74 protein-coding genes are annotated in these 92981 nt (G+C 72.2%); 51 read left to right on the top strand and 23 right to left on the bottom strand.

Translation table 11 applies throughout. The features are described from left to right. The first annotated feature begins 252 nt into the window (after positions 1-252). The 6 genes from H9641_RS10615 (at position 253) to H9641_RS10590 (ending at position 5553) form a co-directional block, all read left to right on the top strand. Entirely contained in the window at positions 253-882 is a 630-nt protein-coding gene (locus tag H9641_RS10615; protein ID WP_191803512.1) for an SRPBCC family protein, read from the top strand. Further along, positions 879-1547 (top strand): DUF4166 domain-containing protein, encoded by a 669-nt coding sequence (locus H9641_RS10610; protein ID WP_191803510.1) that lies wholly within the window; start codon positions 879-881, stop codon positions 1545-1547. Before H9641_RS10615 ends, H9641_RS10610 begins: the two co-directional genes overlap by 4 nt. 82 nt (positions 1548-1629) lie before the next feature. Beyond that, a complete protein-coding gene (gene gatC / locus H9641_RS10605) occupies positions 1630-1926 on the top strand; it encodes an Asp-tRNA(Asn)/Glu-tRNA(Gln) amidotransferase subunit GatC (protein ID WP_030152198.1) in 297 nt (98 codons plus the stop codon). After that, a complete protein-coding gene (gatA, locus tag H9641_RS10600; RefSeq protein ID WP_191803508.1) occupies positions 1926-3443 on the top strand; it encodes an Asp-tRNA(Asn)/Glu-tRNA(Gln) amidotransferase subunit GatA in 1518 nt (505 codons plus the stop codon). The genes gatC and gatA overlap by 1 nt, the downstream gene beginning before the upstream one ends. Then, on the top strand, positions 3440-4948 hold the full coding sequence (gene gatB, locus H9641_RS10595) for an Asp-tRNA(Asn)/Glu-tRNA(Gln) amidotransferase subunit GatB (protein ID WP_191803506.1): 1509 nt from the start codon (positions 3440-3442) through the stop codon (positions 4946-4948). Before gatA ends, gatB begins: the two co-directional genes overlap by 4 nt. Before the next feature lie 32 nt (positions 4949-4980). Then, positions 4981-5553 carry a GNAT family N-acetyltransferase gene (locus H9641_RS10590; protein WP_318244517.1) on the top strand — a complete coding sequence of 191 codons (573 nt, stop codon included), beginning with the start codon at positions 4981-4983 and terminating at the stop codon, positions 5551-5553. A gap of 78 nt (positions 5554-5631) precedes the next feature. Here H9641_RS10590 and H9641_RS10585 read toward each other — a convergent pair whose 3' ends face one another. Next, positions 5632-7020, bottom strand: coding sequence for a cryptochrome/photolyase family protein (locus H9641_RS10585; protein WP_191803504.1), 1389 nt, complete (start codon positions 7018-7020; stop codon positions 5632-5634). An 86-nt stretch (positions 7021-7106) separates the two neighbouring features. On the opposite strand from H9641_RS10585, the gene H9641_RS10580 reads away from it, so the two are divergent. Further along, positions 7107-8669: a peptide MFS transporter gene (locus H9641_RS10580; RefSeq protein WP_191803502.1), complete on the top strand. Its 1563-nt coding sequence runs from the start codon at positions 7107-7109 to the stop codon at positions 8667-8669. Positions 8670-8807: 138 nt separating this feature from the next. On the opposite strand, the gene H9641_RS10575 is transcribed toward H9641_RS10580, so the two are convergent. Then, positions 8808-9389, bottom strand: a complete 582-nt coding sequence (locus H9641_RS10575) for a DoxX family protein (protein WP_225220282.1) — start codon at positions 9387-9389, stop codon at positions 8808-8810. A 377-nt stretch (positions 9390-9766) separates the two neighbouring features. Here H9641_RS10575 and ilvD (H9641_RS10570) point away from each other — a divergent pair, with 377 nt between their 5' ends. Further along, complete coding sequence (gene ilvD, locus H9641_RS10570) at positions 9767-11629, top strand: dihydroxy-acid dehydratase (RefSeq protein WP_191803499.1); 1863 nt, start codon at positions 9767-9769, stop codon at positions 11627-11629. Between the two features lie 106 nt (positions 11630-11735). Here the strand turns inward: ilvD (H9641_RS10570) and H9641_RS10565 are convergent, their stop codons facing one another. Next, a complete protein-coding gene (locus H9641_RS10565; protein WP_191803497.1) occupies positions 11736-12338 on the bottom strand; it encodes a hypothetical protein in 603 nt (200 codons plus the stop codon). A gap of 86 nt (positions 12339-12424) precedes the next feature. Between H9641_RS10565 and ilvD (H9641_RS10560) the strand changes: the two genes are divergently transcribed. Continuing rightward, positions 12425-14125 (top strand): dihydroxy-acid dehydratase, encoded by a 1701-nt coding sequence (ilvD, locus tag H9641_RS10560; protein ID WP_191803495.1) that lies wholly within the window; start codon positions 12425-12427, stop codon positions 14123-14125. A 234-nt stretch (positions 14126-14359) separates the two neighbouring features. Beyond that, positions 14360-15022 carry a VOC family protein gene (locus H9641_RS10555; RefSeq protein ID WP_191803493.1) on the top strand — a complete coding sequence of 221 codons (663 nt, stop codon included), beginning with the start codon at positions 14360-14362 and terminating at the stop codon, positions 15020-15022. A 111-nt stretch (positions 15023-15133) separates the two neighbouring features. Here the strand turns inward: H9641_RS10555 and H9641_RS10550 are convergent, their stop codons facing one another. After that, positions 15134-16402: a cytochrome P450 gene (locus tag H9641_RS10550; protein ID WP_191803491.1), complete on the bottom strand. Its 1269-nt coding sequence runs from the start codon at positions 16400-16402 to the stop codon at positions 15134-15136. 98 nt (positions 16403-16500) lie between these two features. On the opposite strand from H9641_RS10550, the gene H9641_RS10545 reads away from it, so the two are divergent. Genes H9641_RS10545 through H9641_RS10525 form a run of 5 tightly spaced genes read left to right on the top strand, consistent with a single transcriptional unit; the run spans position 16501 to position 22718 of the window. Next, the gene (locus H9641_RS10545) at positions 16501-17679 is read left to right on the top strand and encodes a 3-oxoacyl-ACP synthase III family protein (protein ID WP_318244516.1); all 1179 of its coding nucleotides are present in this window, start codon (positions 16501-16503) and stop codon (positions 17677-17679) included. Then, the gene (locus tag H9641_RS10540; RefSeq protein WP_318244515.1) at positions 17676-18485 is read left to right on the top strand and encodes a glycosyltransferase family 2 protein; all 810 of its coding nucleotides are present in this window, start codon (positions 17676-17678) and stop codon (positions 18483-18485) included. The genes H9641_RS10545 and H9641_RS10540 overlap by 4 nt, the downstream gene beginning before the upstream one ends. After that, the gene (locus H9641_RS10535; protein WP_191803487.1) at positions 18482-19765 is read left to right on the top strand and encodes a cytochrome P450; all 1284 of its coding nucleotides are present in this window, start codon (positions 18482-18484) and stop codon (positions 19763-19765) included. The genes H9641_RS10540 and H9641_RS10535 overlap by 4 nt, the downstream gene beginning before the upstream one ends. After that, the gene (locus H9641_RS10530; protein WP_191803486.1) at positions 19762-21768 is read left to right on the top strand and encodes a class I adenylate-forming enzyme family protein; all 2007 of its coding nucleotides are present in this window, start codon (positions 19762-19764) and stop codon (positions 21766-21768) included. The genes H9641_RS10535 and H9641_RS10530 overlap by 4 nt, the downstream gene beginning before the upstream one ends. Beyond that, on the top strand, positions 21765-22718 hold the full coding sequence (locus H9641_RS10525) for an NAD-dependent epimerase/dehydratase family protein (RefSeq protein WP_318244514.1): 954 nt from the start codon (positions 21765-21767) through the stop codon (positions 22716-22718). Before H9641_RS10530 ends, H9641_RS10525 begins: the two co-directional genes overlap by 4 nt. 217 nt (positions 22719-22935) lie before the next feature. Here H9641_RS10525 and H9641_RS10520 read toward each other — a convergent pair whose 3' ends face one another. Further along, complete coding sequence (locus H9641_RS10520) at positions 22936-23400, bottom strand: GatB/YqeY domain-containing protein (protein WP_056654456.1); 465 nt, start codon at positions 23398-23400, stop codon at positions 22936-22938. 132 nt (positions 23401-23532) lie between these two features. Between H9641_RS10520 and H9641_RS10515 the strand changes: the two genes are divergently transcribed. From H9641_RS10515 to H9641_RS10490, 6 genes are all read left to right on the top strand, one after another. Further along, the gene (locus H9641_RS10515; RefSeq protein WP_318244513.1) at positions 23533-25350 is read left to right on the top strand and encodes an alpha-glucosidase; all 1818 of its coding nucleotides are present in this window, start codon (positions 23533-23535) and stop codon (positions 25348-25350) included. A 437-nt stretch (positions 25351-25787) separates the two neighbouring features. Beyond that, complete coding sequence (locus H9641_RS10510) at positions 25788-27707, top strand: acetolactate synthase large subunit (RefSeq protein WP_191803482.1); 1920 nt, start codon at positions 25788-25790, stop codon at positions 27705-27707. A gap of 20 nt (positions 27708-27727) precedes the next feature. Next, entirely contained in the window at positions 27728-28252 is a 525-nt protein-coding gene (gene ilvN, locus H9641_RS10505) for an acetolactate synthase small subunit (protein WP_191803480.1), read from the top strand. Positions 28253-28340: 88 nt separating this feature from the next. Beyond that, complete coding sequence (ilvC, locus tag H9641_RS10500; protein ID WP_191803478.1) at positions 28341-29369, top strand: ketol-acid reductoisomerase; 1029 nt, start codon at positions 28341-28343, stop codon at positions 29367-29369. A gap of 415 nt (positions 29370-29784) precedes the next feature. Continuing rightward, positions 29785-30333, top strand: a complete 549-nt coding sequence (locus H9641_RS10495; RefSeq protein WP_191803476.1) for an ASCH domain-containing protein — start codon at positions 29785-29787, stop codon at positions 30331-30333. Next, positions 30330-31175, top strand: a complete 846-nt coding sequence (locus H9641_RS10490) for a PIG-L deacetylase family protein (protein WP_225220281.1) — start codon at positions 30330-30332, stop codon at positions 31173-31175. The genes H9641_RS10495 and H9641_RS10490 overlap by 4 nt, the downstream gene beginning before the upstream one ends. 131 nt (positions 31176-31306) lie before the next feature. On the opposite strand, the gene H9641_RS10485 is transcribed toward H9641_RS10490, so the two are convergent. Next, positions 31307-32569, bottom strand: coding sequence for an ROK family transcriptional regulator (locus H9641_RS10485; protein WP_191803474.1), 1263 nt, complete (start codon positions 32567-32569; stop codon positions 31307-31309). Positions 32570-32849: 280 nt separating this feature from the next. On the opposite strand from H9641_RS10485, the gene H9641_RS10480 reads away from it, so the two are divergent. Both H9641_RS10480 and H9641_RS10475 read left to right on the top strand, forming a co-directional pair. Continuing rightward, positions 32850-33893: a 3-isopropylmalate dehydrogenase gene (locus H9641_RS10480; RefSeq protein WP_191803472.1), complete on the top strand. Its 1044-nt coding sequence runs from the start codon at positions 32850-32852 to the stop codon at positions 33891-33893. Positions 33894-34098: 205 nt separating this feature from the next. After that, positions 34099-35229: a branched-chain amino acid aminotransferase gene (locus H9641_RS10475; RefSeq protein WP_056654480.1), complete on the top strand. Its 1131-nt coding sequence runs from the start codon at positions 34099-34101 to the stop codon at positions 35227-35229. A gap of 80 nt (positions 35230-35309) precedes the next feature. Here the strand turns inward: H9641_RS10475 and H9641_RS10470 are convergent, their stop codons facing one another. Beyond that, complete coding sequence (locus tag H9641_RS10470; protein ID WP_191803470.1) at positions 35310-35888, bottom strand: DUF6069 family protein; 579 nt, start codon at positions 35886-35888, stop codon at positions 35310-35312. Positions 35889-36274: 386 nt separating this feature from the next. Between H9641_RS10470 and cimA the strand changes: the two genes are divergently transcribed. After that, positions 36275-37939 carry a citramalate synthase gene (gene cimA, locus H9641_RS10465; RefSeq protein ID WP_191803469.1) on the top strand — a complete coding sequence of 555 codons (1665 nt, stop codon included), beginning with the start codon at positions 36275-36277 and terminating at the stop codon, positions 37937-37939. 85 nt (positions 37940-38024) lie between these two features. Here the strand turns inward: cimA and H9641_RS10460 are convergent, their stop codons facing one another. Genes H9641_RS10460 through H9641_RS10450 form a run of 3 tightly spaced genes read right to left on the bottom strand, consistent with a single transcriptional unit; the run spans position 38025 to position 42987 of the window. After that, positions 38025-40901 carry an FAD-binding and (Fe-S)-binding domain-containing protein gene (locus H9641_RS10460; protein ID WP_191803467.1) on the bottom strand — a complete coding sequence of 959 codons (2877 nt, stop codon included), beginning with the start codon at positions 40899-40901 and terminating at the stop codon, positions 38025-38027. Continuing rightward, positions 40898-41785, bottom strand: coding sequence for a MurR/RpiR family transcriptional regulator (locus tag H9641_RS10455; RefSeq protein ID WP_191803465.1), 888 nt, complete (start codon positions 41783-41785; stop codon positions 40898-40900). The genes H9641_RS10460 and H9641_RS10455 overlap by 4 nt, the downstream gene beginning before the upstream one ends. Then, positions 41782-42987, bottom strand: a complete 1206-nt coding sequence (locus H9641_RS10450) for an N-acetylglucosamine kinase (RefSeq protein ID WP_191803463.1) — start codon at positions 42985-42987, stop codon at positions 41782-41784. Before H9641_RS10450 ends, H9641_RS10455 begins: the two co-directional genes overlap by 4 nt. Positions 42988-43199: 212 nt before the next feature. Here H9641_RS10450 and H9641_RS10445 point away from each other — a divergent pair, with 212 nt between their 5' ends. From H9641_RS10445 to H9641_RS10410, 8 genes are all read left to right on the top strand, one after another. Further along, complete coding sequence (locus tag H9641_RS10445) at positions 43200-44249, top strand: lipoate--protein ligase family protein (RefSeq protein ID WP_191803461.1); 1050 nt, start codon at positions 43200-43202, stop codon at positions 44247-44249. Positions 44250-44597: 348 nt separating this feature from the next. Then, positions 44598-45905 carry a sugar ABC transporter substrate-binding protein gene (locus H9641_RS10440; RefSeq protein ID WP_191803459.1) on the top strand — a complete coding sequence of 436 codons (1308 nt, stop codon included), beginning with the start codon at positions 44598-44600 and terminating at the stop codon, positions 45903-45905. Positions 45906-45912: 7 nt separating this feature from the next. Beyond that, positions 45913-46920 (top strand): carbohydrate ABC transporter permease, encoded by a 1008-nt coding sequence (locus H9641_RS10435; RefSeq protein WP_377617385.1) that lies wholly within the window; start codon positions 45913-45915, stop codon positions 46918-46920. Between the two features lie 104 nt (positions 46921-47024). Next, positions 47025-47861 (top strand): carbohydrate ABC transporter permease, encoded by an 837-nt coding sequence (locus H9641_RS10430; RefSeq protein WP_404821938.1) that lies wholly within the window; start codon positions 47025-47027, stop codon positions 47859-47861. Continuing rightward, positions 47858-49423 carry a glycoside hydrolase family 3 protein gene (locus H9641_RS10425; protein WP_191803457.1) on the top strand — a complete coding sequence of 522 codons (1566 nt, stop codon included), beginning with the start codon at positions 47858-47860 and terminating at the stop codon, positions 49421-49423. The genes H9641_RS10430 and H9641_RS10425 overlap by 4 nt, the downstream gene beginning before the upstream one ends. Continuing rightward, complete coding sequence (locus H9641_RS10420; RefSeq protein ID WP_191803455.1) at positions 49420-50706, top strand: anhydro-N-acetylmuramic acid kinase; 1287 nt, start codon at positions 49420-49422, stop codon at positions 50704-50706. Before H9641_RS10425 ends, H9641_RS10420 begins: the two co-directional genes overlap by 4 nt. Further along, the gene (locus H9641_RS10415; RefSeq protein ID WP_082618627.1) at positions 50703-51677 is read left to right on the top strand and encodes an N-acetylmuramic acid 6-phosphate etherase; all 975 of its coding nucleotides are present in this window, start codon (positions 50703-50705) and stop codon (positions 51675-51677) included. Before H9641_RS10420 ends, H9641_RS10415 begins: the two co-directional genes overlap by 4 nt. A gap of 185 nt (positions 51678-51862) precedes the next feature. Further along, positions 51863-52714 (top strand): hypothetical protein, encoded by an 852-nt coding sequence (locus H9641_RS10410; protein ID WP_191803453.1) that lies wholly within the window; start codon positions 51863-51865, stop codon positions 52712-52714. Between the two features lie 77 nt (positions 52715-52791). Here the strand turns inward: H9641_RS10410 and H9641_RS10405 are convergent, their stop codons facing one another. Continuing rightward, positions 52792-53562 (bottom strand): YggS family pyridoxal phosphate-dependent enzyme, encoded by a 771-nt coding sequence (locus H9641_RS10405; RefSeq protein ID WP_191803451.1) that lies wholly within the window; start codon positions 53560-53562, stop codon positions 52792-52794. A gap of 177 nt (positions 53563-53739) precedes the next feature. Between H9641_RS10405 and H9641_RS10400 the strand changes: the two genes are divergently transcribed. Together H9641_RS10400 and H9641_RS10395 are read left to right on the top strand one after the other, a co-directional pair. Beyond that, positions 53740-54129: a YccF domain-containing protein gene (locus tag H9641_RS10400; RefSeq protein ID WP_191803449.1), complete on the top strand. Its 390-nt coding sequence runs from the start codon at positions 53740-53742 to the stop codon at positions 54127-54129. 65 nt (positions 54130-54194) lie between these two features. Continuing rightward, positions 54195-54911, top strand: a complete 717-nt coding sequence (locus H9641_RS10395) for an esterase/lipase family protein (protein ID WP_191803447.1) — start codon at positions 54195-54197, stop codon at positions 54909-54911. Positions 54912-55043: 132 nt separating this feature from the next. Here the strand turns inward: H9641_RS10395 and H9641_RS10390 are convergent, their stop codons facing one another. From H9641_RS10390 to H9641_RS10375, 4 genes are all read right to left on the bottom strand, one after another. Continuing rightward, entirely contained in the window at positions 55044-55871 is an 828-nt protein-coding gene (locus H9641_RS10390) for an alpha/beta fold hydrolase (RefSeq protein WP_191803445.1), read from the bottom strand. 169 nt (positions 55872-56040) lie between these two features. Next, complete coding sequence (locus tag H9641_RS10385) at positions 56041-56706, bottom strand: hypothetical protein (protein ID WP_191803443.1); 666 nt, start codon at positions 56704-56706, stop codon at positions 56041-56043. A gap of 70 nt (positions 56707-56776) precedes the next feature. Continuing rightward, positions 56777-57088, bottom strand: coding sequence for a hypothetical protein (locus H9641_RS10380; protein ID WP_191803441.1), 312 nt, complete (start codon positions 57086-57088; stop codon positions 56777-56779). Between the two features lie 5 nt (positions 57089-57093). Beyond that, complete coding sequence (locus H9641_RS10375; RefSeq protein ID WP_191803440.1) at positions 57094-57372, bottom strand: DUF3892 domain-containing protein; 279 nt, start codon at positions 57370-57372, stop codon at positions 57094-57096. 345 nt (positions 57373-57717) lie between these two features. On the opposite strand from H9641_RS10375, the gene H9641_RS10370 reads away from it, so the two are divergent. From H9641_RS10370 to H9641_RS10350, 5 genes are all read left to right on the top strand, one after another. Next, complete coding sequence (locus H9641_RS10370) at positions 57718-59772, top strand: hypothetical protein (protein WP_191803439.1); 2055 nt, start codon at positions 57718-57720, stop codon at positions 59770-59772. Positions 59773-59884: 112 nt separating this feature from the next. After that, complete coding sequence (locus H9641_RS10365; RefSeq protein ID WP_191803546.1) at positions 59885-61462, top strand: class I SAM-dependent DNA methyltransferase; 1578 nt, start codon at positions 59885-59887, stop codon at positions 61460-61462. A 149-nt stretch (positions 61463-61611) separates the two neighbouring features. Then, entirely contained in the window at positions 61612-62643 is a 1032-nt protein-coding gene (locus H9641_RS10360; RefSeq protein WP_404821936.1) for a restriction endonuclease subunit S domain-containing protein, read from the top strand. 350 nt (positions 62644-62993) lie between these two features. Further along, positions 62994-63515 carry a DUF6011 domain-containing protein gene (locus tag H9641_RS10355; protein WP_191803437.1) on the top strand — a complete coding sequence of 174 codons (522 nt, stop codon included), beginning with the start codon at positions 62994-62996 and terminating at the stop codon, positions 63513-63515. A gap of 25 nt (positions 63516-63540) precedes the next feature. Beyond that, the gene (locus H9641_RS10350) at positions 63541-64008 is read left to right on the top strand and encodes a hypothetical protein (protein ID WP_191803436.1); all 468 of its coding nucleotides are present in this window, start codon (positions 63541-63543) and stop codon (positions 64006-64008) included. A 35-nt stretch (positions 64009-64043) separates the two neighbouring features. On the opposite strand, the gene H9641_RS10345 is transcribed toward H9641_RS10350, so the two are convergent. Then, entirely contained in the window at positions 64044-64328 is a 285-nt protein-coding gene (locus H9641_RS10345; RefSeq protein WP_191803435.1) for a DUF2510 domain-containing protein, read from the bottom strand. A 402-nt stretch (positions 64329-64730) separates the two neighbouring features. Here H9641_RS10345 and H9641_RS10340 point away from each other — a divergent pair, with 402 nt between their 5' ends. The 5 genes from H9641_RS10340 to H9641_RS10320 all read left to right on the top strand — a co-directional run bounded on the left by H9641_RS10340 (position 64731) and on the right by H9641_RS10320 (position 71162). Further along, positions 64731-65174, top strand: coding sequence for a hypothetical protein (locus H9641_RS10340; protein ID WP_191803434.1), 444 nt, complete (start codon positions 64731-64733; stop codon positions 65172-65174). A gap of 41 nt (positions 65175-65215) precedes the next feature. Next, positions 65216-65368, top strand: a complete 153-nt coding sequence (locus H9641_RS10335) for a hypothetical protein (RefSeq protein WP_191803433.1) — start codon at positions 65216-65218, stop codon at positions 65366-65368. A 150-nt stretch (positions 65369-65518) separates the two neighbouring features. Then, positions 65519-66229, top strand: coding sequence for an NYN domain-containing protein (locus H9641_RS10330; protein ID WP_191803431.1), 711 nt, complete (start codon positions 65519-65521; stop codon positions 66227-66229). 206 nt (positions 66230-66435) lie between these two features. Next, positions 66436-69717: a type I restriction endonuclease subunit R gene (locus H9641_RS10325; protein ID WP_191803428.1), complete on the top strand. Its 3282-nt coding sequence runs from the start codon at positions 66436-66438 to the stop codon at positions 69715-69717. Beyond that, on the top strand, positions 69714-71162 hold the full coding sequence (locus H9641_RS10320) for a phospholipase D-like domain-containing protein (RefSeq protein WP_191803426.1): 1449 nt from the start codon (positions 69714-69716) through the stop codon (positions 71160-71162). Before H9641_RS10325 ends, H9641_RS10320 begins: the two co-directional genes overlap by 4 nt. 83 nt (positions 71163-71245) lie before the next feature. On the opposite strand, the gene H9641_RS10315 is transcribed toward H9641_RS10320, so the two are convergent. From H9641_RS10315 to H9641_RS20705, 5 genes are all read right to left on the bottom strand, one after another. Continuing rightward, positions 71246-74278 (bottom strand): DEAD/DEAH box helicase, encoded by a 3033-nt coding sequence (locus H9641_RS10315; protein ID WP_191803425.1) that lies wholly within the window; start codon positions 74276-74278, stop codon positions 71246-71248. Between the two features lies 1 nt (position 74279). Next, a complete protein-coding gene (locus tag H9641_RS10310) occupies positions 74280-75890 on the bottom strand; it encodes an EH signature domain-containing protein (protein ID WP_191803424.1) in 1611 nt (536 codons plus the stop codon). A gap of 1 nt (position 75891) precedes the next feature. Next, the gene (locus H9641_RS20475; RefSeq protein WP_318244512.1) at positions 75892-76686 is read right to left on the bottom strand and encodes an OmpA/MotB family protein; all 795 of its coding nucleotides are present in this window, start codon (positions 76684-76686) and stop codon (positions 75892-75894) included. Then, a complete protein-coding gene (gene zorA / locus H9641_RS10300) occupies positions 76652-78520 on the bottom strand; it encodes an anti-phage ZorAB system protein ZorA (protein WP_191803422.1) in 1869 nt (622 codons plus the stop codon). The genes H9641_RS20475 and zorA overlap by 35 nt, the downstream gene beginning before the upstream one ends. Before the next feature lie 429 nt (positions 78521-78949). Next, on the bottom strand, positions 78950-79966 hold the full coding sequence (locus H9641_RS20705; protein ID WP_191803421.1) for a DUF2249 domain-containing protein: 1017 nt from the start codon (positions 79964-79966) through the stop codon (positions 78950-78952). Positions 79967-80031: 65 nt separating this feature from the next. Between H9641_RS20705 and H9641_RS10290 the strand changes: the two genes are divergently transcribed. The 7 genes from H9641_RS10290 to H9641_RS10260 all read left to right on the top strand — a co-directional run bounded on the left by H9641_RS10290 (position 80032) and on the right by H9641_RS10260 (position 89742). Further along, a complete protein-coding gene (locus H9641_RS10290) occupies positions 80032-81021 on the top strand; it encodes a helix-turn-helix transcriptional regulator (RefSeq protein WP_191803420.1) in 990 nt (329 codons plus the stop codon). Beyond that, on the top strand, positions 81021-82148 hold the full coding sequence (locus tag H9641_RS10285; protein WP_191803419.1) for a hypothetical protein: 1128 nt from the start codon (positions 81021-81023) through the stop codon (positions 82146-82148). The genes H9641_RS10290 and H9641_RS10285 overlap by 1 nt, the downstream gene beginning before the upstream one ends. Then, entirely contained in the window at positions 82145-84943 is a 2799-nt protein-coding gene (locus H9641_RS10280; RefSeq protein ID WP_318244511.1) for a multicopper oxidase domain-containing protein, read from the top strand. The genes H9641_RS10285 and H9641_RS10280 overlap by 4 nt, the downstream gene beginning before the upstream one ends. Positions 84944-85040: 97 nt before the next feature. Beyond that, positions 85041-85559: a hypothetical protein gene (locus H9641_RS10275; protein ID WP_191803418.1), complete on the top strand. Its 519-nt coding sequence runs from the start codon at positions 85041-85043 to the stop codon at positions 85557-85559. 77 nt (positions 85560-85636) lie between these two features. Further along, the gene (locus H9641_RS10270) at positions 85637-86710 is read left to right on the top strand and encodes a 5'-nucleotidase (protein ID WP_191803417.1); all 1074 of its coding nucleotides are present in this window, start codon (positions 85637-85639) and stop codon (positions 86708-86710) included. 9 nt (positions 86711-86719) lie between these two features. Beyond that, on the top strand, positions 86720-87577 hold the full coding sequence (locus H9641_RS20125) for a DUF1353 domain-containing protein (protein ID WP_318244510.1): 858 nt from the start codon (positions 86720-86722) through the stop codon (positions 87575-87577). 62 nt (positions 87578-87639) lie between these two features. Next, complete coding sequence (locus H9641_RS10260) at positions 87640-89742, top strand: glycerophosphoryl diester phosphodiesterase membrane domain-containing protein (RefSeq protein WP_191803416.1); 2103 nt, start codon at positions 87640-87642, stop codon at positions 89740-89742. Between the two features lie 21 nt (positions 89743-89763). Here the strand turns inward: H9641_RS10260 and H9641_RS10255 are convergent, their stop codons facing one another. Continuing rightward, on the bottom strand, positions 89764-90777 hold the full coding sequence (locus H9641_RS10255) for a hypothetical protein (protein WP_191803415.1): 1014 nt from the start codon (positions 90775-90777) through the stop codon (positions 89764-89766). Between the two features lie 354 nt (positions 90778-91131). Next, on the bottom strand, positions 91132-92913 hold the full coding sequence (aceB, locus tag H9641_RS10250) for a malate synthase A (protein ID WP_191803414.1): 1782 nt from the start codon (positions 92911-92913) through the stop codon (positions 91132-91134). Between the last annotated feature and the right edge of the window lie 68 nt (positions 92914-92981).

Here is a 92981-nt window from a genome sequence, read left to right as displayed (position 1 = left end):
GAGACGGGGTGGGAGAGTAGGTCGCCGCCGGACAACCATTCACCAAAGGCCCACCCCACACGGGGTGGGCCTTTGGCATACCCCCGAACAACCGGCCCGCCAGGCCAGCACCACACCACCACCACACGGCCGGCCCACCAGAACCCAGCCCCGGAGCACCCCGTGCCCGGGGCATCTCCATGCCCTGACGACCACGGCTCCCGTCCCGCGGGGCGGCGCGTTCGGGGGCGTCCGCCCCGCTAGCCTGACGAGATGGGAGCGCGAGGGATCTACGTCGAGGTGACGATCTCGGCTCCGCTCGACGTCGTCTGGTCCCTCACGCAGGACCCCGAGCAGCACGTGCGTTGGGACGTGCGGTTCTCCCGGATCGTCCCGACCGAGCCGACCGGAACCGGGGCTACCCGGTTCACGTACACACGCCGCCTGCCGCTCCGCACGGTCGCCGGCGACGGCGTGAGCATCGGCGACACCAGCGGGCGGGAGGGCTCTCGCACCTCGGCCCTGCGGTTCGCGACGTCGGACCCGTTGTCACCGATCCGTTCCGGCCGCGGCTACTGGCGCTACGTGCCGGCCGGGGACGGCGTCCGATTCGTCACCGGTTACGACTACGTCCCCGGCTGGGGGCGGCTCCTGGACCGTGTCGCACGACCCGCTCTGGGCTGGGCCACGGCGTGGAGCTTCGATCGCCTGCGCATCTGGGCAGAGCGCGACGAGCCGCCCGAGCGCTGGCCGCTGCGCAGCGTCCTGTGGCTCTGGCGGCCCGAGCGACCGCGCGCAGGGCGCTGCCGCCGGGCTCCGGCTCGTGGCCGGCGCCGGGACGACCACCTGCGCGACGCACCAGCGACGCTCGCGTCCCTCCCCGCACCGAGGAGCGCACCATGACGTCGATCTTCCAGAAGGCCATGGGCCCCGACTTCGCGCGGCTGCACCCCATGCTGCAGCGCCGGTTCTCGGTCGGGCTCGACAGCGGCGAGGCGTGCACCGGTCGCGGCGTGATGTCCGAGGTCCGTCGTGGACCGTGGTGGACCGTACCCTTCCTCCAGCTCGGCCGGCTCCGCAACATCCTCGTGCCCGACACGGGCACAGACGTGCCATTCACGATCGAGAACTACCCGTACCTGGACCCGCTCGGGCGGGAGACGGTGACGTTCGTCCGGGAGTACGAGATCCGGGGCAGGCGACGACGGTTCGACGCCACGATGGTCCTGGTGGGTGACCAGGTCGTCGACTACCTCGGCACCCACCAGCACCTGGCCGTCGACCTCGACCTCCGTGCGGACGAGCGCGGTGGCCTGGTGCTGACGTCCGACGCCCAACGGTTCTACGAGGGGCCGGTCGGGTTCCGGTTCCCCATGCTGCTGAGCGGTCGCGCGCACCTCCACGAGTGGTATGACGAGGCCGACGCGGTGTTCCGGGTCGACCTCGAGGTCACCAACGAACGGCTCGGGTTCCTCTTCGGGTACCGGGGCTCGTTCACGTGCGGGTGGACCCCCGCGCGCGACGCGCCCGACCGTCTCAAGCCCCGTCGGCACGAGCAGCGGACCTGACGCCCGCCGCCCACGTGGTGCGACCGCCACGGTGCGCCGGACGCCCCCGTGACCGCCGTCGTCGGGCACTAGACTGACGACCATGTCCACCATCTCCCGTGATGAGGTCGCGCGCGTCGCCGTGCTGGCCCGCATCGACCTCCGGCCCGAGGAGCTCGACCGCCTCGCCGGCGAGCTCGACGTCATCGTCGATGCGATCGCCCAGGTGAGCGAGGTCGCCACTCCTGACGTCCCCGCCACGAGCCACCCGCTCCCGCTGACCAACGTCTTCCGAGACGACGTCCCCGTGCCGCCGCTGCCCGTCGAGGACGTCCTCGCCGCAGCACCGGCCAGCGAAGACGGACGCTTCAGCGTCCCGCAGATCCTCGGGGAGGAATGATGACGAACGACCTGACGCGGCTGAGTGCCGCGGACCTCGCCGCGCACCTGGTCTCCGGCGAGGTGAGCAGCGTCGAGGCGACGCAGGCGCACCTCGACCGCATCGGTGACGTCGACACCGCGGTCCACGCGTTCCTGCACGTGAGCACCGAGGACGCCCTCGCGACGGCCCGCGACATCGACTCGCGCCGCGCCGCGGGCGAGGACCTGCACCCCCTCGCGGGCGTGCCCATCGCGGTGAAGGACGTCGTCGTCACCAAGGGCCTGCCCACGACGGCCGGCTCCAAGATCCTCGAGGGCTGGATCCCTCCCTACGACGCGACGCTCGTCGAGCGCATCCGCGCCGCGGGCCTGCCGATCCTCGGCAAGACCAACATGGACGAGTTCGCCATGGGCTCCTCGACGGAGCACTCGGCGTACGGCAACACCCACAACCCGTGGGACCTCGACCGCATCCCCGGCGGCTCGGGCGGTGGCTCGGCCGCGGCCGTCGCCGCCTACGAGGCGCCCCTCGCGATCGGCACCGACACGGGCGGCTCGATCCGTCAGCCCGGCGCCGTGACCGGCACGGTCGGCGTCAAGCCCACCTACGGCGGCGTGTCCCGCTACGGCCTCATCGCCATGGCGTCCTCGCTCGACCAGGCAGGCCCCGTCACGCGGACCGTCCTCGACTCGGCGCTCCTGCACGAGCTCATCGGCGGCCACGACCCCCGCGACTCGACCTCGATCAACGAGGACCTGCCGCTGCTCGTCGACGCGGCCCGCCAGGGTGCGATCGGCGACCTGCGCGGCCTGCGCGTCGGCGTGGTCTCCGAGCTCTCGGGCGAGGGCTACCAGGAGGGCGTGAGCGCACGCTTCGCGGAGTCGCTCGACCTGCTGCGCTCGCTCGGCGCCGAGATCATCGAGGTCTCGTGCCCGCACTTCAAGTACGCGCTCGGCGCCTACTACCTGATCATGCCGAGCGAGGCGTCCAGCAACCTCGCCAAGTTCGACGGCATGCGCTTCGGCCTGCGCGTCGAGCCGGAGGACGGTCCCGTCACGGCCGAGCGCGTCATGTCCGCGACCCGCGGCCAGGGCTTCGGCGACGAGGTCAAGCGCCGCATCATCCTCGGCACGTACGCACTGTCGGCGGGCTACTACGACGCCTACTACGGCAGCGCGCAGAAGGTCCGCACGCTCATCCAGCGCGACTTCGACGCGGCGTTCGCCCAGGCCGACGTCCTGGTCTCCCCGACGGCCCCCACCACGGCGTTCAAGTTCGGTGAGAAGCTCGACGACCCGCTCGCGATGTACCTCAACGACGTCGCGACGATCCCCGCGAACCTCGCGGGCGTCCCGGGAATGTCGCTGCCGAACGGTCTCTCGGACGACGGCCTGCCCGTCGGCTTCCAGATCCTCGCGCCGGCCAAGGCCGACGACCGTCTGTACCGCGTGGGCGCCGCTCTCGAGGCCGCCCTGGAGAACACGTGGGGCGGGCCGCTGCTGGCCAAGGCCCCGGAGCTGGAGGTCGCGCGATGAGCGCACACGCAACCGTGGACCTGGTCGACTACGACGAGGCCGTCCGCCGCTACGACCCGGTCATCGGCATCGAGGTGCACGTCGAGCTCGGCACCAAGACCAAGATGTTCTGCGCGGCCGAGGTCGAGTTCGGCGGCGAGCCCAACACGCAGGTGACCCCGGTGAGCCTCGGGCTGCCCGGCGCGCTGCCCGTGGTCAACGGCAAGGCCGTCGAGTACGCGATCAAGATCGGGCTCGCGCTCAACTGCCAGATCGCCGAGTCCTGCCGCTTCGCCCGGAAGAACTACTTCTACCCGGACGTGCCCAAGAACTTCCAGACGTCGCAGTACGACGAGCCCATCGCGTTCGACGGCTACCTGGACGTCGAGCTCGAGGACGGCACGATCTTCCGCGTCGACATCGAGCGTGCGCACATGGAGGAGGACGCGGGCAAGAACACCCACGTCGGCGGGGCGACCGGGCGCATCCACGGTGCCGAGTACTCGCTCGTCGACTACAACCGTGCGGGCATCCCGCTCGTGGAGATCGTCACGCGCCCCATCACGGGTGCGGGGGAGCGCGCCCCGGAGGTCGCTCGCGCGTACGTCCAGACGCTGCGCGACATCTTCCGTGCGCTCGACGTGTCCGAGGCACGCATGGAGCGCGGCAACGTCCGCGCCGACGTGAACCTCTCCCTGCGCGCGACCCCCGAGTCGCCGCTCGGCACGCGGACCGAGACCAAGAACGTGAACTCGTTCCGCTCGATCGAGCGCGCGGTCCGCTACGAGGTCTCGCGTCAGGCCGCCGTCCTCGACGAGGGCGGCACGGTCATCCAGGAGACGCGTCACTGGCACGAGGACACCTCGGTCACGACGGCCGGTCGCGTGAAGTCCGACGCCGAGGACTACCGCTACTTCCCGGAGCCGGACCTGGTGCCCGTCGCACCGAGCCGTGACTGGGTCGAGCAGATCCGCGCCACGCTGCCCGAGCTCCCTGTCGCGCGCCGCAACCGCCTCCAGGGCGAGTGGGGCTACGCCGACGCCGAGATGCGGGACGTCGTCAATGCGGGCGCTCTCGACCTCATCGAGGCGACCGTCGCGGCCGGTGCGAGCCCCGCGGCCGCACGCAAGTGGTGGATGGGTGAGCTCGCCCGCTACGCCAAGACGAGCGACACCGAGATCGCCGAGATCGCGGTCACGCCCGCGCAGATCGCCCAGCTCCAGGCGCTCGTCGACTCGGGCCGGATCAACGACAAGCTGGCTCGTCAGGTCCTCGAGGGCGTCCTCGCGGGCGAAGGCGACCCGGAGGCCGTGGTGGTCGCACGCGGGCTCGAGGTCGTCTCGGACGACGGCGCGCTCCTCGAGGCGATCGACGCCGCCCTCGCGGCCCAGCCCGACATCGTCGAGAAGGTTCGCTCGGGCAACATGGGGCCCATCGGTGCGATCATCGGAGCGGTCATGAAGGCCACCAAGGGCCAGGCCGACGCCGGGCGCGTCCGCGAGCTGGTCATCGAGCGGATCGGTTGATCCGTGCCCCGAAGCACCACGGAGGTGGTCGCGTGACACGCGGACCCGAGCTCTACGGCGAGATGATGCGGCTGCGACCCATCGAGGCGCGCGACGCCGAGCGCATGTGGGAGTCCGTGCAGGACCCGGAGTCCAACCGGCTCACGGGGACCACGGCCGAGTTCACGCGCGAGCAGATCGACGAGTGGGCGGCCACGATCAGCGACCGCGTGGGCCGCTACGACTGGGCCATCACCTCGCCGGCCAAGCGGGACGGCCAGCTCGTGAGCGACGAGATGTTCGGCGAGATCGTGCTCAACGACATCGACGAGCACGCGCTCTCGGCCAACCTTCGCCTGGCCCTGCTCCCCAACTACCGGGGGCGCGGCTACGGTCGCGAGGCGATCTTCGAGGTCCTGCGCTTCGCGTTCGACCACCCCGAGGGTCCGCACCTGCACCGGGTGAGCCTCGACGTGCTCAGCATCAACCCGCGGGCTCGCATGCTCTACGAGTCGCTGGGCTTCCGCGAGGAGGGCCGGCTCCGCGACGCGTTCCGGGACGGCGACGGCTGGGCCGACGCGATCGTCATGAGCATCCTCGAGGACGAGTTCCGCGCGGGGCTCTGAGCACGACCACCCCGCCGGGCTGGACACCAGGACGAGCGTGACCTCCGGGTCACGCTCGTCCTGTCGTGTCCGGGGCGGTCAGCGTCGCGCGCGCTCGAAGTCCTCGAGCGACACCTTGCGCTCGACCGCGTGGTCCACGACGCGCTCGGAATACCCGGGAGCACCACCGGGGAGCTTCCACGGCTCGTGCACGGCCTTGCCGGTGATGCCGCGCAGCTCGGGCACCCACTCGCGCACGTAGGCGCCGTCGGGGTCGAACTTCAGGCCCTGCGTGACCGGGTTGAAGATCCGGAAGTACGGCGCGGCGTCGCGCCCGGTCCCCGCGACCCACTGCCAGTTGAGCTGGTTCTGCGACACGTCGCCGTCGACCAGGTGGGCCATGAAGTGCTCGGCCCCGCGCTGCCAGCGCACGTGCAGGTCCTTGACGAGGAACGACGCGACGAGCATCCGGACGCGGTTGTGCATCCACCCGGTGCCGAGGAGCTGGCGCATCCCGGCGTCGACCATCGGGTAGCCCGTGCGGCCCTCGCACCACGCGGCGAGCAGCGCGTCCTCCGTGGCGCCCGTGGCCCACGCGTCCTCGGGGACCACGGTGCGCAGCGACCGCTGCACCGCCCCGGGGTGGTGGAACAGCACGTCCGCGTGGAACTCGCGCCACGCGAGCTCCGAGCGGTAGGTCGCGGCGGAGTCCTCGGGCACCGACCCCGAGCGCACCGCCGACGCGAGGTCCGCGAGCAGCGTCCGGGGGTGGATCTCGCCCCACTTGAGCGCGGGCGAGAGGTACGAGGTCCCGGTGAGGTCGGGCCGGTCACGATCGGTCGGGTAGTCGGCGAGGCCGTCGGCCAGGAACGCGTGCCAGCGGTCGAGGGCCGCGGCCTCGCCCGCAGCGGGCAGCCGCGCCCCCGCCTCGGGCGCGTCCGGGAGACCGTCCGAGGCGAGCGTTGCCCACGCGACGTCGTCGGGCAGGGGAGCGGGGGCCCGCCAGCCGTGCTCGAGCCACGCCGACCGGAACGGCGTGAAGACCTGGAAGGGCGTCCCGCCGCGCGTCCGGACGCGCCCCGGCGCGACCGCGTAGGGCGAACCCGTGCGTTGCAGGCTCACGTCGCGCTCCGCGAGGAGCGCCTCGACCGCGTCGTCCCGGCGACGCCCGTAGGGCTCGTAGCTCGCGGCGACGTGGACCGAGCGCGCGCCGACCTCGGCGCAGACCGCGGGCACGACCTCGCGCGGGTCGCCGTGGCGCACCACGAGCCGGCCGCCGGTCGAGGCGTCGAGCTCGTGCAGGCTGCGGGCCAGGTACGCCTGCCGCACGGGTCCGGCCGACGCCCAGAGCGCGGGGTCCAGGACGTAGAGCCCGACGACGTCGCTCCCCGTCGCGCGCGCCTCGCCCTGGGCCTCGCCCAGGGCCGGGTTGTCGGCCAGGCGCAGGTCGCGGCGGAACCACAGGACGGTCGGTGCGGGGGAGGGCATCCGCCCACGCTAGCCGGGGCCGGGCGCTGCGTGCACACGGGCCGCCACCAGTCGCCACGACCACCGGCCGGTGGCAGCATCGATCCATGAGCGGCAACGACGAGCGGCCCGTCCAGCCCGACCTCCCGGACCCCCGGCTCGAGGCCGAGGCAGCCCCTGCCGCCGGCCGGGTCCCGCGCGACCACGCGTTCTTCGGCCACCCGATCGGGCTGATGACCCTGTTCACCACCGAGCTGTGGGAACGGTTCAGCTACTACGGGATGCGCGCGATCCTGCTCTTCTACCTGACGGACTCGATCGCCGACGGAGGCCTGGCCCTCGACGAGGTGACGGGGCTCGCCCTGGTCTCGATCTACGGCACGGGCGTCTACCTGCTGTCGGTCGTCGGCGGCTGGCTCGCGGACCGGGTCATCGGTTCGCGGCGCTCGGTCCTGTACGGCGGGATCATCATCGCGGCGGGGCACGTCTCGCTGACGATCCCGGGGGCGGGCTTCTCGATGTTCGGCATCGCGCTCGTGGCGCTCGGCACGGGGCTGCTCAAGCCCAACGTGTCCTCGATGGTGGGCGAGCTGTACACGCGCGACGACCCGCGCCGCGACTCGGCCTTCTCGATCTTCTACATGGGCATCAACCTCGGCTCGCTCCTGTCGCCGATCATCGTCGGGTTCGTCAACCGGCAGTGGGGGTACCACGCGGGCTTCGCGGTCGCGGCGGTCGGCATGGCGATCGCCCTCGTGTTCTTCGTCGCGGGGCGCAAGTACCTGGGGGGCGCGGGGGACTCGGTGCCCAACCCCCTCACGCGCGAGGAGTACCCGAAGCTCGTCCGGATCGGGCTCTTCATCCTCGCGGGGCTCGTGGTCGCGGCGCTCATCGCCTGGGCCGTGTCGGGGGCGTTCGGCATCTCGACGTTCATCGACACGCTGTCCTACGTCGCGTTCGCGGCGCCCATCGCCTACTTCCTGGTGATGTTCCGCTCGCCCAAGGTCACGGCCCCCGAGCGCTCGCGGCTCACGGCGTACATCCCGCTGTTCGTCGCGGCCATGCTGTTCTTCATGATCTTCGAGCAGGCGGCCACGACGCTGTCGAGCTTCGCGAAGAACCGCACCGAGCTCTCGTTCTTCGGGATCGCGATCGAGCCCGCGTTCTTCCAGTCCGTGAACCCGTTCTCGATCGTGGTCCTGGCGCCGGTGTTCGCGTGGATCTGGGTCAAGACCAAGGACCGCCCGCCGACGGCCGTGAAGTTCGCGATGGGCCTGACGCTCGCGGCACTCTCGTTCGTGTGGCTCTCGGCCGCGTCGGCGATCTTCGCGGACGAGAAGGCCCCGGCCTGGGTCCTGGTCTCGGTGTACGTCATCCAGACGCTCGGCGAGCTGTGCCTGTCCCCGGTGGGGCTGGCCGCGACGACGCTGCTCGCGCCCAAGGCGTTCCGCAGCCAGGCCATGGCGCTGTGGTTCCTGGCCCCCGCGGCAGGGCAGGCGATCACGGCCCAGATCGTCCAGGTCACGCAGGGCGCGTCGGACACCGCCTACTTCGGGGTCGTCGGTGCGATCACCATGGCGTTCGCGCTGGTCCTGTTCGCGCTCGCCCCGTGGGTCACGCGCCACATCCGCCACGCGGACGCGCAGGAGGCGGCGGCACCCGCGCACTAGCGGGCGCCGGTGCGGACGGCCGCCCGGCGGGGACGTCCGGGTACTGACGGTGCCGCACGCCCGACGGCGGCACACGCCCGGGTGCGTCGCTGCACCTGGGCGCGTGGCGCCGTCGGGCATGCCGGGCGACGGGTCGCCTCAGCGCATCCAGGCCGGCACGCCCACGCGCTCCGCGACCCCGCCCAGCCCCCACGTGCTGCCCGCACGGGTCAGGGCCACGACGACCACGACGAGCGCGGTCACGACGTGGTCCTCGACGACCGGGTTGGTGGAGCCCGCGGCCACGGGCCACGTCGTGGCCCACAGCAGCGCCATGAGGAGCGTGCCCGAGACCGCGGCGACGCGCGTCCCGACGCCCAGGAGGAGCGCGAGGCCCGTCGCGCCCATGCCGAGCATGAACAGCCAGTCGGTCGCGGGGCCGGCCAGGGCGCCGAACGTGTCGGCGAACGGCCCCGAGAGCGAGGACAGGTAGCCCTGGGTCGGGGAACCCCCGCCGACCCACGCACGCTCGGCGGGGGTCGCGTAGCCCAGGCCGAAGGTCTTGTCGAGCACGGGCCACAGGAAGACGAGCGAGATCGCGATGCGCAGCACGGCCAGCGCTCGGCGTGCCGCGGGCAGCGTGACGACAGGGGGCGTGGTCGCCTGCGGTGCGGCCGTGGGGTCGGTCGAGATGGACGTGGAGTGGGGGTTCAGGGTCGGTGCAGCGGTGGCCTGGCTCATGGGTCTGGTCTCCCTGGTCGATGGGTCGTCCGCCGGACGGCGCGGGGCCGGGGTGCGGGACGAGGTGCTGCCTGCGGGGACCGCGGTCCCCTCGTGGTCGAGGGATCGGCCTCTGCGGGCCAGTGGCGGCGGGGTCCGAGCAGCCCTGTCAACTAACCACCGGGGTGAAGTCGCCTGCAACCTTTTGAGCAGATTGACGGGTTTTCCCGTATCGGTGGTGCTACGTAGGGGGATCGCACATCCGGTCCCCGGTGGGAGCGCTGCCTCCCGGCGGGGACCACGAGCCGGACGCCCGACCTGCGGGGTCCGGGGCGGGCGTAGTGTGTCCGAGCGGTCACCTCCCAGGCCGCAGCACCACGTGAAGGAGCTGAACCGCCATGAGTCGCCCCCTGCGCTCTCGGACGTCCACCCACGGCCGCAACATGTCCGGTGCCCGCGCGCTCTGGCGCGCCACCGGCATGGGCTCCGAGGACTTCGGCAAGCCGATCATCGCGATCGCGAACTCGTACACGCAGTTCGTACCGGGCCACGTCCACCTCAAGGACATGGGCGACCTGGTCGCGTCCGCGATCCGCGAGGCCGGCGGCGTCTCCAAGGAGTTCAACACCATCGCGGTCGACGACGGCATCGCGATGGGCCACGCGGGCATGCTCTACTCGCTGCCCAGCCGCGACCTCATCGCGGACTCGGTCGAGTACATGGTCAACGCGCACTGCGCGGACGCCATCGTGTGCATCTCCAACTGCGACAAGATCACGCCCGGCATGCTCAACGCCGCGCTGCGCCTCAACATCCCCGTCATCTTCGTCTCCGGCGGCCCCATGGAGGCGGGCAAGGTCGTCGTCGCCGACGGTGTGGCCTCGACGCGCCTGAACCTCGTCAACGCGATCAACTACGCCGCGGACGACAACGTCAGCGACGAGGCGCTCGCGCAGGTCGAGGAGGCCGCGTGCCCCACGTGCGGCTCGTGCTCGGGCATGTTCACCGCGAACTCGATGAACTGCCTCACCGAGGCCCTGGGCCTGTCCCTGCCCGGCAACGGCTCGACGCTCGCGACCCACGCCGCGCGCAAGGAGCTCTTCCTCGAGGCAGGCCGCACGATCGTCGACCTCGCGCGTCGGTACTACGACGAGGAGGACGACTCGGCCGCGCCGCGCAACATCGCGACCAAGGCCGCGTTCGCCAACGCCATGACGCTCGACGTCGCGATGGGCGGCTCGACCAACACGGTCCTGCACATCCTCGCGGCCGCCCAGGAAGGCGAGATCGACTTCGACCTGACGGACATCGAGCGCATCAGCCGCCAGGTCCCGTGCCTGTCCAAGGTCGCGCCGAACCACCCCAACTTCCACATGGAGGACGTCCACCGCGCGGGCGGCATCCCCGCGCTCCTGGGCGAGCTCGACCGTGCCGGTCTCCTGGACCACGACGTGACGTCGGTGCACACCCCGACGCTGCGCGAGTGGCTCGACGACTGGGACGTGCGCGGAGGCAAGGCGACCGAGCAGGCTGTCGAGCTGTTCCACGCCGCGCCGGGCGGGGTCCGCACCACGCAGGCGTTCTCGACGTCGAACCGGTGGGACCACCTCGACACCGACGCGGCCGACGGCTGCATCCGCGACCTCGAGCACGCGTACACGGTCGAGGGCGGCCTGGCCGTGCTCCGTGGCAACCTCGCCGAGGACGGCGCGGTCTTCAAGACCGCGGGTGTCGACCCCGACGTGTTCCACTTCGTCGGCAGGGCGCTGGTCTGCGAGTCGCAGGACGAGGCCGTCGAGAAGATCCTCACCAAGCAGGTCGAGCCCGGCCACGTGGTCGTCGTGCGCTACGAGGGCCCCGCAGGCGGACCCGGCATGCAGGAGATGCTCTACCCCACGTCGTTCATCAAGGGCCGTGGCCTGGGCAAGGTCTGCGCGCTCATCACCGACGGCCGCTTCTCGGGCGGGTCGAGCGGCATCTCGGTGGGCCACGTCTCGCCCGAGGCCGCGGCCGGGGGCGTGATCGGCCTGGTCGAGGACGGCGACGAGATCGAGATCGACGTCGACACGCGCCTCATCCGCGTCAACGTGCCCGACGAGGTCCTCGCCGAGCGTCGCGCCAAGATGGAGGCGCGCGAGAACCCCTGGCAGCCCGTCGACCGCGACCGCTACGTCTCGCCCGCGCTGCAGGCCTACGCCGCGATGGCGACGTCCGCCGACCGCGGTGCGGTGCGCGACGTGTCGCTGCTCAAGCGCCGCTGAGCCACGCACCCGCACGACGACGACGGGCCCGCCCCGAGCAGGGGGCGGGCCCGTCGTCGCGTGCGGAGCATGGCGTGCGGCGGTGCGCGGTGGGCGGGTGCGTGCGTCAGCACTGCTCCTCGGACTGCTCGGTGATGATCCACCTCGCGCCCTCGGGGACCATGACGGCCGACCCGCAGTCGCCGCCCGCGTACGCGACGGACAGCACGGTCGCGTCGGGGCGCTCCTCGCGGACGGCGATCTCGACCTCCGCGACGTCGCCGACCGCGGCGTAGAGCTCGGCCGTGGTCGTGATCATCGACGAGCAGTCCGTGATGCCGGGCCACCCCTGCGCCGTCATCTCCGCGACCATCCGGTCGACGAGCGTGGGGGTCATGTACCCGCAGGCCGTCTCGACCGCGGGCGCACGGCTCGCGGCGAGCCAGGCGCGAAAGCTCGCCTCGGGGGACTCGTCGGCGGCGTCGGGCTCCGGCGTGGGCTCGGGGGCCATCGGGGTGGTGTCGACAGCGGCCTCGGGGGCCGCCGCGGTGCCCGTGCTCGACGGCGTCGCGGTGGGCGTGGCCCGCGGCTCGGCGGTGCCCGAGCACGCGGCCGTGAGCAGAGCGAGCGCGACGACGGGAGCGAGCACCGCGCCTCGCCGGGCTGACGGGAGCGAGGTGGTCCGGGAAGAGCGGACGGGCCGGAGCGAGGGACGATACGTCGTGGTCATCGCGGCATCCTTCCCGACGAGGTGATGCCCCGGCGAGCCGCCACGCGCGCTGTGGCCGCACTTCACCCGTGAGGAGATACTCGGGTATGGCCAGCGACGACATCGACATCAAGCCCCGTTCCCGGACCGTGACCGACGGCATCGAGGCCACGGCCTCGCGCGGCATGCTCCGCGCCGTCGGGATGGGGGACGACGACTGGGTCAAGCCCCAGATCGGCATCGCGAGCTCGTGGAACGAGATCACGCCGTGCAACCTGTCGCTCGACCGGCTCGCGCAGGGCGCCAAGGAAGGCGTGCACGCGGGCGGGGGCTACCCGCTGCAGTTCGGCACCATCTCGGTGTCCGACGGCATCTCGATGGGGCACGAGGGCATGCACTTCTCGCTCGTGTCCCGCGACGTCATCGCGGACTCGGTCGAGACCGTCATGCAGGCCGAGCGGCTCGACGGGTCCGTGCTGCTCGCGGGCTGCGACAAGTCGCTGCCCGGCATGCTCATGGCCGCCGCGCGCCTCGACCTCGCGAGCGTGTTCCTCTACGCGGGCTCGATCATGCCCGGCTGGGTCAAGCTCGAGGACGGCACGGAGAAGGACGTCACGCTCATCGACGCGTTCGAGGCCGTGGGGGCGTGCTCGCGCGGGCTCATGAGCAAGGGTGACCTGGACCGCATCGAGCGGGCCATCTGCCCGGGCGAGGGCGCGTGCGGCGGCATGTACACCGCGAACACCATGGCGTCGGTCGCCGAGGCCATGGGCATGTCGCTGCCCGGTTCGGCCGCACCGCCCTCGGCGGACCGCCGCCGCGACAACTTCGCGCACCGCTCGGGCGAGGCCGTCGTCGAGCTGCTGCGTCGCGGGATCACGGCGCGAGACATCATGACCAAGGAGGCGTTCGAGAACGCGATCGCCGTGGTCATGGCGTTCGGCGGCTCGACCAACGCGGTCCTGCACCTGCTGGCGATCGCGCACGAGGCCGAGGTCGAGCTGACGCTCGCGGACTTCGACCGCGTGGCCGCCAAGGTGCCCCACCTGGGCGACCTCAAGCCGTTCGGCCGGTACGTCATGAACGACGTCGACCGTATCGGCGGTGTGCCCGTGGTTATGAAGGCCCTGCTCGACGCGGGGCTGATCCACGGCGACGCGCTCACGGTCACGGGCCGGACGGTCGCCGAGAACCTCGCGGAGATCGACCCCCCGGACCCCGACGGCAAGATCCTGCGCGCGCTCGACAACCCGATCCACCACACGGGCGGCATCACCATCCTGGGCGGCTCGCTCGCGCCCGAGGGGGCCGTGGTCAAGTCCGCGGGCTTCGACTCGGACGTGTTCGAGGGCACGGCCCGCGTGTTCGAGCGCGAGCGCGCGGCGCTCGACGCCCTCGAGGACGGGACCATCACGGACGGCGACGTCGTCGTGATCCGCTACGAGGGCCCCAAGGGCGGACCGGGCATGCGCGAGATGCTCGCGATCACGGGAGCCATCAAGGGAGCGGGCCTCGGCAAGACCGTGCTGCTCCTGACGGACGGACGGTTCTCGGGCGGGACGACCGGGCTGTGCGTGGGCCACGTCGCACCCGAGGCGGTCGACGCCGGACCGATCGCGTTCGTGCGCGACGGCGACCGGATCCGGCTCGACGTCGCGCGCAAGACGCTCGACCTGCTGGTCGAGGACGCCGAGATCGAGGCCCGCAAGGAGGGCTGGGCGCCGCTCGCCCCGAAGTTCACGCGCGGGGTCCTGGCCAAGTACGCCAAGCTCGTCCAGTCGGCCTCGCGCGGGGCGATCCTCGAGTAGGGGGCCTGGACGCGGTCGCGGACGGAGCCGTCGAGAGCGCCTGGACGCGACCCGCCCACGTGCTCGGCACGCTGGCCGCGCGTGCTGGCGACGGACCTCCGCCTGCGGGATAGTTGGACGAGGAACGCTCCGTCGCAGCACCTCCCCGGTCCGACCGGCCAGGGCCCGCGACCCCGGCTCGCCACGACGTTCCGCAGGGTCCCCGTCCACCCGACACGCACCGGAGCAGCAGCCATGAGCGACGAGATCACCGCCCGACAATTCCACGACAGCGACGGGGTGGAGGACTGGCGCGTGCTGCTCGGCACCGCGCAGACCAGGTTCAGGACGGGCTCGTTCACCGCGGGCGTCGAGCTGGTCGACGCGATCGGCGAGCTGGCCGAAGGCATGAACCACCATCCCGACGTCGACCTGCGCTACGCGACCGTGACCGTCCGGACGTCGTCCCACGACGTCGGCGGCCTGAGCAAGCGCGACCTGACGCTCGCCCGCCGCATCTCGTTGGCCGCCAAGGAGCTCGACCTCCCGGCCGAGACCGACGGCCTCCTCGAGGTCGAGATCGCGATCGACGCGCTGGACCGGCCCGCGGTACGCCCGTTCTGGCGGGCCGTCCTGGGCTACGTCGACGGGCCCGAGGAGGACGAGGGGCTGGGCCTGGGGGACCGCGCCGGCTACGGGCCCCCGGTCTGGTTCCAGCAGATGGACGCCCCGCGGCCCCAGCGCAACCGCATCCACCTCGACGTCACGGTCCCGCACGACCAGGTCGAGGCGCGCGTGACCGCAGCCATCGCCGCAGGAGGGCACCTGGTGTCGGACGACCGGGCGCCGGCGTTCTGGGTCCTCGCGGACGTCGAGGGCAACGAGGCGTGCCTGTGCACGTGGCGCGGGCGCGACTGAGCGGCCGTCCGGCGTGACGGTCGCGGCCCGACGGTCGTCGGGTCCGGCGTGCGTCAGGGCGCGCGCGACCTCGCGGCGCGGCCCGTTCGGGAGCGCCGCGGCGCGGAGAGGTCACGCGCGGGCCACGACCAGCGTCCGGTAGGACGGGATCAGGACCCCACGCTGAGCGCTGCGCGAGACGACCCGCAGGCTCTGCCCGTCCCCCCACAGCGTGCGCAGCAGCGCGCCGATCTCCGCACGCGCCAGGGCCGCGCCCAGGCACAGGTGCCGCCCGGCCCCGAACCACAGCTGGCGGCTCTCGCGCACGTAGGGGCGGTCGGCACGGAACCGGCCGGCGCCGATGTTCGCGCTCCACACGAGCATCATGATGCGCTCGCCCTCGGCGAGCCGGCGGCCCGCCACCTCGACGTCGGCCGCGACGCCCCGACCGATGACCGAGGCGGGGCTCGTGACCCGCAGCCCCTCGCGCACGGCGTTCTCGACCGCGTCGGGCTCGCCGGGACCGCGGACCTCACCCGCGGCCTCGCGCTCTGCGTCGACGCGCATCAGGTCCAGGAGCCGGTGCTGCTCGCCCGTGTCGACGAGCAGAGCGGTGGTCCGGGCCATCGCGGAGGCCGAGGTCTCCGTCCCCGCGACCATCAGCAGGCACGCGAGCCCCGTGGTCTCCTCGAGTCCGAGCCCCAGCTCGCGGCACCGGCCGAGGAGCGTGTCGCCGGGGGCGTCGCGCCACCCGGCGGGAACCCCGCGCGTGAGCTCGGCCACGATCTCGCGCGCCGCGGCGACCTGCCCGGGGGACAGGTGCGTCGAGCCCGCGCTGCCCAGGGCGATCGTCGCGAGGCGTTCGCCGGTCTCGAAGACCGTGAGCGCGTCGTCGTCGGTGGGCCAGGTCCCCGCGCCCGGAGCGCGGTCCGCCGGGGCCGGAACGCCCAGGAGCGAGATCATCATGCGGCCCACGAGCACGCGGGCAAGGCGCGCGACGTCGACCGTCGCCCCCTCGCGCAGCGCGGTCCGGGCGTCGGCGAGCGGACCCGACCACGCCCCGGCGACGAGCTCGGCCGAGCTGCCCTCGGTGAACAGCTCGCGCGAGCGTGAACGGAGGTCGTGGTGCCCCGCGCCGTCGAACAGGTCGAGCACCCAGTCGCCGAGGATCTGCGCCCACAGGTGCCCGACCCCGCCCTCGCCCACGATCGTGAACGAGCGGTGGTCGCCCAGGACCGTGCGGGCGACGACCGGGTCGGCCGTCACCCAGCCGAGCCCGGGCACCTTGCGCAGGGGCGGACCGGGCAGCCGACGCGCGGCATGGCCGCCGAGCAGCACGGCGGCCATGCCGGGGCGTGCACGGCGCAGGAGGTCCACCTCGTGGCGGGTCGTGGGAAGCATGCCCGACAGTCTGGCCCATCCGGGCGGCACGCGGGATGGGGAGTTCTCACCCGTGGAAAACCCCCGACCGCGGCCGTTCCGTGGCTACGCTGTCGCGAGTGCCGATCCTCGCTGACCTCTCCGTGCGCCCCTCGGGCGCCCGCCACCCCGTCGTCTCGGCTCCCGTCCCGCCCGCTCCTGTCGCGGTTCTCACAGGGGTGAGCGTCCACCTGCCCGAGCGCACGGTGCAGGTGGCCGACGCCGAGCGGGCGCTCGCCCGCTCGAGCCGACCGGGGGCGGTGCCTCGTCTGCCGATGGTCTCGCGCCTGACCGGTGTGCAGCAGGTCCACGTCCTGCCCGACGACTGGAACGCCTCGGACCTCGCGGTCGCCGCCTCGCTCACGCTGCTCGCGGCCCAGGGCCTGGACGTGGCGGACGTCGACCTGCTGATCTTCGCCTCGGCGAGCCAGGACATGGTCGAGCCCGCCACGAGCCACATCGTCGCCGCCAAGCTGGGCGTCCGGGCCCCGGTCATGGACGTCAAGAACGCGTGCAACTCGGTCCTCAACGCGCTCGAGGTCGCGGAGGCCCTCGTCGCGACGGGACGGTACGCGACGGTCCTGGTCGCGTGCGGCGAGGCGCCCTCGCGCGCGGTCCGGTGGGACGTCCCGGACCGGGCGACGTACCTGCTGTCCGCGCCGGGCTACACGATGTCCGACGCCGGTGCGGCCGTCCTGGTCCAGCGCGCACCGGGGCACGGCGAGGGGTCGGGGCCCACCGACGGGTGTCCGGCCGAGGCTGCGGACCGGCTGGGGCCCGCGCACGGGACCTGCGCGTGCTCGGACAGGCCGCGCGGCATCCTCGCGAGCGCGTTCGGCGCCGAGTCGAGCCACTGGGACGTCGGCATGCTCCCCGGTGGCGGCACGGCGTTCCCGCGCGACCTCGACCGCACGTACTTCGAGATCGACGGGTCGCGCCTGCGTGACGCCTTCCTCGCGCTGGGCCCCGGCGTGATCCTCGACGCGCTGGTGCGTGCGGGCCTCACGTGGGACGACGTGGCCCTCGTGGCCGTGCACCAGGTCGCGGTCGCCTACCTGGCCGACGTCCACGAGGCCCTCGGGCTGCCCGAGGACCGCACGATCGTCACGGTCGCCGAGCACGGCAACGTCGCCTCCGCGACGCTGCCGCTCCAGCTCGTGACCGCGCTCGAGAGCGGCCGCGTGGGCCCGGGCGACGTGGTGCTCCTGGTCGGTCTCGCCGGCGGGATCAGCATCGGCGCCATGGCGGTGCGGCTGTGATCGCGCTCGTGCCCGGCGGGGGCGAGGCGCGCCACGAGGCGCGCCCGGTCCGGCTCGCGGTCGTCGTCCCGGCCCTGGACGAGGCGCACGAGCACGGGATCCTCACGACCCTGCGTGCACTGCGGGCCCAGGAGGACCGGGACTTCGACCTGGTCGTGGTGGACAACGGCTCGACCGACGGCACCCCGGACCTCGTCCAAGCGACCATCGCCGACTGGGCCGAACCGCGCTGGCGCCTCGTGACCGAGGAGCAGAAGGGCACGGGCGCCGCGGCGGACACGGGCATGCGAGCCGCGATCGCCGGGGGCGCGACGCACCTCGCGCGTACCGACGCGGACTGCGTGCCCCCGCCGGACTGGACGGTCCGCGTGAAGGCGGCGTTCGCGGTCGGGCACGACCTGGTGGCCGGACGCATCGTGGCGCGCACCGACGACCTGCCGGTCTCCCGCGTGCGTCAGGCCGTCCTGTCGGGGGCCGTGAGCCTCGCGAGCACGTTCGGGAAGTTCCGTCCGGGCAACCAGGACCCGTCCTACCTCGGCCCGTACGTCATGGCGCCCGGGTGCAACATGGCGATCACCGCGGACCTCTACGAGCGCGCGGGCGGCTTTCCCCGCACCGCGATCGAGGACCTCCACGAGGACCGTGCCCTGGTCAACGAGGTGCGCCGCCTCACGTCGTCCTACGGGGCGCACCCCGAGGTCGTGGTGCGGGCCTCGACGCGCCGAGCGCACGCCTGGGGGCTCGTGCGGACCCTGGGCTGGTACGCCGACCACCGCTACAAGCCCGAAGTCGTGGACATCCGATGACGACGTCGTCGACGGTGAGGAGGGGCGGCCCGGCCACGGTCGAGGACGCCGCGGCCCGCGCCGCCCACCGCTGGGAGGAGCGCGTCCAGCGCGGGGCGCACCCGCTCGTCTACCCGGCGTTCCGGGCGCTCGCCCGGCGCGGACCGGTCGTGCGCGTCCCGGGGCTCGGGATCGTCGTCAACGACGCCGCGACCGCCCGCGAGGTGCTGCTCGACACCGAGCACTTCTCCAAGGTCGGCCCGGGGGCACCCTCGGACCTGTGGACCCCCGTGCTGGGCCCGTCGGTCCTGCTCAACATGGAGGGCGAGGACCACGCGACGCTGCGCCGGGCCCTCGCGGGGCTCTTCACGCCGCGCTCGGTCGCGCAGCTCACGGCGACCGAGGCCGGGGCCTCGCTGGGCACGCTCGCGCCGCGACTGCTCGCGGGCGAGACCGTGGACCTCGTGAGCGAGGTCGGGGCGCTCGCGGGCACCGTGATCTGCCGCATGACCGGGCTGCCGCCCACGGACGCCGCGGTGCGCGACGCGATGGTCGCTGCGCAGTCCGTCGTCGGGATGGTGCGCCTGCACCGCCGCAGCCTCACCCCGACCCAGGTCCGCCACGCCCGGGAGGTCCTGGACCGCCTGAGCGAGCCGGCCCGCACGGCGTACCGCGACGGCGACCCGTCGACGGTCCCCGGGCGCATGCGCGGTCTGGGCCTGAGCGAGCGCGAGGCGCTCGGAGCCGTCGGGGCGTTCGTCATGACGGGCACCGAGACCATCCAGTCGTTCACGCCGCGCCTGGTCGCGCTCGCGACGGACACGGGCTGGACGGACCGCCTGCTGCGCGCCGAGCCGAGCGACCCGCTGCGCGGACGGGTCGTCGAGGAGGCGCTGCGCGTCACGGTCCCGACGCCCGCGATGCTGCGATCGGTCCGCTCAGCGCACCACGTGGGCCCCGTGCCGGTGCGCGCGGGGGAGCGGGTCGTGATCGCGACCGTGACGTGCTGCCGGGCGGGCGGCCCGTTCGCACCTGACCGTGACGCGGACCCGGTCCTGCGCAACCTCTGGTTCGGCGCGGGCCCGCACTTCTGCCTGGGCATGCCGCTCGCCATGGCCCAGGTGGGCGCGGTCCTGGACGCGCTGCGCCCCGTCGCGGCGGCGGGGCGCACGCTCGCGGTCACGGGCCGCGAGGTCGCACGGGGAGTTCTCATCCCGTCCTACCGGCGCCTCGAGATCGAGGCGCGCCCGGTGGGCGGCGAGCAGTCGGCAGCACAGGGAGCAGGGGGAGCGACAACATGAACGGCCCGACGACGGAGCACCTGATCGAGACCATCGGCGCGCACGCTCGGGGCTCGCTCGGCGACGCGGTGGCGCTGCGGTGGTGGTCGAGACCCATCCTCCGGGTGCGCGCGGACCGCGTCCCGCACGACCACGTGCGCGAGGAGCTGACCTACCGGGAGCTGATGCGCCGGGTCGAGGCCACGGCCGACGCCCTGCACCGCGAAGGGCTGCGCGCGGGGGACCGCGTGCTGTTCTCGGTCCGTCCCCGGCCCGAGGGGATCGTCCTGGCGCTCGCGGTCGTGCGGCTCGGGGGCGTCATCGTGTTCGTCGACCCCGGCTCGACCCCCGAGCTCTTCGGGGCGCGCGTGACGGCGGCCGACCCCCGCTGGGCCATGACCGAGGCGCTGCTCTACGCGGTCTCGCGCGGCCCGCTGCGGCACGTCGCCAGGTCGCGCGGCCTGCTCCTGCCCGACTACGCGAGCCTGCCCTTGCGCCACGTCCGCTCGGGCAGGTGGCTGCCCGGGGTCCCGGGCCGCTCGCTGTCCGCGCGCTCGCTCGCGACGGGGCGCCATGGTGGCGGGCACCGCCGGTTCGTCGCCGGGGCGCCGCCCGTCACGGACCTGCCGCTCGACGCCGAGGCGCTCGTGGTCTTCACGTCCGGCACGACCTCCGACCCCAAGGCCGTGGTCCACTCGGTGGGTTCGCTGGGTTCCGGGTGCGCGCTGCTGGCCGGTGCGTTCGCCCTCGAGCCGGGCGGGGTCGTGCACACCGACCAGATGCTGCTCGGGATCCCGGCCCTCCTCGCGGGCGGCACATGGTCCATCCCACCGGGCCCCCCGGGGCAGGACGTCGTGACGTTCGCCCGGCACGTGGCCGGCGAGGCCGGGACGTACCTCGTGCCCGCCGACCTCACGCTCCTGCTCGACGCGGTCGAGTCGGGACGAGCCCCTGCGCGCGGCCCGCAGGTCGCGCTCGTCGGCGGCGCCCCGGTGACGCGCCCCCTGCTCGACCGTGCACGCCGCCTCCTGCCGGGCACACGCTGGATCGGGGTGTACGGCACGACCGAGATCCTTCCGATCGCGGTCGTCGAGGCCGACGACAAGCTCGCGCACGCGGGCGACGGCGACCTGGTCGGGCACCCGTTGCCGGGGATCGAGGCGGTCGTCGACACGAGCGCCGTGGAACCCGACGAGGGGCTCGGGCAGGGCACGACCACCGGGACGGGCTCGACCGCCGCGCCGGACGCCCCCGCGACGGCACCCCACCCTCTCGTGGGCGAGCTGGTCCTGCGTGGTCCCTCGCTCATGAAGGGCTACCTGTCGCACCTCGACGGCGGGCAGCCGCCCGTGACCGAGCACCGCACGGGCGACCTCGCCTACCTCGACGAGGAGGGACGGATCGTGCTCGTCGGGCGCACGCGCGACATGATCATCCGCGGCACCGTGAACATCTATCCCGGCCTGTTCGAGCCGCGCCTGGCCGCGCTGCCCGGGGTCGGCGAGGCCTCGCTCGTGGGAGTCCTCCAGGACGACGGCGACGAGAAGGTCGTGCTCGTCGTGACGTCGCGCCACGCGAGCGGCCCAGGGACAGGGGACCACCCAGGCACAGCGGACCGCCCAGGCGGCGGCCAGGGCGACGGGGTCGAGCACCACGGTGACAGTGACAGTGACGACGCAGCAGGCCGCGACGCCCGGGGAGGGCACGGTTCCCGGACGCCCCCGGCAGCCCCGGCATCGGCGGCCCCAGCGACGGGAGCAGCCCTCGCACCCGCGGTGAGCGCCGCCGTCGGGCAGGGGAGGGCGCCCGTCCTGACGAGCGACCACCCGCTCGTCCGCAGCGTGCGCTCGGCGCTGCCGGACGTGCTCGACCACGGCGCGCTGCCCGACCTCGTGCTGCACGCCGACCACCTGCCCCTCGCAGGTCGCAGCCGCAAGCCCGACCGCGCGGCCCTGTCCCGTGCGGCCGCGCACCACCTCGCAGGCGCGGAGCCCAGGGCGAGCGCGGGCACGGGCACCACGTGAGCCTGCGCATCGGGGTCACGGGCGCCTCGGGGTTCGTCGGGGGAGCGGTCGCCCGACGCGCCGTGGCCGACGGGCACCGCGTGTGGACCTTCTCGCGACGCGACGCGCGCGTCGACGGCGCCGAGCACCGGACGTGGGACCTCGTCGCCGGGTCGCTCAGCGAGCCGCCCGCCCTCGACGTGGTCGTGCACGCGGGGGCCGCGGTCTCCGACTGGGCAGCCCCCGACGTCGCCTGGGCGACCAACGTCGAGGGCACGCGTGCCGTGCGCGAGACGTTCCCCGCAGCCCGGTGCGTGCACGTGTCCTCGGGCAGCGTCTACGACCCGTACACCCCCACGGTCCGCGGGAAGGAGCGCGAGGCCCCCGTCGACCGCTACCTCAACGCGTACGGGCGCACCAAGGCGGCAGCCGAGCGCGTGCTCGTCGCCGACGCCCGGACCCCCGGTCGGGGCCCGGTCGTGATCCTGCGCCCGCACGCCGTCTACGGCCCCGGCGACACCACGCTGCTGCCGCGGATCGAGGCGGCGGTCCGCGGGCGACGGCTGGTCCTGGTCGGGGACGGGACCGCGGCCCAGTCGCTCACGCACGTCGACAACCTGGTCGACGCGGTGCTCGCGGCCTCGACGATCGACCTGCCGGGCCGTGAGGCGCTCGTCGTCAACGTCGCCGACGCCGAGCCCGTGGTCCTGGGCGAGGTCCTGGTCGAGCTCCTGCACCGCAGGGGGCACGACGGCGTCACGCTCACCGGCATCCCGGCCCGCCCCGGGTGGGTGCTCGCCGCGTGCGCCGAGGCCCTCTCGCGCTGGACGCGGCGGACCGAGCCGCCGCGGCTCACGCGGTATGCGGTCAGCCATCTCGCGGTCGAGCGGACCTACGACCTGACGGTGCTGCGCGAGGTCCTGGGGGTCGAGCCGCGGGCCACGTCGCTCGTGGGGGCCGAGGCGTGGTGAGGCCCCGGGAGTCACGGGCCGGCTCCTGACGTGCAGGACGGGCGGCAGCACCCGCGGCGTCACGGCCCACGCACGAGAAAGACCCTGGCGCGCGAGGTGGACCCCTCAGGGTCCTGCCTCGCGCGCCAGGGTCTCCCTCGGTGCGAACGCGGTGGCCGGTGGGCCGGTGGGCCGGTGGCCGGTGGGCCAGCCAGGTCCGTCAGGTCCGTCAGGGCCGTCAGAGCGCGGCGAGCGCCTGACGCACGGCCTGCGAGAGCGCCTTGCCGTCGACGCGGCCGATGCCGCTCGCGGCGGCCGTCGCGGTCTTCATGACGTTGCCCATGTCCTTCATGGACGAGGCGCCGGTCGAGGCGATCGCGTCGGCCACGAGCGCGTCGAGCTGGGCGGGCGTGAGGCTCGCGGGCAGGTACTTCTCGATGAAGTCGGCCTCCGCGGTCTCGTTCTCGGCGCGCTCGGGCGCGTCGGCGTCGAGGTAGATCTGCGCGCTCTCACGACGCTTCTTGACCTCGGCGGCCAGGACGGTCTGGACCTCGGCGTCGCTGAGCTCGTGCGCCGCGGAGCCGGACTTCTCCGCGGTGCGGACGGCGCCGATGACCTGGCGGAGGGTGTTCTTGGCGAAGTCGTCGCGGGCCTTCATGGCGGTGGTGAGGTCGGCGGTCAGCCGCTCGATCGTGGTGGTCATGGGTCAATGGTGCCTGGTGCGGGGCCTCAGGTCCTACGCCATTGCGGTTCTCGCCCACCGTCCGGGGCGGGAACTGTCCGCTCGGCGCGTCCCTGCGCGCACCCGACCAGGAGCGGTGAGAGGCTCGACGACGTGAGCGCATCGACCGAACCGACCACCACCCCTTCTGCCCGTCCCGTCGGCGGCTGGTCCGCCGGGGAGCCGCCCTGGTGGACGAGCGCGGTGGTCTACCAGGTCTACCCGCGGTCCTTCCAGGACTCGGACGGCGACGGGATCGGCGACCTGCCCGGGATCGAGCGGCGGCTCGACCACCTCGTGGCCCTGGGCGTCGACGTCGTGTGGCTCTCGCCCGTGTACCGCTCGCCCCAGGACGACAACGGCTACGACATCAGCGACTACCAGGACATCGACCCGATGTTCGGGACGCTCGAGGACTTCGACCGGCTGCTCGCCGCGGCGCACGACCGGGGCCTGCGGGTCGTCATGGACCTGGTGGTGAACCACTCCTCGGACGAGCACGCCTGGTTCCGCGAGTCGCGCTCCAGCCGTACCGACGCGCGGCGTGACTGGTACTGGTGGCGTCCGGCGCGCGAGGGCATGGAGCCCGGCACACCCGGGGCCGAGCCCAACAACTGGCGCTCGTTCTTCGGCGGCCCCGCATGGGAGTACGACGAGGCGACGGGCGAGTACTACCTGCACCTGTTCTCGCGCAAGCAGCCGGACCTCAACTGGGAGAACCCGGACGTCCGCCGCGCGGTCCACGACATGATGACGTGGTGGCTCGACCGAGGCGTCGACGGGTTCCGCATGGACGTCATCAACCTCATCTCGAAGGTCCCGGGGCTGCCCGACGGCGAGGTCCACTACGGCGCGTACGGAGACGGGAGCCCGTTCTACACGAGCGGCCCGCGCGTGCACGAGTTCCTCCAGGAGATGCACCGCGAGGTCTTCGCCGGGCGGCCCGAGAAGCTCCTGACGGTGGGCGAGACCCCGGGGGTCACGATCGAGGACGGCGTGCTCTTCACGGATCCCGAGCGTCACGAGGTCGACATGGTGTTCCAGTTCGAGCACGTGGGCATCGACCACGGCTCGAGCAAGTGGGACGTCAAGCCTCTGCGCCTGACGGACCTCAAGGCGACGTTCGGGCGCTGGCAGGTGGGGCTCGCCGAGCGCGGCTGGAACTCGCTCTACTGGAACAACCACGACCAGCCCCGCATCGTGTCGCGGTTCGGGGACGACGGCGAGCACCGTGTCGCCTCGGCCAAGGCGCTCGCGCTGCTGCTGCACCTGCACCGGGGGACGCCGTACGTCTACCAGGGCGAGGAGCTCGGGATGACGAACGCGGGCTTCACGTCGATCGACCAGTACCAGGACATCGAGTCCCTGGGGCACTTCCACGAGCTGGTCGACGCGGGCGTCGCGACCGAGGAGCAGATGCTCGTCGCGCTGCGCGCCATGAGCCGCGACAACGCCCGTACGCCCGTGCAGTGGGACGCGTCGGAGCACGCGGGTTTCACGACGGGCACGCCGTGGCTCGCGGTCAACCCGAACCACGTCACGATCAACGCGGAGGCCGAGCGCGCCGACGACGGCTCGGTCTTCCACTTCTACCGCCGCCTGGTCGCGCTGCGCCACGACGTCCCGGTCGTCGCGCTCGGCGACTTCCACATGCTGCTTCCGGAGCACGAGGCCGTGTACGCGTTCACGCGCACGCTCGACCTGCCCGCGCCCGCCGAGGGGCCCGACGGCGCAGCGTCCGCCGCGAGCACGGCGTCGCGCGACGAGCTGCTCGTCCTGGTCAACGTGGGCGGCACCGAGCAGGAGGTCCCCCCGGAGGTCCTGGCCGGCTGGGAGGGCGCCGAGGTGCTGATCGGGACGCACGACGACGCGAGCGCGGGCCGAGCCGGCGCGCTGCGCCCCTGGGAAGGCGTGGTCCTGAGGAGGTCGTGAGCTCGTCCCGGGCCACCGGGAGGCGACCCGTCGGACCCGGGCCGGCCACCGCCGTCGGGCCGGACGTCCCATTCCCTGAGACGTCCGGCTCGACGCATGACATCCCCGAGGCAAGGGCGTAGTGTGCACAACGTGCAGACGATCCTTCTCGTAGTACTTCCTGAGCGCGCCGGCTGAGGCCAAGCAACCAGGTCTCGTCAGCGCGCTCACCCCTCGAAGAGCCCTCACCGGGTACGAGGGGTTTTTTCATGTCACGACCACGACTGTCACGGCCCTCCCTCCGGGCACACCCCGCCCCGGAAGCGGCCACCGTCGCACCACACCGCGACCGCACAGCACGGAGAGCAGCACCAGCACCAAGAGCAGTACCAGCACCACCACGGTGAGCTCGATCCAGCCGGTGGCAGCCAGCCGCCACCGAGAAACAGGAGATACCGATGGTCCAGGGTCCCCACCCGGCACCGCCGACGCAGAGCGCCCCCGCGCCCGCCGGTGAGGCCGCGGCGCCGAAGCCAGCCCCGTCCCCCGCGAGCGTCGCAGCCCGCCCCGAGAGCCGAGCCCGCTCCGCGGCGCCGGGCGAACGTGCGGTGAGCTCCGTCGTCGGGCCCGAGGAGGTCACGGGCGCGCAGTCGATCGTCCGCTCGCTCGAGGAGGCCGGCGTGGACGTCGTCTTCGGCATCCCCGGCGGCGCGATCCTGCCCACGTACGACCCGCTCATGGACTCCAAGAAGCTCCGCCACATCCTCGTGCGCCACGAGCAGGGTGGCGGCCACGCGGCCTCGGGCTACGCCCACGCGACCGGTCGAGTCGGCGTGACCATGGCGACGTCCGGCCCCGGCGCCACGAACCTCGTCACGCCCATCGCCGATGCCAACATGGACTCGATCCCGCTCGTCGCGATCACGGGCCAGGTCGGCGCGTCCCTGATCGGGACCGACGCCTTCCAGGAAGCGGACATCGTCGGCATCACCCTGCCGATCACCAAGCACAACTTCCTCGTGACCGACCCGGACGAGATCCCGCGCGTCATCGCCGAGGCCTTCCACATCGCCCAGACCGGGCGTCCCGGGCCCGTCCTCGTCGACATCGCCAAGTCGGCCATGCAGGCCCGCACCACCTTCTCGTGGCCCCAGGAGCTCCAGCTGCCCGGGTACCACCCCGTGACCAAGCCGCACTCCAAGCAGATCCGCGAGGCCGCCCGCCTGCTCGCGACGGCCAGGCGCCCCGTGCTGTACGTGGGCGGTGGCGCGATCCGCGCCAACGCCTCGGCCGAGCTGCGCCGGCTCGTGGACCTGTCGGGCGCGCCCGTGGTGACCACGCTCATGGCCCGCGGCGCGCTGCCCGACTCGCACCCGCAGAACCTCGGCATGCCCGGCATGCACGGCACGGTCCCCGCGGTCGCGGCGCTCCAGAAGGCCGACCTCATCGTCGCCCTGGGCGCGCGCTTCGACGACCGGGTGACGGGCGTGCTGTCGAGCTTCGCCCCGCACGCCACGATCGTCCACGCGGACATCGACCCCGCGGAGATCGGCAAGAACCGTGAGGTCGACGTCCCGATCGTGGGCGACCTGCGCGAGGTGCTCTCGGACCTCGTGCCCGAGCTCGAGCGCGAGCACGGCGCCAAGGGCAAGCCGGACCTCGGCGCCTGGTGGCACCAGATCGACGACTGGCGCGAGACCTACCCGCTGGGCTACTCCGAGCCCGAGGACGGCCACCTCGCCCCGCAGCACGTCATCCAGCGCCTGGGTGAGATCTCCGGCCCCGACTCGATCTACGTCGCGGGCGTCGGCCAGCACCAGATGTGGGCCGCCCAGTTCATCCGCTACGAGCACCCCAAGACGTGGCTCAACTCGGGCGGGCTCGGCACCATGGGCTACTCGATCCCCGCCGCGATGGGCGCCAAGGTCGGCCAGCCCGACAAGACCGTCTGGGCGATCGACGGCGACGGCTGCTTCCAGATGACCAACCAGGAGCTCGCGACCTGCACGATCAACGAGATCCCCATCAAGGTCGCGCTGATCAACAACTCCTCGCTCGGCATGGTCCGCCAGTGGCAGACCCTGTTCTACGAGTCCCGCTACTCCAACACCGACCTCCACACGGGGCGCGGGACGCAGCGCGTTCCCGACTTCGTGAAGCTCGCCGACGCCTACGGCTGCGAGGGCATCCGGGTCGAGTCCAAGAGCGAGGTCGACGCCGCCATCAAGCGCGCCATGGAGATCGACGACCGTCCCGTCGTCGTCGACTTCAACGTCTCGCGCGACGCGATGGTGTGGCCCATGGTCGCCTCGGGCGTCAGCAACGACAACATCCAGTACGCACGCGGCATCTCGCCCGCGTGGGACCGCGAAGACTGAGTCCGGGGAGAGCCGCAACCATGTCCCGTCACACCCTCTCCGTGCTCGTGGAGAACAAGCCCGGCGTGCTCACGCGCGTCGCGGGCCTGTTCGCCCGGCGCGCGTTCAACATCCACTCGCTCGCCGTGGGCCCCACGGAGCACGAGGAGATCTCGCGCATCACCGTGGTCGTCGACGTCGACCAGAACCCGCTCGAGCAGGTCACCAAGCAGCTCAACAAGCTCGTCAACGTGATCAAGATCGTCGAGCTCGACCAGGCCTCGTCGGTCCAGCGCGAGCTGCTGCTCGTCAAGGTCCGCGCCGACGGCACCAACCGCACGGGCGTCCTCGAGGTCGTCGAGCTGTTCCGCGCCAAGGTCGTCGACGTCGTCCCCGACGCCGTGACGATCGAGGCCACCGGCACGCCCGAGAAGCTCGCGGCCCTCCTCGGTGCGCTCGAGCCCTACGGCGTCCGTGAGATCGTCAAGTCCGGCACCGTGGCCGTCGGCCGTGGCGCCCGCTCCATCACCGACCGGGCGCTCGACCGCGCCCACCGGTCCGCCTGACCCGTCCTCCCGGTGGACACCCCCACACTGCCCACCGCCGTCGAACTATCGTGTTCGGCATCACCTCAAGAACCCAAGGAGTAACACCGTGGCAGAGCTCTTCTACGACGACGACGCCGACCTCACGATCATCCAGCAGAAGAAGGTCGCGGTCGTCGGATACGGCAGCCAGGGGCACGCGCACGCGCAGAACCTTCGCGACTCGGGCGTCCAGGTCGTCATCGCACTCAAGGAAGGCTCCAAGTCGATCGCCAAGGCGACCGACGAGGGCTTCGAGGTCAAGACGGTCGCAGAGGCCGCCCAGTGGGCCGACCTCATCATGATCCTCGCGCCGGACCAGCACCAGCGCTCGATCTACAACGACGAGATCAAGCCGAACCTGGCTCCGGGCAAGACCCTCGCGTTCGCGCACGGCTTCAACATCCGCTTCGGCTACATCGAGGCCCCCGAGGGCGTCGACGTCATCCTCGTCGCCCCCAAGGCGCCGGGCCACACGGTGCGTCGCGAGTTCGTCGCGGGCCGTGGCATCCCCGACATCATCGCCGTCGAGAAGGACGCGTCGGGCCAGGCGTGGGACATCGCGCTCTCGTACGCGAAGGCGATCGGTGGCACGCGTGCCGGCGTCATCAAGACGACGTTCACCGAGGAGACCGAGACCGACCTCTTCGGCGAGCAGGCCGTCCTGTGCGGTGGTGTGTCGCAGCTCGTCCAGTACGGCTTCGAGACGCTCACCGAGGCCGGCTACCAGCCGGAGATCGCCTACTTCGAGGTCCTGCACGAGCTCAAGCTCATCGTCGACCTCATGTGGGAGGGCGGCATCGCCAAGCAGCGCTGGTCGGTCTCCGACACGGCCGAGTACGGCGACTACGTCTCGGGTCCCCGCGTGATCGACCCGCGGGTCAAGGAGAACATGAAGGCCGTCCTCGGGGACATCCAGAACGGGGCGTTCGCGAAGCGCTTCATCGACGACCAGGACGCGGGCGCCCCCGAGTTCAAGGAGCTTCGCGCCAAGGGCGAGGCGCACCCGATCGAGGCCACGGGCCGCGAGCTGCGCGGGATGTTCGCGTGGGCGAAGTCGGGCGACGACGACTACACCGAGGGCTCGGTCGGTCGCTGACCTTCGCCTCGCTTCACGCGGGGTGAGTGGCTCACCTTCGAGGCGGGCGGCACCTACCGCGCGATCTTCCCTCCGGCCTGGCGGCCTCCCGCCAGACCCGACCACGATCGCGCGGCAGGCGCCGCCCGCCTCTGTGCGGTCGGGTCGCCCGTGCGCGCGCGGGTGCCCGACGGCGGTGCCTCCTCGGGAACGCGGGTCGCGGCTGCGTCCATGGTCGTGCGGGGGCGGCGGGGCTCGGTCGAGGGTGACGGGTAGGTCCGCCAGGACGACACGTGCTCGCGCCGGGCCGCGCCGGTTCGCCGAGGGGGACGTACTCCTCCGACGAGACGGTCGGCCGGGTGGAATCTGAGCGACATCCACCGGTGAAAGTGCGACAAGACGGGCAGTCCGGCGTTCCGTGGTCCACCATGGACGCATGAGCGACGACATCGACCGCAGGGCAGACGGCACGAGCGCCGGTACGAGCGAGGACCCGCGAGCAGCAGAACTCCTGGAGTTCTGGGAGACCGCGCGCGTGCGTGCGGGGGAGGGCAAGGTCGGAGTGGTGACCGGGTTCGGGGTCTCCGCGACCGTGCCGCCCCCCGCGTGGTCGTTCGGCGACAACCCGGAGCTCGCCGACGGGCTGCTCCACGCGGTGCTCTCGGGCGAGAAGACCGCGACGTCGTCCTCGCACTGGGAGTACGACGACGAGACCCCGGTGCCGGCAGTCGGCGAGCTGTCCATCATCCTGGACGGCGACGGCCACCCGCGTGCGCTGATCCGCACCACGTCCGTCGAGATCGTGCCCTTCGACCAGGTCGACGCCGACTTCGCGGCGGCCGAGGGCGAGGACGACCGGACGCTCGAGGCATGGCGTGCCGGGCACCGCGACTACTTCACGAGGGTCCTGGTCGGTCACGAGTTCCGCGACGACATGCCCGTGGTCTGCGAGCGCTTCGAGCTGCGGTTCCCGCGTCCGCGATGACTCCGGCGGAGCTGCGACCGGCCCCCGGCATGTTCGCCGACCGGCTGCGTGTCCTGGTCGTCGCGGCGCACCCCGACGAGCCCGACGAGTACGCAGGAGGCATCGCCGCACGGCTCGCCCTGGCCGGTCACGGCGTGAAGTTCCTGTCGCTGACGAACGGCGACGCCGGGCACTGGTCGACGCCCCGCAAGGCTCTCGCGCGCCGGCGCGCAGCCGAGGCGTTCGCTGCGGCGCGCGAGCTCGGCGTGCAGGAGTACGAGATGCTCGACGAGCACGACGGTGAGCTCGTGCCGAGCATCGCGCTCCGTCGTGAGGTGGTCGCCAGGATCCGCCGCTGGCAGGCGGACCTGGTCGTCACGTTCCACGACGAGTGCCCCGGCCATCTCGACAACCGCGCGGCCGGACGCCTCGTGCGCGAGGCGGTCTCCGTCGTCGGGCTCGCGAACGTCGTGCCCCGCGTCCCTGCCCTGGCGACCCCGCCCGTGTGCCTGCTCATGCCCGACCACGACGCGCTCGCCCACCACCGGCACGACGTGGTGGTCGACGTGAGCAGCACGATCGAGGCCAAGCTGCGTGCCTGCCTGGCCCACGCCTCGCAGTTCCTGGAGTTCGCGCCCTGGCAGCGCGGGCTGCTCGACCAGGTCCCGCCCGCGAGCGACCCCGCGGGGCAGCGGGCGTTCGTGCTCGAGCACTGGGCGCCGTACCTGTACACCCAGCCCGAGATGCGCGCGGCGGTCGCCGCGGCGGGCCTCGACCCCGTCGGGGAGTACGCCGAGTCGTTCCAGCTCGCCGACTACGGGCGGGCGACGACGGCGGCCGAGGTGCGAGCCCTGCTGGGGTGAGCCGAGAGGGCGGCGAGCGGACGGCGCGTGGTGCGCTCCGCCGTCGGGCAGGAGGGCCGCGACCGCCTGAGGGTGGGTGGTGGTCGCCGTCCCAGGCCGCGACCACCACCCGTCGGGGCAGGTGAGAGGAGCTACCCCGAGTTCGAGGGCGCGCGGGCGCCGGTCGTCGTGCTGGGGCGGGCCGCCGGGGAGGAGACGGGCGGAGCGCCGTGGTCCGCGAGGTGCAGCGAGACCCGGTCGAGCAGCAGGGAGCGGACGTCGGCCGCGACGACGGCCTCGGCCCCGCGGAGCACGGGGGCGACCGGCACCAGGGTCGGCGCGATGGGCGCCACGCCCTGCTCGGTGTCGATGAGGTGGCTGCGGGTCGCGTCCGCGAGCCGCTGCCCGCCCGCGATGCACGTGGGGCCGCCGAGCACCAGCAGGTGCGGCTCGACGACCGCGACGACCGGCTGCACCACGGCCGCGACACGACGCCCGAAGTCCTCGACGAGCGCCACGACCGCGGGGCTGTCGGGGTCGGCGGCCATGGCTGCGAGGATCTCGTCGTACGTCTCGCCCGGGACGCCGTGGCGGCCGGCGAGCTCTTCGAAGCGGCGCCCGCCCACGAGGTCCTGCAGGTTCATCGAGTGGTCGTCGTACTCGCGGACCGTCACGGGGACCGGCAGGTAGCCGAGCTCGCCCGCGGCCCCGGTCGCGCCGTGGTGGAGCGACCCGTCGATCAGCGTGCCGAGGCCGATGCCTCCGCCGAGCCAGAGCAGCGCGAAACTCTTCTCGGTGCGACGGCCCGCGTCGCGCTCGGCGATCGTGGCGAGGTTGACGTCGTTCTCGATCCGGACGGGGACGCCGAGCTCCTGCTCGAGGAGCGTGCGGACGGCGAGCAGGGGCCACCCCGGCAGGTCGCCCACGAGCCAGAGGTCCCCGCTGACCGGGTCGGCCGCGGCCTGGACCCCGGCGACGATCGTCCCGACGCGCTCGACGGGCACGCCCGCGTCCGCGCAGGCAGCGTCCCACGCGGCCCGGACGTCGCGGATCGCCGTGCGCTCCGCGGACGTGGGGACGTCGGCCGTGCCGAGGACGTTCCCGCGGGCGTCGACCACGCTCGCCTGCACCCCGGTGGGGAGGACGTCGAGAGCCAGGCCGACGACGACGTCGGTGCGTGCGGCATACATGACGGCCTGCGGGCCGCGCGCGCCCTGGACCGCTCCTGTCGCCTCGATCAGCCCGGCGGTCTCGAGGCGAGCGACGATCTGGGAGGATGTAGGGCGGGAGACGCCGGTGAGGTCGCCGATCTGGGACCGCGTCATGGGGCCGGTGTCGAGCAGGAGCTCGAGCGCCGCGCGGTCGTTGATCGTGCGGAGCAGTCCCGGTGTTCCTGGGATGTGCGTGCGGGACACGTCGTTGCGGCCTCTCTGCCGGCGTCTTAGGAAAGTTTCCTAAGAGTTCCCTAGTTCGGCGATTTGCGCAAGTTGAGACGTGGGGGCGGCGACGAGGGTCCGATGCGGACCGCTTCTACACCATCGGCGAGCCGCCGGGCCCCGGCGCTCCTCGAAGAGAGCGCATCCCAGCGCGCGGCATCGCCGGGGACCGCGGAAACCCGCGGATCGCGCCGCGGAAAGCGTTCGAGGGGTGAGATGGGCGTCCCGAGGACTGGCGCCCGGGCGTAGCGTTCGTCGCATGACGCGCAACATCGAACTGGCAGTGGTGGCCGGAGACGGCATCGGCATCGAGGTCGTCGAGCAGGGCCTCGCGGTCCTCGAGGCGGCTCTCACGGGCTCCGACGTCAAGGTCTCCACGACCCCCTTCGACCTGGGTGCGCGCCGCTGGCACGCGACCGGCGAGACCCTCACGGACGAGGACCTCGCGGCCATCCGCACCCACGACGCGATCCTCCTGGGTGCGATCGGCGACCCCACGGTCCCGTCGGGCGTCCTCGAGCGCGGTCTGCTGCTCAAGCTGCGCTTCGCGCTGGACCACTACGTCAACCTCCGCCCGGGCAAGCTGTACCCCGGCGTGAAGTCCCCGCTGGCGGAGCCGGGCGAGATCGACTTCGTCGTCGTCCGCGAGGGCACCGAGGGGCCGTACGTCGGCAACGGCGGGGCGCTGCGCGTCGGCACGCCGCACGAGATCGCGACCGAGGTCTCCGTGAACACCGCGTTCGGCGTCGAGCGTGTCGTGCGCGACGCGTTCGCCCGCGCCCAGGCGCGCCCCCGCAAGCACCTGACGCTCGTGCACAAGCACAACGTCCTGGTCCACGCCGGTCACCTGTGGCGCCGCACGGTCGAGGCCGTCAACGCCGAGTTCCCGGACGTCACCACGGACTACCTGCACGTGGACGCCGCCACGATCTTCCTCACGACGAACCCGTCGCGATTCGACGTCATCGTCACCGACAACCTGTTCGGCGACATCCTGACGGACCAGGCTGCCGCGATCACGGGCGGCATCGGCCTCGCAGCCTCGGCCAACATCAACCCGGACCGCACGGCCCCCTCCATGTTCGAGCCGGTGCACGGCTCGGCCCCCGACATCGCGGGCCAGGGCAAGGCGGACCCCACCGCCACGGTCCTGTCCGTCGCGATGCTGCTCGACCACCTCGGCCTGACCGAGCAGTCGCAGCGCGTCGAGGCCGCGGTCGCCGCGGACCTCGCCGAGCGGGGGAGCCGAGTACGGTCGACGGCCGAGGTGGGGCGCGAGCTCGCTGCCCGCGTCGCCGGCTGATCGGTCCCCGATTCGCCGTCGCGCCGCCGTTCGTCCCCCCGCGAGGGGGCCGAGCGGCGGCGCGCACCCTCTGCCGTCCTCACCGCTCCCACGTCCTCTTCGAAGACCCGGGAGTTCTCGCCCGCCCTGCGGGCGCCACGAGGCGCTCCGTCATGGAAAACTAGGCGAGGAACCCACCCGGGTCGCCAGGTGAAAGGCCCATGACATGACTTCCCCCCTCACAGCGCAGCCCGCTTCCTCGGCCGAGGACCTCGTCGCGCTCTTCGACATCCGCCCGTCGGACACCCCCACCTCTCCCGAGGCGAGGGCCGCAGCGATCGCCGCGCCCAAGTTCGGCACCGTGTTCTCGGACCACATGGCCCGGATCAGCTGGAACGCGACCGACGGCTGGATCGACCGCCGCATCGAGAAGTACGGTCCGCTCCAGCTCGACCCGGCCACCGCGGTCCTGCACTACGCCCAGGAGATCTTCGAAGGTCTCAAGGCGTACCGGCACCAGGACGGGTCCGTGTGGACCTTCCGTCCGGAGGCCAACGCGGCCCGCTTTGCCCGCTCGGCCCACCGTCTCGCGCTCCCGGCGCTGTCGGTCGACGACTTCATCGGCTCGATCACGGCGCTCGTGCGCACCGACATCGAGTGGGTGCCGGACGGCGAGGAGGCGAGCCTCTACCTGCGTCCGTTCATGTACGCCTCGGAGTCGTTCCTGGGCGTGCGCGCCTCGCTCGAGGCCGAGTACCTCGTGATCGCCTCGCCCGTGGGCCCGTACTTCTCGGGGGGCGTGAAGCCCGTCTCGATCTGGGTCGACCGCGAGTACAGCCGCGCCGGCGCGGGAGGCACGGGGGACGCCAAGTGCGGCGGCAACTACGCCTCGAGCCTCCTGCCGCAGACGCTCGCGCAGGAGAAGGGCTTTGAGCAGGTCTGCTTCCTCGACTCGTCGACGAACACCTTCCTCGAGGAGCTCGGCGGCATGAACGTGTTCGTCGTCAAGGCGGACGGCTCGGTCGAGACGCCCGAGCTCACGGGCTCGATCCTCGAGGGTGTGACGCGCTCGTCGATCATCCAGCTCCTCACCGACCGCGGGCACGACGTGAACGAGCGTCGCATCCCGCTCGAGGAGCTCCTCGCCGACATCCGGTCCGGGGCCGTCACCGAGGTGTTCGCGTGCGGTACCGCGGCGGTCGTCACCCCGATCGGTCGCCTGGGCGGGTCGAACTTCGACCACACGATCGCCGACGGCGGCGCGGGCGAGCTCACGCTCGCGATCCGTGGCGAGCTCACGGACATCCAGAACGGCCGGGCGGCCGACCGTCACGGCTGGATGACCCGCCTGGCCTGAGGTTCACCACTGCGGTACCGCCGGGTGCTGGGCAGCTGTCGCCGACCAGCGACAGCTGCCCGCACCCGGCGGCTCGGGGTTCAGACCGCCCGGCGCACGATCGTCCGGCCGGCGACCCCCGCGAGCAGCGACCAGACCGCGACCCCGATCAGCAGGTTCACGAGCCCGGACAGCGCGGCCGACGTGGTGTCCGACGTCCAGGCGAACGGCAGGGCCGTGATGACGACGGTCACGAGCGCCATGATCCAACCGAAGAACGCTCGCGGCCTCGGCGTGGTGAGGATCAGCAGGTGCAGCAGGCCCGCTGCGAGCAGGGCCAGGATCGCCCCGTCGATCGCGAACGCCGCCTGGTGCGAGCCCGTCGTGAAGATGTCCGGCGGCGGCACGAGCGTGAACGAGAAGATGCGCTCGAGGATGATGACCGCCACGAGGCCGATGAGCGCGGCGACCAGGGCCGTGGCGGCAGCACCCGCCCAGAACCGCCCCACCTCGACCGCGAGACGCGGGTCCGCGGGGTTGACCGGCTCGTGCGGCGCGGGGAAGTCGGCGCGCGGGTCGGGCGGTACCACGGGTGGGATCGCGGGCGGCACGCCCTGAGGACGGCCGGGCGAGCCGGGCTGCGGGACGTTCGGGCGGGGCGGGAAGTTCGGGTCGCTCATGGTGCGTCTCCTGTCGTTGCAGGCTGCCGTTCCGGGCGCTCACTGGTCGGGGTGCTCAGTCCGTGGACACCGTCCCATCCTCGTGGCTGCTGTGGCAGCATGTGTCCTGTGACACACCTCGTCTCCCACCTCATTATCGAGTAGCGCGCCCGGCCACCACACCGGACGCGCAAACCTCCCGCACCCTCGGGGGGTTTTTTTGTTGCCTGACACCACCCCCGTCGGGCTTCGAAGCGCCGGGCACGAGCTTCACGAGAGCGACCGCCCGGCGCGTGGGAACGACGAGCACCCGGTGGCGCGCGGAAGCGTCCCGCCCTGATCCACCTAGAGTGGTCTCGCCCAGGCGGCACCGCTGGACCCCGAGATTCTCCCCAGAGAGCGGCACGATGACTTCCCAGGTGAACCCCGTAGCTCCTGCCACAGCGAGCGCACCCTCGACGTTCCACGTCTACGACACGACCCTGCGCGACGGCGCGCAGCAGGAGGGCATGAACCTCTCCGTCTCCGACAAGCTGGCGATCGCGCCCTTGCTCGACGAGCTGGGCGTGGGGTTCATCGAGGGTGGGTGGCCCGGGGCCATCCCCAAGGACACCGACTTCTTCTCGCGCGCGGCCAAGGAGCTCACGCTCAAGAACGCCGTGCTGGCCGCGTTCGGCGCCACGCGCAAGGCAGGGATCCGTGCCGCAGACGACCAGCAGGTCCTCGCCCTCGTCGCGTCTCAGGCGCCCGTCGTGACGCTCGTCGCGAAGTCCGACATCCGCCACGCCGAGCGCGCGCTACGGACCACCGGTGCCGAGAACCTCGCCATGATCACCGACACGGTCGCCTTCCTCGTGGCCGAGGGGCGTCGCGTGGTCCTGGACGCCGAGCACTTCTTCGACGGCTACCGGTTCGACCCGGCCTACTCGCGCGCCGCGGTCGAGGCCGCGTTCGCCGCGGGAGCCGAGGTCGTGGCGCTGTGCGACACCAACGGCGGCATGCTGCCCGAGTGGGTCGGCGAGATCGTCACGGACCTGCGCGACACCGTCGGGATCCCGGACGGCCTCTTCGCCCAGGCAGGCGACCCCCTCCTCGGCATGCACGCGCACAACGACTCGGGCTGCGCGGTCGCGAACTCGCTCGCGGCCGTCGCCGCGGGGGCCGCGCACGTCCAGGGGACCGTCAACGGCTACGGCGAGCGCACCGGGAACGCGGACCTCATCACGGTCGTCGCGAACCTCGAGCTCAAGCACGGGCGCACGCTGCTCGTCGACGGCGGCCTGCAGGAGACCACGCGCATCGCGCACGCGATCAGCGAGATCACCAACATCTCCCCGTACGCGCGCCAGCCGTACGTCGGGGCGAGCGCGTTCGCGCACAAGGCCGGGCTGCACGCCTCGGCGATCAAGGTCGACCCGGACCTCTACCAGCACATCGAGCCCACGCTCGTGGGCAACGACATGCGCATGCTCATCTCGGACATGGCGGGCCGCGCGTCGATCGAGCTCAAGGGCCGCGAGATGGGCTTCGACCTGTCGGACCAGGCCGACGTGCTCTCGCGTGTGACGCACCGCGTCAAGGAGGCCGAGGCCCGCGGGTACACCTACGACGCGGCAGACGCCTCGTTCGAGCTGCTGCTGCGCGAGGAGATCGCGGGCGAGCGGCCGCAGTACTTCCGGGTCGAGAGCTGGCGCACGATCGTCGAGCGGGCCGGGGGACGTGGCACCGAGGCGACGGCCGAGGCGACCGTCAAGCTGCACGCCGGTGGCAAGCGCATCGTCAAGACGGGCGAGGGCAACGGGCCCGTGAACGCGCTCGACCACGCGCTGCGGCTCGCGCTACGGCGCGCGTACCCGGAGATCGAGGCGTTCGAGCTGATCGACTTCAAGGTCCGCATCCTCGACACCGAGCAGGGCACGGACGCCATCACGCGCGTCCTCATCGAGATGACCGACGGGGCGACGTCCTGGTCGACGGTCGGCGTCGGGCCGAACCTCATCGAGGCGGCCTGGGAGGCGCTGACGGACTCCGCGATCTACGGGCTCATCCACGCGGGCGTCCTGCCGCGCTGATCCCCGGCAGGTCCCGGCGTTCGCCCGGCCCCTGCGACGCAGGAACGGGCGTGGCCTCCCGGTCACGCCCGTTCCTGCGCCCGCGTCAGCGGCGGGTCGCGGCCTCGAGCAGCTCGACGACGTGCACGTAGTCCTCGCCCGTCGCCCGGCTCAGGCCCATCTCGCACGTCCGGTTGCTCGACGCGTACGCGTCCGCGCGGCCGTGACCGCGTGCGTGGGCAGCGACCTCGGCGGCCTCGGCGCGCGTCGCCGCGGCCGTGAGCTCGGGGTGGAGCATCCCGCGGTCGCCCGCGAAGCCGCAGCACCCCGCGTCGAGGGGGAGCACGACGTCGTCGGCCACCGCGCGCGCGACCGCCTCGAGGTCGCCGACGACCCCCAGGTGGATCGACGAGCAGGTCGGGTGCAGGACGAGCGAGGCCAGCGTGCTGCCCGCGGTCCGCGGGTCGCGACCGGCCGCCTCGAGCGCGGGCAGCACGTCGTGGCGCACGAACGTCACGGCGTCCAGCACGCGCAGCCGCTCGAACCGGTCGCGCGCCTCGCCCACGAGGTGCGAGCCGACCCCCTCGAGGCCGTGCGTGCAGCTCGACGCGTCCGAGACGACGGGCAGGCGGCCGCCGTCGGTCGCCGCCCAGAGCGCGTCGAAGGTCCGCTCGGCCATCGCCGTGGCGCCGTCGGTCAGCCCCTTGGAGACCCAGGGCGTGCCGCAGCACAGGCCCTCGACGCCCTCGGGGATCGCGACCGAGATCCCGGCGCGCTCGCACAGCGCGAGGAACGCGGGGCCGACGCCGCCCGGGCTGGGCGAGGCGTCGGCGGGCGAGAAGAGCGAGCCCATGCACGACTGGAAGAAGACGACGCTCGCCGCGCCGTGCGCCGGGCGGTCACCGGGGGAGACCCGTCGCGGTCCGGGCCCCGGGAGGTCGGGCCCCACGAGCGGCACGACGTCGTCGCCCAGCACCGCGCGTCCCACCTTCGACGCGGCAGTGACCAGGGGCGTGGGCACCAGGTCGACAACGCCGAGCGCGCCGCGCAGGCCCGTGACCGCGCCGCCCCAGTGGTCGGCGGCCACGCGCCCGGCGCGCTGGACCACGGCCCCGTGGCGCTGCGCGCGACGGACCTTCATGACCTTGCCGGTGTCGATCCCGACGGGGCACGCGGTCACGCACAGCGAGTCGACCGCGCACGTGTCGACCGCGGAGTACTCGTAGGCACGCTCGAGCTCGCGGAGCTCGCCCGGGGCCGCCGTGACCATCTCGCGCAGCAGGGCGATGCGCTGCCGAGGAGTCGTCGTGACCGTCCGCGACGGGCACGCGGGCTCGCAGTACCCGCACTCGACGCACCGGTCGACGACGTCCGCGAGGTCTCCCGCTGCGGCCGTCCCGACGGGCGGCACGAGCTTGAGGTGCTGCAGGTGCGCCTCGTCGTCGTCGGTGAGGAGCACGCCGGGGTTGAGGATGCCCTCGGGGTCGCACAGTGCCTTGACCTCGCGCATCACGGCGTACAGGTCGTCGCCGAACTGCCGCCGGACGAACGGCGCCATGATGCGGCCCGTGCCGTGCTCGGCCTTGAGCGAGCCGCCACGGCCGAGCACCAGGCCCACCATGTCCTCGGTGAAGGCCGCGAAGCGGTCGAGCTCGCCGTCGTCGGACAGGCGCGGGGTGATCATGAAGTGCAGGTTGCCGTCCTTGGCGTGCCCGAACGTCACGGCGTCGTCGTAGCCGTGCTGCGCGAAGAGCCCGCCCAGGTCGCGGACCGTCGCGGTGAGGTCGGGGACCGGCACGACCAGGTCCTCGAGCAGGGCCGTGCTGCCCGGGGCGCGGGCTCCCGCGACCGCGGTGTACAGGCCCTTGCGGACGCGCCACAGCCGCCCACGGGCCGCGGGGTCGCGCGTCAGCTCGGCGGGCGTCGCGAGGTCGAGCGAGCCGACGACGGCGCGCGCGGCCTCCTCGAACGGTTCGAGGCTCGCGGCGCTCGTGGCCTGGTACTCGACGAGCAGGGCCGTCTGGGTCGTCGCGGTCGCGAAGGCCCGCATCGACGCGTCGGCGAGCGGGTCGGCCGCCGCGACGCGCAACGACGCCGCGTCGAGCAGCTCGATGGCCCGCGCGCCCGAGCCCGTGATGGTCGCGAGCGCGTCGGTCGCCTGCTCGAGCGCGTCGAAGACCAGGAGCGTGGTCGAGGCCGCGGGGAGCAGCGGGACGGTCCGGAACGTCACGTCGGCCACGAAGGCCAGCGTCCCCTCGGACCCCACGACCAGGTGCTCGAGGATCTTGACGGGAGACTCGTGGTCCACGAACGCGTTGACGCCGTAGCCCATGGTGTTCTTCATCGAGTACTGGTGGGCGATGGTCGCGCGCATGGCCTCGCTCGCCCGCACCCGGTCGCGGAGCGCGGCCAGGCCGCGGTGGAGCGCGGGCTCGAGCGCGCGCAGGCGCTCGTCGGCGTCGGGTGCTCCCGTGTCGAGCACGGTGCCGCTCGGCAGGACGAGCGTCATCGACTCGATCGTGCGGTAGGCGGTGTCGACCGTGCCGCACGCCATGCCCGAGGAGTTGTTCGCGACGACGCCGCCGATCGTGCACGCGATCTCGCTCGCAGGGTCGGGGCCGAGCCGTCGCCCGTGGCGCAGGAGCCGCCCGTTGACCGAGCGCAGCGTCACTCCCGGCTGGCAGCGCACGCGCGCGCCGTCGTCGAGCACCTCGACGCGCGTGAAGCGTGTGCGGGTGTCGACGAGCAGCCCTGCGCCCGACGCCTGGCCCGACAGGCTCGTCCCGCCCGAGCGGAACGTGACCGGGAGCCCGCGGCGACGGGCCTCGGCGAAGGCGGCGACGACGTCGGGCACGTCCTGCGCGCGCGCGACCGCCTCGGGGCGCAGCAGGTAGTGCGACGCGTCGTGGGCCTGGGCGACCCTCGTCAGCAGGTCCGTGCGGATCTCGAGAGCCCGCGTCGTGGCGGCGGAGACGGTCGTCATGCTCGTGCCTTGCGCTCTCCGTCCAGCCGGTGGGGCTGGACCGCGTCGTAGGTGGCCTTGAGGTTGGCGCTCGTCTGGTCGTACAGACGCTGCGCGACCCGGACGAACAGGAAGTCGACGACCGCGAGCTGCGCGATGCGGCTCGACAGCGCGCCCGAGCGGAACTGCGTCTCGCGTGCGGTGGTGCCCAGCACGACGTCGGCCTCCTGCGCGAGGGGCGACTCGGGGAAGTTGGTGATCGCCACGCTCGTCGCCCCGCGCCGGTGCGCGATGCCGAGCGCGTGGTTGGTCTCGACCGTCTGCCCGCTGTGCGAGATCCCGATCGCGACCGCGCCCGGCCCGAGCAGCGCGGCCGACTGGAGCTGGAGGTGCGGGTCGGGCGACGCGAAGCACACGAGCCCGATGCGCTGGAGCTTCTGCGCGAGGTCCTGCCCCGTGAGCCCGCTCGACCCGACGCCGAACACGTCGATCCGTGGCGCGGCCGCGACGGCCGCGGCGACCTGCTCGAGCGCCGCGAGGTCGAGCATGCGCGCGGTCTCCTCGATGGTCCGCGCCTCGTGGAACGCGATCTTCGCGACGACGTCCTCGGCCGTGTCCGTCTCGTTGATCTCGCCGTGCGCGACGTTCGAGCGCTCCATCTCCATCTCGCGACGCGAGGTGGCCTGCGCGAGGTCGATCCGGAACTCGGGGTAGCCCGCGTAGCCGATCGCCCGGCAGAACCGCACGACGGTCGCCTGCGAGGCGCCCGCGCGCGCTGCGAGCTCGTTGATCGTCGACCCGACGACGGCGGTCGGGTCCGCGAGGACCGCCTCGGCGATCCGGGCCTCGGCGGGGCGGAGCGTCGGCAGCGCCTGTCGGATGCGGACGAGTCCGTCACCTGTCATGTCGGATCTCCTGTGATCGGGGTGGTCGTGGACGGTGCGGGAACAGGGGGTTCGTCGCCGAGGCTCAGCCAGGGAGCACGGGCGACGAGGGGAGTGGCAGGCGTGGGAGCGTCGGTGGTGCTGCTCGTGGCGCCCTGGGTGAGCAGCCGGGCCAGGTGGAGCGCGCCGTCGAGCGGGGTGCCCGCGGAGGGGACGAGCTCGGCGTCGGGGCGCAGGGCCGCGAACCGGCGGGCGAGGGCGCCCGTCAGGGACGGACCGGCCGCGAGGACGCCGCCCGTGGCCGCGGCGAGAGGTGGCAGGCCAGGAGCGAGCGCGGCGGCGAGCGTCTCGGCCAGGTGCCTGCCTGCCTCGGTGAGGATCTGGACGCTCGCGGGGTCGCCCGCGGCAGCCGCCGCGGCGACGTCGGGCGTGAAGGACCCGAGGACCTGGGCGCGGTCGGCGCGCGTGTAGAGCTGGGCGGGCCAGGTCGGCACGGGGCCGAACCGCGCCCGGGCCGCGGCGAGAAGGGGGCGCGAACCACCGGTCGCCCGCCCGTCGTGGGCCGCGAGGGCTGCCCGCAGCCCGTGCGCACCGATCCACGAGGCCGACCCCAGATCGCCCAGGAGGTGCCCCCAGCCGTCGGTGCGTCGCCAGACGTCGCGGAGGTCGGTACCCAGCGCGATCGCTCCCGTGCCGACCGCGACGACGGCTCCCGCTCGCCCGCCCAGGGCGCCCAGGTGGGCCGTCAGGGCGTCGGCCGCGACCGCGGTGCGGCCCGTCCCGAGGGACGTGCGGAGCGCAGCGTGGACCGTGGCGGGGTCCGGGACGAGCGTGGCGAGGCCCGTCGCGCCGACCGCGGCCGCGGCGACGACCGGGGGAGCGCCGTGGGGCCCGGTCCTGGCCACGACGAACGACGCGCACAGGTCGCGCACCACGTCGGCGACGTCGCTGCCGTCGGGTCCGATCGCGACGCTGCGCCCCGTGAGCTCGGTGCGGTGCCGTGCCTCGTCAGGGGTGTCGGTGGGGTGGTCGGCGTCCGGCCGGTCGGCGGAGGGCGCGGGGACGGCGGGCAGGGGGACGGCGACGAGCCGGCTCCCGCTGCCGCCCACGTCGATCGCGACGAGCCAGCGGGGCGGCGTCGGGAAGGGTGGGGGCTCGGGAGACGTGAGGGCGTCCGTAGCGCTCTCCGTGCGGGCGAGGTCGACGTCCGGCGTCCAGGTCACGCCTCATTCTGGCATGAAATTTCAGAACAGCACTAGACCGCGGAGAAAACTTCCACGCGTGTCGTCCGGCCGGAGGTGTGCGGCGGCGAGGGCGTCGGGGCGCCGTGCTGCTTGGAGGTTACTCCTCCTTGTGGTTCACGTCACGGGTGCTCGGCGGTCGCGGGCGCCCGCGAGGGGACGGGGCGCGTGCCGCGCGACGTACCGTGGTCACCATGAGAGGCGAGTACAAGGTTCCCGGTGGCAAGCTCGTGGCGGTCGACGTCGAGACGGACGACGGGAGGCTGTCGCGCGTCGCGCTGAGCGGAGACTTCTTCCTCGAGCCCGACGACGCCCTCGAGGACATCAACGCGGCCCTGACGGGGCTGCCCGAGACCTCGACCGTGGCCGACCTGGCCCGGGCCGTCGAGTCCGTCCTGACCGACGACATCACCATGGTCGGGTTCTCTCCCGAGGCCGTGGCGATCGCGGTGCGCCGCGCGCTCGGCCACGCGACCGGCTGGGACGACCACGTCTTCGAGATCATCCACGAGGGGCCCGAGCAGCCCGCGATGCACCTCGCGCTCGACCAGGTGCTGACCGAGGAGCTCGACGCCGGGCGTCGCGGCCCCACGCTGCGCATCTGGGAGTGGGGGGCTCCGGCCGTCATCATCGGCTCGTTCCAGTCGCTCCGGAACGAGGTCGACCCCGCAGGTGCCGACAAGCACGGCATCACCGTGGTCCGCCGCATCTCGGGCGGCGGAGCCATGTTCGTCGAGCCGGGCAACACGATCACCTACTCGCTCACCGTCCCCGCCTCGCTCGTCGAGGGGCTGAGCTTCGAGCGCTCCTACGCGTTCCTCGACGACTGGGTGCTGGGGGCGCTCGCCGACGTCGGCGTCGAGGCGACCTACAAGCCGCTCAACGACATCGCGTCGCCGGCCGGGAAGATCGCCGGCGCCGCGCAGAAGCGACTGCGCGGGGGAGCGGTGCTGCACCACGTGACCATGGCCTACGACATCGACGCCGACAAGATGCTCGAGGTCCTGCGCATCGGCCGCGAGAAGATGAGCGACAAGGGCACCAAGAGCGCCAACAAGCGCGTCGACCCCCTGCGCTCGCAGACCGGCATGGCGCGCGAGGACGTCATCGAGGCGTTCAAGGCGCACTTCCGCTCGCGCTACCGCACGGTCGAGGGTGGCGTCACGCCCGACGAGCGGGCTCAGGCCGAGGAGCTCGTGCGCACCAAGTTCGGTACCCCCGAATGGACCGCGCGCGTCCCGTGACGCGATAGGGGCGGGCGCCGGTGGCCGGCCGGGCGGAGGCCCGGCGACCACCGGCCTGCCCTGCCGGCCTGAGGGGCAGGCGGCCACCTGCCTGCCCCGGCGCACGCCCGGGCGCGCTCGCGGGGCGCCGGGAGCCGCCGTGTGCCGGGCAGGTTAAGAACGTGTCACAACTTCGCGACCGGCTTCCCTCTGCCCGTCGATGGCGGTAATCTTCACGAACACCCGACCTGATGTAAGTTTATTTCAGAGTCGAAGGGGCCCGAGGATCCGGTGCCCCACGAACGATCAGGTCCGCAGGGACGAACGGCTGGCCGCGACGCGGCAGCCGACCAGAAAGGAAGTCACGGCATGCAGCGACGCAGCACGGTGGCCGTCACGGGCACACTCCTCCTGGCGCTCGGCCTCACCGCGTGTGGCGGCGGGGACAGCAGCAGCGGCGAGAGCACGGGGGACGCAGCCGCCGCCGACCACTCCGGCGAGACCCTCACGGTCTGGATCATGGAGGGCACCAACCCCGACGGGGACGCCTTCTTCGACGAGGTCACCACCGCCTTCAAGGAAGAGACGGGCGCCGACCTCCAGATCGAGTTCCAGCCGTGGGCCAGCGCCCACGACAAGTTCACGACCTCCATCGCGGGCAACACCACGCCGGACGTCGCCGAGCTCGGCACCACGTGGACCGGGGAGTTCGCCGACGTCGGCGCACTGTCCGACCTCTCGGACAAGATCAAGGACGCGGGCCTCGAGGAGGACCTGGTCCCCGGGCTCGTCGAGTCGGGCACGCTCGACGGCGCCCAGTACGGCATGCCCTGGTACGCGGGCGTGCGCTCGGTCATCTACCGCAAGGACCTCTTCGAGGCGGCCGGCATCGAGGTGCCGACGACCTGGGCCGAGCTGCAGACCGCAGCCGAGACGCTCAAGGCCGCGAACCCCGGTCTGATCCCCTTCCCGATCGCGGGCGACAGCCAGTACGGCGCCATGCCCTTCATCTGGGGTGCGGGCGGCGACCTGGCCGTCAAGGACGGTGACACCTGGACGTCCGAGATCAACTCGCCGGACTCCGTGAAGGGCCTCGAGTTCTACACCGGTCTCGCGACCGAGGCGGGGCTGTCCACCGCGGCGGCCACGACGTGGAAGGAGACCGACCTCCTCTCCAACTTCGAGCAGGGCAACGTCGGCATGATGATCTCGGGCAGCTGGACCCCGGGCAAGATCCTCACGGACGTCCCGGACATGGCCGACAAGATCGGCGCGTTCCCCATCCCGGGCGAGACCGACGGGCTGTCGGACTCGTTCCTCGGCGGGTCGCACCTGGGCGTCTTCGCGGCCAGCGAGAAGCAGGACCTCGCGTGGGAGTTCGTCGAGATGATGACCACGGGCAAGTTCGCCGAGGAGTGGGGCAACCAGTCCGGCTACTTCCCGGGGCAGACCTCGCTCCTCGAGAAGGTCATCGAGGAGAACGACCCGCTCGTCGCGCCGTTCGCCCAGCAGATGGTCGAGGCCGGCGCCTCGGTCCCGGTGACGCCGCTCTACGGCCAGATCCAGGGCAAGAAGACGGTCGAGACCATGCTGCAGTCGATCCTCTCGGGCAGCGCCACGGTGCAGGAGGCCGCCGACACCGCGGCCGCCGACATGAACGAGACCTTCGGGTCCTGACGAACCCATGGCAGATCTGCACTCGGTTCCCGGCGCGTCGGCCGACCAGCTGACGCGCCGGGCCCCGGCCCCGGCCCCCTCGTCCACCCCGCGCCGCCGCTCCGGCATGCGCGGCCTGCTCGGGCACAAGTCCCCGCTGCGCCCCTGGCTGCTCCTGGCCCCTGCGCTCGCCGTCCTCGGCGTGCTGCTCCTGTGGCCCCTCGTCCGCGTCGTGATGATCTCTCTGCAGGACTACGGCCTGCGCCAGATCGCGTCGGGAGAGTCGAACTACATCGGCTTCGACAACTACGCCGCGATCTTCGGCGACTCGTTCCTGTGGACCGTCGTCCTGCCCAACACGATCGGCTTCGCCGTCGCGTGCGTGGTGCTGACGGTCGTCCTGGGCACGGCCGTCGCGCTGTTCCTCAACAACCTCGGGACGTTCTGGCGCACGATCTGCTCGACCGCGATCATGGTCGCCTGGGCCGTGCCCGCGATCACCGGTACCTACGTGTGGATCTGGATCTTCGACCCGCTCAACGGCCTGGTCTCGTCGGTGCTCGACTCGGTCGGGCTGATCGACCCCGCGACCACCAACTGGTTCACCGAGCGCCTGAGCTTCTACGCGATCGCGACGCTCAACGTCGTGCACCACGGCTTCCCGTTCGTCGCGATCACGGTCCTCGCGGGCCTGCTGACGATCCCCAAGGAGCTGCACGAGGCCGCCATGATGGACGGAGCCTCGCCCTGGCGCCGGTTCTGGGCCATCACCGCGCCCATCCTGCGCCCCGTCTTCGCGGTCGTCACGATCCTGTCGACCATCTGGGACTTCAAGGTCTTCACGCAGATCTACCTGATGCCGGGCGGAAACGGCGGCAACAAGGAGGTCTTCAACCTCGGCGTGTGGTCCTACATCCAGTCCTTCGCGCAGGGCAAGTACGGGATGGGCTCGGCGATCGCCGTGCTGCTCACCCTGATCCTGCTCGGGATCACCGTCGTGTACATGCGCACCCTGTTCAAGGAGGAGGAGCTGTGAGCGCCCTGACCGGTACCCCGTCCAGCGCCCCGCGCGCTGGAGACCGCACGGGGGGCGGAACGACCGACGACCGTGCCTCGCTCGCCCCGCGCCCCCCGCAGGTCCTGCGGGTCAAGGCGCGCAAGCGCCCTCTGCCCACCGCGGGCAAGGTCGTGGGCATCGTCGCGCTGCTCGTCTTCGCGCTGTTCCCGGCCTACTGGATGTTCTCCTCGGCGATCGACCCCGAGGCCGCGACCCGCGGGGCGCGGATCCTGCCCGCCGGCGTCACGTGGGACAACTTCGTGACCGTGATCGACGACGGCGGGTTCGGCCAGTACCTCCGGAACTCGATCATCGTCGCGATCGGCGCGGTCGTCTTCTCGTCGGTGCTCGCGCTGCTCGCCGCGGTGGCCGTGAGCCGCTTCAAATTCCGGTTCCGCAAGTCGATCCTCGTGCTCGTCCTCATGGTGCAGATGGTGCCCCTCGAGGCCCTCGTCATCCCGCTGTTCCTCCAGATGCGCACCCTCGGCATGCTCAACTCGCTCCTGGGCCTGACGATCGTCTACATCGCCTTCTCGCTGTCGTTCGCGATCTGGATGCTGCGCGGCTTCGTCGCGGCGGTCCCGGTCGAGCTCGAGGAGGCCGCGTACCTCGACGGCGCCTCGTGGGGTCGCATGTTCTGGAAGATCCTGCTGCCGCTCGTCGCCCCCGGCGTCGTCGCCACGAGCGTCTTCTCGTTCATCACGGCCTGGAACGAGTTCATCTTCGCCCTGACCTTCCTGCAGCAGTCGGCCAAGTACACCGTGCCGATCGGCCTGCAGAAGTTCTTCGGCGAGAACACGACCGACTGGGGCGCGGTCATGGCCGCCTCGACCCTCATCACGCTGCCCGTGATCGTCTTCTTCGTCCTCGTGCAGCGCAACCTGTCCTCCGGCCTGACCGCTGGGTCGGTGAAGGGATGACCACCGTGCACCACGACGCGCTGCGCGCCGTCAACGGCGTCCTGCTCCCCGGTTTCACGGGGACGGACGCCCCGGCCTGGCTGCTCTCGGCCTGCGAGGAGGGCCTCGCGGGCGTCATCTACTTCGCGTACAACACGCCCGACGTCGCCACGACCGCCAGGCTCTCGGCGAGCCTCCACGAGGTCTCGCCCGACCTGTTGATCGCGATCGACGAGGAGGGCGGGGACGTCAGCCGCCTCGAGGCCGCCACGGGGTCGAGCATCCCGGGGGCGGCTGCGCTCGGGACGATCGACGACGATGACCTCACCGAGCGGGTCGGGCTCGCGCTCGGCCGCCTGCTCGCCGCGACGGGCGTGGACCTCGACCTCGCCCCCGTGCTCGACGTCAACTCCCGGACCGAGAACCCCGTGGTCGGTGTGCGCGCGTTCGGCGCGACGCCCGACCTGGTGTCCCGGCACGGGGCCGCGTTCGTGCAGGGCCTGCACCGGGCCGGGGTCGGGGCGTGCGGCAAGCACTTCCCGGGGCACGGCGCGACCGACGTGGACTCCCACCTGTCGCTGCCCGTGGTCGACGACCCGCTCGAGACGATCCGCGAGCGCGACCTGCCGCCGTTCGTCCGGGCCTTCGAGCCCGACGTGGCGATCGACTCGATCATGACCGCGCACCTGCTGGTCCCGGCGATCGGCCCGCGGCCGGTCTCGCTCGAGCCTGCTGCGGCGCTCGTGGCACGGGAGATGGGCTTCGAAGGGCCGATCATCACCGACGCCCTGGACATGGGCGCGGTCAAGGGCGCCGACGGGATCGGCGAGGTCGCCGTCCAGGCGATCGAGGGCGGGGCCGACCTGCTGTGCCTCGGCACCACGGTCGGGCGCGACGACGAGGAGCTGTTCCGCCAGGCGCAGAGCGCGCTCCTCGCGGCCGTCGAGCAGGGCCGGGTCACGATCGAGCGCCTGCTCGGGTCCGCGGCCCGCACGGCGCGCACCGTGCGCCGGGTGCGCGAGCTCCAGGCCTCCGCGGGCGCGACGTGCGGCCCGACCGAGGCGACCGCTGCGCTCGAGGCGCTCGCCGCCGTCGGGCAGGAGGCCGCCGAGCGGGCCGTGCGGACGCACGGACCTCTCGCACGCCTCGACCCCTCCGGGCCCGCGCCCGACGTGATCGACCTGCGCCAGCGGTTCGACCACGCCGCGGGGCGCACCGCCCAGCACGTCCAGAGCGCGCTCCGTGCGACGTTCCCCGGCACCGAGGTCCACGTCTTCTCCGACCCGGCCGGGTGGGAGGCGACGCTCGCCGCGGTCTCGACGGCCCGGCCCGACGGCGACCCCGTCCGCCCCCTGGTCGTCATCACGCGCGAACCCGTCCCGGGCGGCCGCGAGGCCGGCATGCTCGACGCCCTGCGCGCCGCGCGCCCCGGGCTCGTCGTGGTGCACACCGGGTTCCCGGACGCCGTGCCCGCCTGGTTCGGGGACGAGACCACCGTGGTCGTCGCGTGCGGCACCGGGCGTGCCAACGCGCGCGCCGCCGTCGGGCAGCTGACCGCCACCACCGCGGAGGTGACCCGATGATCGTCCTCGGCCTGTCCTCCGGCACGTCGGTCGACGCGATCGACGCGGCCGCCGCCGACTTCCACCTGGGCCCCGACGGGGTCCTGCGCATGCGCCCCCTGGGGCACACCGAGTACGAGTGGCCCGCCGCGCTGCGCGAACGCATCCTCAAGGCGCTGCCGCCGGCTCCCGTCGACATGGGCGAGGTCACGCAGCTCGACACGCTCATCGGGCAGGAGTTCGGCCGCGCCGGACGCCAGGCCATCGACGACGTGGCGGGCGGCGACGTCGACCTCGTCGCGTCGCACGGCCAGACGCTCTACCACTGGGTCGTGGGCGCTCGCGCGCACGGCAGCCTCCAGCTCGGCAACGCCGCGTGGATCGCCGAACGCACCCGCCGCCCCGTCATCAGCGGCTTCCGGGTCGCGGACATCGCCGCGGGCGGCCAGGGCGCACCGCTCGTGAGCGTGCTCGACGCGCTGTGGCTCGGGCGCGACCCGCAGTCCCCGGACGGCGCGCCGGCCGGGCTCAGCGCAGCGCTCAACATCGGCGGGATCGCGAACGTCACGCTCGTCGGCGAGGTCGAGGCACCCGTGACCGGGTGGGACACCGGGCCCGGCAACTGCCTCATCGACCTCACGATGCGCCAGCTCACGGGCGAGCCGTACGACCGGGACGGCGCCCTGGGCGCGACCGGGACCGTGGACCAGGCCGCGCTGCGCGCGCTGCTCGACGACCCGTACTTCGCGGCCAAGGCACCCAAGTCGACCGGTCGCGAGCTGTTCGACGCGACCTACGTGCCGCGCAAGCTCGCTGCGGTCCGCCCCGACCTCACGGGCGCCGACCTCGTCGCGACGCTCACCGAGCTCACCGCCGTGACCATCGCGGAGGGCCTGCTCTCGGTCGCTCAGGGCGCCCACCGTGACGGTGACCCCCAGCGCGAGGTGCGTCGCGTCGTCGTCTCGGGCGGCGGAGCGCACAACCCGACCCTGCTCGCGCGGCTGCGCGCCTACCTGCCCGAGGGGTGCGAGCTCCTCACGGCCGACCAGCTCGGCATGCCGATCGACGCCAAGGAGGCGTACCTGTTCGCGCTCCTCGGCTTCCTGTCGGCCCACGGGGTCGCCGGGACCGCCAAGGGCGAGCAGCGTCGACGCTCGACCGGGGCGCGCCGCGCGACCGTGCTCGGCTCGCTCACCCCGCCCACCCCGTTGATCTGGCCCGCGTTCACCGGGCCCATCCGCCGGCTCGTGCTGGCCAACACCCCGTTCGGGCTCGCCCCGATGCCGAAGGGAACGCACCGATGACCGACACCCGCCCCGCCACCCAGGGGGACCTCTCGGCCGGGCACGCCTCCGCCGCCGAGGACTGGCAGGAGGTGCTCCGGCTCGCGTCGCCGACCGAGGAGCGCAACCCGCGCACCACGGACATCGACCTGCTGCCCACGGCCGAGGTCGTGCGACGCATCACCGACGAGGACGCGGGCGTCGCGGACGCCGTGCGTGCCGAGGCCGACCGCATCACCGCGGCCGTCGACCTCGCGGTGGCCGCGCTGCGCGGCGGCGGCAAGGTCCACTACTTCGGGTCGGGCACGTCGGGCCGCCTCGGCGTGCTCGACGCGGTCGAGCTGCTGCCCACGTACGGCGTGGGCGAGGAGTGGTTCGAGGCGCACCTCGCCGGGGGCGCGGGCGCCATGATGCTCGCGGTCGAGGGGGCCGAGGACGACGTCGAGCTCGGCCGCGCCGACGCCGACGAGGTGCGCTCCGGCGACCTGGTCGTGGGCCTCGCGGCGAGCGGCCGCACGCCCTACGTGGGAGGCGCGTTCGACGTCGCGCGCGAGCGCGGCGCCGCGACCGTGCTCGTGAGCGCCAACCCGCAGGCGCGCCTCGCGTCACGGGTCGACGTCGCGATCCTGCTCGACACGGGTCCTGAGGTCGTCACGGGCTCGACCCGCATGAAGGCCGCCACGGCGCAGAAGCTCGTGCTCAACACGTTCTCGACCGCGACCATGATCCGGCTCGGCAAGACGTACTCGAACCTCATGATCGACGTGCGCCCGACCAACCAGAAGCTCCGGGCCCGGATCGTGCGCATGCTCGTCCAGGCCACGGGGCTCGAGACGGACGAGTGCGAGCAGACCCTGCACCGGGCCGGCGGCGAGATCCACGTCGCGCTCGTCATGCTGCTCGCGGGCGTCGGCGTCGACGAGGCCCGCGAGGCCCTGCGGGGAGCCGGAGCGCCCGGCGTGCGCCGCGCGCTCGAGCTGCTGGGGGCCTGAAGGGCTCGGGCGCCTTCCACACCGAGGGACCCAGGCCCGGGGCGCGGTGGGCCGAGAGGTCGGATCGCGACGAAATGGGGGTCAGATCGTTATCCGGCTGGCATGCGGTACACGTGTCCCACGGTCGAGGATGGGGGGACACGGCGCCGCACCATCAGCGGCGACATCCACGAGCAGGGGGAGTCATGGAAGCACGCGGGCGATCATCGGTAGGGGCCGGGCGCATCGGCGCCGGCCGGGCCACGAAGCGGGCGGGCCTCGTGCTCGTCCTCGGCGCCACGCTCGTGGCGTGCGCGACCGAGGCGCCCGCCGACAGCGAAGGGCCCGGTGAGGCGGTGGGGACGATCGCCGCGCCGGCCGAAGGGGCCGAGGCCGCGCAGGTGACGGCCGAGCTGGCCGCGTCCGTCGTCACCCCGGCGCCGCCGCACGTCGACCCGTCCGCGATCCGGTCCCTGCTCCTGCCGGAAGCGGGGGTCGTCACCGGCATCCCGGCGATCCAGGGGAACGTCATGACGACCCTTCGTGACGAGCCCCGGGTCCCCCCGGCGAACACCCAGTCCCCGGCGAACTGCGACATCGCGGCGATCCTCTCGGGACTCGGCACCAGTGGCTACGCCTTGCAGGACACCCTCAGCCCCGGTGGGCGGCTCCAGCAGGAGGTCCACCTCTTCGCCGACGCGGCCGCGGCCGACGCCGCCTACGCGATCGTCCAGGACCGGGCGTCGTCGTGCCCCTCCGTGACGATCGACTACGTCGAGGCCGGTGACCCGATCAGCGTCGAGGTCTCGGGCACTGCGGACACCACCGGGACCTTCCCCTCGCTCGCTCAGGACACGCGTCTCTCCGCCGACGCGTACTGGGTGACCGAGGGATACAACGGCTACGTGCTGGTCGGCAACGCGATCGTGCACTGGTCGGCCGACGCGCCCAACTATCACGCCGAGCAGATGCCGCGGGTCGACCGTGCCGTCCTGGGGACGCGCAGCGCCGTCGAGGCGGTCGTCCTGGCGCACCTGCAGCAGTTCGCGACGTCCTAGCCGCGCGAAGGTCGCCCGGCACGAGGCGCGGGACCGTCCACGGCATGCGGACGGTCCCGCGTCACGTCCCTTGCCGGTCAGCCGGCGGGCGCAGCGACGGCACGGGCCCCGAACACCGCGGTCCCCACGCGCACGATCGTCGCGCCCTCGGCGATCGCCGCCTCGAGGTCTCCGCTCATGCCCATCGAGAGCTCGCGCGCCCCTCCCGTCCCCTGGGCGCCGCTCGCGAGCACCTCGTCACGGATGTCGCGCAGCCGGGAGAACCCGGCGCGCACCAGCGCGGTGTCGGGGGAGTTCGCCCCGATCGTCATGAACCCCGTGAGGCGAAGACCCTCCAGGGCGGCGACCTGACGGGAGAGGTGCGCGGCGCCGTCGGGCCCCACGCCCGCCTTGGACTCCTCGCCCGACACGTTGACCTGGACCATCACGTCGAGCGTGCGGCCCTCGCGCGCGCAACGGCTCGCGAGGGCCTCGGCGAGCGCGAGCGAGTCGACCGACTCGACGCCCGTGGCCGTGGCCAGGACCTGGTTGACCTTGTTGCGCTGCAGGTGCCCGATCATGTGGACCCGCACCGTGCCGTCCGCGACCAGGTCGGCGAGGTCGGGGGCCTTGGCGACGAGCTCCTGGACGCGGTTCTCGCCGATCAGCGTCGCGCCCGCGGCCACGACCGCGCGGACCGCCGCGGCGTCCTGCGTCTTGGTCGCGACAAGGAGCTGCACCTCGTCCGGGGCACGGCCCGCGGCGAGGGCTGCTGCGTCGATGCGCGCGCGCACCGCGGCGTAGCGGTCGGCGATGGTCGGGGTCGTGCCGAGAGGGGAGTCGCCGGGGGCGGAGCGGTGGGAGGACACGCGAGCAGTCTAGTTTTCGGCGGGCGCGCGCCGGGCCGGGGAGAGCCCTGCCCGACGGCGTCGCGCGCCCCGGGCGGACCGGTCGCGGCGTGCCGTGGGCCGGGCCGTCGCGGGGCTGCGCCCGTCGTGTGGCGCGGCCGGCCCGACCACGTGGCCGGGCTGGGGGAGAATCGGGGCATGAACGCGATCCTCAACGTCATCTGGCTGATCTTCGCGGGCCTCTGGCTCGCGCTCGGCTACGTCCTGGCCGGCATCATCTGCTGCGTCCTCATCATCACCATCCCGTTCGGGATCGCGAGCTTCCGCATCGCCGGCTACGCGCTGTGGCCGTTCGGGCGGACGGTGGTTGACAAGCCGACGGCCGGCGCGTTCTCCACGATCGGCAACGTGATCTGGGTGATCTTCGCCGGGATCTGGCTCGCGATCGGGCACGTGATTACCTCGATCCCGCTGTTCGTCTCGATCATCGGCATCCCGATGGGCATCGCCAACCTCAAGATGATCCCCGTCTCCCTGCTGCCGCTCGGCAAGCAGATCGTGCCGACGAACGCGCGCTTCGGGGCCTGAGGGGTCACGATCGGGTGGGGCCGCTGACGTCGACGGCGACCTGACGTGACGACGACGGGAGAGCCATGCCGGGCGGGAGCGGCGGCCAGGGGGTGCGTCCGGGCCTGAGCCTGCGACGCACGTGGTGGCGCGTGCGCGACTACGCGAGCGTGCTCCGCTGGCAGGCCGCGGGCATCACGTCCCGGGTGGACCCCGACGACCTGCGCACCCCGGCCCACCCGGTCGGGCCGCCCGTCGTGCTCGTCCCGGGCGTGTACGAGTCGTGGCACTTCCTCCTGCCGCTCGCCACCCTGCTGCACGAGCACGGCGTGGCCGTCCACGTGCTCCCGGAGCTCGGCGACAACCGTCGGCCCGTCGCCGCCGGGGCAGCCGTCCTCGGTCGCTACGTCCGCGAGCACGACCTGCGCGACGTGGTCGTCGTCGCGCACAGCAAGGGCGGGCTCATCGGCAAGCTCGCCATGGTGCGCGACGACCCCGAGGACCGGATCGCGTCGATGATCGCGATCAACACGCCCTTCGCCGGGTCGGCCTACGCGCGCTGGTTCGTCGCGCCCGCGGTGCGCGCATTCATCCCGAACGACGCGACGATCGTGGCGCTGTCCGCCGAGCGGGACGTGAACGAGCGCATCACCTCGGTGCACAGCCGGTGGGACCCGCACATCCCCGCGGGCAGCTTCCTCGAGGGGGCGCAGGACGTCGTGCTCGACACCCCGGGCCACTTCCGGCCGCTCGCCGACCCCCGGCTGCACGCGCTCCTGCTCGAGCGGATCGTCGGGGCGTAGGGCTCCGGGGGTGGCAGGGGCGGCCCTGTCGTGGGCGTCGTGGGCGTCGCGCCGGGTGACCCGACGCGGACGTGCCGCGACCTGCGGGCGGCGCGTGCCGTCGTCGGGCCGCGCGGCCCCGCCCGCGGGCGGTCAGTCGCGCGGGAGCTGCAGGACGCGGGTCAGGCCGGGGGAGTCGGGGTCGTCGACGATCTTCACGCCGTCGAGCCAGGACCCGATCACGTGCGCGAGCTCACCGGGGTGGCTGAAGTTGATCGCGTGCGCCGCGCCCTCGATCAGCGCGATCGTGATGTGGTCCCCTGCCATGCGGCTCACCTCCCGCACCCGCGTCGGGGGCGGCATGAGCGGGTCCCTGCTCCCGATGACGGCGAGCGTCGGGACCGCCGACGCGACGATGCGCTCCAAGGACGGGAAGCGGGTCAGCTCGCTGAACAGGTGGAACGTGTTGATCGGCCCGAACCTCACGTAGTCCGGGACCGCCACGCGCGCCATCTTGCGGCTCTCGCGCGGACCGTCCGCCGCGAGCTGTCGGATGGCCCGCGCAAGACCCTGGTTGTGCACGCCCCCCGCCGGAGACACGAGCACGATGCGGTCGACCCGGTCGGGCGCGCTGTGCGCGACCTCGAGGCTGATGGGGCAGCCCATCGAGTTGCCGACCAGGACCACCTTCTCGAGCTCGAGGGAGTCGAGGATCCGGATCAGCGCGTTCGCCAGAGCGGGGATCCCGAGCGTGTAGTCCCACCGTTCGCTCCGGCCGTACCCCGGCAGGTCCGGGACGAGGTTCGTGGCCCGCGCGGCCAGCCGGCGGGCGGTCGGCATGAGGTAGGTGCCCGAGATCGCGAAGCCGTGCACGTGGACGATCGGCAGGGCGTCCGGGACGTCGGCGCTGCGCCGGTAGAACACCGGGTGCCCCGCGACGTCGACGGTTCCCTCGGTCCATCCCTCGGCGTTCACGACCATGAGACCGATCGTGGCACCGCGGCCCTGCGGGGGCCACCGGTGCGGGTCGGTTGCTGGGCGCGGCCCGGTGGGTTGCCGAGCACGAGGTTGCGGTCGCCCTGGCGCCCAGAGCGACCGCAACCTCGTGCTCGGCGGGACGAGCCCCGTCGGGTCCCGTCGAGCCTCGCGGTCAGCGTGCCGTGAAGAAGCTCGGCTCGCCCCACCCGGTGGTCGCGGTCCAGAGCCCCGGGGCCCCGGCGGGCACCGCGACGCAGACATTGCCCTCGGCGACACCACCCGCGTAGAGCTCCCCGACCTCGTCGAGGTCACCCGGGATGACGCCGCAGTAGTCCTCGTAGGTGACCGAGTCGTCGCCGACGAACTTCACTGTGATGTCGAGCCACGGAGTGCCCGAGGTCGCACCCTGGTAGGTCGCCGTCACGGGGACGATCCAGAACTCGAGCCCGGCCTCGGGCGGCGAGTTGAACTGGTTCTCGGCGCTGATCTCCCCCCAGGCCTCGCGCGGGGTGCCGAGGACGAGGGACCAGTCCTCGTTGCTGACGGTCGTCCCGACGGGGAAGGGGTTGGCGCGCGTCCCGCCCGCGGGGGCAGGGGGTGCTTCGGGGGTCGCCTCCGGGACCGGCTCGGGAGCGGGCGCTTCGGCGGCGGGCTGGTCCGCGGCATTCCCGTCCGTAGCGGTGAGGTTGTCCGAGCTCAGCCCGCAGCCCGTCAGGCCGACGGCGAGCCCGAGGGCGACCACCGCGATCGTGAGGCGCCGGCGCGACCGACCGGTGACGGTCGCGTGGGACCCGGTGGCCGGGTCGACGGACAGGGGGGCGGTGTCGATGTTCTTCATGGGATGTCCTTCGTGAGGGCCCGACGGCGGAGGTGCCGTCGAGAGGGTGGGCTCGGCCGGGTGCAGCGCGTCAGAAGCGCGGCAGGTTCCTGAGGTGCTGGGTCGTGCGGCCGTCGATCGTCGTCGCGAGCAGGCGTCGCCCGTCCGGACCGATCCGGGCGACGACGTCGGCCTGGTGGTGGTTGCGTTCGTCGAACGTGCGGAAGCGCTCGCCGGAGACGATCCGGCGGTGGACGCCGATGACGCTGGTCGTGGTCGTCGGGCCTGTGGTCGTGACCGAGTGGAGGACGGCGACCACGTGCTCGGCCGCTTCTGTGCCCGGGGGCGCGACGGCGGTGTCGGTGTCGTGTGGCAGGGTGCGGATCGCGCGGATGAACGGCATGAGCGTCAGAAGCGCGGGAGGTTGAGCAGGTTGTTCGTCTCGCGGCCGTCGGCGACCGTGGCGACGTAGCGGGTCCCGGAGGGTGACGTCCTGGCGACCACGTCCGCCTGGTTTCCCTGAGGGCTCAGCGAGCGGAAGGTGTGGCCCGTGACGATCCACGCGTGGACCTGGTCGCGCGTGGCACGGGAGAGCTGGCCGGTGGTCGTCGAGGACCATCCCAGCTCGGTGATGTGCTGGCTCGAGGTGCCCAGGTGGGCGACGCGGACGGAGCGGAGGTAGTTCATGGCTGGTCCTCTCGGGGACGGTCGGCCGGCTCGTGCGGGACGGTCGGGGAGGCCGGCGGCGTCAGCGAGACGCAGCGCGGACACAGGCCGCGGCCGCCGAGGATGCGGTAGACGTGTCCGCAACGGCACCTGACGTGGCTCATGCGTGCCCTCCCTTCCCGGCTCGTGGCCGGAGCGGTGATCACGGAGGTGATCGACTGAGACGAGCCTGGTCGAGTCGACGAGGAAGAGCCACCGCCGAACTGATAACCCGGCTTATCGCGTTGCGCGGCAGAAATGGATCGGGGAGGCGCTACTGTCCTTCCAGCGAGCTTGCCCGACGAGCTCGCTCACCTACCGGTCCTGATGAAGGGAGCTGCTGTGCCGTCGGTCCTCGACTCCCTCACGCTGTCGCTGCCGGACATCGCCGAGCTGGCGCACGTGCAGCGCCCCGTGGTCTCCATGTGGCGCCGGCGGTACGCGACGGCGGCCTCGCCGTTCCCCGAGGCGGTCGCTACCCGTCGTGACCAGCAGCGGTTCCGGGCCTCCGAGGTGACGGCGTGGATCGAGCGCAGCGGACTCGGCCGAAACCCCTCGTTCGCGGCCGACGTCGCGATGAGGGCCGCGCTGGACGAGGTCCCCGGCCTCGACGCGGACGTGGCGCTCGACGGCCTCACGTCGCTGCTCTACCTCAAGGCACAGACGGGTGAGCTCCTCGGCGCGCTCGGTCGTGCAGAGGTGCTCGACCTCGCCGACGAGGTGGACCCCGACGACCACCTGGCCTACTCGGAGATCGAGGCGCTGGGCGACCGGCTGGGCGACCTGTGCGAGCTGGCCGACACGGCGGCCGACGCCGCCTACACACCGGCGGGCGCGCTCGAGGCCGTCCTGCTCGACCGGCACAGGGCCGGACGCAGGACGCTCACCGAGTCGGCAGCATCCGACGGAGCCCTCGACGTCGTGGGCAGGATCGTCCTGGCGCTCACGTCCGGGCGCGGGCCGCTCATGCTCGCCAACCCGCACGCCGACTGCGGCGACCTGCTGGTGGCAGCAGTCCGGGCAGGGAGCGACGCGAACGGTGACCACGACGCCCCGGCCTGCGCCGTGCCCGGCGTGCGCACGGATCCCGCGACCCGGCTCGCGCGCAGGCGCCTGGGTGTTCTCGGCGTCCGCGTGCTGGACCTCGACGCCGACGACGCCGTGGGTCACGCCGTCTCGCCCGGCGCGACGATCGTGGCGCAGCTCCCTCCCGTCGGCAGCCCCCCGTGGTCCGACGACGAGGTCCTGCGCGCGGTCGAGACCCTCGCCGTGCAGCGCGAGCCCGGCCGGTTCGCCGTCGTGCTGGGGCCCGCGGGCGCGCTCGTGGGAGCGGTCGACGGCGAGGCGGAGAAGCTCCGGTCCAGCCTGCTGCGCAACGACCAGGTGCGGAGCGTCGTCGAGCTTCCCGCCGGCCTTCTGCCCGGGCGTTCTCGCGAACGCCTCGCGATCTGGGTCCTGGGAGACCCGCCCGCCGACGTCAGGCTTGCCAAGCAGTGGACGACCGTCTCGGACCTCGCGGGCGAGCGCGTCACCGGGGGAGCGCTCGACGGGGGCGTGGTCGACGACCTGGTGACCGACGTCGTCGCTGCGCAGGGGACGTTCGCCGACGTGCGGGCGCACGCCTTCCGCTTCACACGGTTCGCGTACACGTCCGCGCTCGTCGCCCTGCAGAGCGACCTCTCGGTGGACTTCCGCCAGCTCCGAGTCGGACAGCGGGACGACGGCGGCCGCGCGGCCGTGCATGCCCACGAGCTCGCCACAGGTCTCGGGCTCGCGGGGGCCGAGTCCGTCGTCCCCGGCCCGGGGCGAGACCCGCGCCGCGAGACGCTCCGGTCGGTCGAGGCCCGCGATGGCGTGCGCAGGATCTCCGGGAACCGGCTGGACCCCCGCGCCGTCGGTGCGGTCGGAGAGGTGCCGGTCGTCGGTCCTGCCGAGCTGACCGGTGACGTGATCCTCGGCGACCGTCGAATGGACCGGCTCACGTTCTCGACGCTCCCGGCCGCCCGGTACACCGAGCCTGGCGACGTGATCTTCTGCACCGCGCCCTACCCGGCCGCAGTGGTCGACCACGTCGGACTGTCCGTGGTCGAGTTCCCGGCGCAGGTGCTGCGCATCGACCGGGCGCGAGCCCCTGGCCTCGTCCCGCACGTCCTCGCCGAGGACATCACGTCCCAGCGTGCGACCGCCAAGCGGTGGCGCACGTGGGAGGTGCGCGAGGTCCCCGAGGACCAGGTGAGCGCTCTCGAAGAGCTGCTCGCCGCCGTCGGGCAGCGCGAAACCCTGGTGCTCGACGAGGCCCGACGCCTCGCCGAGCTCCGCACGACCCTGACCCGGGGCGTCGCCGACGCCCTCATCCAGCTCCGAACGGTGGACAATGCCTGACGACGCCCCGACCCTGTTCGACGTCCCCACGACCCCGAAGAAAGCAGGACAAGTGCCTCCCCGCACCAAGGCAGCAGCCACGAGCAAGGCGGCTCCCTCAGCTCCTTCGTCGATGAAGGAGCTCAAGGACACGCTGTGGAAGGCCGCGGACAAGCTCCGCGGCTCCATGGACGCCTCGCAGTACAAGGACGTGATCCTGGGGCTCGTGTTCCTCAAGTACGTCTCGGACGCGTTCGAGGAGCGTCGCGGCGAGATCCTCGCGGAGCTCGCCGCCGACGGCCTGAGCGAGGAGCAGAGCCAGCAGTTCCTCGAGGACATCGACGAGTACACGAGAGCTGGGGTCTTCTGGATCCCCGTCCGCGCACGTTGGGGATACCTCGCGGAGAACGCGAAGGGCCGGCCGGCGGCCATGGGCGAGCCGTTCGCGCCGATCGGGCAGCTGATCGACGACGCCATGGACCAGATCATGGGGTCCAACCCGTCGCTCGCGGCCACGCTGCCGCGCATCTTCAACCGTGACAACGTGGAGCAGCGACGCCTGGGCGAGCTGCTCGACCTGTTCAACTCGACGCGCTTCACGGGTCAGGGCGCGTCCAAGGCGCGCGACCTGCTGGGCGAGGTGTACGAGTACTTCCTGGAGAAGTTCGCGCGCGCCGAGGGCAAGCGCGGCGGCGAGTTCTACACGCCCGCGGGCGTGGTGCGGGTCCTCGTGGAGGTCCTCGAGCCGTACAGCGGGCGCGTGTACGACCCGGCGTGCGGGTCGGGCGGCATGTTCGTGCAGGCCGAGAAGTTCATCGAGAAGCACGGCGGAAGCCCGCAGGAGATCTCGGTCTACGGCCAGGAGCTCAACGAGCGCACGTGGCGCCTCGCGAAGATGAACCTCGCGATCCACGGTCTCACGGGCAACCTGGGGCCCCGCTGGGGGGACACGTTCGCGCGCGACCAGCACGCGGACACCCCGATGGACTACGTCATGTCCAACCCGCCGTTCAACATCAAGGACTGGTCGCGCTCGGAGTCGGACCCGCGCTGGCGCTTCGGTGTTCCGCCCGTGGGCAATGCGAACTACGCGTGGATCCAGCACATCCTCTCCAAGCTGACGCCTACCGGGTATGCGGCCGTGGTCATGGCCAACGGGTCCATGTCGTCCAACTCGGGCGGCGAGGGCGAGATCCGCGCGCAGATCGTCGAGGCCGACCTCGTGAGCTGCATGGTCGCGCTGCCGACCCAGCTCTTCCGCTCCACGGGCATCCCCGTGTGCGTCTGGTTCTTCGCCAAGGACAAGACGGCGGGCGCTCGCGGTTCTGTGGATCGCACCGGGCAGGTGCTGTTCATCGACGCCCGCAACCTCGGGTACATGGTCGACCGAGCCGAGCGCGCGCTGTCCGACGACGACATCGCCAAGATCGCGGGGACCTACCACGCGTGGCGTGGCACCCCCTCGGCGGTTGCCGCGGGAGCGGTGTACGACGACGAGCTGGGCTTCGCCCGCTCCGTGAGCCTGGCCGAGATCAAGGACGCGGGATACGCGCTCACGCCCGGACGCTACGTCGGGGCCGCCGAGGTCGAGGACGACGGCGAGCCCATCGAGGACAAGATCGCGCGGCTGACGGGCGAGCTCTTCGAGCAGTTCGAGGAGTCGGCACGGCTCGAGGCCGTGGTGCGGGAGCAGCTGGGGAGGGTTCTGTGATCCCGGAGGGGTGGCGCGAGTCAACACTTGCCGATTCGGCGGATATCGTCTGCGGATTTCCGTTTAAGAGTTCCGACTTTCGGGATTCTGGAAGTCACAGGCTTCTGCGCGGAGACAACGTTGGGCAGGGCGTTGCGAAATGGGATGGTGTGAAGTGGATGGACCCATCGACGCGCGAAGCGATGTACAGCCTGAGGCCCCATGATGTTGTTCTTGCCATGGACCGGCCATGGGTAGGCGCTGGGTTGAAATGTGCAGTAGTTCAGGAATCCGACACCCCTTCGCTTCTGGTGCAACGTGTGGCGCGTCTTCGAGCCAAAGGGGAGGTGGATCAGAGATTCTTGGGTTATGCGGTGAACAACGCGACTTTTGCGGAGTATGTCGTATCGGTGCAAACCGGCACATCTATTCCGCATATCAGCAGTCGTCAGATCGGTGAACATCGCCTTCTGATGCCTCCCCTCGACCGGCAGCGTGCCGTTGCCGCGGTGCTCGGTGCGCTCGACGACAAGATCGCGGCCAACACCAAGCTTGCCTCCACGGCCGAGGACCTTGCGCGGACACTCGCTTCGGCTGTGCCCGTTACGGTCCCGCTCGGTGAGATCGTTGAGCACATCAAGACCACGGTGAACCCTGACGGGCTTGCAGATGACAGGGTGGCCCACTTCAGCTTGCCGGCCTTTGATGCGGGGATCGAGCCCGAGGTCGTCGGTCCGCAGGAGATCAAGAGCAACAAGTTCCTCGTTGGGGAACCGAGCGTCCTCGTGTCGAAGCTGAACCCGCGGTTTCCCCGGGTCTGGAATATCCCGACTATCTCGCCGTTGACTTCCCTGGCTTCGACGGAGTTCGTCACCCTTCGGCCGAGGTTCTCGTCGACAACGTTGCTCTGGGCGCTGACGTCGCAGCCTGCTTTCGGATCGGCTCTTGAGGCGATGGTCGCCGGAACCTCTGGGAGCCATCAGCGCGTCAAGCCGGCTGAGATGCTGTCGACGCTCGTCCCAGACCCTCGTGTCATGAGTGATGTGCTGGTTGGGCAGATCGATGCACTCGGCTTGCGGGCGATCTCGAGCCGTGACGAGAGCCGCACCCTCGCCGCCACCCGCGACGCCCTGCTCCCGCAGCTCATGTCCGGCAAGCTCCGTGTCAAGGATGCCGAGCGCGCCGTCTCCGAGGTCGCCTGACCGCGATCCGCGACGCCGCCGCGATCCTGTGTGATCGAGATGCGGCTCACGGGGGCCATTGCGCCTGATCAGCCCCCGTTCGCCGCATCTCGATCACCGCTCATTTCGACCGACCCTCCCGGAGGCGGCGATGTCGTCGTCGCCCGATCTCCCCTGCCCGCCGCACCCTTCACCCGACAGCAGGAAGTCATGAACCATCACGCCGGCGTCACTGACGTGGCGCCCGAGGCGGGTGCCGCCCCCGCGGACCCGATCCACGAACGGGCCCGGCGCCGTCGGGCCGGAAGCGCTGGCTGCTGCTGGTCGCCGCCCTCCTGGTCGGCGCCCTCGGGCTCCTCGGAGGACCCGCTGTGGCGGTCGCCCTGCTCTCGAGCCTCATCTGGTTCGTGGTGAGCGCTGTCCTCTTCGGCCGACACCTGGACTACCGTCGCCCACGCCGGCCGCATCGCACGGTCGCGAAGCTGGGGCGCGTCCGGCGCGAGCCTCCGCGGCAGATCCCGCTGCTCTCGCGGGTGTGCGTGATCTGTGGCCGGCCGCTGACCAACGGCGAGAGCATGCGAGCCCGGGTCGGCTCGACGTGCATCAAGCGCTACGGCCCGCGCTACGCCCACCAGGTGAACCCGGACCACGAGGTCTGGGTCGCCGAGATGGTTCGCGCGCGGGCCGATCAGGCAGAACGCCAGGCTCGTCTCAACGTCGAGTTCGACCGCGCGACCGCCGCGTACCCGGGGCTCGTCGCGGCCTGGGAGGCCGAGAGAGCATCGGAGACCGGGCGCCTCCGACGGGATGCCCGTCGGCGAGCCGCCCCGATGCTCGTCTCGTCGATCGCGGCGTGTCTCGTCTCTGTCGTGGTCGCGGGATTCTTCGGATAGTTCACCCGGCCGACCCTGTCCGACGGTGACGGAGGTGACTAATATCGGGCCGCTGAGCACAAGACGATCGAAGCGTAGAAGGGAGCGGAACGCGGTGCGGAAAACAGCCGGGGTCGTCGTCTTGTCTTTCCTGGGACTCCTGACGACGGGCTGCGCCGCCTATGCCCCGGGCGGAAGCGGGTCCCATGGAATCTGGGCCAACGACACTGACGACTTCGGAAACTACGAAGAGCCTGCGATCTACGTACCAGAAGAGGGTGTCCCGGACGAGTACGACCTGGAGTACCAGTGGGAACAGATGGCGCCCGAACAGCCGGCAGCCTGGTCGTGCTATCTCTCGATCACCTTCAACGAGGACTGGCACGACGACGTCGAGTGCAGCAACGGAATCGACTTCGACAGGCCGTACCTGCGCGAGTGGGACGGCTTCGTGACCGAGGACGAGCTCATGCAGTCCGCCCTGGAGTACGAGAACGCGCTCAACGGGGGCTGAACATGTCCGCGGTGAGCGCCTCCGACCGGAACCTGCTACGTGCAGTAGTGCGGGCTCTCTCCGCAGACGACTCCCTGAGCGATATTCGCGAAGAACGCAACGAGGGCGACGACGCCGAGGATCATCGCGACGATCGCACACAGGAGGAGGATCGCGCCCACCACGATCAGCACGATCGAACCCGTGCTCAGCTTCCGGGGGCTTGGAGAAGGCACGGTGGTCTGGACGGCCTGTGAGTGCCGGGTCCACTGCTGCCCGTCAAACCAGCGCACCAGCCGCGGGTCGTACGGGTCGGGGTACCAGCCGGGCTGGTGGGTCACGGTGTTCTCCTCGGCTGTGGTGGCGACTTCCGTGCTCAGGTGCTCGGCGTCGACGGCTGGGATGCGGCTCGCCGGGCATCGCCGACTATCACCCGCAGACGCTACCGGCGATCGCGATCTATCTGATCATCCCCTTATCGCGGCACTCGTCGCGTCCCACCCCTGCGCCGCAGAGACTGAGCACCGGGTCGATCCCCTGAACCCCGTTCCACCGTGATCCCAGGAGAAACCATGACTGACCAGCCCACCGCGCCCGTCCCGGACAGCGGCGAACTCGCTGCCGACGTTCCGCCGCCCCCGTCGCCAACCGACGCCCAGGTCTGGGCGGCGTCGACGGGAGAGGGGAGCCCCGCCGTCGGGCCGGGGAAGCGACCCACCTGGGTGCTGCCCGTCGTGACGGGAGTGATCGGACTCGTCGTCGGGGCCGGCGGTATGGCCGCGATCGGCGCGGGGCAGGACGCTGCACAGGAACGGGAGGTGGCAGCCGAAGCGCGTGCCGATCAGGTCTCGGCCGCCACAGCGCAGGCGGCTCGCGCGGAGACCCTGACCAAGGCAGTGGGCCTGTGCGGCCAGGCCGAGAGCACGTGGTTCGTCGTTGCCGACGAGGGACTGTCCTTGACCTTCGACAACAAGGGGAAGGAGGACTACCTCGGCGGAGCAGACTTCCAGGACATCGAATGCGTGCTCGACGTCCTGGAGGTGCCCGCTGCCGTGCTCTCCCACATGGGGCAGACGACGTCCATGGACGGGCGCCAGGAGGAGAGCTGGGACGGCATCACGGTCGCCTGGTCGTATCACCCGGACCGGGGGATGGACGGGGTCGTGACGGTGGAAGAGGCGGAGTGATGAGCGACCGAACGAGCAGGAGCAGGTCCACGAGGGCGACCATGAGCAAGGCCCAGCGCAAGGCGGACGCCGAGCGCGCGCTGCGCCGGGAGATGTTCTCCTTCGCCCCCGAGATCCTGGGCATGGCGGCGCCGCTGCCACGGAAGGTGGCCGGCAGTGAGCACGTCGAGCCTGCGAGAGGCGCTCAAACCTGAGATGAGTACTGTCCGGCGCGCTAGGCGTGTGGCCCAGCCTCGCGGAGAGGACCATGCTTGGCGCGTTGGTGGCTCATCTTCGACGTCGTTGTGCCCGGGTGTCATGTGCAGAGGTTCCATCATGCGTGCCTGATCACTACGGTCAGGGTCATGACGACACGCGCCACGGCGATCCTGTATATCGACGGGTTCAACCTCTATCGGCGCTGTCTTGAGAAGTTTCCGGAACTGAAGTGGCTCGATCTCGTGGCGTTTGCACAGAATCTCCTGCCGGATCACGAGATCGTTCGAGTGCATTATTTCACCGCCCGAGTGCGACCGGGCGCATCACCGGACCGACAGGTCAGTCAGCGACAGGACATCTACCTTCGGGCACTGCGAACCCTCGAACCTCTGTTGAAGATCCACTTCGAGCACTTTCGGATCGACACACGATCGATGCCGGCGGTTCCCGTGGAGGTCGACCGTGAGACCGGCCAGTACCGGCGCGTGCGCGTGAAGAAGATCGAGGAGAAGGGGTCCGACGTCAACCTTGCTGTGCGGATGATCGCGGATGCGCACGTTCCTCATGCTGACTACTTCGTCATGCTCACGAACGACTCCGACCAGGTAGGGACGCTGCGTGCCGTTAAGCAGGAGCTCGGGCGCAAGACTGGCATCATCTTCCCGATGGAGTCGGCGCGAGGTTCGAAGGAACTGATGCACACCGAGCCGGATCTCACAGGATTCGTCACGCGCGAGGTGCTCGAGCGATCCCAACTCGCGGATGTCCTCGATGACGTGCACGGCATCGTGCACCGGCCACCGACGTGGGCCAGAAATTCCGAAGGCCCCAGTTTCCTGGGGCCTTCTAACCGGTAGCCGAAGCATCCGGGGGTGTGTCACCAGGATGCCCGCATCGGTGGTCGGCGTCAACTGGGAGGCCTCCGGCGTTCACACTGATAACCCCCATATCACTTCACCCACCGCGCCCCGCCACGAGACCACCAAGAATGAGTCACGGCGCCGATAGGCTCCGGACCAGCACCGCAGCGCAGCAGTCGCCGCACCGACATCACGGAGGATCCATGAAGCTCACCGAGGACGCCTGGGAACACCTGGCCCTCGACGACCTGGGCGAGCTCTTCTGGACCGTGAAGCACGGCAAGGAGATCGCGCCCGGGGCGAGCGCCGTCGTCGGGCCGGACGGGCACCCCGTCCCCGAGCGTGAGTCGTGGGACGAGCTCCTCATCCCCACCCGCCTGCGCACCGCGCTGCGCGCTCTCAACCCGGACGTGCCGCGCGAGTACCTCGACCAGGCGCTCGCCGCGATCGTCGCCCCGACGTCGAACGACGCGATCGCCGAGAACAAGCGCGTCCACGACTTCCTGACCGACGGGTTCCGTGGCATCAGCTACATCGACGCCGAGGGCATCGAGCAGAACCCGACCATCCGCCTCGTGAGCAGCGAACCGTCGGAGAACGACTGGCTCGCGGCAAACCAGGTCACGGTCGTGCGCGGCGACGTCGAACGGCGCTTCGACGTGGTCCTGTACCTCAACGGGATGCCCGTCAGCGTGATCGAGCTCAAGAACGCGGGCACCAGGGCAGCCGACCTCGCCGCGGCCCACGCCCAGGTCGCGACCTACGTCCGTGAGCTGCCGCTGGTCTTCCGCTTCGTCGTGCTGACCGTCCTCTCCGACGGCATCACCGCGCGCTACGGCACGCCCTTCACGCCGTTCAACCACTTCTCGCCGTGGAACGTCGACGACGACGGCCGGCCCGTCGGGCCGTCCGGCCGCCCGGAAGGCGTGCAGGGGCCCGACGGCGACACGCCCGCTGAGGACGAACCCGTCACCGCGCTGCGGCTCGCCCTCTACGGGTTGTTCGACCAGCTCCGCTTCCTCCAGCTGCTGCACGGATACGTCGCGTTCGACGCAGGGAGCGAAGGGCTCAGCAAGCGTGTCGCCAAGCCTCACCAGTACTTCGCGGTCTCCAAGGCGATCGAGAAGACCATCACCGCGGTCGCGTCCGACGGCAAGGCGGGCGTCGTCTGGCACACCCAGGGCTCGGGCAAGTCCATGGAGATGGAGCTCTACACCAACCAGGTCATGCGGCACCCCCGGCTGCGCAACCCCACGGTCGTCGTCGTGACCGACCGCACCGAGCTCGACGGCCAGCTCTACGAGACCTTCCGGCGCAGCCAGCTGCTGCCCGAGGAACCCCGCCAGATCCGCCGCCGCGAGGAGCTGCGGACCGAGCTCGCCGGCCGGGTGACCGGCGGCATCTACTTCACGACCCTGCAGAAGTTCGGGCTCTCGCCCGCCGAGAAGCAGGCAGGCACCAAGCATCCTCTGCTGTCCGACCGGCGCAACATCGTCGTCGTCGTCGACGAGGCCCACCGCAGCCACTACGACGACCTCGACGGCTACGCCTGGCACCTCAAGAGCGCCCTCCCGCACGCCACGCTCATCGCGTTCACCGGGACACCCATCAGCACCGCCGAACGTGACACGCGCGCGGTGTTCGGCGAGGACATCGACGTCTACGACCTCTCCCGCGCCGTGCACGACGGCGCCACCGTCCCCGTGTACTTCGACTCCCGTCTCGTGAAGGTCGACTTCGTCGACGGCGCCGACGAGTCCACGATCGACGCGGCCGCCGACGAGATGACCACGGGGCTCGACGACGCCGAGCGCCGTCGCATCGAGTCGAGCGTCGCGGTCGTCAACGCGATCTACGGTGCCCCGGCCCGCCTGGAGGCGCTCGCGGCCGACCTCGTCGCGCACTGGGAAGGTCGCCGGGCCGCGATGTTCGAGTCGCTCGGCCGCGCCGGCCACGAACGCACCCCGGGCAAGGCGCTGGTCGTCGGCGCGACCCGCGAGATCTGTGCACGGCTCTACAGCGAGATCGTCACCCTGCGCCCCGACTGGCACTCCGACGACCTGGCCACCGGAAAGATCAAGGTCGTGTACTCGGGGACGCCGTCGGACCCCGCGCCCATCCGCGATCACGTGCGGCGCGACAGCGAGAACGCGGCCATCAAGCAGCGGCTCAAGGACCCCGACGACGAGCTCGAGATCGTGATCGTCAAGGACATGATGCTCACGGGGTTCGACTCCCCGCCCCTGCACACCCTCTACCTCGACCGGCCCATCAAGGGCGCGCTGCTCATGCAGACGCTCGCCCGCGTCAACCGGACGTTCCGCGGCAAGACCGCAGGCCTGCTGGTCGCCTACGCCCCCGTCGCGGAGAACCTCGCCGCCGCGCTGCGCGAGTACTCGCCCCAGGACCAGGCGACCCGCCCGCTCGGCCGTCAGGTCGAGGAAGCCGTCGCGCTGGCCGAGCTGCTCGTGACCCAGGTGCGTGCGACGCTCTCCGGGTTCGACTGGCGCTCGCGGCTCGCCGTGGACGACAAGCGCTCGTACGTCCTGGCCGTCCACGCGACCGTGAACCACCTGCGCGACCCCGGCACCGTGGGCAACCGGCCCCAGGACGTCGAGGACGGCAGTGACACGCTCGGCGCGACCTTCCGCCGTCAGGCGGGCCAGCTGCACCGGGCCTGGGCCCTGGCCGGGGGAGCGGACCACCTCACCGACATCGCCGACGACGTGCGGTTCTTCGAAGAGGTGCGCGTCTGGATGGGGAAGTTCGACGCCGAGGACCGCCAGGCGCGGGGAGAGGCGATCCCCGACGACGTCCAGCGCATGCTGAACCAGCTCGTCGCCGAGAGCGTCGACTCGGGCGAGGTGCTCGACATCTACCAGGCGGCAGGCATGGAGTCGCCGCGCATCGACGAGATCGACACGTCCTTCCTCGCGACGGCCACGCACGCCGAGAACCCGCACCTCGCGATCGAGGCGCTCCGCAAGGTGATCCAGGAGGAGTCGCGCGCCGCGACCCGCAACAACCTGGTGCGCCAGCGCGCGTTCTCCGACCGGCTCAACGAGCTCATGACGCGGTACACCAACTCCAACCTCACGTCCGCCGAGGTGATCGCAGCACTCATCGAGATGGCGCACGAGGTCTCGGCCGAAGGTGACCGCGGTGCCCGGTTCTCGCCGCCCCTCACGAGCGACGAGCTCGCGTTCTACGATGCGGTCTCGACCAACGAGTCGGCCGTCGAGGTCCAGGGGGACGGGATCCTCGCCGACATCGCCCGCGAGCTCCTCACGGTCCTGCGGCGCGACGTGCGCACCGACTGGACCGTGCGCGAGGACGTGCGCGCCAAGCTGCGCTCCTCGATCAAGCGGCTCCTCGTCAAGCACGGCTACCCGCCGGACAAGCAGCCCGGAGCGATCAAGCTCGTCATGGAACAGATGGAGTCGATGGCCCCGCGCTACGCGGAGCGCGAGGAGGGGGCGGCGTGATCGAGCTCGTGTCGGAGAAGGTCTGGGAGTCGCTGCGCACGGTGACGTGGCCCGGGCCGGTGCGTGCCGCGATCGCCTACGTGGGACGTGAGGCCCCGGAGCTGCTACCTCTGGGCGCGGGGGACACGCTGGTGTTCGACGGGTCCGACGAGTCGCTCGCCGGTGGCACCACGAACCCCGCTGCGCTCCAGGTGCTGTTCGACCGTGGCGTGGTCCTGGTGTCGGTCGCCCGGCTGCACGCCAAGGTGATCGTCGCCGGCGCGGACGGAAGCGGTGAGCGCAAGACCCTCGTCGGATCGGCCAACGCCTCCGAGCGCTCGCGCACGTCGCTGCGTGAGGCGGCGCTCCTGACCGACGACGTCGAGGTCGCCGCGCGGGCGGACCTCCAGATCGACGAGTGGTCCGGGGATCCGGAAGCGGAGTGGGTGGACCAGGAGTGGATCGAGCGCGCGACGACGATCTACAGGCCGCGCAGCGTCCCACTGCCTCCGCGTCGGGCCGGGCTCCCGCGTGAGTCGCACCGGCGTCTGTGGATTGCGCCATGGACGCCTGACGACTCCCCCGCGTCACCGGCCGAGGAGGCGGCGATCGAGCACTTCGCGTCGCGCTTCACCGACCTGAGCGTCGAGAGCTATCGGTTGAGCGAAGGGGACATCTTCGTGCGGCCCGGCGACGAGCTGCTGCTCTTCGCGGTCAAGGACGGACAGGGGGAGCCGCACGGAAACCGCCGGTCATGGCCGGTCTCCCGAGTGGTGCGGGTTGTGAACGAGGTGGGCGATCCCACTCACGCGGCGATCTGTGTCGGCCCCTTCGAAGGCCCCTCGATGACGTACTCCGAGGTCCGCAGACTGGTGCACGCCGAGGGTGAGGAGTTCCATGCTTCGGGGCCACTGACGACTCGTGCGGCCGCGACCGTGCGGCGAGCCCTCGCGGAGACCGAGGGGCGCGCAGCCGAGGTGGAGGTCGATGCCCTTCGGGAGCGACCGATCGGTTGTCCTCGATGCGAGACGAGACTGCGCGTCGTCCTTCGAGGACTGCCGGCAGGTCCTCCGGATCCCGACGTCTACGTGTTGGGTGGTTGCGTGATCGGGCCGGGCCCGATGCCCACGCACGTCTGCCCAGCGTGCGGCTGGGAAGGTCGGCGCCGCGACTGGGATCCAGAGCAGGTGCGCCAGGTCGAGTCGCTCGACGACCTGTTCGCTGTGCTCGGAGCGACCGACCTGGCGTCGGCGACGGACGCGATCGTCGACGAGCTCGACCACGACCCGGTCGGTCTCGACCTGCACAAGGACGCCGACGGGAACGAGATGGGGGTCGAGGCGATTCTCGGTACGACGGGCGTCCTGCTCGAGCTCCCCTTCAGCATGGTCGAGTTCTGGGACACCTGGGACGGGCTGCGCGACGCGTGGCAGCTCCAGGAGGACGACGAGGTCGAAGAAGCCTGAGGCAGCAGAGCGCGCACCCCCGAGATCACCGGATCGCGGGGGTACGCGCCGTCGTCGGGCCGCATACCTCCTGGCGCCGGGCGTCAGCCGCCGAGCCCCAGCGCAGCAACGACCTCTTGCTCTCCCACGGCCTCGGGCACGACGATCGCGTCCCGCAGCGTCGACTTCTGCTGCAGCAACCGGTCGAGGTTGAGGTCGAACGACGTCGTGTCCGGGTGGAGGGCCATCGGGAGGTAGACGTGGACGGGCCGCGTCTGACCGATCCGGTAGATGCGGTCCGTGGCCTGCGCCTCCTTGGCAGGGTTCCAGTGCCGTTCCAGGTGGATCGCATGGTTGGCCCCGACGATCGTCAGCCCCACCCCGACCGCGAGCGGCGACATGATGATGACGTTGAAGCCCGGCGCTCGCTCGAACTCCCCGATGATCCCCTTGCGCGTCGCGCCCGAACCCACCGCGGCGGTGTCGCCGTTGACGACACGAACCCGCAGCCGGTAGCGCTCCTGCAACCACAGGGCCAGCCGAGCCTGGACCTTCTTGTTGATGACGAACACGATGACCTTCTCGTCCACCGCCCGCACCTCGTCGATGACCCGGACCGCCGCGACCATGCGCGCGGACAGGTCGAGGTCCGCGGGATCGCTCGACAGAGGCGCGTCCCCCGACGCCGACGGGTGGAGGCTCACACCACGCAGAGCCTGGACGGTCGCGAGCGCCGCCCCCCGGACCCCCGGGCCGTTGCGCCGGTAGCCCTCGAGCACCGCGTCGTACGCGTCGCGCTGAGTCACGGGCATCACGACGCCGAGATCTGGGCGGGCGACCTGCGCGGGCCCGCCCTCGGGGCCGTAGACCGTCTTGGGAGGGAGGTCCCTGAGGTGGTCCTCCTTGATCCGTCGCAGCATGAACGGGCCCACGAGCTCACGCAGCTCCTGCCCGATCCGGGACTTCTCCTCGCTCGGAGCCTTTTCCATCCGCGAGACCCACTGCGTGCGGAACTCGGCCCAGGAGCCCAGGAGTCCCGGCTGGGCGGCGTCCATGAGGCACCAGAAGTCGAGCATCTTGTTCTCGACCGGGGTTCCCGTGGCCAGCAGCATGAACCGCGCCTTGAGCGCCTTGGCGGCCCGGGTGCGCAGGGCGTCGGGGTTCTTGATGGTCTGGGCCTCGTCGAACACGACCGCACCCCAGTCGACCTGCGCCAGCGAGAGCTGGTACGAGGCGAGCGTTTCGTACGTCACGAGAACCAGCCGGCCCGGCATGTCGAGCCGGCTCCTGCCGTGCTCCGGACCGATCTTCAGCGAGAAGCGGATCGCGTCGGCACGCAGCATGCCCTGGTCGTCGAGGTTCACGACGCTCGCCGTGGTCTCCTTGCCCCGCCCCAGCTCCTGGAAGGCTGTGATGCCCTTGCCCTGGAGCACCACGACGTCCTCGAACGGGTTCGTCGCGAAGGTCGCCTCGATCTCCGCCTGCCAGTTCTCGATCAGCGAGACCGGGAGGACCGCGAGCGTCGGGCGGACCATCCCCCCACGTGCGCGCTGCGCCTCGAGGAACTCGCGCAGCGCGACGAGCGTCATGTAGGTCTTGCCCAGGCCCATGTCGTCCGCGAGGATCGCGCCCTGGACGCGCGAGGGGTCGCCGTCGGGCTTGAGGAGAGACGCGGTCATGAGCCGCACCATCCACTCGATGCCCTCGCGCTGGTGCGGGTACGGCGAGCGCAGGAGGCTCGCGTAGTCGACCGGGCGAGCAGAAGGTGTGCTCGACGCGGAGGCCCGGAGCGCTTCGCCCACGTCCTGGACGTCCGCGACGTGGACACCGACCTGAACCGTCCGAGGGGTCGCCGGGTCCGACGGGTCGGTCTGATCGTCGCCGTCGCCGGGTTCAGGCAGGAGAGTCTCGTCGAGGAGGCGATCACGCGCCGTGGCGAGCTCGCTGTCGACCGTGGACCTGTCGCTGATGTCGACCAGCTGGTCACCGACCGCGATGACGGATCGACCCTGGTCCTGCGCGGCGAGCACGTCCTGCTCGACCGTGTCCAGCTGAGGGAGGGTGGCGATGAGCCCCGCGAGGATGCTGGCCGGCTGCACGCCGTCCGAGTCCCCGAACCACGAGATGCCCGACTCGCTCGCGTCGGCGAAGGTCTGCGGGACGATGATGCCCACGCCCGCGACGCGGACTCCGAAGTTCAGCTCGACGTCGACGAGCTCGTGGTCGAAGAACTGCCCTGGCGCAGTGAGGAAGTCCCGTGCCCTCTCTGCCGGGATGCGGGGCGTGGCCAGCACGTCCCGCACGCCTGCGAGGCGCTGCTCGTCGAGGAGGACGAGCTGCTCGTCGACGCGCAGGACGCCGGCCTGACGGTCGCCCTCGATCTGGTGCCACCTGCTCGCCAACCGATCCGGGTCGACGTCGGGCCCCAGGTCGGGAGAGATGCGCAACGAGCCGTCGTGCTGCTCGTCGACCAGGAGCCCGACCCGGTCCGGGACCGTGGTGGACCAGCTCGTGAGGTGCCCCAGGGGCAGCGGGAACGGCTCGTCGCGGTCCGGGTCGTCGGGAAGGGGGATCCTGGCAGCCTGGAGCTCGGCGACGAGACGGACGTTGTTCGTCTCGGTGCGGTCCTCGAAGGCCAGCGCCTCGTGGTGCTCGACGGCGCAGATCACCTTGAGCGCGCGTGGCGAGAGCCGGTAGTGGGTCGCCGTGCCGATCGTCAGGACGGGACCGTTCCGGCGGCACGGCTCCAGGTGGCTCCCGATGCGGGCCCTGAGCGTGACGGAGAACGTGCGGGACGTCGTGTTGCCCCGGACCTCCGGTTCGAGCGTGCCGGGAAGGCGCCGGGGGAGACCGAGGACCTCGGCCTCGTCGTCGCCCAGACGGGCCACGTCCGCCGAGCGCATCGCGAAGCCGTTGGGCAGGAGGTAGGCGGCACCCTGCTCGGCGAGCATCTCGAGGACCAGGTGCTGCTCCTGGGCCGACCGCTGCCCTTCGCCTCGGTGCAGGAGCGCGAGGTCCTCGGGCGTCGTGACGAAGTTGGCGCCGTCGGAGTCGTACGACACCGCGAACAGCCGCATGGGCGACTCGGTGTCATCAGGGCGCATGCGCCGGGTTCGCAGGAGGTCACGCAGGCCCATGTCAGCTCCTCAGCGGGGTGCGGTGGTGGATCGGGAGGCCGAAACGGTGCTTGAGCGTCGAGTAGTCCTCGGGAGTGAGCACACGTTGTGGGTCCACCGGCGCACCGAGAGTCTCGATCAGGAACTTCAGGGCAGCGTGCTGCCACGTCGTGGGGTAGTGGGTGATACCGACGTGAGCTCGCCAGCCGGCAGGGTGCTGCTGGGCGTGGAGCGTCGGGATGCTCTTGATGAGCTCGTCGGGCGAGTAGCTCCGCCGTGAGCGGTCGAGCAACCGGGCGACGGGGCGGCCCGCGTAGATCCAGAGCTTGAAGCTGTGGGAGCCCTCCACGATGTGGAAGTCGCCGCAGTCCAGGAACACGATCGCGGTGTCGGACCGCTGCGTGAGATGAGCAGCGTCAGTCCGTCGCCTGCCGAGCTGGCGCTGGACCGATGCGCTGGCTCCGCTGCCGAGGAAGATCCGGGACTCGCGGACCAGCCCGCTCTCGTAGAGCCCCCACAGGAAGGTCTTGCGGGCCGGGAACATTCGCTGCAGCTCTGCGTTGCGGGTGAGCACGCCGTGGTTCTCCACGGCGGTGAGGAACAGGCGGAGGTCCTCGACGCTCATCCACCGGACAGCCTTGTCGCGGGCAGCCTGCGGCAGGGGTTGCCACCATGTGTGCCACTGCGCCTGTCGCTGGAGTCGGGGGTCCCCACCGATCTTCACGATCGCGTCGAGCCACTCGTCGCACGGAGCGATATCCGGCTTGTCGGTCATGGCGATCAGGATCTGGTGCCCGAAGTACAGGCCGTCGAGGCCCAGGGACTCCGCGACGGTCTTCGACGTGAGCTCCGCCAGGAACCCGAGTCCGTCGGCCCGCGTGTGGTCGGCCGCCTTGATCTTCTCGAGGAAGACGGCTTCACGGACGCGGATGCCGTACCGGCCGTTGACGTGCCCGTTGATCCCGATCTGGCGCAGCCAGTCCACGAGTGCCATCCCTGTGGCTCGGAGTCCCTGCGCGACGGCTCGCGGTGCCTCGAGGTCGAGGAGGAACTCGGAGTTGTACCGGAAGGCGTCGACGATGTCGCGGCTCGTGGGTGGGCTCGGCGGTGGCGGTGGCGGTGGCGGTGGTGGCGGGACGGAGGCCCCTGTGGGGCGCGGAGGGGGTGGGGGCGGCGTCGCCGCGCGAGTCCTGCGGACGGGGATCTGCGTCACGGCTCGCTCGACTGCCGTGCTCGTGGCCCCGAACAGTCCCGGGGACCAGGAGTCGAGGTGATCGAAGTGCATCAGGAACATCGACGCCAGGGCAGCAACGAGCAGGCGGGAGGGGCGGGGTGCCTGCGAGTCGACGAGCAACGCCACGAGGCCCGGGGTCATCGACGCGCGGGCACGTTCGCGGTCCTCCGACCAGACCGTCACGACGGCACGCGCGAAGCGGCGTTCGGTAAGGCGTGCGGCGAGCAGGTCGATCCGCCTGGCGTCGATCAGGTGGCGGACCTCGGTGAGGAGCAGGTCGAACTGTCGGCCTGTGCCCGCCCGGGCCGTGAGGCGCTGGGCGCGGACCGTGAGACGGTCCCACGAGTCGAAGGACTCGGCGGGCCATCCAGGAAGGAACAGCTCGGGCCTGGTTCCCACGTCAGGGCACCCGCCCGGTCGCGTCGGCGCTCTCGAGGATCTCCGCGAGATCCTCCGCCGTCGGACGGACCACAGTGAACCGCACGTCGATGCGCCGGTTCGCTGCGCGGTCGGCCTCGCTCTCCTGGACGGAGGTCGCGGGTCGCGTCTCGCCGTAGCCGGAGACGGAGAACAGGGGGCTCCCATCGGTTCGGCGCAGGTCGTCGAGACCTCCGCCGTCGGGCAACGAGGTCTCCCACAGGCGCCACAGCGAGATCGCGCGGAACGTGGAGAGCCCCCAGTTGCCGGTGCCCTCGAGCCCGTCGAACGACTGGTTGTCGGTGTGTCCCTCGACGAACACGGTGTCGAGGTAGCGGAAGCGCTCGTCGTGGCGCAAGGAGTCGTCGATCGCGGCCCCGATCGCGAGGGCGACGTCACGGTGCTCGGGCCGGATCTCGAACGAGGCCGAGTCGAAGCCCAGAAGGGCCGTCGGGATGCTCAGCACCGAGTTGTCCTGGCTGACGATGACGTCGATGCCCTGCGCCTGGAGCGTCGTGGCCACCTCGATCAGCACGTCGGAACGGACCTCCTCAGCGCGCTGCAGCGAGGTGATCTGGTCCGAGAACAGGCTGCGCTGCTCCTGCGCCGTCTTCTGCTCGGCGGCCAGGGCCTCCTGCTTCTCCGTGAGCTGGAGGACCAGTGCGACCACGGCCAGGATGAAGACGGCCAGGAGAGCCGTCATGAGGTCTGCGAAGGAGATCCAGTACGGGTTCTCCGCCTCCTCACGAGAGCGAGCTCTTCCCCGCGTCCTGCGCACCGATCTTCACCCCCATCTCGTCGATGACCTCGGAGAGAGCGTTGGTCGCTTCGAGCATCTGCGAGGAGAACGTGTGCGTGTGCTTGTTCCAGTCGCTCATGCGCTCGGTCGTCTGGTGCTGGACCTGGTCCGAGTACTCGTCGAGCCAGTTCCTGAGAGAAGCCGAGTGATTGTCGACCTGCGCCTTGAGGTCGTTCAGGAAACGGCCCTGGTGGACCTGCATGGTCTCGAAGCTCGTTCCCGCGGCCCGAGCCGCTTGGGTGAGCCGCTCGGTCGCGTCGAGCGAGGCAGAGTTGATCTCCTCGAGCGCGGTCGTGTGGTTGCTGAGGGCCGCAGCCGCCTGCGCGTGGGCCTCGGCCGTCCCTTCGAGCGCCTGGGCGCCCGCGTTCAATGACGACTCGAAGCGTTCGCTCGTCCGCGCGAACGTTCGTGCGGTGCCCTGCAAGGTGGTCGACGACGTGTCGAGCGACGTGGTCGCGGTCCCCATCTTCGTGGCCGCCGAGTCGAGGCCCAGGGTGATCGCCGAGAGAGAGCCGTCGAGCAGGCGGGCCTGGCGTGCCGTGAGCTCGGACAGCTCGGTGAGCTGTTCGCGGAAGGCCTCGGCCTGCTCCGACGTGGCCGTCGACTGCGCGGCCGCGCTCTCCTTGAGCAGGACGATCGCGCCGCCGACCTTGTCGGAGACGGAGCCGAGTGCGGAGTCCAGCGTCGCCGTCGCGGCGTCGAGCTGCTCGGCCTGACGGGCCCCGACCGCCTCGAAGGCGTCCGAGAGCCCCGCGACAGAGCTGTCGACTCGTTGGGTGACAGCCGTCACGGTGGCGTCCAGGGTCGAGGAGGCCGCACCCAGCTGTTCCGCCTGACGCGTCCCGATCGACTGGAACGCGTCCGCGAACTTGTCGACGAGCTTCTCGAAGACCTCGGCCGACTGCGTCGCGGTGCTCTCGGCGAGCGAAGCCATCGAGGGTGCCATCGACGTCTCGATGGCTCGCGTCAACGCGTCCTGCATCTCCTGGGAGATGCCTGCGACGGCCTCCTGGAGCTGGGTGCCGATCTTCTCGTGCAGCTCGTTGAGGGCGATCGCGGAGTCGTGGGTGTTCTTCTCGACCTGGAGCAGTGATCGCTCCGGGGAGTGCAGCACGAAGAGGCCGTCGATGCGGGCCTGGAAGGCTGCGGCCCGAGCGGCGACGCGCCGCTCGACGACCTTCTCCCAGATGTTGACGACCAGGCTCGCCAGGACGCCCCAGACGGACGCCGTGAAGCCGAGGCCGGCTCCAGCCACGAGACCTTCGATGCCGGCTCGCATCTCTTCGACCGTGGCGCTCTCGCCAAGCTTGAGGCTGTTGAGGCCCGTGGCGAGCCCGATGAAGGTACCGAGAAGCCCGAGTGCTGTGAGCACTGCTGGAGCTGCGGTGAGGAGCCGATTGTTGACGAGCTGCGGCGCAATACGCTCGGCGCTGAAGTAGTGGTCGGCCTCGACCGTGTTGCGGATGGCGTCCTGTCTCAGCACGGGGTCGTGGTGGACGACGAGCGTCTCGTCGAACTCGCGCCAGAGCTCGCCCACGACACCAGGAGCCGCCGCACCGGCCTGCTCGAGCAGCTCGCTACGTCGCTGCAGCAGATTCTCCGACGAGACGTCGACGAGCTGTTCGTTCAGCGCGTCAAGCGCCTTGTTGGCTGCACGAGATGCTCTGACCGTGTACCAGATCGCCACTGAGGCTATGGCGACGATCACCACGAAGAAGATGACGACGATCAGTGCATGTGTGTCACCACGAAAGGCATCTGCGAAGTTGGGAACCAGGTTCCAGAGGGACTTGAGGATGCCGTCATCGGACATCGGCGGGGTACTGCCTTTCGCGCGGAAGGGGGCCTCGATCGCGACATCGTCGGGAGGCTCGCGAAATGGTCCCATGTGAGCGCGAACCGGAGAGAATCCGTCCGGGTGAAATTGTCGGACTTCGGCTCACTGTGCGCGCCTTCCCAGCGCGCCCGCCCTGGCGCCGACCCATCACGGGGCGTCACCGGGATTGCTCGCACGACACTGCTGCCGAGCACGAGGTTGCGGCTGTTCTGGGCGCCCTGGTGACCGCAACCTCGTGCTCGGCTGAGCTGGTCATTGGTAGATCGCAGGTTGCGAAGTGGGGTGGCGAGAGATCGCGGCAGTCGTGGCGGTCAGGCAGCGCCGCCTGGAGCGCACCGCGACCCGCCAAGTTGTCAGAAGCACACCGGGGCATACCCCGGTGTGCTTCTGACAACCAGGCAGAGGTCAGCGCGTGAAAGCCAGCGCCCAGGTCTCGGGGCCGCGCTCGAGGTAGTCGACCGCGAACGTGCCCGGCCACCGGGCGTCGACCTGCGCCAGGAGCGGCAGCGGGTCGTGCGGGGCGAGGAGCACCATGCCCGCGCCGGGCGCGACGCCGTCGAGCGCCCCGAAGATCGTTGCGTGCCGGATCGCATGCGGCACCGCGCGGGCGTCGAGCACCGGGAGGTTGCCGGCGTCGTCGTGCCCGCCGCAGCCGCACGAGTGGCCTGCGCCGGCGGGCGTTGCGCCCTGGACGGGCGCGCCGGCGGCCGAGCCCCCGGCCGCCGGCACCGCGTCCCCGGCCCCCGCCTCGGCAGCCGGGCCTGCGACGGCCGCACCTGCGACGGCCGTACCTGCGACGGCCGTACCCGCCGCTGGAGACGCCCCCTCCGGGGCGCCGCCACCGCAGCCGCCCCCTGCGCCACCACCGCACCCGCATCCACCGGCGCCACCAGGCTCGGCACCCGCCGAAGCCTCGGCCTCCCCGCCTTCCCCGTGGGAGTGCCCGCCGAGCAGCTCGTGCATCCCGTCGAGGACGCCCGCGAGCGAGACGTCGGAGGACAGGGCGAGCAGCGGCAGGATCTGCTCGTTCTCCTTGGTCATGTGGGTCTCGAACAGCACCTGGAGCGCGCGGGCGTGGGCTGCGGCGCGGACGGGGTTCGTCGCGCCGTCGAGGGCGTCGACCAGCGCACCGATCACCCCGTGCTCGGCGATCATCGCGTCGACCAGGAGCCGGGCGTGTTCGTCGCGGTGCGCGTGGGGGTACATCGCGGCTTCCTCGGCCTGCGCGTGGGGCAGGAGGTCGGTCCGTGTCCAGTCGACGAGCCGTCGGTGGGCGACGGCTGTCGGCGCGCCCGACTCGACGGCCTGGACCAGCGCCTCGACCAGCAGCCCGAGGGTCCCGTTCATCTCGGTGTGATGGGCGACGACGGCCTCGACGGCGCGTGAGTCTGCGGCCGACGTGGCCAGGACGATGCTGCTCATGACGTGAGACCTCCGAGTGCGGGGAGTGGTTCTCCAACGCGCCAAACATTAGTACACTTTATTCCGTGGAAAATACGCAGGCTGTCGGACGGGCAGAGCACGCAGCGCCCCCGCGCCCCGGGTTCGGCCCGCCGCTCGTGCGGCGCGCGGTCCGCCCCGCCCGGCTCTCGAAGGCCCGGCTCGCGGTCCTCGACGTCCTCGCGTCCCAGCCCGAGCCCTGCTCGGTCAGCTCGGTCGCGACCGCGCTCGACCAGCACACCAACACCGTGCGCGAGCACCTCGAGGGACTGGTCGAGGCCGGGCTCGCGACCAGCGAGAGCGCCCCGGCACACGGGCGCGGACGCCCGGCCCGGCTCTACGCCGCGGTCACCGAGTCGCCGACGACCGCGGGAGCCGCCGAGTACGCAGGCCTGGCCTCGGCGCTCGCGGCCCAGATCGCCCGGTCGAGCGCCGACCCGGTGGGCGACGCGCTCGCCGCAGGTCGCGCCTGGGGCGCGGAGCTCGTCGGAGACGTCGAGGTCCCCTCGGGCACGGTTCCCGACGGCGTCGCGCATCCGGCGAACGTCGGCGGCACCAGGAGCGACGAGGGTGCGCCGGGCGCGTGCCGTGGGCCCAGCGGGGGATCCGACGACGTCGGGCACCCGGGCAGCGCGGGCGACGGTTCGAGGGTGCAGGAGAAGAAGACACCCGGCAGGGGCGATGACGGCGTCGCGAGCGCCGCGCGCCACGAGGTCGTCGACCTGCTGGACCGCCTGGGGTTCGCCCCTCGGGCCGACGACGACGCGGCCTCGGTCGCGCTGACCCGCTGCCCCCTGCTCGAGGCCGCGTACCGCAACCCCGAGGTCGTGTGCGCGGTGCACCTCGGCCTGGCGCAAGGGGCGCTCGAGCGGCTGGGGGCTCCTCGCGAGGGGACGTCGCTGCTGCCCTTCGCCGAGCCGGGCGCGTGCCGCCTGCACCTGCGCCCCGCGGACGGACCCCCGGAAGGAGCCCCGGACCGGCCCACGCCGGAGGCCGAGGCCACCAGCACACCCGGCCACGCCGACGGCCGCCGCTGATGCGCCGCGTCGTCTTCGTGCTGCCCGCGGGCCTCGCGCTCCTCGCCGGGCTCGACGCGGCGCTCCTGCTGCTCGGCCTGCCGGCCCCGCTCACGACCGAGCGCCTGCCCCAGATCCACGGCGTGCTGCTCGTCCTGGGATTCGTCGGCACCGTGATCGCGCTCGAACGTGCCGTCGCGCTGCGCACCCGGTGGGGCTTCGCCGCCCCGGCGCTGCTGGGCGCGGGCGCGCTGGCCCTGCTCAGCCCGGCCCCGCTCGTGGTGGGCCAGGTGCTCCTCGTCGCGGGCTGCGGCGCGCTGTGCCTGGTCTACGTCCCGCTGTGGCGGCGCCAGCGCGACGACGCGGTCCTGGTCCAGCTCATCGGCGCACTGCTCGCGACGGGCGGCGCGCTCCTGTGGCTCGGCGGCGTGGGCGTCGCCGACGTGCTGCCGTGGCTCGCGTGCTTCGTGGTGGCCACGATCGCGGGTGAGCGGCTCGAGCTGGCCCGGATCGCGTTCCTCGGTCGCGGCGCGGCGCTGATCCTCTGGGTCTGCTGGGCGCTCGCGGTCGGGTGCGTGGCGACCCTGCTGTGGCCCGCGGTCGGCTACGTCCTGCTGGGCGCGGCCGTCCTGGTGCTGTGCGGCTGGCTCGCGGTGCACGACGTCGCCCGGCGCACCATCCGGTCGACCGGCCTGGCGCGGTACATGGCGGCGTGCCTGCTCGCGGCGTACGTCTGGCTCGCGGTCGCGGGGACGATCTGGCTCCTCGCGGGTCGGCAGGCCACGGGGCCCGGGTACGACGCCGTGATCCACGCGATCTTCCTCGGCTTCACGATCTCGATGATCATGGCCCACGCGCCCGTGATCCTGCCCGCGGTGCTGCGCGTGCGGCTGCCGTACACGCCACTGATGTACGGCCCGGCGGTCCTCCTGCACCTGGGGCTGCTGGTCCGTCTGGGCCTGGGCGACGCCCGGGACCTGCCCGTGGCCCACCAGGTCGGCGGCATCCTCAACGTCGCCGCGCTGCTCGCGTTCGTGGTGCTCATGCTCGGGGTCGGGATCCGCGCGCGCCTCGCGCCGGCGCCCGGGACGCGGCCGCGCGACGCCGTCGGGCCCATGCCTTCCCTGCTCGAGGAGACCGTTCCGTGAAGCTCGACCTGTCCGCCCAGCCCGCTCCGCTCAAGCCCCTGACCGACCGCTCCGCCTGGCACCTGCGCGCGAACGCCCCCGTGGTCGGCTGGCTCGTGGCGACCGTGGTCGTCGCGGTGGGCCACCGGTGGATCCCCGCGTCGCCCTGGCTGCTCGTGCACCTGCTGCTGCTCGGCGCGGTGACCAACGCGATCTGCGTGTGGAGCCAGCACTTCACCGACGCGCTGCTCAGCCGACGGGTCACGACCGCCTCGCGGCGCTGGCAGGTCGCGCGCCTGGTGCTGCTCAACGTCGCGGTCGCCGCGACGGTCGCGGGGATGGTCACCGCGACGTGGGTCGTGACGCTCGTCGGGGCTGTGGGGGTGGGCGTCGCGGTCGCGGCCCATGGCACCGCCCTGTGGCTCCAGTCGCGCCGCGCGCTCACGGCCCGCTTCGCGATCTGCGTCGGGTTCTACGTCGCGGCGGCCTGGCTCCTGCCGTTCGGTGCGGGGCTCGGTGCGACCCTCGCACACGGCCTGGACGAGGGGTGGCACACGCGGGTCGTACTCGCGCACGCGGGCTTCAACCTGCTGGGCTTCGTGGGTCTCACGGTCATGGGCACGCTCGTGACGCTGTGGCCGACCATGCTGCGGACCAAGATGGCCGACGACGCGCCCCGCGCCGCGCGCACGACCCTCGCCCTCATGCTGGTCGGCCTCGCCGGCGGGGTCGTCGCGGTTCTGGCGGCCTCGCCGCCCGTCGCGGCCGTGGGGTTGGCGACGTACCTCGCGGGCGTCCTGGTGTCGGTGCGGCCCATGGTCACCGCGGCCCGACGGCGTCCGCCCGCGACCTTCGCGACCTGGTCCGCGGCGTGCGCGCTGGCCTGGCTCCTGGTGTCGCTCGCGACCCTGGTCGGCGTCTTGGCACTGAGCGCGACGTGGGAGACGGCCGCCGCGCGCGTCGGGATCGTGACCGTGCCGCTCGCCGCGGGCTTCGCGGCCCAGATCCTGCTGGGCGCGCTGACCTACCTGGTGCCCGTGGTGCTGGGCGGCGGCCCCGCGGCCGTGCGCTCGACCACGGCGGCTCTCGAGCGCGGGGCCGTGCTGCGGGTCGTGCTGTTCGACGGCGCGCTCGTGCTCTTCGTCCTGCCCGCGCCGAGCCTGGTGCACGTGCTCGCGTCGCTCGTCGCGCTGGGCGCCCTCGTGGCCTTCCTCCCGCTGCTCGTCGGGGCCCTGCGCGCCCACCGCCGGGCCCGGCGCACGCCGTTCGTGGCGCCGACCGCCGACGACGTCGCGGCGGCCCACGCGCTGGGGCAGGACCTGCGCGCGCGGACCGGAGTCCGCCAGGGGCCGCCCGTGGAGGCCGTGACCGGACCGCGGCGCAAGGGTCTGGCCGTGGCTGCCCTGAGCGTGCTGCTGCTGGTCGCCGCGGGCGGCGTGGCTCTCGACCCGGCCGCGCTCGGCACCGGGACGGGCGCCGCACCCGTCGAGGCCGGTGCGTCGGGAACCGTCGTGCCCACGGGGCGCACGACGACCGTCGAGGTCGAGGCCCGCGACATGCGGTTCTTCCCCGCCACGATCGAGGTGCCCGCCGGGGACACCCTGGTGCTCGTGGTGACCAACACCGACACCACGGTCCACGACCTCGTGCTCGACACGGGCGCGACGAGCGGGCGGCTCGCCCCCGGGGCGACCGAGACGTTCGAGGTCGGGGTCGTGGGGCGCGCGGTCGACGGGTGGTGCAGCATCGTCGGTCACCGGCAGATGGGCATGGTGCTCTCGATCGAGCCGACGGGCGGCGCGGCTGACGGGACGAGCCTGGCTGGCGGCGACGCCGGGAGCGGCGCGGACTCCGGCTCGGCCGGGCACGACGGGATGGCGGGCATGGACCACGGTGCGAGCGACTCGGACGACGGGTCCGGCGCCGCGAGCGCCGCGACCGACCTGGACTTCATGGCGACGCCGGGCGACGACTTCACGGCGCACCCGGCCGAGCTCGCGCCCGCGAGCGCCGAGACCGTGCACCGCGTGCGGCTGCCCGTCTCCGAGCTCGTGACCGAGGTCGCGCCCGGGGTGACGCAGAAGCTCTGGACGTTCGGCGGCATCGCGCCGGGGCCGACGCTGCGCGGCAAGGTCGGGGACCGTTTCGAGATCACGCTGGTCAACGACGGCACGATCGGGCACTCGATCGACTTCCACGCCGGGGCGCTCGCCCCCGACGGTCCCATGCGGACGATCGCCCCGGGCGAGGAACTGACCTACACGTTCACGGCGACGATGTCCGGGGTGTGGATGTACCACTGCTCGACCATGCCCATGTCCGCGCACATCGCGAACGGCATGTTCGGCGCGGTCGTGATCGACCCGCCGGACCTGCCCGCGGTCGACCGGGAGTACCTGCTCGTCCAGTCCGAGTACTACCTCGGGCCGCAGGGCGGCGAGGTCGACATGGACCGGCTCGCGACGGGTGACCCCGACGTCGTGGCCTTCAACGGCTACGCCAACCAGTACGACGCGGAGCCCCTCCCGGCGCGCGTGGGCGAGCGCGTGCGCGTGTGGGTCCTCGCGGCGGGGCCCAACCGGGGGACGGCCTTCCACGTCGTGGGCGGCCAGTTCGACACCGTCTTCAGCGAGGGCGCCTACCGGCTGCGTCCCGGCAACGCCGAGGCGGGCGGGTCACAGGTGCTGGGGCTCGCGGTCGCCCAGGGCGGCTTCGTCGAGCTCGCGTTCCCCGAGGCGGGCCGGTACCCGTTCGTGAGCCACGCCATGATCGACGCCGAGCGCGGCGCGCACGGGTTCTTCTCGGTCACGGGGTAGTCGGTCCGGGTGGGCGGTCGGGACGTAGGGTGTCATCGGTCCGTACCCGATCGTCCGCCGGAGGCAGCATGCACGTCGACACCCCGAGCCTGCTCGCATGAGCGGCGTGCGGGTCGGGCGCTGCGAGCAGTGCGGAGCCGACGTCCAGTGGCTGCCGTGCTACGACGGTCGTCGTCGGGCCTTCGCGCTCGACGAGGTCCGCAGCGTGCACGCGGGCGACGAGGTGCGCTGGTTCCTGACGTCGAACCGGGGGGCCGTGCCCGGGACGCAGCTCGCGTACTCGCCGACCATGCCGTTCCGGGTGCGGCACGTGTGCCAGCGCCAGCCGCAGGGATACGGCGAGGAGACGCTCGACAAGGCCGCGGTCCTGCGCTCGGCCCCGCAGGTGCGCGAGTTCCAGGTGCGCCCGCCCTACCGGTTCGGCTACCGCTGGGAGTCCGAGTGGGGGCACATCGTGCACCCCGACCGGGGGCTGTGCGGGGCCAAGGTCATCGGCGAGATGACCCCGCGCGAGGCCGAGCGCCTCCCGACCATGCCGATGTGCAAGGAGTGCGTGAAGCGGTACTCGCGCCGCCACCCGCACGACCAGGTGCGCCGCCCGCCCGAGCCCTCCTGAGACCGCCGTCCCGACCGTCGTCACCGAGCCGGCGACCGCACCTGCGCTGCCGGCCCCCCCGTCCTGAAGGAGTCCCCGTGCCGCCCTACGACCTCGACCACCGGCTCGTCGTCGGTGTCTCCTCGAGCGCGTTGTTCGACCTCTCGACGTCCCAACGGGTCTTCGACGAGCAGGGGATCGACGCCTACCGCGCCTACCAGGACAAGTACCGGGACCGCATGCTCCGGCCCGGTGTCGCGTTCGAGTTCGTCCAGCGGCTCCTGAGCCTCAACGACCTGTCGCCCGCGGCGGGAGACCCGTTGGTCGAGGTCTTCATCCTGTCCAAGAACGACCCCTCGACGGGCCTGCGCGTCATGAGCTCGGTCGCGGCCTACGGGCTGCCCATCAGCCGGGCGATCTTCACGCAGGGCGTCGCGCCCTACGCGTACATCCCGGCGCTCAACATCTCGCTGTTCCTCTCGGGGGACGCGGGCGACGTGCGCGCGGCGACCACGCTGGGACACCCGGCCGGGCAGGTCCTGGGGAGCGCCGCCGTCGGGCACGTCGCCCCGCCCGGCCCGACGGCGACGCGCACGTCCGGCGCTCGCGTCGCCCCGGGAGACGCTCCGGTCGCGGTGGAGACGGCGGTCGAGGCCGCCGCTGAGGCCGGGGAGCTGCGCGTGGCGTTCGACTTCGACGGCGTGCTCGCCGACGACAGCGCCGAGCGCATCTTCCAGTCGGGCGGGCTCGAGCAGTTCCACCAGTACGAGAGCGCGCGCAAGATCACCGAGCACCACGCCGGACCGATCCTCCCGTTCCTGCGCGCGCTGAGCACCATCCAGCGGCGCGAGGAGGAGCGGGTCGCCGAGGACCCGGGCTACCGGCCCCGCGTGCGCGTCTCGATCGTCACGGCCCGCAGCGCGCCCTCGCACGAGCGGGCCGTCAACACCCTGCGCTCGTGGGGCGTCACGGTCAACGACGCGTTCTTCCTGGGGGGAGCGGACAAGGGGCGCGTGCTGCGCGTCCTGCGCCCGCACATCTTCTTCGACGACCAGCGCGGGCACCTCGACCCCGTGGCGCGCGAGGTCGCGAGCGTCCTGGTGCCGTACGGCGTGACGAACGAGGTGGCGCCACCCGCGCCCGACGCCCCGGCGCTCGTCCCCGCTGGCTGAGGGAGCACCGTGCCCTTCCTCGCCCCGCTCGCGGGCGACCCCGACCGATGGACGACGGCCACGACGGTCGACCTGCGCCAGCTTCCCGTGACGGGCCGCTGGAAGGTGTGGTTCGAGGTCCTGACCGAGTTCGGCCACAGCTCACGGCCCGCCGACGAGCAGACGGCGGACGGGCCGGTCTGGCGTCGCGCGAGCGTCGAGCAGACCGTGCCGCAGGGACTCGTGACCGACCTCGCGTCGGTGCCCGTGCCGTTGTGGGGAGTGATCGCGAGCTACGGCCGCCAGACGCTCCCGGCGATCCTGCACGACGCGGCCTCGCGGGAGCTCGCCGCGTCCGCCGCCCCCGCGAGCGCGCGACGGGCTGCGCGCCGCGACGCCGACCACCTCTTCCGCGAGACGCTGCGCCAGTCGGGGACGGGACCCGTCCGTCGGCTGCTCATGTGGGCCGCGGTCCGGCTCTTCGGCCATGTCCCGCTCGCGGTCGTGTTCCTGCTGGCCGTCGTCGCGGGGATCGCCGCGCTCTGCCTGGGAGCCGCAGGGGCCGGGGCGCCATGGGTCACCGGCGCCTGGATCGTCGCAGGAGGCGCCGCCGCCGCGCTGCTCGTCCTGGCCGTCCTGCTCGGGGTCGAGAGCCGCCCCGCCGCGGGCGGGAGCCGTCCACGGTGGGTGCCCGCCGCCGTCGGGAGCCTGCTCGGCGCGGCCGGGACCGGGTTCGTCGCGCTGCCGCTGCTGCTCCCGCTGATCGTGCTCACGACCGTCGCCGAGCTCGTCGTGGGCGCGGGCGAGGAGGGCAGCGGCGTCCGGGCGCAGGGCGCCTCGGGCGACGGGCCCCCGGCTACGCGCATCACGTACGCGTCACCCGGGTGAAGTCGCCCGCGGGGGCCGACCGCGGTACGAACGGCTCACCCGCGCGACCGTAGGCTTCGCTCGTGCCACCAGCTGCCCGCCCGACTGCCACCCGTCCCACCCCGGCCCGCGCCGGCGCGCCGCGCCCGGGCGCCGACGACCGGCCCGACGCCGACGGAACGCGGCGCCCACGCCGCGACCGACCGCAGCGCCCCGCGCTGCTCGGTCCCGCCGCCCGCACGGTCCGCGCGCACCTGCCGACCTACCTGCGGGCGGTGCTGCTCCTGCAGGGCACCGCGGTGCTCGTCGCGGTCCCGCTCATGGTGTGGCTGTTCGACCTGGCGCTCGCGGCCGCGGGCGCCGGCGCTCTCACGCACCTCAACGTGCTGCGCGTCCTGTCGAGCCCGGTCGCGGTGATCCTCCTGCTGGTCGTGGCGCTCGTCGCGTCGGTCGTGGTCCTGTTCCAGCAGGGCGCGTTCCTCGCGATCGGCGCGCGGCTGCGCGCGGGGGAGCCGGTCTCGGTGCGGGCCGTCGGCGCGGACCTCGCACGCACGAGCCGCAAGCTCCTCGGCCCGCAGCTCCTGCTGTTCGTGGGGTACTTCTTCGTGCTCGTGCCCGTGGGCAACTTCGGCACCGCGGCGTTCCTGGTGCGCGGCATCGCGATCCCGGAGTTCGTCGTCGGGGAGCTCCTGAAGTTCGACGGCGGCGTCTACGTCTACGTCGCGTTCCTCGCGGGGGTCCTCTACCTCAACCTGCGGCTGGTCCTGACGCTCGCGTTCCTGCTGACGTCCGACGCCTCGGTGTCGGGCTCCATGGCCGCGAGCTGGCGTGCGACGCGCGGGCTCTGGCCGCGTCTCCTGGGCACGTTCGCGGTGGTCGCGCTCGGTGTGGTCGTGGTCGCGGCGGGCATCGTGACGCTCGCGCTGGTCCCGACGCGCGTCGCCGACCTGGCGGCGCCGGGCGCCGCGCCGGTCGTCGCGGGTGTGACGCTCACGCTCGTGCAGGTGGTCGGGTTCGTGCTCGTGGGCTTCGTCGCGGCGTTGCTCGCGCAGGTCGTGGTCGCGGTCGCGGGGGAGCGGCGGGAGTCGCTGCCCGACGGCGCGGCACCCGACGGGAGCGCCTCGTCGCCCGGGCAGGTGGCAGGCTCCGCGGAGCTGCCGGTGTCCGGGGACGCGGATCTGCGGGACGGCGAGGAAGGCCCGATCGAGGAGGCCGCGGTCGGTTCGGCGATCGGGGTCGTGACTGCGGCGGTGGGCTCGTCGCGCACGGCGGGCTCGTCGGGTCGCGTGTCGCCCGTCCTCGGCAGCGGCTGGGCGAGCCGACCGCGCGGCGTGCGTGCCGCCGTCGGGCTGGCTGCCGTGCTGGTGCTCGTCGCGGTCACCGCGGCCAACACGCACGCCATGACGACTCTCGCGCGTGAGGAGCCCGGTGCGGTGATCGCACACCGCGGCGACCCGGGCGGGGGGGTCGAGAACTCGATCGCGTCGCTCGAGTCCGCCGCGGCGCTCGGTGCGGACTACGTCGAGCTCGACGTGCTCCAGGCCGCGGACGGCGGGCTCGTCGTCTTCCACGACCTGACCCTGCGACGCCTCGCGGGATCCGACCGGGCCGTGCACACCATGACGCTCGACGAGCTCACCTCGACCACCATCCGCCAGGGCGGGTTCGAGGCGACCATCCCGTCGCTCGAGGAGTTCGTCGAGCGCGCCCAGGAGCTCGACGTGCCGCTCCTGGTCGAGCTCAAGGCGCACGGCCACGAGACGCCGACGTTCGTCGCGGACGTCGTCGCGCTCCTGCGGGCGCACGGCGTCGCGGACCAGTACCTGGTCCAGTCGATCTACCCGGAGCAGGCCGACGAGGTGCACGCGCTCGGCCCGGAGATCGCGGTCGGCTACGTCGTCCCGTTCCTGCGCGGGCAGCTCGGGGTCCTGCCCGTCGACTTCGTCGCGATCGAGCAGTCGTCCGACTCCTCGCGCGTGCGGGCCGAGGCGCGCGCGGCCGGGATCGACGTCTACGTGTGGACCGTCAACGACCCGGCCGCGATGCGGTCCCAGTTCCGCGGCGGCGTCGACGGCATCATCACGAGCAGCCCCCGCCGTGCCGTCGCCGAGCGCACCGCGGTGCGCGACGACCTGGCGTTGTCGGCACGGCTCGAGGACAAGCTGCGCGACGCGCTCGCGTGGTGAGGCGTCGTCGAGGAGCGTGTCTCAGGACTCGGTGATCGCCACGTCGGTGGACAGGTGGACCGGCATGTAGTCGTCGACCGCGAGGACCCACAGGCCGTCCGCCCCCGCAGGGACCTCGAGGCAGACGTTGCCCCGGGCCGAGTCGTCCGTGCCGATCAGGCCCGTGCCGACGAGGGAGTCGGGGACGTCGCCGCAGCCCTCCTCGTACTCGGTGCCGTCCCGGTCCACGAACCAGAGGTCGATCGACCCGTGGGCGGTCACGGTGCTCGACGGCCCGACGTACATCGCGTCGACCGGGACGATCCAGTACTCCATGCCCTCGGCCGGTGCCACGTTGACGTCGTTGTGCGCGAGGATCTCGGCGGTCGCCTCGTGCGGGATCTCGAGCAGGACCGACCACTCGTCGGTGTACACCTCGCCCTCGAGCGCCCACGGGTCGTCGAAGGTCCCGCCGTCCTCGCCCGCGAGCGGGTCCTCCTCGTGGTACTCGTCCCACGACTCCTCGTCAGGAGCGGGCCCCGCGGACCACGGCTCGGCCGCGGCGTCGGCGAAGAGCTCGTTGCCTGCGACCACTGCCAGGGTCGCCGCGGTCGCGCCGACACCACCGATGACCAGGCCCGCGACGCCCGCGAGGACCCCGACCAGGACGCGCGAGGGGCCGCGCGGCCTGGCTCCGGGCGCTGGAGCACCCGCCGCCGAGCCCTGACCCAGGGCGTGGGGGCGCAGGGGACCGTACGGGTTGGGTGTGCCCGGTGCGGCGGGGGGTGGCGATACCTGACCGGGGTGGGGGATTCTGCCGACCGGAGGGATGCCGGGGGTGACGCCCGGCGTGATGGGCAGGATGTTCGCCGGAGGCTGGGCGGTGCTGCTCTGCGGGCCGGTGTCAGGACCGGTGCCGGTGCCGGTGCCCGGGGCGGGGGCCGGCACCGGCGGCGGCGGGAGCGGCTCGTGCGGTGCCTGCGGCACAGTGCCGACGGGCATGCCCGGCGTCGACCCGGGGGTCGGTGACGAGGGCGGGGCGAACAGATCACTCACGGGTGCTCCACGGTGCGACGGGACCGGCTGGTCCGGGAAGGGTGTCGCTCGGCAGCTCGCGCGCCGCGCGCCCGGATCATCCCACCTGGGAGCGGCTGCGCGCCAGGGGTATCCGTGCAGGCCAGGGCGTCGGACCGGGCCGGAACGGGTCGGGTCGGGTCGGACCGGGCCATGCGCTGCGGCCGCTGCTGCCGCGGCCGAGCACGGGGTTCCGTGCACACGAGAACGAGGTTGTGGTCGCTATCCCCTCGATAACGACCACAACCTCGTTCTCGGCACCAGCACCGGCACCGGCACCAGCACCAGCACCAGCACCGGCACCGGCACCCCGAGCGCCGGTCCCCGCTCAGGTGGTCAGCCCTCGCGCGGCCCGTCCACGTCCGACCCGACCAGGAACTGCGAGTACGCACCGATGGTCAGGAACGTCGGGAAGTCCTCGGCGAGCGCGACGGCGCGGAACACGTGCGCGGCCTCGTCGACCCGGTCGCCCTCCCCGCGGGGCAGGTCGTCGACGACCTCGGCGAGCAGCGCCTCGACGCGGGCCCGGGTGATGGGCACCCCGTTCTCGGTGCGGGTCCCGGACGCGATCCACTGCCAGACCTGCGAGCGGGAGATCTCGGCCGTCGCGGCGTCCTCCATGAGGTGGTCGATCGCCGCGGCGCCCACGCCGCGCAGCCAGGACTCGATGTACCGCACGCCCACCGAGACGTTGGACCGCAGGCCGGCTGCGGTGACCGTGGCGCCCGCACGGCGCACCGACCCGATGTCGAGCAGCTCGTGCTGCCCCACGCTCACGTCGTCGCGAAGGCGCGAGACCTGGTTCGGCCGGTCGCCCAGCACGGCGTCGAACTCGGCCCGCGCCGCGGGGATGAGGTCGGGGTGCGCGACCCAGGTGCCGTCGAACCCGTCGCCGGCCTCGCGCCGCTTGTCGGCGCTGACCTGCTCGAACGCCTTCTCGGTCACGTCGGGTCGGCGGCGGTCGGGGATGAACGCGCTCATGCCGCCGATCGCGTGCGCCCCGCGCTTGTGGCACGTCGCGACGAGGAGCTCGGTGTAGGCCCGCATGAACGGGGCGGTCATCGGCACCTGCGAGCGGTCGGGCAGGACGTACTGGTCGCCGCGCGTGCGGAACGACTTGATGACCGAGAACAGGTAGTCCCAGCGGCCCGCGTTGAGCCCTGCGCAGTGGTCGCGCAGCTCGTGGAGGATCTCCTCCATCTCGAACGCGGCGGGCAGGGTCTCGACGAGCACGGTCGCGCGGATCGTGCCCTGCTCGATCCCCAGGTACTCCTGCGCGAACACGAACACGTCGTTCCAGACGCGTGCCTCGCGGTAGCCCTCGAGCTTGGGCAGGTAGAAGTACGGTCCGCGGCCGCGCTCGACGAGCTCGCGCGCGTTGTGGAAGAAGTACAGCCCGAAGTCCACGAGCGACGCCGAGGCCGAGACCGCCACGCCCGCGCGGTCGACGTAGCGCAGGTGCTTCTCGATCAGGTGCCAGCCGCGGGGCCGGAACACGATGGTCGGCAGGTCGGTCAGCTCGGTCGAGCGCAGCGCGTACTGCTTGCCCTCAGGGGACGTGAACGCGAGCGTGCCGCGGATCGCGTCGTGCAGCGCGAGCTGGCCCTCGATGACGTTGCGCCACGTGGGCGAGGACGCGTCCTCCTGGTCGGCGAGCCACACCTTGGCGCTCGAGTTGAGGGCGTTGATCGCCATCTTGGGGTCGGTCGGGCCGGTGATCTCGACGCGGCGGTCCTCGAGGCCGGGAGCTCCGTGCGAGCCGGCGACGCGCCACGACGGGTCGTCGCGCACAGGCCGGGTCGCGGCGCGGAAGTCGGGGTCGATCCCGTCGGCGACGTCCTGGCGGCGCTGCTGGCGGTCCATGAGCAGCCCGTGACGGGCGGCCAGGAAGCGGTCGTGCAGCGCGGTGAGGAAGTCGAGGGCTTCGGGGGTCAGGATCTCGCGGTAGCGCGAGCCCAGGTGTCCGGTGACGTCCAGGGTGCCCGACGGCGTCGCGCGCCGCGCGTCGTCGTCGCGCCCGTGGTGGTGGCCGGGGTGCTGACCGGCCGAGGTGGGCCGGTCGGACGAGGTGCGTGACGTCGTCGGGCCGGAGGAGTGGGTCGTGAGGGTGCTGGTCATGGCGGGCTCCGATGGTCTGTGCCGCGAGGTGGAGGGGAGTGGTGGGGGGGGGGGGGGGGGGGGGGGGG

It is taken from the genome of Oerskovia merdavium (assembly GCF_014836755.1).
Lineage (GTDB): Bacteria > Actinomycetota > Actinomycetes > Actinomycetales > Cellulomonadaceae > Oerskovia > Oerskovia merdavium.
Note: the sequence above shows the minus strand (reverse complement) of the source record. Positions and strands in the feature narration are given on the sequence as shown.

Coding starts and splice junctions, on each gene's coding strand:
- H9641_RS10615 (WP_191803512.1), top strand. CDS start 253: ATGGGAGCGCGAGGGATCTACGTCGAGGTGACGATCTCGGCTCCGCTC.
- H9641_RS10610 (WP_191803510.1), top strand. CDS start 879: ATGACGTCGATCTTCCAGAAGGCCATGGGCCCCGACTTCGCGCGGCTG.
- gatC (WP_030152198.1), top strand. CDS start 1,630: ATGTCCACCATCTCCCGTGATGAGGTCGCGCGCGTCGCCGTGCTGGCC.
- gatA (WP_191803508.1), top strand. CDS start 1,926: ATGACGAACGACCTGACGCGGCTGAGTGCCGCGGACCTCGCCGCGCAC.
- gatB (WP_191803506.1), top strand. CDS start 3,440: ATGAGCGCACACGCAACCGTGGACCTGGTCGACTACGACGAGGCCGTC.
- H9641_RS10585 (WP_191803504.1), bottom strand. CDS start 7,020: ATGCCCTCCCCCGCACCGACCGTCCTGTGGTTCCGCCGCGACCTGCGC.
- H9641_RS10580 (WP_191803502.1), top strand. CDS start 7,107: ATGAGCGGCAACGACGAGCGGCCCGTCCAGCCCGACCTCCCGGACCCC.
- H9641_RS10575 (WP_225220282.1), bottom strand. CDS start 9,389: ATGAGCCAGGCCACCGCTGCACCGACCCTGAACCCCCACTCCACGTCC.
- ilvD (WP_191803499.1), top strand. CDS start 9,767: ATGAGTCGCCCCCTGCGCTCTCGGACGTCCACCCACGGCCGCAACATG.
- H9641_RS10565 (WP_191803497.1), bottom strand. CDS start 12,338: ATGACCACGACGTATCGTCCCTCGCTCCGGCCCGTCCGCTCTTCCCGG.
- ilvD (WP_191803495.1), top strand. CDS start 12,425: ATGGCCAGCGACGACATCGACATCAAGCCCCGTTCCCGGACCGTGACC.
- H9641_RS10555 (WP_191803493.1), top strand. CDS start 14,360: ATGAGCGACGAGATCACCGCCCGACAATTCCACGACAGCGACGGGGTG.
- H9641_RS10550 (WP_191803491.1), bottom strand. CDS start 16,402: ATGCTTCCCACGACCCGCCACGAGGTGGACCTCCTGCGCCGTGCACGC.
- H9641_RS10535 (WP_191803487.1), top strand. CDS start 18,482: ATGACGACGTCGTCGACGGTGAGGAGGGGCGGCCCGGCCACGGTCGAG.
- H9641_RS10530 (WP_191803486.1), top strand. CDS start 19,762: ATGAACGGCCCGACGACGGAGCACCTGATCGAGACCATCGGCGCGCAC.
- H9641_RS10520 (WP_056654456.1), bottom strand. CDS start 23,400: ATGACCACCACGATCGAGCGGCTGACCGCCGACCTCACCACCGCCATG.
- H9641_RS10510 (WP_191803482.1), top strand. CDS start 25,788: ATGGTCCAGGGTCCCCACCCGGCACCGCCGACGCAGAGCGCCCCCGCG.
- ilvN (WP_191803480.1), top strand. CDS start 27,728: ATGTCCCGTCACACCCTCTCCGTGCTCGTGGAGAACAAGCCCGGCGTG.
- H9641_RS10495 (WP_191803476.1), top strand. CDS start 29,785: ATGAGCGACGACATCGACCGCAGGGCAGACGGCACGAGCGCCGGTACG.
- H9641_RS10490 (WP_225220281.1), top strand. CDS start 30,330: ATGACTCCGGCGGAGCTGCGACCGGCCCCCGGCATGTTCGCCGACCGG.
- H9641_RS10480 (WP_191803472.1), top strand. CDS start 32,850: ATGACGCGCAACATCGAACTGGCAGTGGTGGCCGGAGACGGCATCGGC.
- H9641_RS10475 (WP_056654480.1), top strand. CDS start 34,099: ATGACTTCCCCCCTCACAGCGCAGCCCGCTTCCTCGGCCGAGGACCTC.
- H9641_RS10470 (WP_191803470.1), bottom strand. CDS start 35,888: ATGAGCGACCCGAACTTCCCGCCCCGCCCGAACGTCCCGCAGCCCGGC.
- cimA (WP_191803469.1), top strand. CDS start 36,275: ATGACTTCCCAGGTGAACCCCGTAGCTCCTGCCACAGCGAGCGCACCC.
- H9641_RS10460 (WP_191803467.1), bottom strand. CDS start 40,901: ATGACGACCGTCTCCGCCGCCACGACGCGGGCTCTCGAGATCCGCACG.
- H9641_RS10455 (WP_191803465.1), bottom strand. CDS start 41,785: ATGACAGGTGACGGACTCGTCCGCATCCGACAGGCGCTGCCGACGCTC.
- H9641_RS10445 (WP_191803461.1), top strand. CDS start 43,200: ATGAGAGGCGAGTACAAGGTTCCCGGTGGCAAGCTCGTGGCGGTCGAC.
- H9641_RS10440 (WP_191803459.1), top strand. CDS start 44,598: ATGCAGCGACGCAGCACGGTGGCCGTCACGGGCACACTCCTCCTGGCG.
- H9641_RS10435 (WP_377617385.1), top strand. CDS start 45,913: ATGGCAGATCTGCACTCGGTTCCCGGCGCGTCGGCCGACCAGCTGACG.
- H9641_RS10425 (WP_191803457.1), top strand. CDS start 47,858: ATGACCACCGTGCACCACGACGCGCTGCGCGCCGTCAACGGCGTCCTG.
- H9641_RS10420 (WP_191803455.1), top strand. CDS start 49,420: ATGATCGTCCTCGGCCTGTCCTCCGGCACGTCGGTCGACGCGATCGAC.
- H9641_RS10415 (WP_082618627.1), top strand. CDS start 50,703: ATGACCGACACCCGCCCCGCCACCCAGGGGGACCTCTCGGCCGGGCAC.
- H9641_RS10410 (WP_191803453.1), top strand. CDS start 51,863: ATGGAAGCACGCGGGCGATCATCGGTAGGGGCCGGGCGCATCGGCGCC.
- H9641_RS10400 (WP_191803449.1), top strand. CDS start 53,740: ATGAACGCGATCCTCAACGTCATCTGGCTGATCTTCGCGGGCCTCTGG.
- H9641_RS10395 (WP_191803447.1), top strand. CDS start 54,195: ATGCCGGGCGGGAGCGGCGGCCAGGGGGTGCGTCCGGGCCTGAGCCTG.
- H9641_RS10390 (WP_191803445.1), bottom strand. CDS start 55,871: ATGGTCGTGAACGCCGAGGGATGGACCGAGGGAACCGTCGACGTCGCG.
- H9641_RS10385 (WP_191803443.1), bottom strand. CDS start 56,706: ATGAAGAACATCGACACCGCCCCCCTGTCCGTCGACCCGGCCACCGGG.
- H9641_RS10380 (WP_191803441.1), bottom strand. CDS start 57,088: ATGCCGTTCATCCGCGCGATCCGCACCCTGCCACACGACACCGACACC.
- H9641_RS10375 (WP_191803440.1), bottom strand. CDS start 57,372: ATGAACTACCTCCGCTCCGTCCGCGTCGCCCACCTGGGCACCTCGAGC.
- H9641_RS10370 (WP_191803439.1), top strand. CDS start 57,718: ATGAAGGGAGCTGCTGTGCCGTCGGTCCTCGACTCCCTCACGCTGTCG.
- H9641_RS10365 (WP_191803546.1), top strand. CDS start 59,885: ATGAAGGAGCTCAAGGACACGCTGTGGAAGGCCGCGGACAAGCTCCGC.
- H9641_RS10335 (WP_191803433.1), top strand. CDS start 65,216: ATGAGCAAGGCCCAGCGCAAGGCGGACGCCGAGCGCGCGCTGCGCCGG.
- H9641_RS10330 (WP_191803431.1), top strand. CDS start 65,519: ATGACGACACGCGCCACGGCGATCCTGTATATCGACGGGTTCAACCTC.
- H9641_RS10325 (WP_191803428.1), top strand. CDS start 66,436: ATGAAGCTCACCGAGGACGCCTGGGAACACCTGGCCCTCGACGACCTG.
- H9641_RS10315 (WP_191803425.1), bottom strand. CDS start 74,278: ATGGGCCTGCGTGACCTCCTGCGAACCCGGCGCATGCGCCCTGATGAC.
- zorA (WP_191803422.1), bottom strand. CDS start 78,520: ATGTCCGATGACGGCATCCTCAAGTCCCTCTGGAACCTGGTTCCCAAC.
- H9641_RS20705 (WP_191803421.1), bottom strand. CDS start 79,966: ATGAGCAGCATCGTCCTGGCCACGTCGGCCGCAGACTCACGCGCCGTC.
- H9641_RS10285 (WP_191803419.1), top strand. CDS start 81,021: ATGCGCCGCGTCGTCTTCGTGCTGCCCGCGGGCCTCGCGCTCCTCGCC.
- H9641_RS10275 (WP_191803418.1), top strand. CDS start 85,041: ATGAGCGGCGTGCGGGTCGGGCGCTGCGAGCAGTGCGGAGCCGACGTC.
- aceB (WP_191803414.1), bottom strand. CDS start 92,913: ATGACCAGCACCCTCACGACCCACTCCTCCGGCCCGACGACGTCACGC.